This is a genomic window from Desulfocurvus vexinensis DSM 17965 (assembly GCF_000519125.1).
Classification (GTDB): Bacteria; Desulfobacterota; Desulfovibrionia; order Desulfovibrionales; family Desulfovibrionaceae; genus Desulfocurvus; species Desulfocurvus vexinensis.
Genome location: NZ_JAEX01000011.1, coordinates 1 through 103,666, shown reverse-complemented (window position 1 = coordinate 103,666; position 103,666 = coordinate 1). Strand labels below are relative to the sequence as shown.

At 70.9% G+C, this 103,666-nt stretch carries 82 protein-coding genes and 1 tRNA gene; 38 read left to right on the top strand and 45 right to left on the bottom strand.

Going from position 1 to position 103,666, the window contains the following annotated elements:
• Both G495_RS0109470 and G495_RS0109465 read left to right on the top strand, forming a co-directional pair.
• A partial coding sequence (locus G495_RS0109470) for a methyl-accepting chemotaxis protein (RefSeq protein ID WP_028587619.1) occupies nucleotides 1-738 on the top strand: 738 nt, incomplete at its 5' end.
• 176 nt (nucleotides 739-914) lie between these two features.
• A complete protein-coding gene (locus tag G495_RS0109465) occupies nucleotides 915-1,154 on the top strand; it encodes a response regulator (protein ID WP_028587618.1) in 240 nt (79 codons plus the stop codon).
• Nucleotides 1,155-1,394: 240 nt separating this feature from the next.
• Here G495_RS0109465 and G495_RS0109460 read toward each other — a convergent pair whose 3' ends face one another.
• The 13 genes from G495_RS0109460 to cobM all read right to left on the bottom strand — a co-directional run bounded on the left by G495_RS0109460 (nucleotide 1,395) and on the right by cobM (nucleotide 23,132).
• Nucleotides 1,395-1,697: a Dabb family protein gene (locus tag G495_RS0109460; RefSeq protein WP_028587617.1), complete on the bottom strand. Its 303-nt coding sequence runs from the start codon at nucleotides 1,695-1,697 to the stop codon at nucleotides 1,395-1,397.
• 47 nt (nucleotides 1,698-1,744) lie between these two features.
• On the bottom strand, nucleotides 1,745-2,242 hold the full coding sequence (locus G495_RS0109455) for an acyl-CoA thioesterase (RefSeq protein WP_028587616.1): 498 nt from the start codon (nucleotides 2,240-2,242) through the stop codon (nucleotides 1,745-1,747).
• Between the two features lie 159 nt (nucleotides 2,243-2,401).
• Entirely contained in the window at nucleotides 2,402-4,567 is a 2,166-nt protein-coding gene (gene ldhH / locus G495_RS0109450) for an L-lactate dehydrogenase (quinone) large subunit LdhH (protein ID WP_028587615.1), read from the bottom strand.
• 2 nt (nucleotides 4,568-4,569) lie between these two features.
• Nucleotides 4,570-5,199, bottom strand: a complete 630-nt coding sequence (locus tag G495_RS0109445; protein ID WP_028587614.1) for a LutC/YkgG family protein — start codon at nucleotides 5,197-5,199, stop codon at nucleotides 4,570-4,572.
• A 100-nt stretch (nucleotides 5,200-5,299) separates the two neighbouring features.
• Nucleotides 5,300-6,511 carry an acetate kinase gene (locus G495_RS0109440; RefSeq protein ID WP_028587613.1) on the bottom strand — a complete coding sequence of 404 codons (1,212 nt, stop codon included), beginning with the start codon at nucleotides 6,509-6,511 and terminating at the stop codon, nucleotides 5,300-5,302.
• A 1-nt stretch (nucleotide 6,512) separates the two neighbouring features.
• Entirely contained in the window at nucleotides 6,513-8,627 is a 2,115-nt protein-coding gene (gene pta, locus G495_RS0109435) for a phosphate acetyltransferase (protein ID WP_028587612.1), read from the bottom strand.
• Between the two features lie 64 nt (nucleotides 8,628-8,691).
• Nucleotides 8,692-9,984 (bottom strand): (Fe-S)-binding protein, encoded by a 1,293-nt coding sequence (locus tag G495_RS0109430; protein ID WP_028587611.1) that lies wholly within the window; start codon nucleotides 9,982-9,984, stop codon nucleotides 8,692-8,694.
• Nucleotides 9,985-9,988: 4 nt separating this feature from the next.
• Nucleotides 9,989-11,371, bottom strand: a complete 1,383-nt coding sequence (locus tag G495_RS0109425) for an FAD-binding oxidoreductase (protein WP_028587610.1) — start codon at nucleotides 11,369-11,371, stop codon at nucleotides 9,989-9,991.
• Between the two features lie 110 nt (nucleotides 11,372-11,481).
• Nucleotides 11,482-13,191 carry an L-lactate permease gene (locus G495_RS0109420; RefSeq protein WP_028587609.1) on the bottom strand — a complete coding sequence of 570 codons (1,710 nt, stop codon included), beginning with the start codon at nucleotides 13,189-13,191 and terminating at the stop codon, nucleotides 11,482-11,484.
• A gap of 433 nt (nucleotides 13,192-13,624) precedes the next feature.
• Nucleotides 13,625-17,269, bottom strand: a complete 3,645-nt coding sequence (nifJ, locus tag G495_RS0109415; protein WP_028587608.1) for a pyruvate:ferredoxin (flavodoxin) oxidoreductase — start codon at nucleotides 17,267-17,269, stop codon at nucleotides 13,625-13,627.
• 491 nt (nucleotides 17,270-17,760) lie between these two features.
• Nucleotides 17,761-19,314, bottom strand: a complete 1,554-nt coding sequence (locus G495_RS0109410; protein ID WP_245588403.1) for a sigma-54-dependent transcriptional regulator — start codon at nucleotides 19,312-19,314, stop codon at nucleotides 17,761-17,763.
• The gene (locus G495_RS0109405; RefSeq protein WP_084458093.1) at nucleotides 19,304-22,060 is read right to left on the bottom strand and encodes a hybrid sensor histidine kinase/response regulator; all 2,757 of its coding nucleotides are present in this window, start codon (nucleotides 22,058-22,060) and stop codon (nucleotides 19,304-19,306) included. The genes G495_RS0109410 and G495_RS0109405 overlap by 11 nt, the downstream gene beginning before the upstream one ends.
• A gap of 301 nt (nucleotides 22,061-22,361) precedes the next feature.
• Entirely contained in the window at nucleotides 22,362-23,132 is a 771-nt protein-coding gene (cobM, locus tag G495_RS0109400; protein WP_028587605.1) for a precorrin-4 C(11)-methyltransferase, read from the bottom strand.
• A gap of 829 nt (nucleotides 23,133-23,961) precedes the next feature.
• On the opposite strand from cobM, the gene G495_RS21715 reads away from it, so the two are divergent.
• Both G495_RS21715 and G495_RS0109390 read left to right on the top strand, forming a co-directional pair.
• A complete protein-coding gene (locus G495_RS21715; protein ID WP_156939657.1) occupies nucleotides 23,962-24,138 on the top strand; it encodes a hypothetical protein in 177 nt (58 codons plus the stop codon).
• 121 nt (nucleotides 24,139-24,259) lie between these two features.
• Entirely contained in the window at nucleotides 24,260-24,499 is a 240-nt protein-coding gene (locus tag G495_RS0109390) for a hypothetical protein (protein WP_028587604.1), read from the top strand.
• 154 nt (nucleotides 24,500-24,653) lie between these two features.
• On the opposite strand, the gene G495_RS0109385 is transcribed toward G495_RS0109390, so the two are convergent.
• Entirely contained in the window at nucleotides 24,654-25,529 is an 876-nt protein-coding gene (locus tag G495_RS0109385; protein ID WP_028587603.1) for a universal stress protein, read from the bottom strand.
• Nucleotides 25,530-25,851: 322 nt separating this feature from the next.
• On the opposite strand from G495_RS0109385, the gene G495_RS0109380 reads away from it, so the two are divergent.
• The 4 genes from G495_RS0109380 to G495_RS18495 are packed head-to-tail and all read left to right on the top strand — an operon-like array spanning nucleotide 25,852 to nucleotide 29,936.
• Nucleotides 25,852-26,889 (top strand): 4Fe-4S dicluster domain-containing protein, encoded by a 1,038-nt coding sequence (locus tag G495_RS0109380; protein ID WP_028587602.1) that lies wholly within the window; start codon nucleotides 25,852-25,854, stop codon nucleotides 26,887-26,889.
• Nucleotides 26,886-27,728, top strand: a complete 843-nt coding sequence (locus G495_RS0109375; protein ID WP_035251596.1) for an FAD/NAD(P)-binding protein — start codon at nucleotides 26,886-26,888, stop codon at nucleotides 27,726-27,728. Before G495_RS0109380 ends, G495_RS0109375 begins: the two co-directional genes overlap by 4 nt.
• A gap of 29 nt (nucleotides 27,729-27,757) precedes the next feature.
• On the top strand, nucleotides 27,758-28,504 hold the full coding sequence (locus G495_RS0109370) for an NADH-quinone oxidoreductase subunit B family protein (RefSeq protein WP_035251610.1): 747 nt from the start codon (nucleotides 27,758-27,760) through the stop codon (nucleotides 28,502-28,504).
• 16 nt (nucleotides 28,505-28,520) lie between these two features.
• The gene (locus G495_RS18495) at nucleotides 28,521-29,936 is read left to right on the top strand and encodes a Ni/Fe hydrogenase subunit alpha (protein WP_084458089.1); all 1,416 of its coding nucleotides are present in this window, start codon (nucleotides 28,521-28,523) and stop codon (nucleotides 29,934-29,936) included.
• Between the two features lie 372 nt (nucleotides 29,937-30,308).
• Here the strand turns inward: G495_RS18495 and G495_RS0109360 are convergent, their stop codons facing one another.
• From G495_RS0109360 to G495_RS0109350, 3 genes are all read right to left on the bottom strand, one after another.
• The gene (locus tag G495_RS0109360; protein ID WP_245588402.1) at nucleotides 30,309-30,707 is read right to left on the bottom strand and encodes a TraR/DksA family transcriptional regulator; all 399 of its coding nucleotides are present in this window, start codon (nucleotides 30,705-30,707) and stop codon (nucleotides 30,309-30,311) included.
• Nucleotides 30,707-30,997 carry a hypothetical protein gene (locus tag G495_RS0109355; RefSeq protein WP_156939656.1) on the bottom strand — a complete coding sequence of 97 codons (291 nt, stop codon included), beginning with the start codon at nucleotides 30,995-30,997 and terminating at the stop codon, nucleotides 30,707-30,709. Before G495_RS0109355 ends, G495_RS0109360 begins: the two co-directional genes overlap by 1 nt.
• A 195-nt stretch (nucleotides 30,998-31,192) precedes the next feature.
• Nucleotides 31,193-32,596, bottom strand: coding sequence for a sigma-54-dependent transcriptional regulator (locus G495_RS0109350; protein WP_028587597.1), 1,404 nt, complete (start codon nucleotides 32,594-32,596; stop codon nucleotides 31,193-31,195).
• A 418-nt stretch (nucleotides 32,597-33,014) separates the two neighbouring features.
• Between G495_RS0109350 and G495_RS0109345 the strand changes: the two genes are divergently transcribed.
• From G495_RS0109345 to G495_RS0109315, 7 genes are all read left to right on the top strand, one after another.
• The gene (locus G495_RS0109345) at nucleotides 33,015-33,305 is read left to right on the top strand and encodes a hypothetical protein (RefSeq protein ID WP_028587596.1); all 291 of its coding nucleotides are present in this window, start codon (nucleotides 33,015-33,017) and stop codon (nucleotides 33,303-33,305) included.
• 20 nt (nucleotides 33,306-33,325) lie between these two features.
• Nucleotides 33,326-33,673 (top strand): hypothetical protein, encoded by a 348-nt coding sequence (locus G495_RS0109340; protein WP_028587595.1) that lies wholly within the window; start codon nucleotides 33,326-33,328, stop codon nucleotides 33,671-33,673.
• A gap of 63 nt (nucleotides 33,674-33,736) precedes the next feature.
• Nucleotides 33,737-35,032: a KamA family radical SAM protein gene (locus G495_RS18490; protein WP_051445236.1), complete on the top strand. Its 1,296-nt coding sequence runs from the start codon at nucleotides 33,737-33,739 to the stop codon at nucleotides 35,030-35,032.
• Entirely contained in the window at nucleotides 35,029-36,021 is a 993-nt protein-coding gene (locus G495_RS0109330; RefSeq protein ID WP_028587594.1) for a D-alanine--D-alanine ligase family protein, read from the top strand. The genes G495_RS18490 and G495_RS0109330 overlap by 4 nt, the downstream gene beginning before the upstream one ends.
• On the top strand, nucleotides 36,018-37,037 hold the full coding sequence (locus G495_RS0109325) for a D-alanine--D-alanine ligase family protein (protein ID WP_028587593.1): 1,020 nt from the start codon (nucleotides 36,018-36,020) through the stop codon (nucleotides 37,035-37,037). Before G495_RS0109330 ends, G495_RS0109325 begins: the two co-directional genes overlap by 4 nt.
• A gap of 2 nt (nucleotides 37,038-37,039) precedes the next feature.
• Nucleotides 37,040-37,591, top strand: a complete 552-nt coding sequence (locus G495_RS0109320) for a GNAT family N-acetyltransferase (RefSeq protein WP_051445235.1) — start codon at nucleotides 37,040-37,042, stop codon at nucleotides 37,589-37,591.
• 164 nt (nucleotides 37,592-37,755) lie between these two features.
• A complete protein-coding gene (locus tag G495_RS0109315; RefSeq protein WP_035251593.1) occupies nucleotides 37,756-38,844 on the top strand; it encodes an HD domain-containing phosphohydrolase in 1,089 nt (362 codons plus the stop codon).
• Between the two features lie 49 nt (nucleotides 38,845-38,893).
• On the opposite strand, the gene G495_RS0109310 is transcribed toward G495_RS0109315, so the two are convergent.
• Both G495_RS0109310 and G495_RS18485 read right to left on the bottom strand, forming a co-directional pair.
• The gene (locus tag G495_RS0109310; protein WP_028587590.1) at nucleotides 38,894-39,778 is read right to left on the bottom strand and encodes a DMT family transporter; all 885 of its coding nucleotides are present in this window, start codon (nucleotides 39,776-39,778) and stop codon (nucleotides 38,894-38,896) included.
• 268 nt (nucleotides 39,779-40,046) lie between these two features.
• A complete protein-coding gene (locus tag G495_RS18485) occupies nucleotides 40,047-41,045 on the bottom strand; it encodes a LysR substrate-binding domain-containing protein (RefSeq protein WP_051445234.1) in 999 nt (332 codons plus the stop codon).
• Between the two features lie 121 nt (nucleotides 41,046-41,166).
• Here G495_RS18485 and G495_RS0109300 point away from each other — a divergent pair, with 121 nt between their 5' ends.
• The 6 genes from G495_RS0109300 (at nucleotide 41,167) to G495_RS0109275 (ending at nucleotide 49,815) form a co-directional block, all read left to right on the top strand.
• Complete coding sequence (locus G495_RS0109300) at nucleotides 41,167-42,564, top strand: D-serine ammonia-lyase (protein ID WP_084458087.1); 1,398 nt, start codon at nucleotides 41,167-41,169, stop codon at nucleotides 42,562-42,564.
• A 55-nt stretch (nucleotides 42,565-42,619) separates the two neighbouring features.
• Complete coding sequence (locus G495_RS0109295) at nucleotides 42,620-43,690, top strand: TRAP transporter substrate-binding protein (RefSeq protein WP_028587588.1); 1,071 nt, start codon at nucleotides 42,620-42,622, stop codon at nucleotides 43,688-43,690.
• A 66-nt stretch (nucleotides 43,691-43,756) separates the two neighbouring features.
• Entirely contained in the window at nucleotides 43,757-44,287 is a 531-nt protein-coding gene (locus G495_RS0109290; RefSeq protein ID WP_028587587.1) for a TRAP transporter small permease, read from the top strand.
• Nucleotides 44,284-45,618, top strand: coding sequence for a TRAP transporter large permease (locus G495_RS0109285; protein ID WP_028587586.1), 1,335 nt, complete (start codon nucleotides 44,284-44,286; stop codon nucleotides 45,616-45,618). The genes G495_RS0109290 and G495_RS0109285 overlap by 4 nt, the downstream gene beginning before the upstream one ends.
• Nucleotides 45,619-45,631: 13 nt before the next feature.
• The gene (locus G495_RS0109280) at nucleotides 45,632-47,248 is read left to right on the top strand and encodes an N-acyl-D-amino-acid deacylase family protein (RefSeq protein ID WP_028587585.1); all 1,617 of its coding nucleotides are present in this window, start codon (nucleotides 45,632-45,634) and stop codon (nucleotides 47,246-47,248) included.
• Between the two features lie 314 nt (nucleotides 47,249-47,562).
• Nucleotides 47,563-49,815 (top strand): lysylphosphatidylglycerol synthase transmembrane domain-containing protein, encoded by a 2,253-nt coding sequence (locus G495_RS0109275; protein WP_084458085.1) that lies wholly within the window; start codon nucleotides 47,563-47,565, stop codon nucleotides 49,813-49,815.
• A gap of 65 nt (nucleotides 49,816-49,880) precedes the next feature.
• Here G495_RS0109275 and cysC read toward each other — a convergent pair whose 3' ends face one another.
• Entirely contained in the window at nucleotides 49,881-50,495 is a 615-nt protein-coding gene (gene cysC / locus G495_RS18480; RefSeq protein WP_035251588.1) for an adenylyl-sulfate kinase, read from the bottom strand.
• Between the two features lie 222 nt (nucleotides 50,496-50,717).
• Nucleotides 50,718-50,804 (bottom strand) — tRNA-Leu (locus G495_RS0109265).
• A 519-nt stretch (nucleotides 50,805-51,323) separates the two neighbouring features.
• Here G495_RS0109265 and G495_RS18475 point away from each other — a divergent pair.
• The 3 genes from G495_RS18475 (at nucleotide 51,324) to G495_RS0109250 (ending at nucleotide 56,274) form a co-directional block, all read left to right on the top strand.
• On the top strand, nucleotides 51,324-52,406 hold the full coding sequence (locus G495_RS18475; RefSeq protein ID WP_051445233.1) for an FUSC family protein: 1,083 nt from the start codon (nucleotides 51,324-51,326) through the stop codon (nucleotides 52,404-52,406).
• A 256-nt stretch (nucleotides 52,407-52,662) separates the two neighbouring features.
• Nucleotides 52,663-53,961 (top strand): alkaline phosphatase family protein, encoded by a 1,299-nt coding sequence (locus G495_RS0109255; protein WP_028587583.1) that lies wholly within the window; start codon nucleotides 52,663-52,665, stop codon nucleotides 53,959-53,961.
• Nucleotides 53,962-54,042: 81 nt separating this feature from the next.
• Complete coding sequence (locus tag G495_RS0109250; protein ID WP_028587582.1) at nucleotides 54,043-56,274, top strand: ATP-dependent helicase; 2,232 nt, start codon at nucleotides 54,043-54,045, stop codon at nucleotides 56,272-56,274.
• 213 nt (nucleotides 56,275-56,487) lie between these two features.
• On the opposite strand, the gene G495_RS0109245 is transcribed toward G495_RS0109250, so the two are convergent.
• The 16 genes from G495_RS0109245 to G495_RS0109170 form a co-directional block, all read right to left on the bottom strand.
• Nucleotides 56,488-57,828 carry a protein kinase domain-containing protein gene (locus G495_RS0109245; RefSeq protein ID WP_028587581.1) on the bottom strand — a complete coding sequence of 447 codons (1,341 nt, stop codon included), beginning with the start codon at nucleotides 57,826-57,828 and terminating at the stop codon, nucleotides 56,488-56,490.
• A 2-nt stretch (nucleotides 57,829-57,830) separates the two neighbouring features.
• Nucleotides 57,831-58,622 carry a metallophosphoesterase family protein gene (locus G495_RS0109240; protein WP_051445232.1) on the bottom strand — a complete coding sequence of 264 codons (792 nt, stop codon included), beginning with the start codon at nucleotides 58,620-58,622 and terminating at the stop codon, nucleotides 57,831-57,833.
• Entirely contained in the window at nucleotides 58,571-59,962 is a 1,392-nt protein-coding gene (locus tag G495_RS0109235) for a cobyrinic acid a,c-diamide synthase CobB (RefSeq protein ID WP_028587579.1), read from the bottom strand. The genes G495_RS0109240 and G495_RS0109235 overlap by 52 nt, the downstream gene beginning before the upstream one ends.
• Nucleotides 59,963-60,121: 159 nt before the next feature.
• Entirely contained in the window at nucleotides 60,122-60,352 is a 231-nt protein-coding gene (locus G495_RS0109230; RefSeq protein ID WP_028587578.1) for a dissimilatory sulfite reductase D family protein, read from the bottom strand.
• A gap of 74 nt (nucleotides 60,353-60,426) precedes the next feature.
• Nucleotides 60,427-61,572, bottom strand: coding sequence for a dissimilatory-type sulfite reductase subunit beta (gene dsrB / locus G495_RS0109225; protein WP_028587577.1), 1,146 nt, complete (start codon nucleotides 61,570-61,572; stop codon nucleotides 60,427-60,429).
• 13 nt (nucleotides 61,573-61,585) lie between these two features.
• Nucleotides 61,586-62,899, bottom strand: coding sequence for a dissimilatory-type sulfite reductase subunit alpha (dsrA, locus tag G495_RS0109220; protein WP_028587576.1), 1,314 nt, complete (start codon nucleotides 62,897-62,899; stop codon nucleotides 61,586-61,588).
• 557 nt (nucleotides 62,900-63,456) lie between these two features.
• Nucleotides 63,457-63,804: a DVU0772 family protein gene (locus G495_RS0109215; RefSeq protein WP_028587575.1), complete on the bottom strand. Its 348-nt coding sequence runs from the start codon at nucleotides 63,802-63,804 to the stop codon at nucleotides 63,457-63,459.
• A 661-nt stretch (nucleotides 63,805-64,465) separates the two neighbouring features.
• Nucleotides 64,466-64,729, bottom strand: coding sequence for a hypothetical protein (locus G495_RS0109210; RefSeq protein ID WP_028587574.1), 264 nt, complete (start codon nucleotides 64,727-64,729; stop codon nucleotides 64,466-64,468).
• Nucleotides 64,726-65,445: a DVU0298 family protein gene (locus G495_RS18470; protein ID WP_035251586.1), complete on the bottom strand. Its 720-nt coding sequence runs from the start codon at nucleotides 65,443-65,445 to the stop codon at nucleotides 64,726-64,728. The genes G495_RS0109210 and G495_RS18470 overlap by 4 nt, the downstream gene beginning before the upstream one ends.
• Before the next feature lie 15 nt (nucleotides 65,446-65,460).
• On the bottom strand, nucleotides 65,461-66,075 hold the full coding sequence (locus G495_RS0109200; RefSeq protein ID WP_028587573.1) for a tetratricopeptide repeat protein: 615 nt from the start codon (nucleotides 66,073-66,075) through the stop codon (nucleotides 65,461-65,463).
• Nucleotides 66,076-66,120: 45 nt separating this feature from the next.
• Nucleotides 66,121-66,510, bottom strand: coding sequence for a hypothetical protein (locus tag G495_RS0109195; RefSeq protein WP_051445231.1), 390 nt, complete (start codon nucleotides 66,508-66,510; stop codon nucleotides 66,121-66,123).
• On the bottom strand, nucleotides 66,507-67,367 hold the full coding sequence (locus G495_RS0109190) for a YkgJ family cysteine cluster protein (RefSeq protein ID WP_028587571.1): 861 nt from the start codon (nucleotides 67,365-67,367) through the stop codon (nucleotides 66,507-66,509). The genes G495_RS0109195 and G495_RS0109190 overlap by 4 nt, the downstream gene beginning before the upstream one ends.
• Before the next feature lie 226 nt (nucleotides 67,368-67,593).
• Nucleotides 67,594-67,782, bottom strand: coding sequence for a ferredoxin (locus G495_RS0109185; protein ID WP_028587570.1), 189 nt, complete (start codon nucleotides 67,780-67,782; stop codon nucleotides 67,594-67,596).
• A gap of 202 nt (nucleotides 67,783-67,984) precedes the next feature.
• Nucleotides 67,985-69,361 (bottom strand): trypsin-like peptidase domain-containing protein, encoded by a 1,377-nt coding sequence (locus tag G495_RS0109180; RefSeq protein WP_028587569.1) that lies wholly within the window; start codon nucleotides 69,359-69,361, stop codon nucleotides 67,985-67,987.
• Nucleotides 69,362-69,363: 2 nt separating this feature from the next.
• On the bottom strand, nucleotides 69,364-70,221 hold the full coding sequence (gene htpX, locus G495_RS0109175) for a zinc metalloprotease HtpX (protein WP_028587568.1): 858 nt from the start codon (nucleotides 70,219-70,221) through the stop codon (nucleotides 69,364-69,366).
• A 54-nt stretch (nucleotides 70,222-70,275) separates the two neighbouring features.
• A complete protein-coding gene (locus G495_RS0109170) occupies nucleotides 70,276-70,704 on the bottom strand; it encodes an Hsp20/alpha crystallin family protein (protein ID WP_028587567.1) in 429 nt (142 codons plus the stop codon).
• Nucleotides 70,705-70,899: 195 nt separating this feature from the next.
• Here G495_RS0109170 and cobT point away from each other — a divergent pair, with 195 nt between their 5' ends.
• Together cobT and greA are read left to right on the top strand one after the other, a co-directional pair.
• Complete coding sequence (cobT, locus tag G495_RS0109165) at nucleotides 70,900-71,967, top strand: nicotinate-nucleotide--dimethylbenzimidazole phosphoribosyltransferase (RefSeq protein ID WP_028587566.1); 1,068 nt, start codon at nucleotides 70,900-70,902, stop codon at nucleotides 71,965-71,967.
• Between the two features lie 205 nt (nucleotides 71,968-72,172).
• Nucleotides 72,173-72,652, top strand: a complete 480-nt coding sequence (greA, locus tag G495_RS0109160) for a transcription elongation factor GreA (protein WP_028587565.1) — start codon at nucleotides 72,173-72,175, stop codon at nucleotides 72,650-72,652.
• A gap of 308 nt (nucleotides 72,653-72,960) precedes the next feature.
• Here greA and G495_RS0109155 read toward each other — a convergent pair whose 3' ends face one another.
• Nucleotides 72,961-73,458, bottom strand: coding sequence for a hypothetical protein (locus tag G495_RS0109155; protein ID WP_028587564.1), 498 nt, complete (start codon nucleotides 73,456-73,458; stop codon nucleotides 72,961-72,963).
• Between the two features lie 410 nt (nucleotides 73,459-73,868).
• On the opposite strand from G495_RS0109155, the gene G495_RS0109150 reads away from it, so the two are divergent.
• The 10 genes from G495_RS0109150 (at nucleotide 73,869) to G495_RS22820 (ending at nucleotide 91,170) form a co-directional block, all read left to right on the top strand.
• Nucleotides 73,869-74,054 (top strand): YgaP family membrane protein, encoded by a 186-nt coding sequence (locus G495_RS0109150; RefSeq protein WP_028587563.1) that lies wholly within the window; start codon nucleotides 73,869-73,871, stop codon nucleotides 74,052-74,054.
• A gap of 88 nt (nucleotides 74,055-74,142) precedes the next feature.
• Nucleotides 74,143-75,285: an efflux RND transporter periplasmic adaptor subunit gene (locus tag G495_RS18465; protein WP_035251582.1), complete on the top strand. Its 1,143-nt coding sequence runs from the start codon at nucleotides 74,143-74,145 to the stop codon at nucleotides 75,283-75,285.
• Nucleotides 75,282-78,536, top strand: a complete 3,255-nt coding sequence (locus G495_RS0109140) for an efflux RND transporter permease subunit (RefSeq protein ID WP_028587562.1) — start codon at nucleotides 75,282-75,284, stop codon at nucleotides 78,534-78,536. Before G495_RS18465 ends, G495_RS0109140 begins: the two co-directional genes overlap by 4 nt.
• A gap of 100 nt (nucleotides 78,537-78,636) precedes the next feature.
• Nucleotides 78,637-79,008: a Rid family detoxifying hydrolase gene (locus tag G495_RS0109135; RefSeq protein ID WP_028587561.1), complete on the top strand. Its 372-nt coding sequence runs from the start codon at nucleotides 78,637-78,639 to the stop codon at nucleotides 79,006-79,008.
• Between the two features lie 188 nt (nucleotides 79,009-79,196).
• On the top strand, nucleotides 79,197-85,151 hold the full coding sequence (locus tag G495_RS0109130) for a FecR domain-containing protein (RefSeq protein ID WP_028587560.1): 5,955 nt from the start codon (nucleotides 79,197-79,199) through the stop codon (nucleotides 85,149-85,151).
• A 107-nt stretch (nucleotides 85,152-85,258) separates the two neighbouring features.
• Entirely contained in the window at nucleotides 85,259-86,020 is a 762-nt protein-coding gene (locus tag G495_RS0109125) for an HpcH/HpaI aldolase family protein (protein WP_035251579.1), read from the top strand.
• Between the two features lie 6 nt (nucleotides 86,021-86,026).
• On the top strand, nucleotides 86,027-86,806 hold the full coding sequence (gene kdsB, locus G495_RS0109120) for a 3-deoxy-manno-octulosonate cytidylyltransferase (protein ID WP_028587558.1): 780 nt from the start codon (nucleotides 86,027-86,029) through the stop codon (nucleotides 86,804-86,806).
• 13 nt (nucleotides 86,807-86,819) lie between these two features.
• Complete coding sequence (locus tag G495_RS0109115) at nucleotides 86,820-87,722, top strand: NAD-dependent epimerase/dehydratase family protein (protein ID WP_028587557.1); 903 nt, start codon at nucleotides 86,820-86,822, stop codon at nucleotides 87,720-87,722.
• Nucleotides 87,723-87,799: 77 nt separating this feature from the next.
• The gene (locus G495_RS0109110) at nucleotides 87,800-88,960 is read left to right on the top strand and encodes a DegT/DnrJ/EryC1/StrS family aminotransferase (protein WP_028587556.1); all 1,161 of its coding nucleotides are present in this window, start codon (nucleotides 87,800-87,802) and stop codon (nucleotides 88,958-88,960) included.
• 17 nt (nucleotides 88,961-88,977) lie between these two features.
• Nucleotides 88,978-91,170: an STT3 domain-containing protein gene (locus G495_RS22820; protein WP_028587555.1), complete on the top strand. Its 2,193-nt coding sequence runs from the start codon at nucleotides 88,978-88,980 to the stop codon at nucleotides 91,168-91,170.
• Nucleotides 91,171-91,446: 276 nt separating this feature from the next.
• Here G495_RS22820 and G495_RS0109100 read toward each other — a convergent pair whose 3' ends face one another.
• Nucleotides 91,447-91,686, bottom strand: coding sequence for a hypothetical protein (locus G495_RS0109100; protein WP_028587554.1), 240 nt, complete (start codon nucleotides 91,684-91,686; stop codon nucleotides 91,447-91,449).
• A gap of 462 nt (nucleotides 91,687-92,148) precedes the next feature.
• Between G495_RS0109100 and G495_RS0109095 the strand changes: the two genes are divergently transcribed.
• The gene (locus tag G495_RS0109095) at nucleotides 92,149-92,550 is read left to right on the top strand and encodes a Ros/MucR family transcriptional regulator (protein ID WP_028587553.1); all 402 of its coding nucleotides are present in this window, start codon (nucleotides 92,149-92,151) and stop codon (nucleotides 92,548-92,550) included.
• 190 nt (nucleotides 92,551-92,740) lie between these two features.
• On the opposite strand, the gene fcl is transcribed toward G495_RS0109095, so the two are convergent.
• Nucleotides 92,741-93,670, bottom strand: a complete 930-nt coding sequence (gene fcl, locus G495_RS0109090) for a GDP-L-fucose synthase (RefSeq protein WP_028587552.1) — start codon at nucleotides 93,668-93,670, stop codon at nucleotides 92,741-92,743.
• Between the two features lie 122 nt (nucleotides 93,671-93,792).
• Here fcl and G495_RS0109085 point away from each other — a divergent pair, with 122 nt between their 5' ends.
• Complete coding sequence (locus G495_RS0109085) at nucleotides 93,793-94,365, top strand: chemotaxis protein CheD (protein ID WP_084458080.1); 573 nt, start codon at nucleotides 93,793-93,795, stop codon at nucleotides 94,363-94,365.
• A 17-nt stretch (nucleotides 94,366-94,382) separates the two neighbouring features.
• Here G495_RS0109085 and G495_RS0109080 read toward each other — a convergent pair whose 3' ends face one another.
• The 5 genes from G495_RS0109080 to G495_RS0109055 form a co-directional block, all read right to left on the bottom strand.
• Nucleotides 94,383-97,574 (bottom strand): efflux RND transporter permease subunit, encoded by a 3,192-nt coding sequence (locus tag G495_RS0109080; protein WP_028587550.1) that lies wholly within the window; start codon nucleotides 97,572-97,574, stop codon nucleotides 94,383-94,385.
• Between the two features lie 184 nt (nucleotides 97,575-97,758).
• The gene (locus G495_RS0109075) at nucleotides 97,759-98,826 is read right to left on the bottom strand and encodes an efflux RND transporter periplasmic adaptor subunit (protein ID WP_028587549.1); all 1,068 of its coding nucleotides are present in this window, start codon (nucleotides 98,824-98,826) and stop codon (nucleotides 97,759-97,761) included.
• 38 nt (nucleotides 98,827-98,864) lie between these two features.
• Nucleotides 98,865-99,323, bottom strand: a complete 459-nt coding sequence (locus G495_RS0109070; protein WP_028587548.1) for a MarR family winged helix-turn-helix transcriptional regulator — start codon at nucleotides 99,321-99,323, stop codon at nucleotides 98,865-98,867.
• Between the two features lie 273 nt (nucleotides 99,324-99,596).
• Complete coding sequence (locus G495_RS0109065; RefSeq protein WP_028587547.1) at nucleotides 99,597-99,989, bottom strand: Ros/MucR family transcriptional regulator; 393 nt, start codon at nucleotides 99,987-99,989, stop codon at nucleotides 99,597-99,599.
• Nucleotides 99,990-100,631: 642 nt separating this feature from the next.
• Entirely contained in the window at nucleotides 100,632-103,238 is a 2,607-nt protein-coding gene (locus G495_RS0109055) for a cobyric acid synthase (protein ID WP_028587546.1), read from the bottom strand.
• Nucleotides 103,239-103,666 lie beyond the last annotated feature (428 nt).

The following is a 103,666-nucleotide window of genomic DNA, read 5'->3' as shown; positions in this document are numbered from 1 at the left end:
AACATCCGCCAGAACGCCGAGAACGCCCGCGAGACCGAAAAAATCGCCGTGCAGTCCGCCCAGGACGCCGAGGCCGGGGGCAAGGCCGTCACCGAGACCGTGGCGGCCATGAAGGACATCGCCGACAAGATCTCCATCATCGAGGAGATCGCGCGCCAGACGAACCTGTTGGCGCTCAACGCCGCCATCGAGGCCGCCCGCGCGGGCGAGCACGGCAAGGGCTTCGCCGTGGTCGCCGCCGAGGTGCGCAAGCTGGCCGAGCGCAGCGGGTCCGCCGCCGCCGAGATCAGCGAGCTGTCGTCTTCCAGCGTCGAGGTCGCCGAGCGCGCCGGGACCATGCTCACGCGCATGGTGCCCGACATCCGGCGCACCGCCGAGCTGGTGCAGGAGATCTCCGCCGCCAGCAACGAGCAGAACTCCGGCGCCGAGCAGATCAACAAGGCCATCCAGCAGCTCGATCAGGTGGTGCAGCAGAACGCCTCGGCCTCGGAGGAAATGGCCTCGACCTCCGAGGAGTTGTCCTCCCAGGCCGTGCAGCTCCAGCAGACCATCGGCTTCTTCCGCCTGGACGGCGCCCGGCGCCCGGCCAAGGCCGCGCCCAAGGCCCGCACCGTGGTCGCCGCCCACGCCGCCCCCCCGCGCAAGCTCGCCGCCGCCGCGCCGCCCAAGGCCGCAGCCGCAGGCATCGCCCTGGACATGCACGACGACGCCGACGACAAGGACTTCGAGCGCTTCTAGACCCCCTCGCACCCCGGCATCCGCATCCTGGCCCCCGCCCGCACTGTCGGGCGGGGGCTTTCTGTTTTTCACAGAAATAGTACGCATTTATAGGAAACACTCTCCAACAAAAATGGAACGCCCCGGCCCAGCCCCCCACTGCCCTGCGCCTGGGCGGCACCGAGCGCCTCCTCTACGTGGCCGACGACCAGGCCATGCCCGGGCTCACGGGGCTGGAGCTGGCCCGCCAGGCCCGGCGGCTGCTCCCGGGGCTGCCGGTGATCCTGTGCACGGGATTTTCCCGCGCGGCCACGCCCAAGGCCCTGCACAGCCACGGCGTGGCCCGCATGCTGCTCAAGCCCTTCGCCCTGCCGGAACTGGCCCTGGCCATCCGCGCCGCCCTGGCGGCCCCCAGGGGCGCGGACGACGCGCGGTGAGGGGCCGGGGCGCCGCCCTGGCGGCGCCCCGGGCACAAGGAGGGGGGACCGCCGGGACGGTCCCCCCTCTCACAGCCTGCGGTCCGAGGCCCGGCCGACTGCTGCCGCATTCCTTCTCCCGCGTCGTTCACACGCGGCGGGGTGAGGGTGCGAAACAAACCAAACCCCCGCGTGTCGAGACAGGCGCGAGGGTTTGGCTGGTTTGAACCGCGCGGCAGACCGCCGCTTCGGCACGGCCTGCTAGCAGGTATAGTCCACGGCCCGGCGCTCGGCGACCACGCCCTTGATGAAGGCCACGCACTTCTGGTGCTCGGGGTGCTCCTGGTAGGCCAGCATGACCTCCAGGGACGGGAATTCGCTGTACAGGCAGACGTCGCTGGCCGTGGGGCCGTCCACCACGTTCAGCCCGACCTCCAGGGTCAGCACCCCGGGAATCTTGGCGGGCAGTGCTTCGAGCATCTGCTGCATCTTCCTGGCGTTCTCGGCCTTGGTGGCGCCCTCGGCCTCGTCCTTGAGCTTCCACATCACGATGTGCTTGAGCATCGGCGGATCTCCGGTAGTTGCGGTTGGGGGGAAATGTCCGTGGCGTCTCAGCCCTGCCCGCCGTCCTGGGAGCGCCGCTCGCTGGCCTTGAGGGCCAGGCGCACCCGGCGGCGCTCCTCGGCCTCGCGCCAGCGGCGGTGGTCCTCGCCGCTCTCCAGGATCAGGCCGGGCACGGGCGTGGGCTTGCCGTCCGGGCCCAGGGCCACGAAGGTCAGGTAGGCGGAGTTGGTGTAGCGCAGCTCGCCGGTGATCAGGTTCTCGGCCTCCACGCGCACGCCGACCTCCATGCTGGTCTTGCCCACGTAGTTTACGCTGGCCTTGAAGCGCACCAGCTCGCCCACGTGCACCGGGCGCAGGAAGTCCATGCGGTCCAGGCTGGCGGTGACCACGTTGCAGCGCGCGTGGCGCATGGCGGCGGTGGCCGCCGTGAGGTCGATCTGCTTGAGGATCACGCCGCCGTGGATGTTTCCGGCGGGGTTGGCGTCCTGCGGCAGAAGCCGCTGGGCCATGACGATGCTCGATTCATCCTTGCGCTTGGGCTGCATGTGCGTCTCCGCTGCTGCTGTTGCGGGGCGCCCTCGGGGCCCCGGCGGCAATCATGGCCCGGACCGGGCCCGGGCGCAAGGGCCCGGGCGGGCCGGGCAGGGAGAACCGGGCGGGGCCGCAGGGCGCGGCCCCGCCCGGGGCATGGCCGATGCCTGCGGCTAGCGCGGCTTGACGCGCTCGGCCAGGATTTCGGCGATATGGCGCACCACGAAGGTGTCACCGCGCCGCTGGGCGCCGCCGCGCAGCTGCATCACGCAGCCCGGGCAGTCGGTGACCAGCTGGGTGGCGCCGGTCTTCTTCACGTTGTCCAGCTTCTTGTCCAGCAGGGCCTTGGACTCCTCGGGGAACTTCATGGAGAAGGTGCCGCCGAAGCCGCAGCACACGTCCTCCTCGTCGGCCACCACGTAGTCCAGCCCGGCCTTGGCCAGCAGCTCGCGCGGGGCCTTGGTCACCCCCAGGCCCCGGCACAGGTGGCAGGGCGCATGGTAGGCCGTCCTGGTCTGCGCGGAGACGCTGGCGAAGTCGCCCTCGTCCACGCCCAGCACGTCGCGGGCGAAGGTGCTGAAGTCCACCACCTTGTCGGCGAAGCGCCGGGCCTTGTCGGCCATGCGCGGGTCGCCTTCGAGGATGCGCGGGTAGGCGTGCTTGAGGTGCGAGGCGCACGAGGCGCACATGGTCACGATATAGTCGCAGCTGCCGGGGTCGATGGCCGTGACGTTCTGGGCCGCCACGGCGCGCGCGGCCTCGGTCTGGCCCATCATGACCACGGGCAGGCCGCAGCAGCTCTGGCCCATGGGGAACTCCAGGGCCGCGCCGTGGCCCGCAAAGACCTTCACCGCCGCCTCAAGCTGCTCGGGGTACACGAAGTCCTGCACGCAGCCCGAGAACAGCGCCACGCGGTACTTGGGATGCTCCACCACCGGGCGCAGCTTCTCCCAGCGGTCGCGGAAGGGCGTGTCGGCGATGGGCGGCAGGGCGCGGAAGTCGTGCTCCTTGCTGAAGATGAGCGGCAGGTGGCGCAGGTAGCCGGTCTTGCCGTCCACCACGGGCTTCTGGCCCCACTTGGCCGTGCGCAGCAGGGAGTGGAAGAGCTTGCGGTTGGACAGCACCGTGCCCAGCAGCTTGCTGGGCAGCGGGTGGCCCTCCTCGTCCTGGATTCGGGCGTGGACTTCCTTGATCAGCCGGGGCAGGTCGATGCCCGCGGCGCAGACCTGCTTGCAGGCCCCGCAGTTGATGCAGTTCTGCACCAGGTTCTTGGCCTTCTCGCGGCCATGGAAGAAGTAGGTCAGCAAGAGGCCGATGGCGCCGATGTAGATGTGACCCATCTTGTGGCCGCCCACCAGGCGGTAGACCGGGCAGACGTTGGCGCAGGCCCCGCAGCGCACGCAGCGCAGCACCTGGCGGAAGTCGGAGTCCTTGGCCAGGGCGCTGCGGCCGTTGTCCAGGAACACGATATGGTGCTCCTTGCGGCCCTCGGGCCCGGGGGCGCACTCGTTGGCGCCGGTGATCCAGGTCACGTAGCTGGTGATGGCCTGGCCCGTGGCGTTGCGCGGCAGGGCCTTGATGATGCGCAGGGCGTCGTGCAGGGTCGGGGTCAGCTTGTCCAGCCCGGCCAGGGCCACGTGGATGCGCGGCAGGGTCGTCACCAGCCGGGCGTTGCCCTCGTTGGTGATCAGCCCGATGCCGCCGGTTTCGGCCACGGCGAAGTTGGCGCCGGAGATGCCCATGTCGGCGGTGGCGTAGTGGGTGCGCAGCTCGCGCCGGGCGACCTTGACCAGCTTCTCGATGTCCACTTCCTGCTTCTGCCCGGTGACCTCGGAGAACAGGTCGGCCACCTGGTAGCGCGAGAGGTGGATGGCCGGCATGACCATGTGCGAGGGGCCCTCGTGGCGCAGCTGGATGATCCACTCGCCCAGGTCGGTCTCCACCACCTCGTAGCCGTCGGCCTCCAGGTGGTGGTTGAGCAGCGTCTCCTCGGCGGTCATGGACTTGGACTTGACGATCTTCTTCACCCCGCCCTCGCGGGCGATGCGGGCGATGATCTCGTTGGCCTCGGCGGCGGTGCGCGCCAGATGGACGTGCACGCCGTTCTTCTCGGCCTTGGCCTTGAACTCGGCGAACAGCCCGTCCAGGTTGGCCACGGCGGCGTCCTTGGCGTCGGCGATCTCGGCGATGAGCTCGCGCTCGTTCATGTCCGCGAAGGCGTTGGCGCGGTTGGTGCGGTAGGCCACGGCAAAGGCGTCCATGGCCTTGCGCAGGAACTCGTCGTCCATGGCCTGGCGGCACTGGGAGCGGTATTCCTCAAGATTCTTGGCGTGCTGCATGGCTACTTGTCCTCCAGGAGCAGGATGTGCAGTTCCAGCGGCCCGTGGACACCCAGGGCGAGCACGCGCTCGATGTCGGCGGTGCGCGAGGCGCCGGTGATGAAGGCCAGGTAGTTGGGCCCGTTCTGCATGAATTTGAGCACCTCGGCCTCGGCCTCGTAGGAGGTGGCGCGCAGGCGCGACTTGGGCAGCACGGCCACGTGGATCTCGCTGACCATGGTCGCCAGGCGCACGTCCTCGCGGGCGGAATCGAGGACCAGGGTGCCCGTCTCGGCGATGCCCAGCTCGCAGACGGTGAAGCCGATGTCGATGCCCGCCAGGCGCGAGCGCAGCCCCCCGTCGATCAGCTCGAAGCCCCTGCCCTCGCAGAGTTTGGCAAACGCCGCGAAATCCTTCTTGTTCAGGGCGGGTGCGGCGATGACCTTGGTCTGCTTCTCGTCGCACAGGGCCTGGCCCTGCCCGGACAGGGGCAGCTCGCAGCCCGAGGCCAGCAGCTGGCAGGCCTGTTTCTTGTCGCACACGTCCACGGCGTACTCGAAGGCCTCCTTGAGGCTGGCGACCTCAAAGACCTTGGCCGACACCGCCGTGGCCTTCTTGACGAAGGTCTCCAGGGCATTGGTCTTGGCTGTCATGTCGATACTCCCTTATGTGGCGCGAGGCCCCCCGGCGCCCGGGGAATCCCGGGCGCCGGGGGGCGGGGCGCCGTTTGTTTGCATTCCCGCCCGGGGCCGCCTATCTGCCGCGCAGGATCTCCATCGTCTCGCGCGCGATTTCCAGCTCCTCGTTGGTGCGTACCACCAGGACCTGCACCGGGCTGTCGGGGGTGCTGATGCGCATCCACTCCCCGGCGCGACGGGCGTTGGCCTCGCGGTCGAGGGTCAGCCCCAGGGGCTCCATGCCGCTGACGCTGCCCAGGCGCACTTCGGGGTCGTTCTCGCCGATGCCGGCGGTGAAGACCACGGCGTCCACCCGGCCAAGCTCGGCCCAGTAGGCGCCAATATACATGCGAATGCGGTGGCAGACCATCTCCAGGGCCAACTGGGCGCGGGCGTCGCCCTTTTCGCGGGCGGCGTGGATGTCGCGCATGTCGCTCATGCCGCAGATGCCCACCAGGCCGCTCTTCTTGGTCAGCAGGTCGTTGACCTCCTGGATGGACATGCCCTTGCGCTCGGCCAGGAAGCTGATCACCGCCGGGTCGATGTTGCCCGAGCGGGTGCCCATGATCACGCCCGCCAGGGGGGTCATGCCCATGGAGGTGTCGATGCTCTTGCCGCCCTGCACGGCGGTGACCGACGAGCCGTTGCCCAGGTGCACGGTGATCAGGTTCAGCTCTTCCACCGGGCGGCCCAGAAGCTCGGCCGCGCGCCGCGACACGTACTTGTGCGAGGTGCCGTGGAAGCCGTAGCGGCGGATGCCCAGTTCCTCGTACAGCTCGTAGGGCAGCGCGTACATGTAGGCGCTCTGGGGGATGGTCTGGTGGAAGGCGGTGTCGAAGACCACCACGTGCCCGACCTTGGGGAACAGGGCCCGGGCGACCTCGATGCCCGCCAGGGCGCCGGGGTTGTGCAGCGGGGCCAGGGGTGAAACCTCGCGGATGCCCGCCACGACGGTGTCGTCCACCAGGGCCGGGGCGGCGAAGCGCTCGCCGCCGTGCACCACGCGGTGGCCCACCCCGTCGATCTCCGAGGTGTCCCGGATCACGCCGTGCTCGGGGTCGGCCAGGATGTCGGTGACCAGCTTCATGCCCGTGGCGTGGTCGGGGATGGGCCGCTCGATGACGGTCTTGGCCTCGGCCTCGGTGCCGGGGTGCTTCTTGTGGGTCAGGGTGCCCATGTCCAGGCCGATGCGCTCCACCACGCCCGAGGCCATGGGGTTGCCCGCCGGCATGTCCAGCAGCTGGTACTTGATGGACGAGCTGCCCGAGTTGATGACGAGAATCTTCATGCTAGATCAATCCTTTATCGGCCTGCGCCTGGATGGCGGTGATGGCCACGGTGTTGACGATGTCGGGCACGGTGCAGCCGCGCGAGAGGTCGTTGACGGGCTTGTTCAGGCCCTGGAGCACCGGGCCGATGGCCACGGCGCCCGCGCTGCGCTGCACGGCCTTGTAGGTGTTGTTGCCGGTGTTCAGGTCGGGGAAGACGAACACCGTGGCGCGCCCGGCCACGTCGGAGCCGGGCATCTTGGTCTTGGCGACCTCGGGGTCCACGGCGGCGTCGAACTGCAGCGGGCCCTCGATGGGGAAGCGCCCGGCGGCGCGCTCGCGGGCGATCTCCGTGGCGCGGGTGACCTTCTCCACCTCCTCGCCGGAGCCGGACTTGCCCGTGGAGTAGGACAGCATGGCCACGCGCGGCTCGATGCCGAAGACCCGGGCCGTCTCCGCCGAGGACAGGGCGATCTCGGCCAGCTGCCCGGCATCGGGGTTGGGGATCACGGCGCAGTCGCCGTAGACGTGCACCCGGTCGCGCAGGCACATCAGGAACACGCTGGACACCAGCCCCGCCCCGGGCTTGGTCTTCACGAACTCGAAGGCCGGGCGGATGGTGTGGGCCGTGGTGTTCTCCGCGCCGGAGACCATGCCGTCGGCCTGGCCCAGGTGGACCATCATCGTGCCGAAGTAGGTCGGGTCGAGCATGCGGTCGCGGGCGTCCTCCTCGCGGATGCCCTTGTGCCTGCGGGCCTCGAAGTAGGCCCGGGCGTACTCGTCGAGCAGGGCGCTCTGCTTGGGGCAGACGATGTCCACCCCCGAGCCCAGGGCCAGGCCCAGCTCGGAGATGCGCGCCTCGATGCGCGCGCAGTCGCCCAGAAGCACCAAGTCGGCCACGCCCCGGCGCGAGAGGATGTCCGCCGCGCGCAGGATGCGTTCGCTCTCGCCCTCGGGCAGCACGATGCGCATCTTGTGCGACTTGGCCCGCTCCACCAGGGTGTACTCGAACATCTTGGGCGTGACCTTGCCGGACTTGGCCTGGCCCAGGCGCTCGCGCAGCTCGGCCACGTCCACGCAGGCCTCGAAGTTGCCCAGGGCCGAGGCGATCTTGCGCACGTCCTCGGGGGCGATGCGCCCATAGAGCTCGGAGAGCAGCCGCGTGGTCTTGAAGGTGTTGCCCTCGGCGGAGAGGATGGGCACGGGCACGCCGGTCCAGCCCTCGATGAGCCGGTGCACGTTCACCGAGGGGGTCAGCCCGCCGGTGAGCAGGATGCCGGAAATGTCGGGATAGGAGGTGGACAGCCGGGAGGCCAGGCTGGCCAGGATGATGTCCTCGCGGTCGCCGGGGGTGATGATCAGGCTGCCCTGCTGGATGTACTCCAGGAAGTTGCCCACCTGCATGGCGGCGATGACGTAGTCCTCCACCAGAGTGTCCAGGCGGCCGTGGCCGTAGAGCACGTCGGCGCCCAGCCACTTGCGCACGTCGCCCATGGTCGGGTTGCCCAGGCTGGCGTCCTCGGGGATGGCGTAGACCAGCAGCGGCTGCTTGGAGCGCAGCTGGCTGCGCAGGCCCTGGGCGATGGCGACGCCGTCGCCGTCCTCCACGCGGTTGACCACGCAGGCCACCAGGTCCAGACCCTTTTCCTCCAGGGTCTCGATGGTCAGCTGGGCCGAGTCCAGGACCTCCTTCTCGCTCTTGCCGCGCCCGCTGGCCACCAGCAGCACCGGCGCGCCCAGGTTGGCGGCGATGTCGGCATTGATCTCGAACTCGAAGGCCGGATTCTTGCCCTGGAAATCGGTGCCCTCGCAGAGCACGAAATCGTACTCGGCCTCCAGGGCCTTGTACTTGTTCAGGATATTTTCCAGCAGCAGGGCATGGCGCCCGGTGTTGATCAGCTCGCGGGCCTCGCTCAGGGTGCAGGCGTAGGTGGCCTCGTAGGGCACGTCGAGGTTAAAATGGGTCAGGATCAGGCGGATGTCGTGGTCGGGCTTGCCGTCCACGTTGTCGTTGATGATCGGCCTGAAGAAGGCGACCTTGCGGACCTTGCCGAGCAGAAGCTGCATCACGCCGAGCGCAATGGCGGACTTGCCGCTGCGCGTCTCGGTGGCCGTGATGTAGAGGTTGTTGGACATCGCTTTTCGTTCTCCTTGTCCTTTGAAGTGACCGGGGCGGGCCACACGCCCGCCCCGGCCCGGATCAGTCGATGGTTTCGGCGTAGATTTCCACGGGGTGGCGTACCGCGATGCGGTCGCCCGCCTGGGACAGCATATCGCTTATCTGCATCATGCACGCAGGGCAACCCGTGGCCACCACGTCGGCCTTGGAGGCCACGATGTTGTCGCGCTTGCGGCGGCCGATGCTGCGCGACACCTCGTAGTGGGCCAGGTTGAAACTGCCGCCGCAGCCGCAGCAGCGGTCGGCCTCGGCCATTTCCACCAGTTCGTAGTCGCGGTTGGCGCCCAAAAGCGTGCGCGGCTGCTTGCGCACGCCCAGGCTCTTGGCCAGGTGGCAGGGGTCGTGCACGGTGACGCGCGTGCCCCCGGTGGGCTTGTCCACAGCGGTCACGCCGACCTTGTCCACCAGGAACTGGTTCACGTCCATGGCCTTTTCGGACATGGCCAGGACCTGGGCCTTGGTGGTGGCGTCGAAGCCGTCCACGAACTTGGGCCACAGTTCCTTGATGGTCGCCGTGCAGGTGGCGCACGGGGTGACCAGCGCGTCGAAGCGGCCCTTGGCGAAGAGCCTGGCGTTGGCCGCCACGAGCTTCTCGTAGGAGTCGCGGTCGCCCGAGGACAGCGCGGGGATGCCGCAGCACGACTGCCCGGCGGGCAGGTAGACACCCACCCCGTGGTGGGCCATGACCTTGAGCACCGCGTGGCCCACGCGGGGGAACATCTTGTCCACCACGCAGCCCGGGAAGAAGGCCACCTTGAGCCCCGAGGCGCCGGGAGCGCTGTCCAGGGACGGCACGGCGCTGTGCAGGGGCTCCTTGGCCAGGCCCAGGAAGTGCCGGTCGCCGATGACCGGCGAGAGCCACTGCGAGCACGACGAGCCGATGATCTCGTTCACGGGCGTGCTGAACACGCCCTGGAACCGCGCGGCCACGCTGACCAGCGAGTTGAACAGCGCCGGGCGGGTCAGCATGCCCTTGAGGATCACCTTCTTGACCGGCGACAGGCCCATGTAGGTGTTCACGATGATGCGGGCCTTGAGGAAGATGTCCATGATCTTCACGCCGCTGGGGCAGTTGGCCGCGCAGGACCCGCACAGCAGGCACTTGTTCAGCTTCTCCTGCACGCCCTTGGCGTCGGCGATCATTTCCTTGGCCAGGTTCTCCAGCAGCGCGATCTTGCCGCGCGTGACGTCCGCCTCGTTGAGCGACTCCGCGAAGACCGGACAGACCGCCTGGCACATCCCGCACTTCATGCAGGCCACCATCTGGTCGTCCAGCTCCTGGAGCATCTGGGCGAGCTTATGCAAATCGGCCATGCCCTTACCCTCCAATGATCTTGCCAGGGTTCAGGATGCCCTTGGGGTCGATGGCCTTCTTGAGGGCCTTGGCGTAGGCGATGGTGGCGGCGGAGGTTTCCTTCTCCAGCCACTTGGCCTTGGCCAGGCCGATGCCGTGCTCGCCCGACAGGGTGCCCTTGAAGGACAGGGCCACGTCGAAGATCTCGTCCACGGCCTGCTCCACGCGATGGAACTCGTTCTTGTCGCGCTTGTCGCACATGATGGTCGGGTGCAGGTTGCCGTCGCCCGCGTGGCCGAAGGTGCCGATGGTCAGGTCGTACTTCTTGGCGATGGCGTTGATGGCCTTGATCATGGCCGGGATCTTGGAGCGCGGCACGGTGGCGTCCTCGAGCACGGTGGTGGGCTTGGCGCGGGCCAGGGCGGGCAGCGCGGCGCGGCGCGCCTCCCACAGCTTGTTGCGCTCGGCCTCGTCCTTGGCGGCCTTGACCTCGGTGGCCCCGGTCTTCTTGCAGATGGCCACGACCTTCTCGGCCTCCTCGGCGACCTGCCCGGGGTGGCCGTCCACCTCGATGAGCAGGATGGCCTGGGCGTCGCGCGGCAGGCCGGCCTTGGTGAAGTCCTCCACCAGGTTGATGGTCACGTTGTCCAGCAGCTCCAGGGTGCAGGGCACGATCTTGGCGGCGATGATGGCCGCCACGGTGGCCGAGGCCTTGTCCACGTTGTCGAACAGGGCCATCATGGCCTTGTTGGCCGCAGGCGGCGGCACGAGCTTCAGGATGATCTCGTTGAACACGCCCATGGTGCCCTCGCTGGCCACCTGGAGCGCGGAAAGGTTCAGCCCGGTGACGCACTTGACCGTGCGCGACCCGGACTTGACCAGCTCGCCGTTCACGTCGAAGAAATCGACGCCCATGACGTAGTCCTTGGTCACGCCGTACTTCAGGCCGCGCAGGCCGCCCGCGTTCTCGGCCACGTTGCCGCCCAGGGTGGACACGGCCTGGGAGCCCGGGTCCGGCGGGTAGAACAGGCCGCGCTTGGCGACCTCGGCGGCGAACTTGGCGGTGATCACGCCGGGCTGGACCACAGCGTACAGGTCCTCTTCGTTGATCTCCACGATCTTGTTCAGGGCGTTGGTGAGCAGCACGATGCCGCCCTTGGAGGGGATGGTGCCGCCCGAGAGGTTGGTGCCGGAGCCACGCGGAGTGACGGGCAGGCCGTTCTCGTTGCACAGCCGCACGACCTTGCCCAGCTCCTCGCTGGTGGTGGGCCGCACGGCCAGGTCGGGAACCACCGGGTCGAGGACGGCGGAATCGTAGGAGTACGAATGCCGGTCGGCCTCGCTCTCCAGCACGTTTTCCTTGCCGACGATGGCCTGGAATTCCTTGATCAACGCATTACTGGGCATGGACTCACTCTCCTGGAATGGCGCGATTCCGTTGGGTTTGGAGTTGTCCGCCGGGGCCGGGCGGGCCCGGCCCCGGCGGATTCTTTCAATCGCCTGTCAGTACGCCGCCCCTAGTACAGGTGCGGCAGGAACACGAAGGACATCAGGCTGGCCACGATGCCCACCACGATGCCGTAGAGCAGGAAAGGCCACACGGTGCGGCGCAGGATCGGGCCTTCCATGCCCGACAGGCCCACCACCGCGCACACGGCCACGATGTTGTGGATGCAGATCATGTTGCCCATGGCGCCACCGGCGACCTGGGCGGCCACGATGATCTGGCGCGGCAGGTCGAGCTGCGCCGCCACGCCCCACTGGAACTCGGCGAACAGCAGGTCGGACACGGTGTTGGAGCCGGTGATGAACGCGCCCAGGCCGCCCACGTAGGAGGCGAACATGGGCCAGGCGTTGCCCGCGAAGCCCGCCACGGCCTGGGCCATGGCCAGGGGCATGGAGGGGTAGCCGCCGGGGTTCAGGGCCGCGTCGGCCACGCCGGAGCCGCGGAAGATGGACACCAGGGCCACGGCGAAGAACAGGGCGATGGTCGGGTTCTTCATCTTGGCGAAGGATTCCACCCAGGCCTTCTTGGCCGCCTCGCCGGGCATGCCGTGGATCAGGATGGTCAGCAGGGCGACCAGCATGAAGGGAATGGTGCCGGGCAGGTAGAGGTAGTCGATGGAGGCCGACACGCCCGTGAAGCCCATGATGTCGGCGAAGAGGATCTTCTGCGACGCCAGCCAGCCCTTGAGGCCCAGCTCGGGGATGCGGGTCAGCACCAGGATCAGGCCGATGAGCATGTAGGGCAGCCAGGCCTTGAACTGGCTCATGTGGCACTTGAACTCGCAGCTGGTGGAACCCTTGATCTCACCGGTCCAGTCGGCGTCCCACTTCTCCATGGGGCCGAAGTCCCAGGTCTCCTTGGGCACGCAGAAGCCCTTCTTGGCTCCGGCGACGATGATGCCCAGGCCGACCAGACCACCGATGAGCGAGGGGAACTCGGGGCCCACCAGCCAGGCGAAGCCCAGGTAGGGCACCGCGAAGGCCACGGCGGCGAAGATGCAGAACTTCCAGGCCTTGAAGCCGTCGGCCCAGGAGCGCTTGGGCCCGAAGAAGCGGGTGATGAAGCCGAGCATGAAGACGGGCAGGATGAAGATCATCGGCAGGTGCAGCAGGGTGACCCAGTGGCCGATGACGGCGTTGAACTCGCCCATGGTGGCGAAGTTCACGCCGGGCACGGTGTTCACGGCTTCGGTGACCAGCGGGTTGAGGAACTTCAGGCCGAGGATGATGGGCGTGCCCACCGCGCCGAAGCTCACCGGGAAGGAGTTGAACACCAGGCAGATGACCGCGGCGGCCAGGGGCGGGAAGCCCAGGCTGAGCAGCAGCGGGGCCGCCAGGGCCGCCGGGGTGCCGAAGCCCGCCGCGCCTTCGATGAAGGCCGCGAACATGTAGCCGATGATGATGGCCTGCACGCGCCGGTCGGCAGAGACGTTCTGCATCCCGTACTGGATGGTCTCCATGCCGCCGGAGTATTTGAGGGTGTACAGGATGATGATGGCGCCAAAGACGATGATCAGGATGCCCACGGCAGTGACCACACCCTGCAGGGACAGGGCCGCCAGGTAGCTCACGGGCAGGTTCCAGGCGGTCAGACCGCCCAGCACGCACACAAGCCAGGCCAGGGGCATGGCTTTGGTTGCGGGCCAGCGCAGGCCCACCATCAGGACCAGGGCCACCGCAATGGGCAGGGCCGCGACCAGGGCCAGAACACCAATTGACATAACAGGCTCCTTGAAAGGGGTTGAGGGTGAACGAAAAGCAAGGTTCGCTAAACAAGGAGTGTGCCAAGTGGCGTCTGGGAGAGAACAGGCAATGATGACAGCGAGTTGACGTCGTATCCTGCGGGCCGTGCAACGGGGCGGCCCCGCCGTGTCCGGGAAAACGGACGCCCGGGCTGCGCGGCTGCCGCCCGCAGGACCACCCGCAGGCTGGCGCCCCCCCGTCGCGTCCCACGCACCTGCGCGCCCATGACGGGAGGTTTCCTGATCGTGATACTAGCAGAGTACGGACAGATGGCAACCCCGGGCCCGTTTTTGGGCGGCCCGGGTGTCCGGAAAACAGGACAGCCCTGGCGGCGGCGCGAAAAAAACGGGGCGGCGCCAGGCGCCGCCCCGCGTGGGGACTGGTTCGGGGCTTGCGCCCCCGGGTGCGGGGCTACTTGCCCGCGCGCCCGTCGTCGCAGGCCTCGCCCGCCTTGTGGGCGTGCTCGGCCACGGTGGCCGCGTCGCAGCCCTCGCCCTTGCCCTTGGGGGCCTGGGCGGCCTTGCCCGCCTCGCCCACGGTGATGGGCGCGGCCTCGGCCATGTTGCGCAGCATCTCGTAGCGCACGAGGTAGTCGGCCTCGATGCGCGCGCGCAGCTTCTTGGACTCCTCGGGGAAGGTCCGCTCCAGCTGGCCGTAGCGGTTCTCGCCGGAGAGGAACTCCTGGAGCGAGCCGTCGGGAGCCTTGGACTCAAGCACGAACGGATTCTTGCCCTCGTCGGCCAGCTGCGGGTTGAAGCGGTACAGCGGCCAGTAGCCGGACTTCACGGCCAGCTCCTGCTCGTACTGGGTCTTGCCCATGCCCTTGCGGATGCCCTGGTTGATGCACGGCGCGTAGGCGATGATCAGCGAGGGGCCGGGGTAGGCCTCGGCCTCGGCCAGGGCCTTCATGAACTGCTGCTTGTTGGCGCCCATGGCCACGGAGGCCACGTAGACGTAGCCGTAGGTCATGGCCATGCGGCCCAGGTCCTTCTTGCCGGTCTTCTTGCCCGAGGCGGCGAACTTGGCGATGGAGCCCACCGGGGTGGCCTTGGAGGACTGGCCGCCGGTGTTGGAGTACACCTCGGTGTCCATGACCAGCACGTTGATGTCCTCGCCGGAGGCCAGGACGTGGTCCAGGCCGCCGTAGCCGATGTCGTAGGCCCAGCCGTCGCCGCCGAAGATCCACACGGACTTCTTGGTGAACAGGTCGTCCATGCCCGCGATCTCGCGCAGGGACTCGGGGCCGTGGCAGGTGCAGACCAGGTCGCGGACCTGGTCGCCGTATTCGCGGGACTTCTCGGCGTCGTCCTTGTGCTCCAGCCAGCCGCGCATGGCGGTGGCCAGCTCCTCGGGCAGCTCGCTTTCCAGGGCCTTGGTCACCAGCTGGGCCAGCTTGGCCCGGCGCTGCTTCACGGCCATGCCCATGCCGAAGCCGAACTCGGCGGCGTCCTCGAACAGGCTGTTGCCCCAGGTCGGGCCGTAGCCGTCGCGGTTGACGCAGTACGGCGTGGTCGGCGCGCTGGCGCCCCAGATGGAGGAGCAGCCCGTGGCGTTGGCCACGATCATCCGCTCGCCGAAGAGCTGGGTGATGACCTTGACGTAGGGCGTCTCGCCGCAGCCCGCGCAGGCGCCGGAGAACTCCATCAGCGGGGTGAAGAGCTGGCTGCCCTTGACGGTGTCGCGCTTGAACAGACCTTCCTTGGGCGCGATATGGGCCTCGGCGAAGGCCAGGTTGGGCACCTGCTCGGGGGTCTGGGTGTCGATGGGCCGCATGACCAGGGCCTTCTCCTTGGACGGGCAGATGTCGGCGCAGTTGCCGCAGCCCAGACAGTCCTCGGCGTAGACCTGCATGCGGAAGTGCATGCCCTTGACCTCTTTGCCCTTGGCTTCCAGGGTCGTGAAGGAAGCCGGAGCGCCTTCGAGCTCATCCGCAGTGGCCAGCACGGGGCGGATGGCCGCGTGGGGGCAGACGAAGGAGCACTGGTTGCACTGGATGCAGTTGTCGGCGATCCACTCGGGCACGTTGATGGCCACGCCGCGCTTCTCGAACTGCGAGGTGGCCACGGGGAACAGGCCGTCGGGCTCGAAGGCCGACACGGGCAGGCTGTCGCCCTTCTGGGCCAGGATGGGCCGGACCACGTCGCGGATGAAGTCGGGGTCGGCGCCCTGGGCGGCGGCGGCGTCACCGGCCTGGGCCCAGGCGGCGGGCACGGCGATCTCGTTGAGCGCGCCCACGGCGGCGTCCACGGCGGCGTGGTTCATGTTGACGATCTTGTCGCCCTTGTTGCCGTAGGTCTTCTTGATGGCGTCCTTGAGCAGGGACACGGCCTTCTCGAAGGGCAGCACGCCGGCCAGCTTGAAGAAGGCGGTCTGCATGACCATGTTGATGCGCCCGCCCAGGCCGGCCTCGGCGGCGATCTTCACGGCGTCCACGGTGTAGAACTTGAGGTTCTTGCGGGCGATGTCGCGGCGCAGGGCGGCGGGCAGCTTCTCGTCCATCTCCTGCACCGTCCAGGGGCAGTTGAGCACGAAGGTGCCGCCGTCCTTGATGTTGGCCAGCAGGTCGTACTGGTTCACGTAGGCCGGGTTGTGGCAGGCCACATAGTCGGCGGTGGTCACCAGGTAGGTGGACTGGATGGGCTTCTCGCCGAAGCGCAGGTGCGACACGGTGATGCCGCCGGACTTCTTGGAGTCGTAGGCGAAGTAGCCCTGGGCGTAGAGGTCGGTGTTGTCACCGATGATCTTGATGGCGCTCTTGTTGGCGCCCACGGTGCCATCGGAGCCCAGGCCCCAGAACTGGCACTGCACGGTGCCCGCCGGGGTGGTGTCGATGACCTCTTCCACGTCCAGGGATCTGTAGGTCACGTCGTCCACGATGCCCACGGTGAAGTGGTTCTTGGGCTGGGTGGCCAGCATGTTGTCGAACACGGCCTTGGCCATGGCCGGGGTGAACTCCTTGGAGCCCAGGCCGTAACGGCCCGCGACGATGGTCGGGGCGCTGCCGTGCTGCATGAAGGCGGTGCACACGTCCTGGTAGAGCGGGTCGCCCAGGGCGCCGGGCTCCTTGGTGCGGTCCAGGATGGTCACGCTGCCGCAGGTGGCGGGCAGGGCGCCCAGGAAGGCCTCGGTGACGAAGGGGCGGAACAGGCGGACCTTGAGCAGGCCCACGCGCTGGCCCTTGGCGTTCAGGTAGTTGACCACCTCTTCCAGGGTCTCGCAGCCCGAGCCCATGGCGATGACCACGCGCTCGGCCTCGGGATGGCCCACGTAGTCGAACAGGCGGTACTTGCGCCCGGTGATGGAGGCCACCTTCTTCATGTTGGCGGCGACGATGCCCGGCAGCTCGTTGTAGTAGGAGTTGGCGGCTTCGCGGCCCTGGAAGTAGATGTCGGGGTTCTGGGCGGTGCCGCGGATCTCGGGGTGCTCGGGGTTCACGCCCCGGGCGCGGAAGTCCTCGATGGCCTGCCAGTTGACGATCTTTTTGATGTCCTCGTAGTCGATGACCTCGATCTTCTGGATCTCGTGGGAGGTGCGGAAGCCGTCGAAGAAATGCAGGAAGGGCACGCTGGAGTCGATGGCCGACAGGTGGGCCACCAGGGCCATGTCCATGGCCTCCTGCACCGAGCCCGAGGCCAGCATGGCGAAGCCGGTCTGGCGGCAGGCCATGACGTCCTGGTGGTCGCCGAAGATGGACAGGGCGTGGGCGGCCACGGCGCGGGCGGTGACGTGGAACACGCCGGGCAGCAGCTCGCCGGAGATCTTGTACATGTTGGGAATCATCAGGAGCAGGCCCTGGGAGGCGGTGAACGTGCTGGTCAGCGCGCCACCGGCGAGCATGCCGTGCACCGCGCCCGCCGCGCCCGCCTCGGACTGCATCTGCTTCACGTCGCAGGTCTGCCCGAACAGATTCAGGCGGCCCTGGGCGGCCCAGTCGTCGGCCAGCTCGCCCATGGGCGTGGACGGAGTGATGGGGTAGATGGCGGCGCAGTCGGACAGCGCATAGGCGATATGCGCGGCCGCGGTGTTGCCGTCCATCGTCTTCATGTTTTTCGACATAGGTACCTCTCCTTTATGATTGGAAACACAGAGGACGTCAGGTGCGTGTCTGCCCCGGCCCGCGCGGGCCCGGCTCGTGGCGCCCGCAAACAAGAACCGTGCCAGCCTTCGGCGAGCGTGTGGTAGTACGAACGGGGACTGTTTGTCCACTCAAACAACGCTCGCCGCCCCCGCCCAGGGACCCCGTCGTCCGAAAAAACGGACACCTCGGGCCCATATCCATCTTCTGACCGAGAACAAGGAGCATATCAAGTCAATAATCGGTGAATGGCGGCTTTGGCTCGGCGACCGTCGCGGCCCCTGCGGTACGCGCCCGGGGCGGGGCGCCTCGGCGCCTGTGGCGCTCCCCGCCAAAGAAGCCCTTGGCCCGCGCGGGCCCGGAGCGGCCAGGTTCTGTCCGTCTCCGGCCAGGGCCGTGGTCCGTCCACCCACCCGGGCGCGGACGGGGCGCTCCCGGGCGGCTGCCCCCGCCCCGGCACGGGCGGGGCGCCCTACTCCGGGGCCTGGCCGATGCCGTTCTTCTTGAGCAGGGCGTAGAAATGCGAACGCGACAGGCCCGAGTCGCGCAGGATGGCCTTGATGTTCGTGCCGTGCATGGCCAGCAGGTATTCCAGGTAGCGCCGCTCCATCTCGTTCTTGAACTCCTTGAGCGCGGGCGTGCGGCGGGCGAAGAAGGCGTCCATGGCCCCGGCGACGGCGTCGCAGGCGCCCTGGGGCCCGGCCTGCGGGGCCTCGGGCGCCGGGGCGGCCTGGGGGTCCCCGGAAACCGACGCGGCCTGCGGGGCCGGGGCGGGCCCGGCGGCCCCGGGCCGGGGCTCCGGCTGGCGCTCCGCAGGGCGGCCCAGGGAGGCCTTGGTGACCTGGATGCGGATCTCCTGGGGCAGGTGCATGGCGTACAGGGTGCGCTCCTCCCCGGCGGCCACGCAGGCGCGCTCCAGCACGTTGAACAGCTCGCGCACGTTGCCCGGCCAGCGGTAGGCCGCCAGGACCTCGAAAAAGTCCGACCCGAAGCCCTTGAGGGGCATGCCGTACTGCTCGCACAGGCGGCTGACGTGGAACATGGCCAGGGGCTTGAGGTCGGCCTTGCGCGTGCGCAGCGGCGGCAGGTGGACGCTGATGGTCTTGAGCCGGAAGAGCAGGTCCTCGCGGAAGGTCCCGGCCTGGACCATGGCCTCGAGGTTGCGGTTGGTGGCGGCCACGATGCGGAAATCGCTCTCCACCTCGCGCGTTTCGCCCACGGGGCGGAAGCGCTTTTCCTGGAGCACGCGCAGGAAGGATTTCTGCAGCGCCAGGGGCATCTCGCCCACCTCGTCCAGGAAGAGCGTCCCGCCGTCGGCCAGCTTGACCAGCCCGATGCGGTCCTCGTTGGCCCCGGTGAAGGCGCCCTTGCGGTGGCCGAACAGGGTGGACTCGACCAGGGTCTCGGTGAGCGAGGCGCAGTCCACCACCACGAAACGGCCCTCGCAGCGGGCGCTGTTCTCGTGGATGGTGCGCGCGGCCAGCTCCTTGCCCGTGCCCGTCTCGCCGGTGATCAGCGCGCCGGAGTGGCTGCGCGCGGCCTGGGCGATGAAGTCGAAGACCTGCTGCATGGCCGGTCCGCGCCCGACCATATGCTCCAGGTTCAGGGCCACCACGGGCGCTGCCCCGCGCTTTTCCTGGCGGTACTTCAGCGCCCGCTGCACCGAGAGCATGGTCTGCTTGATGGGCGAGGGCTTGACCAGATAGTCCCAGACCCCGCGCTGGATGGCCAGCTCGGCGCCGTCGGGGTCGCCCTGCCCGGTGAGGATGATGACCTCGGGCGCGCCCGGGGCGGCCTTGATTTCGGGCAGGCGTTCCAGGCCGTTGCCGTCGGGCAGGCGCACGTCGAGGAACACCAGGTCGAACCCGCCGCGCTGCAGGGCGGCCAGGCCCTCGGCCAGGGTGCCCGCCGCCTCGCAGGCCAGCATCATCCGCGAAATCAGGCTGCACATGGTGCCGCGCACTTCCGGGTCGTCGTCGATGACCAGGACGCGGCTGCCCATGAGATTGTCGGCGCTAGTCGTCATCGGTCTGCAACACCTCGCGCAGGGCTTCGGAAAGGGTGTTCCTGTCGTAGGGCTTGAGCAGGATGCGCGCCACGTTGGACAGGCCCGCGGCCAGGGCCACGGCGCGCTCGCGCCCCGAGACCATGAGCACCGGCACGTCCGGCATGCGCCGCTCCAGCTCCCGGGCCAGCTCCACGCCGGAGAGCCCGGGCATGTCAAAGTCCGTGATCACCGCGTCGAAGCCCTCGGGGTCGCCGTCCACGGCCTCCAGGGCCTCGCGGGCGTCGCGGGCCGGGGTCACGGTGTAGCCCAGCGATTCCAGCACCCGGGGGATGGTCTGAAACTGGTCCTCGTCGTCCTCCACGAAGAGCAGGTGCCCGCTGCCCGTGTGCGTGCCCGCCGGAAGCTGGGCCCGGGGCAGCCCGTCGGTGTCGGTGACCGGGATGTGCACGGTGAACGCCGTGCGCTCGCGCGGGGCGCTCTCCACCTCGATGGAGCCCCGGTGGCCCTTGATGATGCCCATGACCACCGCCAGCCCCAGGCCCGTGCCCTCGGCCTTGCCCTTGGTGGTGAAGAACGGGTCGAAGATCTTGTCCACGATGGCCGGGGAGACCCCGGGGCCGTTGTCCAGCACCTGGAGCCGAAGGTAGCACCCCGGGGCCACGTTGCGCAATTCCGCCGCCGAGGGGTCCAGCTCGGCCACATCCAGGCGGACCTCCATGCGCCCGCCCGTCTCGCGCAGGGCGTGGAAGGCGTTGGTGGTCAGGTTCATCACGATCTGGTTGATCTGCGCCGGGTCGGCCATTACCGGCGGCAGGTCCTCGCGCACGTGGGAGACGATCTCGATATTGCGCGGCAGCGAGGCCTTGAGCAGGCCCAGGGCGTCGCGCAGCACCTCCTGGATGGCCGTGGGCTGGAAGCCCTCCTGCGAGGGCCGCGAAAACGTCAGGATCTGCTTGACCAGCCCGCTGCCGCGCCGCGCCGCGCGCAGGCAGCGCTCCAGGTCCTGCCCGGCGGCGGACTCGGGGTCGATGTCCATGAGCGCCAGCTCGGTGGAGTTGATGATCGAGGTCAGGATGTTGTTGAAGTCGTGGGCGATGCCTCCGGCCAGGGTGCCGATGGCCTCCATCTTCTGCGATTGCAGCAGCTGGCGCTCCAGGTTGGCCTCGCGGGTCACGTCCTCGGCGGTGGACAGGGTGCCGACCACGGCCCCGCGCTTGTCGCGCAGGGGCACCTTGCGGATTTCCAGCACCCGGGCCTCGCCCCGGGCGTTGTGGACCTGCTTGCGCGCCCGGCGCATGGGCCGTTCGGTGCGGATCACGTCGCGGTCGCGCTCGGTGGCCCAGGCCGCGAACTCGCGCGGGGGCAGCAGCACCTCGTCGGTGCGCCCGCGCACCCCGGGGACCTCGTCGATGCCGAAAAATTCGCTGAAGTAGCGGTTGGCGCCCAGGTAGCGCTGCTGGCGGTCCTTCCAGCACACCAGCTGGGGGATGGTGTCCATGAGGATTTCCTGGAAGGAGAGCTGGTCGTGCATGGTGCGCTCGGCCTCGCGGCGGCGCATGATGTTCATGGCCAGCAGCACCGAGATGCCGAGCAGCAGGGCGAAGCTGACCATGAGGGTCCAGAAGACCTCCTTGTCCAGCTCGTAGAAGGCCTGGGGCTCGTTGATGATCACGCTGTCGCCGGGCAGCTCCTCGTACGGGATATCCTGGCGCCTGAGCTCGTTGTAATCGAAGCCGTAATGCGTCTCGGCGTCGTAGATCACCGGCAGGTCGGCCATGGGCACGCCCGAGAGCAGCTTGAGGGCCATGCCCGCCGCGCGGCGCCCGTGCTCGCGCCCCGAGATGAGCTTGCCGCCCACGATGCCGTGGCCCAGCAGGAACTCCCAGCTCGAATACATGGGCGCGTCGGTGTGGGCGCGCACGATGCCCAGCACCTCCTGGGCCGAGGCGAAGCGCCCGCCCACGCTCTGGTAGAAGGGGATGAAATAGTAGAACGTGTCCGCCGGGGTTTCGCGCACCCGGGCGCGGATCTCCTCCAGGCTGAACTGGGTCCAGGCCTCGAACTCCAGCCGCCCGCCGAAGGTCGCCGCGCCGTCGCGCACCTGGTTCAGGATGGCCAGGCCCGTGCCCGACAGGTCGCCGATGGTCACCACCCGGCGGCGCCCGGGGTGCAGGCGCAGGGCCAGGGCCAGGGTCTGGGCCACATCGTAGTTCTCCACCACGCCGGTGATGGCCCGCCCCGCGATGCGCTCGGGCCGGAAGTCGTTGACCCCGCAGAAGACCACCGGCACGCCCGGGAAGAGGTGGTCGCCGTAGTCGAGGATGAAGTCGTAGGCGTTGTTGTCCGACACCAGCACCAGGTCGAAATGCGTGTCGCGGAACTTGCGGGCGTAGAGGTCCACCAGCAGCGGGCGCACGTGGTCCAGCTCGTATTTCTTGAAGTCCTGGTATTCCACCTGGACCTCGATGTCCGGGTGGTTGTCCAGCACGCTGCGGATGCCGCGCAGGATATCGTCGGACCAGGCATAGCCCTGGTGGTAGGAGTTCAGGTACAGCACCCGGGCGCGCAGCGTGCTGGACACCGTGGGCGGCGCCGGGCTCACCGTGTCGGGCGGCAGGTCCGGCGCCAGGGACAGGGCCTCCAGGGGCCGGACCCCGCCCCTGTCCGGAAAAACGGACAACAGCCCGGCGCAGGCCACGGCTACGGCCAGGGCCAGGGCCAGCCTCCGGGCGCGGCCCGAAGCGGGAGGGAACAAGGGTTTCATTCCAGGGGTTCTCCTGCCTGCGCGAGGCGTCCAGGCCCGCGCGGGCACGCCCGGGCTACAAGAAATGTTCCATCCGGCGCGGGGGCGCCGCCTCAGCGCGGGCGCCCGTGCGGGATGCGGCCTGGCGCCCCGCCGCGCGGGGCGGGCCGGGGGCGCCCTGATGCATGGTCCCGGCGTCCGGGCGCCTGCGCCAGCGCGGGGTTTCGCGCTCCATGATACGGCCCCGGGCCGCTTTTGCAAAGCGCGGGCGCGCGCGCCCTACTCCCGGCGCCCGTGGGGGAAGTGGCGCCCTTGGGGAGACCTATTCCGAGCAATTTCCAGCTTCCCGGCGCCCGTGGGTGAAGTCCGCCGCGTAGAGCCGCGAGGGTGCCCCGGGCCGGTCCTGCCCGGGCAGCACGAGAAAGACCACCTGCCCGCTCCAGCCCCGCCGGGCCACCTCGTCGGCCAGGCCGTCCACGGTGGTGCGCGCCACGGCGCCGTCCGGCCAGCCCACGCGGTGGCCGGCCACCACCGGCGTGCCGGGGTCCAGCCCCCCGGCCAGCAGCCCGGAGCGCACCTCCCCGGCCAGGGCCGCCGAAAGGTAGACCGCCATGGAGCAGCCCCGGGCCGCGAAGGCTGCCAGGGCCTCGGCCTCGGGCACCGCCGTGCGCCCGGGCGCGCGGGTGATGACCAGCGACTGCGTGCCCTGCGGCACCGTGAACCCCACCCCGGCCATGGCCGCTGCGGCAAAGGCCGCCGTGACCCCGGGCACGATGGCCCAGGCCACGCCCTCGGCGTCCAGCAGCGCCGCCTGCTCGGCCACCGCGCCATACAGCGAGGGATCGCCCGTGTGCACCCGCGCGGCCAGCCCCCCGGCGCGCACCGCCTCCATGAGCAGGGCGTGGGTCTGCTCCAGGGTCAGCGGCGCCGAGTCCACCACCCGCGCCCCGGGCCGCGCCCAGGCCACCACCTGCGGCGGCACCAGCGAGCCCGCGTAGAGCACCAGGTCCGCCCGGGCGATGAGATCCCGGCCCTTGACGGTGATCAGGTCCGGGTCGCCCGGCCCTGCGCCGATGAAATACACCTGTGCCATGTCTGGTCCTCCCGGGGCGCGGCCCCGGGCGATCATGCCGCCCGGCCCGGGCTTTGTCCATGCCCCCGGCAACGGCCAGCGCGGCCTAAGGAGACGGGACGGGCGGCGATGGCTCCCGGAAGGCGTGCAACGCCTGCGGCGGACCTCGGCGAGGCGGCGTGTCCTGGCCCCGGCAGGGACACGTCCCGGGGCGCGCCGGTGGCCAGGCAACGGCCTGCCCGACTGCATGGATGCTCCCCGGCCGGGAGCTTATTCCCTCGCCACGGCATGCGGCGGGCATGACCGGGGCAGCCCCCCATGATGCCAGGTCCAGGCGCTGCCGACCCGGCCTGGCGCACCGCAGGGCACGACGAGACCGCCCGGAAAGGGCATTGCCATTTCACACCACGCGCACAGACAAGAGGCTGCCCCGGGCCCTGGCCGAAGCCGACGCCGCCATTTCACGCCACGCGCGCAGACAAGAGAGACACCCCGCCGCTGTTGACATTGATTTTCATTTTCAATAATCTTTGTGTGTGGCCAGGCCGCCGTGTTCCCGCTCCGTATTGCTCCCTGACCGGAAACAACGGCCCGTGTTCCCATCCGGTAACGCTCCCCGGCCAGGCACGGCCCGCCCATGTTCCGATCCGGGATCATTGCCCGGCCGGACACGGCGGCCCGCCCACGCCACCCCGGCGCGACAGACAAAAATGTCAGGCCGAAAGCCGGGGCGGCACACGGAATTGTCATACAAAGCGGCGCGCCAAAGGACATTTCCGTCGCAGGGCGCCGTGCGACGGCCAAGCGCCGCCACAACCCGGGCCGCCAGGCGGCCACGCGGAGAACGACCATGACCGTATCCCAGTCCAGCATCACGTCCGTGGCCGCCCGGGGCAGTTTCCTGCGCCAGGGGCTCAAGGGTCTGTGCAGCCTGGAGAAAAAAGCGATGCCTGCCGCCGACGGCCCGGCCAGCGCCAACTCCGCCCCCCAGGCAGCCCCGGGCCGCAATCATGATTGCGCCAGTTGACAGGGGCACGGTCCGCCACTATTTGAGTGCTCAACCAATGTCGGGCGACTTGTCCGGCATGGTCATTGCTAGAGCATGAGCAAGGCCGCACCCGCACGGGAGACGCGGCGAGGAGAATACCATGACCATCGAACTCAAGAAGGACCGCAACCACCTCGTCTGTTCCTGGGAGGAGCCCAAGCGGGCCATGTTCCAGGGCCGCGAAGTCGTCATCAAGCGGCTGCTCATGCGCCGCCTGCGCCTGACCTCCAGCGGCGACATCCGCCGCTCCGAGCTCTCCAAGCTCGGCTCGCCCCGCCGCGAGAAGGCCGTGCGCCGCGAGCTGGAGCGCATGCGCCGCGAGGGTGCCATCGACGCCTAGCCAGGCACCCCGTCCGGCCTTGCGGACCCTTGCGTCCTGTTTTCCAGACACCTCCCTTCCACACACGCGCGGCGGGCCCCAGGCCCGCCGCACCCGTTCCGGGCCCCGGCTCCGCGCCGCAGTCCCGCCCCGCTCCGCCCCCGCGCCGCCCGGCTCAGGCGCGAATCCACAAGGCCGCGCCGTCCAGCTCGCGCATCAGGGCCTGGGTGGACGAGCCCATGAACACCCGGCGCAGCAGCCCCCGGCCCCGGCCCGTGCGGCCCGTGGCCACCACCGCGTAGCGCTCGCGCTCGGCCTCGGCCAGGATGGCCCGCGCCGGGGCCGCGCCCTTGACCGCCTGCGTGCGCACCCGCTCCGGGTCCACGCCGTTCTCGGCCAGGATCTCCATGGCCCCGGCGAACAGCGCCTCGGGGTCCGCAGGCCCCAGCGGCCCCTGGCCGAGCACGGTGAACAGCGTCACCGCGTGCTGCGGCTCGTCGCGCAGCATGAAGCCCACATGGTCGGCCATGCGCAGCGACGCATCGGACCCGTCCAGGCACAGCAGCACCCCCTGGCGGCCCTTTTCGAAACGGCGGCAGACCCACAGCGGCGCCACGAAGGCCCGTTCCAGGATGTCGCGGGTCACGCTCTGGTCCACCAGGGCCTCCAGGCCCTGCTGCCCGCGCCGCCCCAGCACAACCGCATCGTACAGCCCCCGCTCGCACTCGCGCAGGATGTCCTGGGACGTGGACACCTCGCGCAGCATGAGCTTGGCGTCCACCATGTCCTCGCCATAGCCCGCCTCGCGCAGCATGGCCATGGCGCCGTCCAGGGCGGCGCGGCCCTGCTCGCGGTTCTTCTTCGCGCGGCGGTCGTACTCGTCCAGGGTCTCGTAGTTGCGCTCATGGTCCCAGACCGCCGGGGGCCGGGGCGCGGTGTAGAACAGCGTGAGCGCCGTCTGCCCCTTGTCGCGCAGGAAATCGCAGATGAAACGCACCCCGTGCATGGCCGCCGCGTCGCAGGAAACCGTCACCAGCAGATGCCGCCGCATACGTTCCTCCCGTGGCCGAGGTTGGCCGGGCCGGATGCCCGGCTGGCTCGACCATAGCACCCGGCGCCCCGGAACGCGACAGAAAAGTGCATGATGCCGGGCCGTTGCTTGCGACTCCCCCCGCGTCGGCACGCCCCTGGACGCCGAAATTGCCCCGCGCGCCCGGCCCCGCGCGGGACCGCCACCCCCGTGGCCGCAGCATTTGCCAAAAGCCATCATATATTATAGACGAGTTGGCCGGGCCACCGCTGCGCAGCGGAGCGCCCGGACGCATCCGCCCGCCCCCGCCCCGGCGCGGGGCGCGGCGCCACGGAGGGACCCCATGTCCGCATACATCGTCTACCAGGACCAGCTCCCCGGGCTGTTCCGGCTGTGGGCCAAGATCTACAAAGTCCATGTGCCGGTGCAGACCGCGCCCGGGTTCTACGACTTCGCCCCCTGGGAGCCCGGCGGCGAGGTCGCCTGGGACTACGACCTGACCGTCAACCCCCTCAAGCGCTTCCTGCTGCCCCCGCGCGAGGACCTGGTGGTCTTCGACGCCAGGGACTACACGGCCAAGGGCGTATTCGAGGCGCCCCAGCAGCTGCTGTTCGGGGTCCACCCCTACGACCTGCGGGCCGTGGCCCAGCTCGACCAGCTCATGGAGCACGGCAGCCCGGACAAGAACTACCGCCGCCGCCGCGACAACACCGTGATCTTCGCCATGGAGCCCCTGCGCATCGCGCCCGACGCCTTCTGGTCCACCATGGGCGCGGGCCGGGCCGACATCGGCTTCGACCTCTACTGGACCAAGATCGGCCCGGCCACGTTTTTCGTGGAGGTGGGCACCGCGCGCGGCGAGGAGCTGCTGCTGGCCGGGGGCGAGGTGGAGCGCGCCAGCGCCGCCCACCACGAGGCCGCCCGGCGCACCCGCGAGGCCACCCGCCGCCACGCCGACGCCCACGGCCTGAAATTCCCCTGGCAGGAGCTCGCGCGCGTCATGGCCAAGGCCTGGGACGACAGCATCTGGCGCGAGAAGTCCTCCATGTGCCTGGCCTGCGGCTCGTGCAACCTCGTCTGCCCCACCTGCTACTGCTTCGACATCCGCGAGGAGATGGACGAGACCATGACCCGGGGCCGGCGCTGGCGCCAGTGGGACGCCTGCATGCTGCCCTCCTTCGCCCTGGTGGCCGGCGGGCACAACTTCCGGGCCAAGCACCTGGAGCGCTACCGCCACCGCTACTTCCGCAAGGGCAAATACATCTTCGACATGATCGGCGAGCCCGGCTGCGTGGGCTGCGGGCGGTGCATCAAGGCCTGCACCGCGCGCATCGCCAACCCGCTGACCGTGTTCAACAGGCTGTGGGAGGAATACGCATGACCCCGGGCAAGGACTTCACCCCCTACGCGCCGCGCCCGGCCACCCTGGTGCGCAAGGTGCGCCTGTCCGACTTCGTAACCCTGTTCGAGTTCGAGCAGGACAACGGCCGCCCCCTGGCCCACAAGCCCGGGCAGTTCATCCAGGTCTCGGTGTACGGGGTGGGTGAGGCGCCGTTCTCCATCAGCTCGCGGCCCAAGGCGGGCACCAACAGCTTCGAGATCGCCGTGCGCAACATCGGCAGCGTGACCAGCGCCCTGCACGCCCTCCCGGTCGGCGCCAAGGTCGGCATCCGCGGGCCCTTCGGCTCCTACTTCCCGGTGCAGGAGTTCGTCGGCAAGGACACGCTCTTCGTGGCCGGGGGCCTGGGCTACATCCCCCTGCGCAGCCTGCTGCGCTACCAGCTGCGCCACCGCGACGAGTTCGGGCGCATCATGCTGCTCATCGGCACCCGCTCGCCCTCCGAGCGCATCTTCGTGGACGAGATCGAGAAGCTCTCCCAGCGCGACGACATCGAGGTCATGGAAACCGTGGACTGCGTGGGCGACTCGTGCTGGCAGGGCAACGTGGGCGTCATCACCACCCTGCTGCCCAAGGTGCGCCTGGACGTGGAGAACACCTACGTGGCCATGGTCGGCCCGCCGGTGATGTACCGCTTCGTCATCGGCGCCTGCGTGGGCGACCAGTGCATTTCGCCAGAGCGCATCTACGTGTCCCTGGAGCGCAAGATGAAATGCGGGCTTGGCAAGTGCGGCCACTGCCAGATCAACGGCGTCAGCGCCTGCGTCAGCGGCCCCGTGTTCCGCTACACCGACATCGAGCCCCTCAAGGAGGCGCTGTGAGCGCCCCCGGCGATCCCCTGGGAGGAACCATGGCCGACAAGCCGAAAATCGCCTTCTTCGACTTCGCGGGCTGCGAGGGCGACCAGCTCCAGGTGGCCAACCTGGAGGAAAAGCTCCTGGACCTGCTCGAACACGTGGAGCTGGTCAGCTTCCGCGAGGTCATGACCGGCCACGCCGACGACTACGCCATCGCCTTCGTCGAAGGCTCCATCACCCGCCCCGAAGACGAGGCCCGCGTGCGCGACATCCGCGCCCGGGCCAAGATCCTCGTGGCCCTGGGCGCCTGCGCCCACATCGGCGGCGTGAACTGCATGAAGAACTTCATGGACGAGGCCGTGTACCGCGAGCACGTCTACGGCCACAAGGCCCGGGCCTACGCCACGGGCCCGGCCCGCCCGGTGTCCGCCGTGGTGCCTGTGGACGCGGCCATCCCCGGCTGCCCCATCGACGGCCGCGAGTTCTTGCGCGTCACCAAGCAGCTGCTGCTGGGCATGCCCCCGACCCTGCCCGACTACCCCGTGTGCGTGGAATGCAAGATGGCGGGCAACGTCTGCCGCTACGAGCGCGGCGGGCTGTGCCTGGGCATCATCACCCGCGGCGGCTGCGGGGCCTGCTGCGTCACCGAGGGCGCCCAGTGCTGGGGCTGCCGGGGCCTGGCCCCGGGCGCCAACCTCGACGCCGCCCGCTACGTCATGCAGGACCGCGCCGGGTTCTCGCGCATCCAGGTCCAGGACCTGATGCGCATGTACCTCGGCCACACCACGGCCCCCCTCTAATTCCCGGAGCATCGCCATGAGCGCCAAGAAAACCCCCGCCCCCGCCGCGCCCGACGCAACCGCCACGCCCCCGGCGGGCGCGGCCACGGCCTCCGGCAAGGCCCGCCGGATAGAGGTCAAGCACGTCAGCCGCGTGGAAGGCCACGGCAACATCGTGGTGGAGATCGACGCCCAGGGCAAGGTCCGCACCTGCCGCTGGGAGGTGCCCGAGGCCCCGCGCTTCTTCGAGGCCATGATCCTGGGCAAGGATTTCCGCCAGATCCACCAGATCGTCTCGCGCATCTGCGGCATCTGCTCCATCGGCCACCAGCTCACGTCGCTGCAAGCCACCGAGGACGCCCTGGGCGTGCAGGTCTCGGAGCAGACCCTGCGCCTGCGCAAGCTGGCCCTGCACGCCGAAAACCTGCAAAGCCACATCCTGCACGTGGCCTACCTCGTGCTGCCCGACCTGGCGGGCGCGGGCTCCATCATCCCCCTGGCCGCCACCCACCGCCAGGAGCTGACCAACTGCATCGCCCTGCACCGCGCGGCCAACGAGTTCTCGCGCGTCATCTGCGGGCGCACGACCCACCCCCAGCGCCTGGTGCCCGGCGGGTTCACCCGCATCCCGACCCCGGCGGAACTCGCGGCCCTCAAGAAGCAGCTCGAAGACGCCGTACCCCGCCTGCTGGACGCCGTGGCCCTGGTGGCCTCCCTGCGCGAGGCCCTGCCCGACTTCCAGCGGCCCACGGAATACGTGGCCCTGCACTCGCCCACCGAATACGCCATGTACTGGGGCGAGGTGGGCACCAATCTGGAGGAGCAGCCCGTTCCCGCCCTGTACTACCGCGACCTGACCAACGAGTACCTCGTGCCGCACTCCACCGCCAAGTGGACGCGCAACAAGGCCGACTCGCTCATGGTCGGGGCCCTGGCGCGCTTCAACCGCAACCACAAGCGCCTGTCGCCCCTGGGCCGCTCCGTGGCCGGAACCCTGGGCCTCAAGGCCCCCTGCGCCAACCCCTACATGAACAGCCTGGCCCAGCTCGTGGAATGCGCCCACAGCCTGGAAGACTCCATCCGGCTCATCGACGAGCTGCTGGCCCGGGGCCTGCGCGCCGAACCCGCGCCGGACATCGCCCCGCGCGCAGGGCGCGGCGTGGGCGCCATGGAGGTGCCCCGGGGCATCCTCTTCCACTTCTACGAGTACGACTCCAAGGGCCGCATCGTGAACGCCGACTGCGTCATCCCCACCAACCAGAACCACGCCAACATCCAGAAGGACCTCGACGCCCTCGTCCCGGCCATCAAGGACAAGTCCGAGGCCGAAATCGAACTGCTGACCAGCATGCTCGTGCGCGCCTACGACCCCTGCATCTCCTGCTCCACCCACTTCGTGGACCTGCGCGAACCCGAAACCCGCAGCTTCGTGCGCTTCGTGCGCGTGGACTAGCCCGCCGGGGCGCTGCCCCGGACCCCGGCCAGGGGGCTCCGCCCCCCGGCACCCCCCGCCAGGGCCAAAGGCCCGGGGGCCAATGGCCCCTGGACCCCAAACCCCGATGCGGGCCGGGCGGCAGGAAGCCGCCCGGCCCGCATCGGGGTTTTAACGGGCGCGCCACCCCGGGGCGCGTTCGTAAACGGGCAAGACGCCTTCGGGGCCCCGCCCTGGACACACGACCCAAGAGCCCGCCCCATCCCCCCAAAGAAAAAGGTCTTTTTGGGGGAAAGGGAGGGGGTCCGGGGGAGGGGAGAACCCCTTTTTCTCCTCAAGAAAAAGGGGTTCTCCCCTCCCCCGGCAGCCCCAGCCCCGGCGCACGCCGCGCGGCTAGTCGCGCAGGGCTTCGTCGGCCTCGCGTTCGGCCTTGCAGTCGGCGCACAGGGTGGTGACGGGGCGGGCCAGCAGGCGTGCGGGGGTGATGGGTTCGCCGCAGTCCTCGCAGATGCCGTAGGTGCCGTCTTCCAGGCGCCGCAGGGCCTGGTGGATCTTGCGGATCATCTTGTGCTCGCGGTCGCGCAGGCGCAGGACCATGGAGCGGTTGCTCTCGGCCTGGGCCAGGTCCACCACGTCGGCGAAGCGGTCGTCGGCGGCGGTCTCCTCGGCGGCTGTGGCCCGGCCCTTGGCGTCGATCTCGTCGAGCATGGCCCGCAGGTTCCGTTCCACCTGGGTGTAGTCCAGGCCCGGCACCTGGCCCCGGCTTTCCCGGGCGCGGCTTTCACCGGCCATCAGAGATACTCCTCGTCGTCCTCGTAGTCATCGGCAACCTCCGGCGCGTCGAGCACCTCGAAGCGCTGCACCTTGAGCACATGGCGGCCCTGCTTCTTGGTCAGGGTGCCGACCACCTGCACGTATTCATCCACGTAGTCCAGCAGTTGCGCGCCCTTGCCCGAGTCCTCGACGAGGTATTCGCGCATGTCGTCGGTGGCGATCTGCACGGCGGTCACTTCCTCGTCCTCGTCCCACTGGCAGGGATCGACGTAGCCTTCCACGGTGATCATTCCGGCGCTCTTCTTCATCGGAGCCTCGTCACAGGCGGTTCGGGGTTGCTGCGCTGCCCGCCGGGCAGCCTGAACGGGTAGCAACTCCCGGGCCAACTCGTATCCATCCGGAATACATGAACTATAAAAAGGCGCGCCCCTGGAAAAGTGGAACCCCTGGTTCCTATGCTGCGGGGCTGCGGGCGCCGCGCTCTGGGCGCCGCGCCTAGGGCGCTATTTGAATTCTTCCTTGCGGATGCCGTGACGGGTCATGAGCTTGTGCAGCTGGCGCGTGCTCACGCCCGCGTCCTTGGCCGAGCGGTTGATGCGCCCCTTGTGGCTGGCCAGCAGCTCCTTGATGTAGTGGCGCTCGGCGCTCTCCTTGGCCCGTTCGCGGAATTCGGCCAGGGTCAGGGACAGGTCCAGGGGCAGGGTGGCGGCCGGGGCCTCGTGCTCGAAGAGTTCGGCGGGGAAGCTCTCGGGGGTCAGGATGCGCGAGGTTTCCAGGATGAAGGCCCGCTCGACGAGGTTTTCCAGCTCGCGCACGTTGCCCGGCCAGGGGTAGCCCTCGAAGGCCGAGAGCACCGAGGGGTGCACGCCGGTGATGTCCTTCATCAGCTGGCGGCGCAGGCGTTCCATGAAGTAGTCCACCAGCAGGGGGATGTCCTCGCGGCGGTCGCGCAGGGCCGGGATCTCGATGGGGAAGACGTTCAGGCGGTAGTAGAGGTCCGAGCGGAAGTCGCCCTTGTCGCAGCGCTGGGCCAGGTCGTTGTTGGTGGCGGCGACGATGCGCGCGTCCATACTGATGGCCGCGTCGCCGCCCACGCGCTGGAAGACCTTGTCCTGGAGCACCTGGAGCAGCTTGATCTGCGCCGGGGGGGTGATGGTGCCCACCTCGTCGAGGAAGATGGTGCCCCCGGCGGCGATCTCGAAGCGCCCGAGCTTGCGCTTGACGGCGCCGGTGAAGGCGCCCTTTTCGTGGCCGAAGAGTTCGCTTTCGATGAGCGTGTCGGGGATGGCCCCGCAGTGGACGCTGACGAAGGGCCCGTCCTTGCGGTTGGACAGGGCGTGGATCAGCCGGGCGACCACGCCCTTGCCGGTGCCGGTCTCGCCGGTGATGAGCACGGTGGAGATGGTCGGCGCCACGAGGCGGGCCTTCTCGAAGACCTTGCTCATGGCCGGGTTGCGCGTGCCGACCACCTGGGTGTTGTCGCCCATGGCCGCCGCCGCACGGAAGTAGTCCACCTCGGTCTGCAGGCGGATGGCCTCGTGGATGGAGTCCACCACGTACTGGGTTTCCACCGGGTCCAGGGGGTAGGTCAGGTAGTTGTCGGCCCCGGCCTTCACGGCCTTGACCGCGTCGCGGATGCGGTCGGGCGCGGAGAGGGCCACGACGATCATCTGCGGGTTGTTGCCCCACAGGGGTTGCAGGGCGCGCTTGTAGCAGGCCGTGTCCTGGCGCTGGCCGCCGTCGAGGAAGCCGTTGTCCACGAAGGCCATGTCGTAGTGGCGGCGCACCAGGGCCGCGGGCAGTTCGCCCGGGTCGGCGCACATGTCCACCGAGGCCTCTGCGGCGAAGGCGTCGGCGACGATGCGCGGGGTGCGCTCGTCCCTGGTGGCGGCAAGGATGCGCTTCATCTGGTCGGCCTCCGGGGGGCCATGGCCCCTGTGGGCGTTAGTACCGGGAGCGCGCCCGCCTTGCAAGTACCCGCTGCACGTTCCCCGGATGCGGAACCGGATGTTCCCGAAACCAGGAACAGGAACTCGCAGTTCCTGTTTCAGGAACATGCCTGTTTCCAAGGCCATACGCCCCATGCGGGCTCCGGGGCCGCCCCGGGCAAGCCTTGCGGGGCCCGGCGCGCGGCGCCCCCCGGGGTCGCAAGGCAGGCGGAATGCGGCCTTGGGGAAAACAGGACGCCGCACGTCCGCATCCTGGGACATCAAACGAATTTAGCCAAATAATATCAGCATATTAAACATTGGCCCGAGGTTTGCTCTCTTCACCTCTGGCAAACCGGTGCGCAAGGGCGCCCGGGGCGCCAAGGAGCAGGCGGACATGAGCAAGCACACCAAGCCCAAGACCATCACCGTCACCGGCATCGTCGTGCCCAACGACTGGGACCGGGGCGGGCGGCTGTCCGAAGTCGTGCTGTGCGCGGCCGACGAGTCGGAATTCGTGCTCGCCGGAGACAAGCAGCGCGAGCTGTTCGCCCTGTGCCACCACAGGTTGAGCGTCACAGGCACCGAGGCCAGCGACGACCGGGGCCGCAGGGCGCTGGTCGTGGCCGGATACGCCGTGCTCGGCAACGAGGCCGACTGCGGCTACGAATCGGGATTCCAGATCTAGGCATGGGCGGAGTACCCCGCATGAGAACGCTGCAAACCACCCGGTTTTCCCTGGCGCTGTGCGCCTGGCTGCTGGCGGGCGCCCTGGCCGCCGCCGAGGCCTCGGCCAACGCCGTGGAGCCCTATTCCGGGCGGGGCCTGATTTTTTCCAGCGACGGCACCTTGTATTTCGAGGCCGAGGAAGGCGGGGTCTACCTGCTCGAAGGCGAGGACCTCGCCGACCACGAAGGCGCCGTGGTGCGCCTGACGGGCACCCTGAGCGACTCGCTGCACGCCATGCCCGTACTGTTCGTGGACAGCGTGACCGAAGAGCAGCCCGGCACGACCGACGACGCGCCCCGCCCCGAGACCGACCCGGGCGACCAGTAGCGGGGCCAACCACAGACCATCCGGGCCGCCGCAACGCGGGGCGCGGAGATGGGGGAACAACGAATGGACTACATGAGCGACACCGCACAAGCAGACAAACCTCCCCTGGAACAGGCCGAAGACCGGCCTCCCTCCGTACCCCGAACCCGTGACGCGGGCCCCCTGCGCCGCGAGCAGGCCCTCTTCGTGGAGAGCCGCGCCGCGCGCCAGTACCGCGAGCGTTTCCATCCCGGGGTCGATGCCCGCCAGTGGAGCGACTGGCACTGGCAGCTCAAGAACCGCCTGACCGGCCCGGACCGCTTCGCCGCCACCCTCGGCCTGACCGCCGACGAGGCCGCGGCCTTTGCTGGCGCCGCCGGGCTGCGCCTGCCCGTGGCCGTGACGCCCTACTACGCCTCGCTGCTGTACGCCGAGCGCCAGGCCAGCGGCCACGCCCTGGGCCGGACCATGCTGCCCTCGGCGGGCGAGTTCCCCACCGCCTGCCACGAGCTGGCCGACCCCCTGGGCGAGGAGCACGACAGCCCCGTGCCGGGCATCGTGCACCGCTACCCCGACCGGGTGCTGTTCCTGGTCACCGATTTCTGCGCGGCCTACTGCCGCTACTGCACGCGCTCGCGCCGCGTGGGCCGGCTCGAGGCCAAGAGCCGCATGACCCGCGTCTGGGACCAGGCCGTGGCCTACATCGCCGCCCACCCCGAGGTGCGCGACGTGCTCGTCTCCGGCGGCGACCCGCTGATGCTCTCCGACGCGGCCCTGGAGTACATCCTGTCGCGCCTCACGGCCATCCCGCACGTGGAGATCGTACGCATCGGCACCAAGGCGCCCATGGTCCTGCCCCAGCGCATCACTCCCCGGCTCACGCGCATGCTGCGCCGCTACCATCCGCTGCTGATGAGCATCCACTGCACGCACCCGGCGGAGCTGACCCCCGAGGCCGTGCAGGCCTGCGGCAGGCTGGCCGACGCGGGCATCCCCCTGGGCAGCCAGACCGTGCTGCTCACCGGCGTCAATGACGACGCAAGGACCCTGGGCGACCTGTTCCGGGGCCTGCTCAAGGCCCGCGTGCGCCCCTACTACCTCTACCTGTGCGACCAGGCGGCGGGCACCACCCATTTCCGCACCCCGGTGACCAGGGGCCTGGACATCATCCGCGCCCTGCGCGGCTTCACCTCGGGCTACGCCCTGCCGCACTTCGTGGTCGATCTGCCCGGCGGCGGCGGCAAGACCCCGCTGTGCCCCGACTACGTGGCGGGCGCCGACGGCCAGGACATCGTCTTCCGCAACTGGGAAGGCCGCGAATACCGCCTGCACGACCCCGCCTCGGCGGCGGTCCTGGCCCGGAGCGGCAAGCTGTCATGAAGATCGGCCTGACCTACGACCTGCGCGAGGACTACCTGGCCCAGGGCTACTCCCTGGCCGAGACCGCCGAGCTGGACAGCCCGGCCACCGTGGACGGCCTGGAGGCCGCCATCCGGGCCATGGGCCACGAGGTGGAGCGCATCGGCGGGCTGGCGCCCCTGGCCGGGGCCCTGGCCGCCGGGCGGCGCTGGGACCTGGTGTTCAACATCGCCGAGGGCATGCACGGCTTCGGGCGCGAGGCCGCCGTGCCCGCGCTGCTGGAGGCCTGGGGCATCCCCTGCACCTTCTCCGACCCGCTGGTGCTGGCCCTGGCCCTGCACAAGGGCATGACCAAGCGCGTGGTGCGCGACTGCGGCCTGCGCACGCCGGACTTCGCCGTCATCGAGCGCCTGGAGGACGTGGACCGCGTGGCCCTGCCCTACCCGCTGTTCGCCAAGCCCGTGGCCGAGGGCACCAGCAAGGGCGTGACCGGCAACTCCCTGGTGCTGGAGCCCTCGGGGCTGGTGCCCGTGTGCGCCGAGCTGCTCAAGACCTTCGCCCAGCCCGTGCTGGTGGAGGAATACCTGCCCGGGCGCGAGTTCACCGTGGGCCTGCTGGGCAGCGGGGAGCGCGCGCGCTCCGTGGGCGTGATGGAGGTCTTCGTGGTCGGCGGCGCCGACACCGGGGCCTACACCTTCGACAACAAGGCCGAGTACGAAAGCCGCATCCGCTACGAGCTGGCCGACGACGCCCCGGCGCGCGCGGCGGCGGAGCTGGCCCTGGCCTCCTGGCGCGCCCTGGGCTGCCGCGACGGCGGCCGGGTGGACGTGCGCCTGGACGCTGCGGGCCAGCCCGCGTTCATCGAGGTCAACCCCCTGCCGGGGCTCAACCCCTCGCACTCCGACCTGCCCATCATGTGGGCCCTGGCCGGAAAACCTTACGGGGCACTCATCGCGGCCATCGTGGACTCGGCCTGCGAGCGGCTGCCCCAGGGAGGGCCGCGCCCATGAAACGGGCCGTGCTGCTGCAAAACCGCCCCGGCCCCGGCGCCAGCGCCGACGACCGCGACACCCTGGTCCAGGCCGCCGCCGTGCGCAAGGCCCTGAAGACCCTGGGGCTGGACACGGCCTCGGTGTCCTTCACCCTGAACCTGCCCGACACGGCCTCGGCCCTGCGCGGGGCCGCGCCCGACGTGGTCTTCAACCTCGTGGAAGGCGGCGAGGGCGGCGGGCGCTGCATCCACTACGCCCCGGCCCTGCTCGAGGACATGGGCCTGCCCTTCACCGGGTCGGGCTCCTCGGCCATGGCCCTGTCATCCAACAAGCTCTTTGCCAAGGCCGTGCTGCGCGCGGCGGGCATCCCCACCCCCGACTGGCGCACCCTCTCCGCCCTGGGCGCCCCCGGGGCCGACGCCCAGGGCCGGTTCATCGTCAAGTCCGTGTGGGAGCACGCCTCCATCGGCCTGGGCGACGACGCCGTGCCCCGGGTGGACTGCGCGGGCGAGCTCTGCGCCCTGCTGCGCGAGCGCGCGCCTCTGCTCGGAGGCGAATGCTTCGCCGAGCGCTATGTGGAGGGCCGCGAGTTCAACGTCGCCGTGCTCGACGGGCCCCGCGGCCCGCAGGTGCTGCCCGTGGCCGAGATGCTCTTCACCGGGCAGTGGGCCGAGGGGATGCGCATCCTGGGCTACGCCGCCAAATGGGAGGAGGACAGCCAGGCCTACCGCTCCACGCAGCGCAGCTTCGAGCTGACCCCGGACGACGCGCCCCTGGCCCGGGCCCTGGCCGACGCGGCCCTGGACTGCTGGCGGGCCTTCGACCTGTGCGGCTACGCGCGCGTGGATTTCCGCGTGGGCGCCGACGGCGTGCCCATGGTCATCGACGTCAACGCCAACCCGTGCCTGTCGCCCGACGGCGGCTTCCGGGCCGCCCTGCGCCGGGCGGGCCTGGGCTTCGAGGAGGCCGTGATGCGCATCGTCCAGGCCGGGGTGGCGCGCCCCGGCTTCCCCCCGACCCGCAAGGCGGCCTGAGCGTGGCCGCGTGCGCCCCTGCGCGGGCCCTGGCCCTGCGCGAGACCGTCCGCCCCGAGGACCGGCAGGCCGTGATGGACGTAGCCGCCTCGTCGGGCTTCTTCTCCCCGGCGGAGGTGGACATGGCTGGCAGCCTCGTGGAGGAGCGCCTGCGCGACGGCGAGCCCAGCGGGTACTTCTTCGTGTTTGCGGAAGACAGCGCGGACAATGAGGTGGCACGCGGCGCCGGGGCCGCGCCCATGGCGGGGTTCGCCTGCTACGGCCCGGCCACCTACGCCCCCGACTGGGTGGACCTCTACTGGATCGCCGTGCACCAGTCGCGGCGCGGCGCGGGTGTGGGCAGCGCGCTGCTGGAGCAGGTGGAGCGGCGCGTGCGCGGCCCCCGGGCCACGACCCTGGTGGCCGAAACCTCCTCGCGCAGGCAGTACCAGCCCACCCGCGCCTTCTACGAGCACAAGGGCTTCGCCCTCATCGCCATGATGAAGAGCTTCTACGCCCCGGGCGAGCACAAGATCATCTACGCCAAGCGCCTGGACCCGCCGGGCCGCCCCTGATCCACCATCACGGTTGATTCCCGTCCCCGGATTGGGGTATTCTGGGGAACCGGACGGCACCCCCGCCCGGCTTCGCGGCGCGTTGCGCCGTGAAAACCCGCCCGCCGCACCGGTCCACGCCGGTCAGGCCCTGGGCCGCTCCGGGAACAAGGAACGCCGCACCCATGCCCCTGACCGTCCTGATCATCGACGACGAAGAATTCCTGCGCCGCAGCCTGGCGGATTTCATCGAGGACCTGGAGCACGAGCCCCTGCTGGCGGCCAACGGCAGGGAAGGCCTGGACCTCCTGGAGGCCGCGCAGCCCGCCTTCGTGTTCGTGGACCTGAACATGCCCGTCATGGACGGCTACGAGTTCATCGCCCGGGCCCGGGCGACGCACCCGGAGCTGCCCATCGTCGTACTCTCGGGCGTGGGGCTGGTGGAGGACGCCATGCGCGCCGTGCGCGCCGGAGCCTGGGACTTCATCCCCAAGCCGGTGACGGACTTCGCCGTGCTCGAGCACACCCTGACCAAGAACCTGGAGCGCGCCCGGCTGCTGCGCGAGAACCGCGAGCACCGCGAACACCTGGAGGAGATGGTCCGCCGCCGCACGGCGGAGCTGGAGCACACCCGGCTGGAGATCGTGCACACCCTGGGCAAGGCGGCGGAATACCGCGACAACGAGACCGGCAACCACGTCATCCGCGTGGGCAACATCGCCGCCGTGCTGGCCGGGGCCATGGGCCTGCCCCCCCGGCGCTGCGAGCTGCTGCGCCACGCCGCGCCCATGCACGACGTGGGCAAGATCGGCATCCGCGACTCCATCCTGCTCAAGCCCGGCAAGCTGACGCCCGAGGAGTGGGAGATCATGAAGACCCACACCCGCATCGGCTACGAGATCCTCACCCCCCGCGACGCCCAGAGCGAGCAGGACGTCTGCGGCCTGGCCCAGGCCCCCGTGGGCGACGAGCCCAACGCCCTGCTGGCCCTGGCGCGGACCATCGCCCTGTACCACCACGAGCGCTGGGACGGCACCGGCTACCCCTGCGGCCTCAAGGGCGAGGCCATTCCCATCGAGGCGCGCATCGTCACCGTGGTGGACGTCTACGACGCCCTGGGCAGCGAGCGCACCTACAAGGAGGCCTTCGACGAGCCCACCTGCCGACGCATCCTGCGCGAGGGCAGCGGCACGCACTTCGACCCCCAGGTCATCGAGGCCTTCTTCGCCAACATCAACACCGTGATGACCATCCGCCGCAACTGGCAGGACTAGCCGGACCGTCCGCCCTGCACTCCGGGAGCCCCGGAGCAGCCATCCCGCGTCAGCGCTGCATGAGCAGCGCCGTGCCCGCCACGGCCAGCACCGCGCCGAGCATGGCTCCGCCCGTGGGCCTGCGGCCCGTGCCGATCCAGATCACGGGCAGGATGAGGATGGGCGAGGTGGCCGAGAGGATGGCCACCACCCCGGCCGGGCCGTTACCCAGGGCGTGCAGCAGCAGGGTCATGCCCAGGGCCATGCCCACCAGGGCGGACAGGGCCACGCGGCCCAGAAGCCGCGCCGTGAGGGGCACCGGGCTGCCGCTGCGCCCGCCCGAGACCAGCCACAGCCCCAGCGCCGCCACGCCGCAGCGCATGGCCGAGGCGGCCACGGGATCGACCCCCGCGTCGAGCACGGGCTTGATGACGATGCTGCCCACGGCCTGGCAGGTGGCCGAGCACAGGCCGAAGAGCACGCCGACGGCGAGCGGACCGCGCACCTGCTCCCACTCGTGCTGCCGCCCGGCGGCGTGGCCGAAGTAGACGGCCAGCACCACGCCGGTCATGGTCAGGGCGCTGCCCGCCAGCACCTGCCAGCAGACCCGCTCGCCCAGGAAGACCACCCCGAGCAGGGCCGTGATGGGCGCGTTGGCCGTGAACAGGATGCCCGAGCGCCGGGGCCCCAGGCGGCGCACGGCGGAGAACAGGGCCGTATCGCCCACGAAGATGCCGATGAAGGCCGACAGGGCGACCACGGCCCCTTGGGCCCAGGTGAGGGTGGCAAAACCGCCCGAGGCCAGGGCCATGGCCCCGAGCATGGCGAAGGCCATGGAGATGCGCAGGCGGTTGAAGGGCAAGGCGCCCAGGGCCCGCGCCGGGCCCACGGAGATGACCCCGCCCAGGGACCAGCAGGCCGCGGCCCCAAGGGCGGAAAGCTCGGCGACGAACATGGGACGGTGCTCCGGGTGCAGTGTTCAGGCGCGCCAAACTAAAGCGCAACCGGTCCGGAATCAATACGAAAAGAGAGCGCGAACAGGGTGGAGCTCCCTGCGGGAGCAGGGCCCGGGAAGGGCGCATGGCCTGCCTGCCCCGGCTCCCGCCCGGCGGCAGAATGCACCAAGGCCCCCCGCCGGGAATCCCGGCGGGGGGCCTTGCGTCTGGTGTTCCGGGCGCCCCGGGAGGCCGGGGCGCACCGGGCACGCGGCCAGGCGCCGCGCCTCAATCCTCCCGGCAGTAGTGGCCCTCCAGGCGGCGGGGGGCGGCGGGGGGCGGCGCCGGAAGATCGCCCAGAGCCTCGGCGCCCGGGCCGCTGCCCGCCTGCTCGGCCAGCCAGTCGCGCAGGGCCGCGATGCGCGGGGTGGTCGCGTCCTGCGGGCGGGTGACGACAGAGTAGCACGAGGCCGTGGGCACGCGCAGGGGGAAGGGCTGCACCAGCTCGCCCTGGTAGAGGGCGTCGCGGATGAGCAGGCCCCGGCCCATGGCGATGCCCATGCCGCGCAGGGCCGCCCGCACGGCCAGCTCCCAGCGGTCGAAGCTGCAACAGCGCTCGAAGGGCAGGCCGCGCAGGCCCGCCGCGTCGGCCCACATCTGCCATTCGGAATACGGCTGGGCGCTGGGGATGGGCGCGTTGTCGTGCAGGAAGGTGCACTCCGCCAGCTTGCGCGCGTCGCCCCACAGCCCGTGACGGTCGGCATAGGCCGGAGAGCAGACCGGAGTCATGGACTCCTCCAGCAGCAGGGTGGCGTGCAGCCCGGGGTAGCTGCCCGGGCCGTAGTAGATGGCCAGGTCCACATCCTCGTGCTCGAAGTCCACCAGATCGTTGCGGCAGTGCAGATGCACATTGATGCCCGGGTAGCGCCGCCGGAACAGGGGCAGCCGGTCCAGCAGCCAGACCCCGGCGAAGGACGGCGGGCAGGTCACGCGCAGTTCGCCGTTGAGCCCCTGGTTGCCGATGATGCGCAGCTGGGCCGCCACCTCGCCCAGGGCCCGATCCAGCACGCCGAAGAGCGCCTCGCCCTGGGGCGTGAAGCCGATGCGCCGCGTGAAGCGGTGGAACAGCGGAAAGCCCAGGGTCTCTTCCAGGCCCCGGATGCGGTGGCTCACGGCCCCCGGGGTCAGGCACAGCTCCGCCGCCGCGCGGGTGAAGCTCATGTGCCGCCCCACCAGCAGGAAGGTGTGCAGCGCGCCCAGGGCCTGGGCCACGACCTGCTTGTCCATGGTTTAATCTCCCTCATCCATGCACGAAAAATCATCGTTTGTTTCCTGGGCCGTACCCTGGATAGGGTAACTTGGCAACCTGGGAAACCCAGGCAACCAACGACAACGATCCAAGGTGGTTATGAGCGAAGAATTGCAGCAGCACCCCCCCGGGACCGGCCCGGGGCCCGGGCCGGTCCCGGCCCTGCCGGAGCTTGTGCGGCGCTGGCCCGTGTTGGCCGACGTGGCCGCGACCCGTGAATTGTTTTGGGTCAACCCCCAGGCCTGGCCCGCCAGCCGGGCCCTGCCCACGGTGCCCCTGGGCCCCGCCGACGTGGCCGACGCCGCCGCGCGGCTGGAGCGCTTCCGGCCCTATCTGGCCCAGGTCTTCCCCGAAACCGCGCCCCAGGGCGGGCGCATCGAGTCGGCCCTGCGCGCGGCGCCCGCGTTGCAGGAGGCCCTGGCCCAGGCCGCCGGGCGGCCCTTCCCCGGGCGGCTGCTGGTCAAGCTGGACAGCCACCTGCCCATCTCCGGGTCCATCAAGGCCCGGGGCGGCATCTACGAAATCCTCAAGCTCGCCGAGACCGTGGCCCTGGACCGGGGCCTGCTGCGCCCCGGCGACGACTACGCCGCGCTGGCCTCCCCGGCAGCGCGCGAGCTGTTCGCGGGCTACTGCGTGGCCGTGGGCTCCACGGGCAACCTCGGCCTGAGCATCGGCATCATCGGCGCCGCCCTGGGCTTCCGGGTCACGGTGCACATGTCCGCCGACGCCAAGGCCTGGAAAAAGGCGCTGCTGCGCTCCAGGGGCGTGCAGGTGGTGGAGCACGCCGCAGACTACAGCCTGGCCGTGGCCGAGGGCCGCAGGCAGGCCCAGGACGACCCGTTCTGCCATTTCGTGGACGACGAGAACTCCCGCGACCTGTTCCTGGGCTACGCCGTGGCCGGGCAGCGCCTGAAGGCCCAGTTCGAGGAGCAGGGCCTGACCGTGGACATGGACCACCCGCTGTGCGTCTACCTGCCCTGCGGGGTGGGCGGCGGCCCCGGCGGCGTGACCCTGGGCCTCAAGCTGGCCTTCGGCGACGCCGTGCGCTGCTTCTTCGCCGAGCCCACCAGCGCCCCGTCCATGCTCGTGGGCCTGTGCACCGGGCTGCACGAGGCCATCAGCGTGCGCGACCTGGGCCTGGACGGGCGCACCGAGGCCGACGGGCTGGCCGTGGGCCGCCCCTCGGGCTTCGTGGGCCGGGCGCTGGAGCACTGCATCGACGGCGTGTTCACCGTGCGCGACCAGACCCTGTTCCGGCTGCTGGCCCTGGTGGAGCAGACCGAGGGCCTGCGCCTGGAGCCCTCGGGGCTGGCCGGGTTCCCGGGGGCCTGCCGGGTGGCCATGGCCCAGGCCGCCGGGCCCCGGGGCGCGCTGCCCACGACGACCCACCTGGTCTGGGCCACGGGCGGGGGCATGGTGCCCCCCGAAACCTGGGCGGCCTACGAGGCCCGGGCCGCCGCCCTCGGCGCAGGCCCCGGCGCGCCGCCATTGTTCTAGGCCCCGAGTCCGTCACCTTCCAGCCACGAGCAACCCTTTCCGCGGAGGAACAGCCATGCGAACCAAGTCCCTGTTGACGATCCTGGCCCTGGCCCTGGTCCTGGCCATGGGCCTGGCGGCGCCCGCCGCCGCCGCCCAGGCCGAGTACAAGTGGACCTTCAGCCAGCCCTGGGTCCGGCCCCTGGCCAACCAGGCCTACCAGTACTTCATCGACAAGACCAAGGAGTACACCGACGGCCGCGTGGAGATCGAACTCTTCGTGGACGGTCTGCTGGGCAACCACGACGAGACCTTCCACGGCGTGCAGGACGGCAGCATCACCATCGGCACCTTCTCGCCCTACGTGAGCCTGATTCCCGGCGGCGTGCTCAACTGGATGCCCTGGACCATCGCCTCCTGGGAGGAGGCCGAGCTGGCCTTCGCCCCCGAAACCGGCGTGCTCTCCGAGGTCATCGAGAAGGCCTACAACGAAGTGGGCATGCACACCCTCTTCCACGTCTCCCAGGGCGCCTACGGCATCGGCAACACCGTGCGGCCCATCCGCACCACCGCCGACTTCAAGAACCTGAAGATCCGCGTGTCCAGCTCCCTGGGCCTGGTGCGCGCCCTGGAGAACATGGGCAAGGGCACGGGCATGACCCTGACCACCCTGCCCTGGTCCGAAATCTACAACGCCCTGTCGCGCGGCGTGGTGGACGGCTGCTGGACCATGTGGCCATCCCTGGTGGACGAGCGGCACTACGAGGTCATGAAGTTCTACTCCGACCTCAACTTCTGCTGGGACAACCAGAACGTGGCCATCAACAAGGACGCCTGGGACGCCCTGCCCGACGAGCTCAAGGCCGGAGTCACCCGCGCCGCCGCCGAGGCCCAGCACTACGCCAACGAGCTGCACCGCAAGGCCGAGGCCGACTACATCCGCAAGCTCGAGCAGCAGCCCGGGTTCACCGTGGTCCGCCTGACCGACGCCGAGCGCGACGCCCTGCGCGAGGCCTCGGACGTGGCGCCCATCTGGAAGGAGCTGTGCGAGCCCTGGCTGGAGCAGCACTACCCCGGCCAGGACATGAGCGCCAAGCTCCAGCAGGCCCTGGCCGACATCCGCGACAAGGCCCGCGCCGCCAACTAGGCCCGGCCCGCGCCGCAGCGGGGGGCCGCCCGGCCCCCCGCATGGTCCACAGCCCCGGGAGACAGCATGAAACGACTCTACCTGACCCTGATCCGGGCCATCGCGCTGCTGGAAAGCACCCTGTGCTACTCCGGGCTCGTGCTCTGCTCGCTCATGGCCTTCGCCCAGGTCCTCAACCGCTACATCCTGCACCTCGAAATCATGTGGCTCGGCGACCTGACCCTGTACCTTTTCGTGCCGACCATGATCCTGTCCATCAGCCTGACCACCCGCGCCGGGGCCCACACCTCGGTGGACGTGTTCATGGACCTGGCCTTCGAGGGCCGCCCCCGGGCCCGGCAGGTGTACCGCGTGGGGGTGGACGCCCTGACCCTGGGCATCATCGTCTACATGCTGCCCATGGGCTTCAAGCTCTTTCGCCACGCCCTGAAATATCCCGAATACGGCACCCTGGTGCGCTGGTTCGACACCAGCTGGATCCGCCAGACCGTTTTCCTGATGCTTGTGCTGTGCGCTCTCCACGCCGCGCACCGCGTCGGCACGGGCGTCGCGGCCCTGCGCAAGGCCCCGGGCGCCGCCACGGAGGTGACCCCATGACCAGCGGAGTCCTTTTCGCCGTGGGCGCCTTCCTGGCGGGCCTGGTGCTGGCCGTGCCCCTGGGCTGGCTGTTCCTGGCCAGCACGGGCCTGGGCCTGGGCGTGTCCGGCATGCCGGACACCTTCATCATCGGCACCTTCTACCACTCCCTGAACAGCTACACCCTCATGGCCATCGGCTTCTTCGTCTTCGCCGGGAGCCTCATTTCCGAGGGCGGGCTGGCCGACCGCATTGTGGGCTTCTCGCACCTGCTGGTGGGCAAGGTCAAAGGCGGCATGGCCCTGGTGGGCATCATCGCCACGCTGTTCATGAGTGCGCTCACGGGCTCGTCGGTGCCCTGCATCTCGGCCCTGGTGCCGCTGCTGGTGCCGCGCCTGGAGAAGTACGGCTACCGCAAGGAGTACACCACCTCCGTGCTGTGCAGCGCGAGCTTCCTGGGCTACCTCATCCCGCCCAGCGTGCCCGCGCTGATCTACTGCCTGGTGGCCCAGCAGTCCGTGGCGGCGGTGTTCCTGTCCACGGTCGTGCCCGGCCTGCTGCTGGCCCTGGGCTACGCCATCCTCAACTACGGCATCTGCCACCGCTACATCGACCCCGCCAAGGCCGAGCATGTCGAGCCGGACATGACCCTGCCCCAGCGCCTGGCCCGCCTGCGCGGCGCGACCATGGGCGCCCTGCCCGCCCTGGGCTGCCCCATCGTCATCCTGGTGGGCATCTACGGGGGCATCTGCACGCCCAACGAGGCCGGGGCCGTGGCCGTGGTCTACTGCGTGCTCGTGGGCCTGTTCGTCTACCGCAAGCTGACCCTACCGGGCCTGAACCGGGCCATCGCCGGGTCGCTGGTCTCCATCGGCGTCATCGCCCTGCTCATCGCCTCGGGCACGGTGCTCGGGCGTTATCTGGTGCGCGCGGGCGTGGCCCAGCACCTGGCCGAACTGATGCTCGGCACCTTCGATTCGCGGTTCATGATCCTTCTGTCCATGAACGCCTTCCTGCTGCTCATGGGCATGTTCGTGGAGGCCATCCCGATCCTGATCCTCAGCGTGCCGCTGGTGCTGCCGCTGATGACCGGGCTGGGCGTGAACCTCGTGCACCTGGGGGCCATCTGCATCGTCAACGTGGGCCTGGGGGTCATCACCCCGCCCTTTGCCATGTCCATCTTCGTGGGCACGCGGCTGTCGGGCAGCACCTACCAGGAGGTGCTGCCCATCATGCTGCGCTACCTGTGCTGGGTGGGCATCCCCGTGCTGCTTTTGACCACCTACGTCCCGGCCCTGTCGTGCTGGCTGCCGAGCCTGGTGCTCGGGCCGCAGGCCGTGGGCGCCTGGTAGGGGGGGCTCGACCATGCAAGCCGATCTGCTGATCACCAACGCGCGCATCGTCAACGGCCTGGGCACGCCCTGGTTCCGGGGCGCGGTGGCCGCCCGGGGCGGGCGCATCGTGGCCATGGGCCCCGGGGCGGCGAGCCTGCCCGCCGCCGAGGTCGTGGACGCCCAGGACCGCTATCTGGCCCCGGGCTTCATCGACATGCACACCCACTCGGACTTCGACCTGCTGCGCAGCCCCGACGCCACGGGCAAGCTGCGCCAGGGCGTGACCACCCAGGCCATCGGCCACTGCGGCTACAGCGCCGCCCCGGTGTGCGACGAGCACCTCGCCCTGCTGGACGCCTACGCGGGCTTCCTCAAGGCCGGGGTCCAGCCGCCGTGGACCTGGCGCAGCTTCGCCCAGTGGCTGGCGCACCTGGAGGCCCTGCCCCTGGGCACCAACGTGGTCAGCTTCGTGGGCCACGGCACGCTGCGCATCGCGGTCATGGGCTTTTCGGACCAGCCCGCGAGCCCCGCGCAGCTGGCCGCCATGCGCGAGCTGGCCGCCCGGTGCATGGCCGAGGGCGCCGTGGGCATGACCAGCGGGCTGATCTACGCCCCGGGCATCTACGCGGACACCGACGAGCTGGTGGAGGTGGCCCGGGGCCTGGCGCCCCTGGGCGGGCTGTACGAAAGCCACATGCGCAACGAGTCCGACGATGTGGTGGCCAGCGTGGCCGAGCTGATCGAGGTCGGGCGGCGCGCGGGCGTCGCGGCCCAGATCTCGCACCACAAGGCCTGCGGGATGCAGAACTACGGGCTGGTGGGCCGGACCCTGGCCCTGGTGGACCAGGCCCGGGCCCAGGGCCAGGACGTGACCCTGAACTTCTACCCCTACGACGCGGCCAGCACCACCCTGCGGGCCATCCTGCCCGCCTGGGTCCAGGAGGGCGGCATGGGCGCCCTGGCCGCGCGGCTGGCCGACCCCGCCGTGCGCGAACGCCTGCGCGCCGAGATCGAGGACGGCCCCGGCGGATGGGACAACTACTACCGCAACAGCGGCGGGGCCCAGGGCGTGATCCTGCTCTTCTTCCCCAAGACCCCGCAGTACGAGGGCCGGACCCTGGCCGAGGCCGCGGCGGACATGGGCCGCCACCCCCTGGACGCGGCCTTCGACCTCATCGTGCGCAACCGGGGCGAGGACACCTGCGCCTACAAGATGATCAGCGAGGACGATATGGAGCGCATCATGCGCCATCCGGCGTCCATCGTGGCCTCGGACTCCATCCCCTGCGCCCCGGGGGGCAAGTCGCACCCCCGGCTCTCGGGCACCTTCCCGCGCGTGCTGGACCGCTACGTGCGCCAGCGCGGCGTGCTGTCCCTGGAAGAGGCCGTGCGCAAGATGAGCGCCATGCCCGCCCAGCGCATGGGCCTGTTCGACCGGGGCGTCATCGCCCCGGGCCTGGCGGCGGACCTGGTGCTGCTGGACATGGACCGCCTGCGCGACACGGCGACCTTCGCCGACCCGGCGGCGGCGCCCGAGGGCATCGACCTCGTGGTGGTCGGCGGCGCCGTGTGCCTGCGCGACGGCCAGCCCACGGACGCCCGCCCGGGCCGGGTGCTGCGCCCGGGCCGGACCGGCGGCGCCTGCTGACCCGCACCCGCCCTTGCGCCGCCCAGGGGCCGCCGCCGGCATGCACCGGGGGCGGCCCTTCGCGCCTGCCCCGGCAGGGCGAATTTCGCCCGCAGCCATGGGCCCTGCGGGCCGGGCAGCGCCGCCGCGCAAAGGCCCCCGGCCAGGGAACCCGCAACTTGTTGTTGAAAAAGGCCGCCAGATGATGGAATGTCCCCCAAGCGGACGGACAACACACCAAACCCCGGTCATCACCCCCCGCAACAGGGCCGGGCGGCACCCGTCAACCCTGGCAAGCCGACGGGCGGCACCTGCCACGAAGCACACGAGACCGCATGCCTCCTGCCCCAAAAACCGCAACGGCCCCGCGCGGCGGGCTTTCGGCCCGGCGCATGGCCATGGGCCTCGTCTCGCTGTCCCTGCTGGCCGGTCTGGCCTGGATGGTGGACCCGGCCCAGGCCCTGCGGCGCCTGGCCACCTTCCCGCCCGGCCTGCTGGCCGTGCTGGCGGTGCTCTTCGCGCTCAACCTGCTGCTGGTGTCCTTCCGCTTCTGGCGCATCGCGGCCCATTTCTCCATCGCCCTGCCCTGGGGCACGGCCCTGCGCGCCAACCTGGGGGGCCATGTGGCCGGGCTGTTCTTCATCCCCCTGGTCGGGCAGGTGGCCGGGCGCCAGGCGCTGCTGCGGGGCGCGGGCGTGCCGCCCCTGGTCAACACCTCCATCGCCGCCTACGAAAAAATCCTGCTGGCCGCCGCCAGCGGCACCCTGGCCCTGGTCGGCGCCTTCCTGCTCATGGAGTGGGACAGCGCCATGCACATGGTCAGCGAACTGTCCCTGCCCCAGGTGGCCCTGGCCGGGGCCTGCGGCTACGGTCTGAGCCTGCTGCTTGGCGGCGGACGCTTCGAGCGCGGCCTGCTGCGCAGCTGCCTGCGCTGGCCCAAGCTGATCCAGGTGGGCGAGACCCTCGGCGTGACCCTGCTCGGGCAGGCGGTGATGATCTCCTGCTTCGTGCTGGGCTTCCACACCGTGGCCCCGCAGGTCGCCCTGCTGGACCTGTTCGCGGCCTCTGCCGTGGTCAGCTTCGCCGCCAGCCTGCCCCTGAGCGTGGGCGGCTGGGGCACCCGCGAGCTGGCGGCGGTCTACTGCCTGGGCAAGCTCGGCGTGCCCGCGCCCGACGCCCTGGCGGTGTCCATCCTCATCGGCCTGTGCTCCACCGCCGTGCTGCTGGCCACGACCCCGCTGCTGCTGCGCCGGGGCGGGGCGCCCGCCGCCGCGCCCGAGGCCGCCGCCCAGCCACCCGCGCTCATGGAGCGCACCTCCTCCTGGCTGCTGGGCGCGGTCATGGCCGTGGCCGTGTTCTTCCAGGTCCACGTCGTGCTGGCTGGCACGACGACCAACCTCAACCTGGCCGACCCCTTCGCCCTGCTGGCCCTGGCCGCGCTGACCCTGCACTGCCTGGCCCAGCGGCGGCTCCCGGCCTGGCGCGTGCCGGGGTTCAACGCCGTGCTGGCCTGCGCGCTGCTCGTGCTGGGCACGGGGCTGCTGCTCGGCCTGCGCGAGGTGGGCCCGACCCAGTGGGCGGGCGGCCGGGGCATGGGCGCGCTGGTGCTGCTGGGCTACTGCGCGGGCGGCGCCCTGCTCGTCGCCCACCACGGCGCCCACGGGCTGCGCCGCGTGGTGGAAATCCTGGCCGCCGTGGCCTGCACCATCGTGGTCCTGCAGATCGTGCTGCGCGGGCTGGCCCTGTACGGGTTCGACCTGCCCCGGGACTCGAATTTCGCGGGCTACGCGGCCAACCGCAACGCCTTCTCCTTCCAGCTGCTCTGTGTGACCGGGGCCCTGCTGGGCTACGCCGCCGTGCATGCCCGGGCCACGGCGCGGGCCGGGCGGCGCTCCGTGCTGGGGCTGGCCCTGGGCCTGCTGCTGGGCGGGCTGCTGCTCAGCGGCTCGCGCGCGGGGCTGGGGACGGCGGCGCTGCTCCTGGCCGCCGCCTGGGCCGCCGGGCGGCTCCCGGTCCGCACGCTGCTGACGGCCGGGGCCATCGCCCTGGGCCTCTGGGTCCTGGCCCACCCCGTGGCTTCGCCCGACGCCTCGCGCTTCCTTTACGCCCTGCCAGGGCGCATCATCGAACAACCCTTGACCGACGCCCAGTTGCGCAGCGCCGCGATCCTGGAGCACGCCCGCTGGAGCGCCAACTGGGAAGCCCTGAGGCTGTGGACCCAGGCCCCCGTCCTGGGCAGCGGGCTGGGGGTGTTCTACGCCAAGAGCCAGGCCCTGGTCGGCCAGGCCATCACCGTCCACAGCACGCCCATCTGGGTGCTGGCCGAGTTCGGGCTGGCGGGCATGGCCGTGCTGCTCGCGGGGGTCGCGCTCCTGGGGCGCCACGCCCTGCGCGGCTGGCGGGGCGCGGCCCACGCCCGGGCCCTGGGGCTCGTGCTGCTGGGCTTCGCGGTGTTCTGCCAGGTCCACGAGGTGCTCTACCAGCGCATCTTCTGGCTGCTGCTGGGCGCCCTGCTGGCCCTGCCCCGCGCGGCGGAGCCGCACCTCCCCGGCGCCGACGCCCCGCCGCCTCCCGCCCCGCAGACGTAAAAAGGCCCGGGATCGCCCCCGGGCCTGGAAAGCCGTGCGCTGCGCGCCCGCGTGGCGCGCAGCCCTCAGTCGGCCCTGGCGTAGCCCAGGCGGGCCAGCCTGTTGCGCCACTGGCGGTCGTCCTGCTCGCAGGTCTCCACCAGACGGCACTGGTCCGCCGGAGGCACGAGGCCGCAGCCCTCCAGGTAGTCCACCACCCGGCCCACGCTCGCGGCCACATCCTCGCGGTCCGTGAAGCAGGTGACCTCGGGGGCGGCCGGCTCCTCGTAGGGGTCCGAAATTCCAGTGAAGTTGGCGATCTGCCCGGCCCGGGCCCGGGCATAGAGACCCTTGACGTCGCGGCGTTCGGTGACTTCCAGCGGGCAGTTCACGAACACCTCGACGTAGGTCTCCAGCAGCTCGCGGTTCTGCTCGCGGGCCTGGGCGTAGGGTGCGATGGCCGCCACCACGCTGATGACCCCGTGGCGGTTGAGCAGGTGCGAAACAAAACCGATGCGCCGCACGTTCACGTCGCGGTCGCGGCGCGAAAAGCCCAGCTCGGAGCTGAAGTTGTTACGGATGAGGTCGCCGTCCAGCAGCTCCGCAGCCAGCCCCCGACGGCGCAGCTCCATGTAGACGCAGCGCGACAACGTGGTCTTGCCCGCGCCGGACAGCCCGGTGAACCAGAGGGTGAAGCTCATGGGGAAGGTCTTCCCGGATAGGGGGTTCCTGGAACGGCCCGGCAAGGCCCTGTGCACTGCATGGCGCACGATACCGCCCGCCGGAGGGAAAGGCAAGGCGGCGCGGGGGCGGACGCGGGCGCGGGCAAACCGGGACACCTTTGGGGCACAGCCCGGCGTCACGAGTGAAAAACAGGCGCCTACGGCAGCACCCAATGCCTCCGTAACCACCTGAATTTGTTCTGGTGCCCAGGGCGGGACTTGAACCCGCACAGCCTTGCGGCCCAGGGATTTTAAGTCCCTTGTGTCTACCAGTTCCACCACCCGGGCAGGGTGGGGTTTCTTAGCCTGGGGTGGGGGAGGGCGTCAATGCGGGGGCGCTTGGGTGCGGGGCTGACCGGGGGGGACGGGGCAACCCCGCCCCGGGGTCTGGCATCGGCCAGTTTTCCTTTCCGCCCGCCCTCTGCCTGCACCCCCAGCCCCGCCACCCGCGCCGCGCCCATGGACGCCCCTTCCGGCGCGCCGTCTGATCCGGCGCGGCCCTCGGGCGCCCCGTGGGCCGGCAGGCCCCGGAAATCCGTGCCCCTTCCCGGTCTTGTCCTGTTCATGGCCGAGGGCGGGCGGATGCTGCTTGCCGTGCGCCCGGAAATCCGCCCCCCACTCCGGCCTTGCCTTGGGCCGCAAAGGGTGCCATGAGCACAGCCGTGCCCATGCCGCAGCCCGCGCCGCAGCCCGCGCCGCCGGACCATCGGCCCCGGCGCCCGCTTCCCGGTGGTGCCCCGCCGCCCCGGGCCGCCCCGGGCCGCGCCAGCCCCCCCGCCCGGCTGCGGCTGCCCACGGAGACGCCCCATGACCCACATCGACCCCGACTCCACCACCGCCCACGTCCGCCACGGCGTGAAAACCGGCCTGGCCTCGGTGGCCGCCTTCGCCGCGGCCCAGGCCCTGGACCTGCAATTCGGCTACTGGGCGGCCCTGTCTGCGGTCATCGTCATGCAGCTCTCGGTGGCCGACTCGGTGCAGATGTGCTGGTACCGCCTTTCGGGCACGGCCATCGGCGCGCTTTTCGCCGTGGTGGCCATCCTGGCCTTCCCCCAGACCCCGGCCATGACCTACCTGGCCCTGTTCCTGTCCGTGGCGTTTTGCGCCTACATGACGCGCTACAACGCGCGCTACCGCATGGCCGCCATCACCACCTGCATCGTGTTCCTGGCCAGCCTGGGCCAGCAGGAGGGCCGCCTGCTCTTCGGCCTGGAGCGCGTGCTGGAAATCGCCATCGGCGTGGGCTGCGCCTTTGCCGTCAGCGTGCTGCTCTGGCCCCAGCGCGCCGGGGACGAGCTCCAGCAGCGCCTGCGCGGCCAGTTCACCCGGGGCGCCGAGCTGTACGGCACCCTGCTGGACGCCTTCCTGCGCCGCCAGTCGGGGCTGGACCCGGCCCTGCTGGACGGCTTCGCCGCCGCCGTGGCCGCCAACCGGGGCCTGCTCCAGAAGGTGCTGCGCCACGAGCGCCTGTTCTACCGCGACGACACCCGCGCCCTGGGCCTCAAGGTGGACACCCTGGACTCCTGCGCCCGCCACCTGCGGGCCATGCTGCACTCGCTCAACGACTCCCAGGGCCAGGGCTACGACATCCTCATGGAGCCCGAGCTGCGCACCCTGGCCGCGGCCACCCAGGAGGCCATGCACGCCATCGGCCAGGGCCTGCCCCCGCGCCCCGAGGCCCTGGACGCCGCCCTGGCCGCCGCCGAAACCCGCCTGGGCGAGCTGCGCGACCAGGGCGCCACCCGCCGCTTCCACCTGCACAAGCTCATGCAGTTCTTCTCCTTCTTCCACTGCCTGCGCTTTCTGGGCTGCGACCTGCTGCGCCACGCCCGGGGCGGCGAGGCCCCCGGCGCCCCGGCCCCCGGAGGCGACACCGCGCCGCAGGGCTGACCCCGCGCCCATCCGTGCGCGCGCACCGCGCCGTCCTGCACGCCAGCAAAGCCCGGTTCGCCGCAATCCGGCCCGCGCCCTCCTTGGCGGACCGTGCGCGCCCGTCGGCCAAGGGCGCCCCACCGCCCGGGGCAGGAATCCCCCTGGCCTCACGGCCCGGCGCCACCCGCCAGGAACACCGCCGACTTCGCATCCACTCCCCACCGCCCGCCGCCCGGCCTTGACCGCGCCCGGCGCAGGCTGTACCTCCCCGGGCATGCGCACCGCTCCCCGCCCCCGCATGGCCGTGCTCGGCCTGGACGGGCTGCCCCTGGCCCTGGCCCGGCGTCTGGCCGCCCGGGGCGCGGCCCCGAACCTGGCCCGGCTGCTGCCCGGCGCCCGCGCCCTGCGCGCCGAGCTGCCCGAGCTCTCCCCGGTGAACTGGACGAGCTTCTTCACCGCCGCCGGGCCCGAGGAGCACGGCGTCTTCGGCTTCACCCGCCTGGACCCCGCCACCTACGCCACGGCGCTCACCGACGCCACCTGCGTGGCCGCGCCGACCATCTTCCAGCGCCTGGGCGCCCGGGGGCTGACCAGCCGCGTGCTCAACCTGCCCGGCACCTACCCGGCCCGGCCCCTGAAGGGCATGCTCGTGGCCGGGTTCGTGGCTCCGGAGCTGCGCGGGGCGGTCTTTCCGCCCTTTTTGGCCGGGCCCCTGACGGCCATGGGCTACCGCCTGGAGGCCGACACCGCGCGCGGCGGCACGGACCACGACTTCCTGCTGGCCGACCTGGCCGCCACTCTGGACTCGCGCCGCGCGGCCCTGGCCCTGCTCTGGCCCGACCTGGCCTGGGACCTCTTCGTCTTCGTGCTCACGGAGACCGACCGGCTCTTCCATTTCCTCTACGACGCAGTGGACGACCCGGCCCACCCGCGCCACGGCGGGGCCATGGCCCTGCTGCGCCGCTGGGACGCCGCCCTGGGCGACCTGCTGGACCGCTTCGAGGCCCTGCCCGGGCCCCGGCGGCTGCTGGTGCTGGCCGACCACGGCTTCACGCGCCTGGAAACCGAGTTGGACCTGAACTCCTGGCTGGCGGAGCAGGGCCTGGCGCGCCTCACGGGCACCCAGGCCCACGAAAACGACGCCACGGCCCTGGCCTCGGACTCCCAGGCCCTGGCCCTGGACCCCGGGCGCATCTACCTGCACACCCGCGAACGCTTCGCCGCCGGGGGCGTGACCCCGGCCCAGGCCCCGGCCCTGGCCGCGCGCATCCGCGACGCCCTGCTGGGCCTGACCCACCGGGGCCGCCCGGTGATCCGCGCCGTGCACGACCGCGCGGCCCTCTACCCCGGGCCCATGGCCCACGCGGCGCCGGACCTGCTGGCCGAGGCGCACCCCGGCTTCAGCCTGACGGCCAAGTTCGACGCCCGGCCCGTGTTCGGCCACTACGGGCGCACCGGGGTGCACACGGCGGACGACGCTTTCTTTTACGACAGCGCCCCCGGCCCGGGCCCGGCGCCCGCCCGCCCGCGCGACGTGGGCAAACTGGTCCTGGACTTTTTCGGCGCCGCCTAGCAGACTTGGCCCCCGGCGGCACGCCAACCCCCAACCCCGCCGGGCGCGCCCCGCCGCCGCCATGCGCGCCCGCACCCCAAGATGATCGACTTCGCACGCGACCTGAATCCGGCCCAGCACGAGGCCGCCACCCACGGCGACGGCCCGGTGCTGGTCATCGCCGGGGCCGGCTCCGGCAAGACCCGCACCATCGTCTACCGCCTGGCCCACCTCGTCTCGCGCGGCACCCCGGCCGACGCCATCCTGCTGCTGACCTTCACGCGCAAGGCCGCCCAGCAGATGCAGCAGCGCGCGGCGCGCCTGCTCGGCGCCACGGGCCTGGCCGGACTCACGGGCGGCACTTTCCACGGCTTCGCCTACGCCATGCTGCGCCGCCACCCCGCCGCCCTGGGCCTGACCCAGGCCCCCACCATTCTGGACCAGGCCGACGCCGAAGGCGCCCTGCGCGACCTGCGCGACGAACTCGGCCTGGGCAAGGGCGACCGCTCCTACCCCAAGCGCAGCACCGTGCTCGGGCTGATCTCCAAGGCCCGCAACAAGGAGCGCAGCATCGCCGAGGTCATGCAGGACGAGGCCTACCACCTGCTGCGCTACGAGGACGATATCGGCCAGCTCGCCCGGGCCTACACGGGCTTCAAGCGCAAGCACGGGCTGGTGGACTACGACGACCTGCTCTTCCTGCTCGAAGAACTGCTGCGCGACCACGAGCCCGCGCGCGAGGCCGCCCGGCGCCGCTTCCGCCACGTCATGGTGGACGAATACCAGGACACCAACCTTGTGCAGGCCCGGCTGGTGCGCCTGCTCGCGGGCGAGGCGGGCAACGTCATGGCCGTGGGCGATGACGCCCAGTCCATCTACGCCTTTCGCGGCGCCAATGTGCAGAACATCCTGTCGTTCCAAACGATGTTCCCCGGGGCCCGGCTCATCCGCCTGGAGCGCAACTACCGCTCCACCCAGCCCATCCTGGACCTGACCAACGCCCTGCTGGAACAGGCCCAGCAGGGCATCCGCAAGCGGCTGTACACCGAGCGCACGGACGGCCCCAAGCCCCGGCTGGTGCGCACCCTGTCCGACCGCTCCCAGGCCCAGGCCGTGGTCGGGCGGGTCATGGAGCTGTCCGGGCGCTACCCCCTGGCGGACATCGCCGTGCTCTTCCGCGCCGGGTACCAGTCCTTCCCCGTGGAGGTGGCCCTGAACCGCCTGGGCATCAAATACCGCAAGTACGGCGGCATCCGCTTCTCCGAGGCCGCGCACATCCGCGACGCCCTGGCCTTCTTGCGCCTGGCCCAGAACCCGGCGGACCTGCCCGCCTTCAAGCACGTGCTGGAACATGTGCGCGGCGTGGGGCCCAAGTCGTGCGCCAAGCTCTACGCCGCCCTGCTGGGCGGCGATGCCAAGGCCGTGGCCAAGGCCTGCGCCAAGAACAAGGAACTGGAAGAGACCCTGCGCTTCCTGGACGGGCTGCGGGCCAGCCCGGGCGCCCCGGCGGCGCTGCTGGCCCGCGTGCTGGACTTCTTCCAGCCCGTGATGGAGAAGACCTACGCCGACGACTGGCCCCGGCGCCAGGCCGGGCTGGAGCAGCTCGGGCGCATCGCCTCGGGCTACGCGGACCTGGACGCCTTCCTGGCCGACCTGTGCCTGGAGACCCCCGACGAGGGCGCGGACGACGACGGCCAGGCCCTGACCCTGTCCACCGTGCACTCGGCCAAGGGCCTGGAATGGTCGGCGGTATGCATCATCGACCTGGTGCAGGACCGCTTCCCCTCGCGCCACGCCCTGACCCGCGCCGAAGACCTGGAAGAGGAGCGCCGCCTGCTCTACGTGGCCTGCACCCGCGCCCGCGAGGAGCTGGCCCTGTTCGTGCCCTCGGCCATCTACAGCCAGCAGAGCGGCGGCAGCGAACCGGCCCTGGACAGCCCCTTCATCAGCGCCCTGCCCCCCGGCGTCACCGAGCCCTGGCGCGAATCCTACACCGGCGGGCTGGCCCGCACCGACGGCGGGGACATGACCTACACCCCCGCCGCGCCCGCCGCGTCCCGGGGACCGCGCGCCACGGGCCCCGGCGCCGGGGCCGACACCATCCCCCCCGAGGACGGCGGCGACCAGCGCCCGGCGCCCCGGCCCGCGGCAGCCGCCCCGGCAGCCGCCCCGGCGGGCAGCCCGGCCCTGACGCCCACCCGCCTGGGCTACTGCCGCCACAAGATCTTCGGGCGCGGCAAGGTGGTGGCCGCCGTGTCCGAGGGCAAGGTACGGGTCAACTTCCCGGGCTTCGGGCTCAAGGTCATCCTGGCCGACTATCTGGAATTCGAGTAGCCGCGCGGCGGGCGCCCCGGCGCTGCGCAGGCGTGCCCGGCGGCAGGGCCCCTGGCTGCCAAGCGATGCATTGTCCGCCGCGCCCGGAAAAGGGGCTGCCCCCGCTGGCGGGGCAGCCCCTTTTTCCCGGCGCGCAAGCCCGGGCCCGGCCCTGCGCACGGCGACAGGAGCGGCCCGGCCCCGACGGGCAGGCGCAATGACTGTGGGCACGCCCTACCCGCGCACGGCGCGGGCGAAGAGGCGGCAGTCGAGGTCGTGGTGGGCGATGTGCCCCAGTTCGGCGTCGGCGCTCCAGGCGCTGTGGAAGGTCCGCCGGTCCGCCGACCACAGCCGGGCCCGGGCGGGGTCGAAGCAGGGCTCCAGGCAGTGGTCCTGCCCCCGGGCCACGGGCCGCAGCAGGGTCGTGAGTTCCGGCACCGTGGGCAGGCGCCAGTCCGCGTGGCCGCCCAGGGCCGCGCGGTTCAGGGCCGCCACGTGCTCCAGGGCCTGGGCGTAGTCCACGGCGTAGGGCGTGCCGTCGCGCTCCCAGAGCAGTCCCGACCGCTCTTCGGCCACGGTGCCGTCGCCCCGCTCGCAAAAGGCCGTGGGCGGATAGGCGCGGGGCCGCCACAGGGCGTCCAGCCCGAAGGCTTCGGGGCCCGTGCGCGGGCCGGTCTTCACGGGCGCGGCGCGCAGCGGGCCGGGCGCGGGGGCCGCAGCCGGGGCCACGGGCCCGGGCGCCAGGGCGCAGGCCCGGGCGGTGCGCTCGTTCCAGGCCGCCAGCAGTGCGGCCAGGGCCGCAGCCATGGCGCGGGCCGAGGCGAAGCGCCGGGCCGGGTCCGGCGCGCAGGCCCGGGCCAGGAAGGCGTCCCAGTCCGCGTCCAGGTCGGGGCACAGCGCCGAGGGCCGGGGCGCGCCGGGCAGGGGCAGCCGCCCGGTGAGCAGGTGGGCCAGGGTCACGCCCACGGCGTAGAGGTCGCTGCGCGCGTCGGCGGCCTCGGGGTCGGCCTCCTGCTCCGGGGCGGCGTAGAACGGCGAGCCGACCTTCTCCGAGGGGTGCAGGGCCATGCGCTCGCCGCGCAGCCGCGACAGGCCAAGATCAATGAGCCGCACCCGGGGGCCGTCCAGCAGCAGGTTGAAGGGCTTCACGTCGCGGTGGACGATGCCCGCGTAGTGCAGCCGGGCCAAGCCCGCCAGGGTCTGCAGGGCCACGTCCGCCGCGCGGGCCAGGGGCAGGGCCCGCGAGGGGGCCTCGGCCCGGTAGGTCTCGCCGATGAGCCCGCCCACGGTGGTGCAGCCGTAGTCCATGACGAAATAGGGCCGCCCGAGGTGGTCGCGGCCCAGGTCCCACACCGGGGCGATATTGTCGTGGTGCAGGGCGGCCATGGTCCTGGCCTCGGCCAGGAAGCGGCGCTCAAGCTCCGCCGCCCCGGCCACGGCCAGCAGCTCCGGGGCGGGCGCCAGGAGCTTCAGGGCCGCCACGCGGCCCAGGCCCAGGTGGCGCACCTTGTACACCGCGCCCATGCCGCCGCGCCCCAGCAGCCCCAGCACCGCGTAGCCGCCGATGACGCGCATGGTCAGTGCCCCGTGCCCAGGCGCCGGGCGTAGGTGTCCGGCACGCCCAGGGCCAGGATGCGCTCGGCCACGGGCCGGGCGTCGTAGGCCACACAGCGCACCTCGCAGACGTGGTTCGCGGGGTCGTAGACCGCGTATTTGGCCGTGGTGTCGAAGTCGTCGCGCGGCTGGCCCACGCTGCCCACGCTCAGCAGATGGCGGCTGCCGCGCTCCAGGGCCAGGGCCCCGGGGGGCAGCACGCCGCGCGAAAGGCGCGCGCCGTCCCAGTGCGCCTGGGCCAGGTCGTGGGTGTGGCCCACGAAGCACAGCGGCTCGGCCATATGGGCCAGGGTCTGCTCCAGGCGCGCGTCGCTCACGGCGTGCAGGTACAGGTGCAGGTTGTCGGGCGGGTAGCCGTGCACGCAGCGCGCCCCGGCCACCACCAGGGACGTGGGCAGGGTGCGCAGCCAGGCGCGGGTGTCCGCCCCGATGAGCGTCTCAGTAATCTCCACGGCCCGGCGCGCCTGGGGGTTGAACCAGCGCTTGTGCGCCTCGCGCAGCATGGCGTGCTCGTGGTTGCCCAGCACCGAGGGGATGCCCCGCTCGCGCACCAGCGCCACGCAGGCCTCGGGGTCCGGCCCGTAGCCGATGACGTCGCCCAGGCTCACCGCCTGCGTGACGCCCAGGGCGTCCATGTCGGCCAGCACGGCCCGCAGGGCGTCCAGGTTGGCGTGGATGTCCGAGAGCACGGCCAGGCGCACGGTCAGGCCCCGTCCCGCCTGGCGCGGGCGGCGGCCACGAAGCGCGGCGCCCACCAGGGCGCGGCCAGGGCGTGGATGTGCGCGTATCCGGCGAAGGTGTTGGCGCGCACCAGCCCGTCGTGCCCGCCGTGCATGCCGTGGCCCCGGCGCATGGCCAGGGCGAAGGGCAGATTGTCCGGCACCGGGGCCGCGCAGCGCGAGTAGTGGAATTCGTGCCCGGGCAGCAGCGCGCCCAGGGGGTGGAAGGGGTTCTCGCGCACCACCTCGGCGCGCACGTAGCCCAGGCCGCTGGGCCGCGGGCAGACCTCGGTGTCCACGTCGAAGACCCCGGCCATGGGCCAGCTGCGACCCTCCCAGGTCAGGCTGCGGGCCAGGTACATGAAGCCCCCGCATTCGGCGTAGACGGGCAGCCCGCCCAGGGCCAGGGCGCGCACGCGTTCGCGCACGGCCACGTTGGCGGCCAGGGGCCCGGCCATGGTTTCGGGGAACCCGCCGCCCAGGTAGAGGCCGTGGATTTCCGGCCAGGGCGCAGGGTCCAGCAGGGACAGCTCGACCAGCGCGGCCCCGGCCCGGCGCAGGGCCTCCAGGTTCTCCTCGTAGTAGAACCACAGGGCCGCGTCGCGCACATAGCCGATGGTCACCCCGGCGGAGGCGGCGGGCTCGGGCCACAGGGGCTTTTGCGGCGCGCTCAGGGCCGGGGCCGCGCGCGCCAGGTCCAGGATGCGCGCCAGGTCCACGTTGTCGGCCAGCACGCGGGCCAGCCCGTCCAGGATTTCCTCCTGGCCGCCGTGCTCGCGGTTGGAGATGAGCCCCATGTGCCGCTCGGGGATGGGGTCGGGGTCCAGCTTGGGCAGGGTGCCCAGCACGGGGATGCCCGTGTGGTGCTCGATGCTCTCGCGCAGGATCTCGCGGTGGCGGTGGCCCGCCGTGCGGTTGAGGATCACCCCGCCCAGGCGCAGCCCGGGCTCGAAGCCCGCCACGCCCTGGAGCACGGCGGCGGCGGTGCGGGTCATCTTGGTGCAGTCCATGACCAGCACCACCGGGGCGTCCAGGGTCCGGGCCAGGGCGGCGGTGGAGCAGGAGCCCTCGCGGTCCAGCCCGTCGAACAGGCCCCGGTTGCCCTCGACCACGGCCACGTCCTGCCCCCGGGCGCGGTCCAGGAACAGGGCGCGCAGGGTTTCCGGGTCCAGGAAGAAGGGGTCGAGGTTGGTGGCCGGGCGCCCGGCGGCCAGCCCGAGCCAGACGGCGTCGATGTAGTCGGGGCCCTTCTTGAAGGGCGCGACCGCGTGGTCGGCCCGGGCCAGGGCCCGGCACAGGCCCAGGGTGCAGATGGTCTTCCCCGCGCCGCCGGACAGCCCGGCGAGGATGAAGCGGGGCGGGCTCGTGGTCGCCATGGGCGCACTCCCAAAAAAAACCGATTCCTCGGGCAAGTCAGGGGGCTGCCCGTCGGAATCGGCCTTTCGTCGATCCGTGAAAATCCTTGCGCTCCGCACAGTGCGGGGCGTGCGGGCTCGCGGGCGGCTGCGCGCGGGGCGCCGCCGCGAAAGCGATGCCTAGTCCTCGCCCTCGGAGTGCGCCTGCTTGCCGGCGCCCTTGAGGCCGTACATGGTGGTGCTGCCCGAGGACCAGAACTCCAGAATCTCTTCCTGCACCAGCTGGGTCAGGACCTTCTTCACGTCACGGGCCTTCTCGTCGGGGAAGACCTTGAGGAAGTCGTTGAAGTAGAACTTGGTTTTGCTCTTGGAGCTGCAGAAGTCGATGACCTGCTGCTTCGCGGTCGACATGTCAATGGTCATGATCCACCCCTTGAGTTGATTGGGGCGCGGGTTGCCCCGCGCCCCAGGTTGATACGCTCAAACTACCACTTGAAGTTCGTGGTCTGGCGCCAGGTGTAGTACGCCGGATCACGGAAGTCGTCGATCAGGTGCTCGGTGAACTCCAGGCCGCACTTCTCGAAGAAGCGCTCCCAGCCGATGCGCTCGGCCCAGGCACCCAGGCGCTCGTACTTGCGGGCGTCCTTGGCGTAGGCATCCACGATCTGGCGGATGATCTTGGACAGGGACGGCCAGCGGGGCGGCTCGTTGGGAATGAAGGCCACGACGACCTTGGAGAACTTGGGGTTGCTGATGCGGTTGGAGATCTTGCCACCAGCCATGATGACCAGACCGTCGCCTTCCTTGTCGGACAGCGGCAGCGAGGGGCACATGGTGTAGCAGTTGCCGCAGAACATGCAACGCTCGTTCTTGATCGCCACGGTGTTCACGGTCTTGCCGTTGAACTCGGTCTTGGTCGGACGGATGGCGCCCGTGGGGCAGGCGGCCACGGCCAGCGGGATCTCGCACAGGTTGTCGAGGTACTCGTGGTCGATCAGCGGCGGCTTGCGGTGGTAGCCCAGGATGGCGATGTCGGAGCAGTGCACGGCGCCGCACATGTTCAGGCAGCAGGCCATGGAGATGCGCAGCGGGGCGGGCATGTTGTGGGCGCCGAACTCCGCGAACACCTCGTCCATGACAACCTTGACGGTGCCGGAGGCGTCGGTGGCGGGGGTGTGGCAGTGGACCCAGCCCTGGGTGTGCACGATGTTGGTGATGCCGGCGCCGGTGCCGCCGACGGGGAACTTGTGCGAGCCAGCCGCGAACTTGCGCGAGTTCAGCTCGGCCTTGAGCTTCAGGGCCTCGGCCTTGGTCTCGACCATGAACTCGATGTTGTTGCGGGTGGTGAAGCGCAGCTTGCCGCCACTGAACTTGTCGGCGATGTCGCAGATCTCGCGGACGTGGGTGACGGACATCAGGCGGGCGCCACCGCAGCGCACGGTGTAGACTTCCTCGCCGCTCTCGGCCTTGTGCATCAGGACGCCAGGCTCGATGATCTCGTGGTACAGCCATTTGCCCTTGTTGCGGGCAATGACCGGCGGATAGAATTCGTCGTACTTGCGCGGGCCGATATCGGAGATACGGCCTTCCATGGGTTTTTCAGGATTGTATCCAGCAGAAATGAATGCCATTGTATTCGACCCCCTATCTCTGGTGTCTCTTGCGGAACTCGTTGATGTCGCGCTCCCAACCACCGGTGACATCCTCTTCCTTCCAGAAGATGTAGGGGTTGGTACGAGGCTCCTGGACGTGGCGCGGGTCGGCCTTGATGCCGGTGACTTCCAGCATCTTCTGGAAGCTCATGCGGCGAATGGTCTCACCGATGCGCTCGCGGTTCTTGCCTTCCTCCATCCACCAATCCCACAGGTTCTCGACCACTTCCTTGACCTCGTCGTAGGGCTCCTCGACGGGGACGAAGGGCACCAGCAGGGAGCCCATCTGCGCGCCGTCCAGGATCGGGGCCTTGGCGCCGACGAAGATGGACGCGCCGCGCTCGTCACCGATGTGCAGGGCGCGGGGCATGGTGTTGATGCAGTGCATGCAGCGGTAGCATTCCTTGTTGTCGATCGAGAGCTTGGAGCCGTCCCAGCTCATGCACCCGGTGGGGCACAGGGCCACGACTTCCTTCTCGATGTCGAACTTGCCCCAGTCGCGGCCGGAGTGGGCGCCCGCGTTGGGGGCGAACTCGCCCTTCACGTAGCCCTTCACGGCGTCCTGGTCGATCTTGATGTCGTCCTTCCAGGTGCCGATGACCGAGAAGTCGGAACGGGCGATGGAGGCCACGCAGCCGTTGGGGCAGGCGTCGAACTTGAACTTGAACTTGTAGGGGAACGCGGGACGGTGCAGCTCGTCCTGGTACTCCAGGGTCATGTTGTAGTTCAGGTCCTGCGCGTCGTAGCAGGCGAACTCGCAGCGCGACTGGCCCAGGCAGCAGGACGGGGTGCGCAGGTTGGAGCCGGAACCGCCCAGGTCGGTGTTCAGGTCGTGGGTCAGGGTCCAGAAGATCTCCTCAAGCTGCTGGGTGGACGTGCCCAGCCACACGAGGTCGCCGGTGGCGCCGTGCATGTTGGTCAGGCCGGAGCCGCGGAAGTCCCACAGGTCCATCAGGGCGCGCAGGTACTCGGTGGAGTAGTACATGCCAGCGGGCTGGGCCACGCGCACGGTGTGGAAGTGGGCCACGCCCGGGAACTTCTGGGGCTGGTCGCAGTAGCGACCGATGACGCCGCCGCCGTAGCCGAACACGCCCACGATGCCGCCGTGCTTCCAGTGGGTTTCGCCATCCTCGTAGGACATCTCCAGAAGGCCCAGAAGGTCGTCGCAGACGTCAACGGGGATCTGGTACTCGATGCCAGCCGGATTGGCGTGCCGATGCTCGGCCTCCTGTTTGATGTCGGACACGAAGCTAGGCCAGGGCCCAGACTCTAATTGGTCCAACAACGGAGTCTTGTGTTTTGCCATTCTCTTACCTCCATTGTTCTAGAATGATGTTTCTGCCTCATGAAAAACACGGCACCTCGCGGCCCTTTCGGCTCCGCAGAGGCGACGGATTGCCCCACTGTCTGCCCGCGCTCCGCCCGGCATCCCCCCGCCGACCGGGCGCTCGTCGTGAACAAATTCACAACGGAGGAACTACTGGACGCTAGGCTGGAAGCCCGGTTTTTGTCAACTCAAAATGCCCGGACGCATTGGCGAAATAGCACACTCGACACGGGCGGTACAGTCCCGCGAACGACTCTCAGTCTCACGGCCCCGGGAGCCGGGCGCTTGCAGATGGTTGCCGAGTGATTCCGGCACGTTCCGGCGCTCCCTGCGCCGCAGGGAGCCCGCCGGGGTCCGCCCCGGAAAGTTCTTTCAACCTACACCTCCGGGCCGCCAAGGCAAGCACTATTTTCGGCTGGCGCAGCCGCCTGAGGGAACGGCGCCGCGCCCCTCGCCACGGCGCCCCGGCACGGCGGCGCGCAACAAAAAAGGGCCGGGCCCGAAGGCCCGGCCCCCTTGCCAGGAGCCACGCGGCGTCAGTTGTACAGCTCCTTTTCGAGCCACCCTCTGATCTCGCCGTTGATGGGGTAGACGCCCTTGTTGCCGCCGACCTCCTGCTCGAAGCGGCGGCGGATGTCCGCCGGGGGCCGCAGGCAGGCCAGGTCCTCGGCACCCTCCATGGTCCTGCGCACCAGGCAGACCGTGGGGCCGTCCTCCCAGTTGTAGACCACGAAATAGTTGGACACGTCGTTCCTGCTCTTGACGCGATTCTCGTAGCTGCCTCCATAGCCGCTGTTGCCCCATTCGAGATACAGCGCCACGGCGTCGGCGGGCTCCATGTCCCAGTCGATGTGCAGGTTCCTGAATTGATTGAGCTGGCTCATGTCGTCCTCCCTTGCGCGGGGCGCCTGCCTCGGCGCGCCCGGTCCGTCTGCCCCGGAGCTCCCCCCGGGCCGCGCCCGGGGGGATTTGTCCCGTGTGGATACCTGTCAAACCTCGGAGGTGTCTCGCAGGCCGCGTCTGCCGTAGCGGCATGCGATCCTGTCTTAATAATAACTATTACCAATTTGAGGTCAAGGCTTTTTCTCGGGGCCAGAGGATTTTCCCGGCTGTGGAGGGTAGAACCCCGCGCGGCCCCAGGAATCATGCTTCCGGATGCGCGCAGGCGCGTATGGCGCGGCTTGACGGCGCGGGAAAACCTCGCCGCCCCGGGCTCCCAAGTGCGCGCAGGCGCGTATGGTGCGCGCAGGCCCGCGTGTGGCCGCGCGGAGCACCGGGGCGGTTTGTCGTCTTCGCATGTGTGGCGGTGGGGGCGCGTGTAGCCGCGCGAAGCGCAGGGCCGCGATCGCTTCGCACGTGTCCGGGGAGTCGGCGCAGGCCCGCGCGGCCGCGCTGGCCCGGCGGGCGCCAGGAGCCACGCGGCCCGGATGCCTTCAGGTCCCGCGGCTCGCGGGGCCCTGGCGGGTGCGGGAAACACCGCCCAGCTGGCCGCAGGCCACGGCGTGGAAGCGGGCCGGGCGCCGCCCCGCCGCACCCGGCGCGGCCTCAGCGGTCCTCGTCCAGCAGACGGCGGGCGATGGCCTCGTCGTAGAGGCCCATGGGGTTGCGGTCCTTGTTGCGCAGGGCGTACATGCGCGCGGCGGTGCGCACCACGTCCAGGGGAATCCACTCGTGGCGCTCCCAGACCTCGGGCAGGTCCTTGTTCCACATCCGGAACTCGACGACGCCCTCCTCGCTGCGGCGCACATACATGCGCACGTCGTGGGTCTGCATGCTCGGATAGTAGTACAGGCCTCGTTCGTCCTTCACGCTCGCTCCTTGTGCCCCTGCTGCACGGCCTGCAGGGCTTCGCGGGCCAGGGCGCCCAGGGTGGTCCGCTCCAGGGTGCCGCCGCGGTAGATGTCCACCGGGTCCCCGGCGCGGGCCAGGGCTTCCAGGGCCGCCCGGGCCCCGGCCACGCGCCCCAGGCCCAGGGCCCGGGCCACGAGCCCGCGCGCCTGGGCGCCCTGCTCCTGCCCCAGGGCGCGCAGCAGGTCGGGCGCCACGTGGGCCAGCAGCTCCGGGCGCGCCTCGCCCAGCCGCCCCAGGGCCCAGTAGACCCCCAGGCGCAGCGGCGGGTGCTCCAGGAAGTTGTCGTCGCCGATGGCGCACTCGGGGCATTGCACGTAGGAGGCCAGGTTCTTGTGGTATTCCCGGGCCAGCAGCGCGCTGCGGGCCATGGCCTCGCCCATGGCCTCGGCGACACCCCAGCCGATGTTGCCCGACTCCTCGTTCATGTGCCACAGGAAGCGGCGCATGACCACGCGGGCGGCCTCGGGGGTTTCCTCAGCCATACGCGCCACCGTGGCGCCCAGGGCCGTGGCGGCCCGCCAGCGCACCAGCTCCCCGGGGGCCAGCAGCAGGGAGAACAGCGGGCCCACCAGCTCCGGGGCGGGCAGCTGCGCCAGCCGGGCCAGGATCTCCTCCTGGTCCGCCCCAGCCAGCAGGCTCCGCAGTTGCGCCTTCATGCCCCGAAAGCGCGCCATGGCGTCCTCCCGCCCCTAGCCCACCTGCTCCAGCAGAGCCTGGGGCACCTCGTAGCCGGTCTCCTGGGCCTTGGCCAGACAGCGCGCGGCCTCGGCCTTGTCGCCCTTCTCCAGCCAGTACAGGCCCATGTTGTTCCAGGCCGGGCCGAAGTCCGGGGCCAGCTCCAGGGCGCGGTCCAGGTGCGGCTTGGCCTCGTCGGGCTCCCCGGACATGAGGTAGGCGCTGCCCATGGTGGCCAGGGCCTGCACGTAGTCGGGGTCGCGGTTGAGCGCCTTCTTGAGGCTGGCCACGGCGCGGTCGGGGTCGCCCTTTTGCAGGTAGCAGAAGCCCATGTTGGCGAAGGGCACGGCGAACTGGGGCCGGGCGCCCGAGGCGCTGCGGTTGTTGTTCAGGCAGCCGTCGATGTCGCCGCGCTGCAGGCAGATGCCGCCGAGCTGCACGTAGGCCTCGGCCATGCGCGGGGAGTTGTCCAGCGCTTCGCGGAAGCTCTCCTCGGCCTCGTGCCACATGCGCTTGGCCAGGTAGGCCACGCCCAGGTTGTAGTGGTGGCTGGCGCATTTGGGGTTGCCCGCCAGCTGGTGCTGCATCTGCATGATGTATTCGTCAAGGGTCTTGGCGTCGGTGCCCATGAGGCGCTCCTCGTGCTTGCGGGGCGGGGCCCCGGGTTCCAATGGCTACCGCTCCCAGGTCATCTCGCGGCCCTGGGCGCGCAGCATGTCGTTGTACCAGACGATGAAATCGTACATGCCCCGGAAGCGCTCGTCCTTGTTGACGATGCCCATGGCCAGCTCGTGGGCGCCCCGGCTGTAGTGGGCCCCGACCTTGGCGGTCATGGCCCGGGAGCGCAGGAAGGTGCGCACCAAGTCCTGGATGGTCTGCCCGCTTGCGTCGGTGCGGATGTCCATGGGGTCGAAGGGCTCGGGGAAGGGGTCCCAGTTCTCGTAGCCCACCTTGTCGATGAACTTGCGCCGCCGGGGGGAGATCCGCTCGTACATGACGCGCTTGGTCTCCTCCTGCTCGGGGGTCAGCGGGGGACGGGGGGGCTTGGGTCCGGTTGGCTTCATGGCTTGCCTCCGCCCAGCTCCCAGGTCAGGGAGCCGCAGGTCGAACAGGCGTCGGAGCCCTTGCCCTGGTCGCAGCTGGCGCAGGCGTCCTGCCCGGCCGGGGCGGCGGCAAAGGCCTTTTCGGCCATGGCCCCGGGGGCCGGGCGCGGGGGCCGGGCGTCCTCGGCCAGGGCCATGCGCAGGCGCTCGGCCTTTTCCCATTCCTCGTCGCTCATCAGGCCGAGGTACTCGGCGTCGTAGCGGTTCATGAGCGCCATGGACACAGGCACCAGGGTCTCGCCCAGGCGCGCGTAGCGCGTGCGCAGGCTGGCCGTCAGATCATGGGACAGGCGCAACAGCCGGTCCTGCAACTGCTCGATCTTCACGGTGGGGTACTGCACGCCGGGGGTGAAGCCGCATTTGGCGCAGGTGTGGGCCTTGCCGCGGATGGCCGTGGGGATGCCGTAGAGGCGGCAGGTCAGGGGCCGGTGCTCATAGAGCGCGCAGCGGTCATCGGCGTCCAGCAGGGGGCAGCGCACCCGCGCCTTGGCGATGAATTCGAGGATCTCGGTGGTCCGGGCGCCGTCGCGCGACATGCGGAAGGCATCGCGCTTGATGCGGCAGGCCTTGCGGTCGGCCTCGTCGGCCAGGTCGAGCAGGTCGCTGCGGCGCTGGCCGCTGTAGTGCGCGTTGAATTTGGCGTTGAGGTACATGGCCTCGACCAGGGTCAGGTCGAACAGGGCATGGCAGCAGTCGCTGCACCCGGGGGCGCAGGCAATGCACTGGCCGTGCTCGGCGCCGACCCGCTCCACCACCTGGTCGATCTCCCTGGCCAGGGCTTCGTAGCGTTCGAAGAAGGGGCCGAAGTCGGGGGTCATGGGTCACTCCGTATTGGGTCGCCTGGCTCGCGGGCGCAGGGGGCCGCCGCCCCTGACGGGGGCGGAACCCCAAGGTAAGTCCGCCGCGCGCGATGTCGAGGCCCGGCCACGAATTTTCACCCCGGCCGGGGCCGGGGCCGGGCGTCAGACGCGCCGAAGGGAGCGGCGCCAGGCCGCGCCGCTCCCTTCGGTCCTGGGAACTATCGCATCAGCGGAAAGGCCGGGACTACTCTTCCTCGACGGTGATGGCGTCCTGCTCGCAGACTTCCACGCAGGACTCGCAGCCCAGGCACTCTTCCTCGTTGACCGGAACGGCCTTGCCGTCCTGCAGCTCGTACACTTCCACCGGGCAGACGTCCACGCACTCGCCGTCGCCCACACACTTGTCAGCGTCAACAGTCACTTTGTAACCCATTTGGAACCTCCAGTGAATTTGTATTGCCCTCCGCCCGGACCCCGTCCCGGCGAATGTGCCCTGTATACGGCGGGCCTCCGGGCGCGCGTCTGCGCGTGAGGCTGTCCCGCCATCAGGAAATCCGAGATAGCCCCTGGCCATGCAGGTGTCAAGACCGGGGGTGCAATCCGGGGCGCTGCGGGCGCCCGGGCCCCCCGGCGCCCTAGACGTTGAGTCGCGCGTAGTAGGCCCGGCCCGCGCGCCCGACCACGAGGATCAGGCTGTTCTGCATGCGGTAGCGCACGAAGGCCGCGGCGAAATCGCCAGCCTCGGCCAGCCGCGCCCCGCCGATGCGCAGCACGACATCGCCCGGGGCCAGCCCCAGGGTCGCCGCCGGGCTGCCGGGGCGCACGGCCTGCACCGTGAGCCCCGCCCCCTGGGCCGGGCCCGCGCGCAGGCCCCAGCGCCGCCAGGCCAGATCCTCGGCCAGGCCCGCCGGAAAGGCGTCGGCCCGGGCCGGGATGCGCAGCGCGCGCCCCTCGCGCAGCACCGTGAGCGTCACGCTCTCGCCGCGCGTATGGTTGCGCAGCAGTTGCAGGTAGTGGTCCTTGTCCTGGACCTCGTACCCGCCCAGGCGCAGCACCACGTCGCCGGGCGCGATCCCGGCCTCGGCCCCCGGGGAGCCGGGCTGCACGTCGGTGACGAGCATGCCCCGCGCGGCGGGCAGGCCGAAGTAGCTGGCCGTGGCCTGGTCCACGTCCTGGCCCCACAGCCCGAGCCAGACCTGGCTCACGAAACCGTGGTCCAGCAGCTCGGCCACCACGCGCCGGGCCTTGTCGATGGGGATGGCGAAGCCGATGCCCTCGGCGCCCTGGTGGATGGCCGTGTTCAGGCCGATGAGTTCGCCGTGCAGGTTGAGCAGCGGCCCGCCGGAGTTGCCGGGGTTGATGGCCGCGTCGGTCTGCAGAAAGTCGGTGAAGGTGCCCTGCTCGGTGCGCACGGTGCGGCCCATGGCCGAGAGCACGCCGGTGGTCACCGTGTGCGAGAAGCCGAAGGGGTTGCCGATGGCGATGAGCGTCTCGCCCATGAGCAGGTCCGCCGAGCTGCCCATGGGCACCTGGGGCAGCTCGCGGGCCTCGGCCAGGCGCAGCACGGCCAGGTCGAAGTCCGCGTCGGCGCCCACCAGCTCGGCCTGGAACTGGCGCCCGTCCAGCAGGCGCGCGGTGATCTCCGTGGCCCCGGCGATGACGTGGGCGTTGGTCAGCACCAGGCCCCGCTGCCCGTCGATGATGACCCCCGAGCCCAGGCTGGTGCGCGTCACGCGGCGCGTGCCCTGGGGGCCGAAGAAGTCGCGCAGCAGCGGCGACATCATGTTCTGGTCGAAGAAGCGGCCCAGGGGGTTGACCTCGCGCTCCTCCACCCGGGCCGAGGTGATGTTGACCACCGCCGGGGCCACGGCCTGCACGGCGCGCACCACCGGGGTGCGCCGCAGGTCGTCGCCCCCGGCCCCGGGCAGCTGCCCGGTGTGGTCGGCCCGCGCCGGGGCCAGGGCGGCCAGCACGAGCAGCGCGGCGCCCAAAAGGGTTGCAGCGCGGCCCACGGCTAGCGCCTCCCGGCCATGGCCAGCAGGCGGCTGATGCGCTCCTGCACGGGCGGGTGGGTGCTGAACAGGCTGGCCACGCCCCCCGCCGAGAAGGGGTTGATGATGAACATGTGCGCCGTGGCCTCGTTGCCCGCGCGCATGGGCACCTGCTGGGCGTAGCCCGAGATCTTGGCCAGGGCGCTGGCCAGCTGCTCGGGGGCGCCGCTGTAGCGCGCGCCCGCCTCGTCGGCCAGGTATTCGCGCGAGCGCGAGATGGCCATCTGGATGAGCATGGCCGCCACGGGGGCCACGAAGGCCAGGGCCAGGGCCGCCACGGGGTTGCCGCCCTCGCCGTCGCCGCTGCGCCCGCCGAAGCCGAACAGCGTGGCCCATTTGATCATGCTGGCCACGTACATGATGACCCCGGCCAGCACCCCGGCGATGCTCTGGACGAGGATGTCGCGGTTGGCCACATGCCCGATCTCGTGGGCCAGCACCCCGCGCAGTTCCTCGGGGGAGAGCAGGCGCATGATGCCCTCGGTGACGGCCACCACGGCGTGCTGCGGGTCGCGCCCGGTGGCGAAGGCGTTGGGCGCCTCCTGGGGGATGAGCGCCACCCGGGGCATGGGGATGCCCGCGTTGCGCGACAGCTCCTCGACAATGGCGAACAGGCCCGGGGCGTCGGCGCGCGAGAGCACCCGCGCACGGTACATGGACAGCACCATGCGGTCGGAGAACCAGTAGCTGCCGACGTTCATGGCCATGGCCAGGACGAAGGCCACCATGAGGCCCCCGCGCCCGCCCATGGCGCCGCCGATGAGCATGAGCAGGCCCGTGAGCAGGGCCAGCAGCAAAACGGTCTTGATCTGGCTGGTCATATCGCCAAGGCTCCTTGTGTGCGGAAAAAAGGATTGCGGGCCGGGCCTGCGGCCTCAGCCCTCGATGTCGATGCGCAGGCTGCCCGGCGCGGCACTGCGCCGGGGCACGGTGACGGTGAGCAGCCCGGCCTCGAACACGGCGGACACGGCCCCGGGGTCCACATCGCGGGGCAGCAGGAAGCGGCGGCCAAAGGCGCCATGGGCGCGCTCCATGACGTGATAGACCCCGCCCTCGGCGTCCCGCTCCTGGCGGGCCGTGCCGAAGACGACCAGCTCCCGCCCGGCGACCTCCAGCCCGATGTCCTCGCGCCGGACCCCGGGCAGTTCCACCTCGACGACGTAGGCCGCGGCGGTCTCCACCACGTCGGCCAGGGGCTCGCGCACCCCGCCGGGGCCGCCCGGGACAACGCCGCCCGGGCCGCGCCGGGAGCCGCCCCCCGCCCCGCCCAGAACGTCCCAGGGGTTCCAGTCGTACTTGGCCATGGCCCGCCCTCCTGTGGCGGCGCGGGGCTGCCCCGCGCCGGTTCTCGCCGTCCAGGCCAAGGTATTCATTCGCCGCCCCCTGTCAATATTTACCGCGCCGCCGGGGCCGGGCGGCCTTGCCAAGCCCGCCCGCGCGGAGTATGCCTCGGCCTCCGTCCGCAGCCACCGCCACACCCCAGCCACCGGAGTAGGTCAATGCACCCCAGCCTCGCCCGGGCCATCGCCGCCATAGCGCCCCTGGACCCCGCCCTGGAACCCGCCGCACGGGCCCACCTGGACAACCTGACCAAGCCCCGGGGCAGCCTGGGCCTGCTGGAAGACCTGGCCGTGCGCCTGGTGCAGATTGCCGGGGGCGCCGCCCCGGGGGTGGACCCCGCGCGCATCTACACCGTCGCCGGGGATCACGGCGTGGTGGCCGAGGGCGTGAGCCTGTTTCCCCAGGAGGTCACCCGCCAGATGGTGGCCAATTTCCTGGCCGGGGGCGCGGGCATCAACGTCCTGGCTGACACCGCCGGAGTGCAGGTGGTGGTGGTGGACGCGGGCAGCGTGGGCGGGCCGTACCCCGAGCACCCGGGGCTGGTGCAGTGCAAGGTGGCCGAGGGCACGGCCAGCCTGGCCCAGGGCCCGGCCATGACCCGCGAGCAATGCGAGCGCGCCCTGATGAACGGCATCGCCCTGGCCGAGGCCGCCGCCGCCGACGGCTGCCGCGCCGTGGGCACCGGCGACATGGGCATCGGCAACACCACGCCCTCCACAGCGCTGTACTGCGCGCTCTTCGGCCTGGACCCCGAGGCCATGACCGGGCCGGGCACCGGTCTGCACGCCGACGGCGTGCGCGCCAAATGCGCGGTCATCCGCCGGGGGCTTGAGGTCAACGCCCGGGCCGTGGCCTCGGGCGACCCACTGGAGATCCTGGCCGCCCTGGGCGGGCTGGAGATCGCCACCCTGGCCGGGCTGTGCCTGGGCGCGGCCAAATGCCGCCTGGCCCTGGCCGTGGACGGCTTCATCTCCACGGCGGCCTTCGCCGTGGCCTGGAAGCTGTGTCCGGCGGTGCGCGACTACGCCTTCTTTGCCCACGCCAGCGCCGAGCCCGGCCACGCCCGGGCCATGGCCGCCATGGACGCCCGGCCCCTGCTCGACCTGGGCCTGCGCCTGGGCGAGGGCACGGGCGCGGCCCTGGCCCTGTTCCTGCTGCGGGCTGCGGCCAACGTCTACACCCGCATGGCCACCTTCGACCGCGCCGGGGTCAGCGCCGGGGCATAGGCCCGCCAGGGCGCGCCACTCGGGCCGCGCCGGGCGCGGGGGGCTTGACCCCCGCCCCCGGGTGGGCTATGGTCCCGCCACGACATCGCGCGTGGGAACGCCAAACCGCCTCACCGGAGCCAGACCAGGGCCCGGCGAGAGTGGTTCTTTTTGTTTTCAAATTCCAGCTTCACGCTCCATCATCAGACAGACGAGGGTACACGAGATGAGCACGATTCCCATTTCCACCGAAGGCTACGAAAAGCTCAAGAAGGAGCTGGCGCGCCTCAAAAGCGAGCGTCCGGCGGTCATCGAGGCCATCGCCCTGGCCCGCGAGGAGGGCGACCTGCGCGAGAACGCGGGCTACGACGCCGCGCGCGAGCGCCAGGGCATGCTCGAAGCCCAGATCAGCTACATCGAATCGCGCATGTCCAAGTTCAACGTCATCGACCTGGCCACCCTGGGCGGCGACCGCGTGACCTTCGGCGCCACAGTGGAGATCGAAGACATGGACACCGGCGATGTGAAGAAATACACCCTGCTCGGCCCCGACGAGGCCGACCACGCCAGCGGGACCATCTCGGTGCAGTCCCCCGTGGGCAAGGCCCTGCTGGGCAAGCGCGAGGGCGACGAGATCACCGTGGACGCCCCGCGCGGCAAGATCGAGTACGAGATCCTGTCCGTGGCCTTCCAGTCCGCCAACTGATCGGATTCCGCCAGCGACGCGAAGGCGCCGCCTCCCGGAAGTCCGGGGGGCGGCGCCTTCGTTTGTGCGGCGGCTGGCCAGCCCGGCAAGCCCTGGCGGCCCGGCCAGGGACGCGCCAATCCGGTCACGCCGGGGCCGCCCCGGCACGCCAGGGCCAGCCCTGGTGACTGCCGGGAAACGCCTTTTCCAGGCCGTTCAGGCGGTGCGGTGTCGGCACAAAAAAATCCAATCCCGGCGCGGAGCAAGACAGCCGCGCGGGGTTGGATTTTTTTGCGCAACGCAGCCGACCGCCCCTCCGGGGCGATCGGCTAGGCGGCTCCGGCGGCCTTGCGGCTGTTGGCGGCCACCACGCGGTAGAGGCGGTTGTCCATGCCCACGCGGGCCTCGATGAGCGTGAGGGCCGTGTGGTACTGGGCCAGGGCCTCGACCATGCGCCCGGCGCTGTGCAGCACGATGCCCAGGCAGTTGCGGGTCTTGGCGTCGATGACCGCGCCCGCGCGCGCGTCGCTCCCCAGGGCCAGGGCTTCGCGCAGCAGGCGCTCGGCCTCGCCGTGGGCGCCGTTGTCCAGGGCCTGCATCCCGGCGCGGCTCAGGTCGCGGATGCGCCCCAGCAGCTTGCAGCGGCAGCCGCCCGCGCATTCGGCGTGGCCCTTCTGGCCGCGCGGGGCGTGGGCCCCCGCATAGCGCCCCGGGCTCGCGCCGTCCACGGCGGCCACCCGGGCCGAGGCCCGTTTTCCGCCACAGCCGCAGCCCGCGTGCCCGGTCCGCCGCCCCGCCGTCTGTCCATCCTGCCGCATGCTGCCCATATCGCGCCTCCTGGTGCTGCTGTTCATGAAAGGAACGGCCCTGCCGTCCCGCAATCCTGATACTGAATTTCATTCTCATTGACAAGCCCCCGGGGCGATCTATTTTTTAGCCGGGAGCGGAAGCCCGGAGCGCGGGCTGGCACCTGGAACAGGCGCAAGGGGCCGGGGCGCTGCCGCTGCCGCACGGCCTGCCCCTTGCCGGGCAGCACCGGGCGGCCCTGCGCCTGGGCATGGACTCCGGCCTTCGCCGGGGCATCCGGCCCGCGCCGGGTTGCCAGCCCAGCCCGGGACGGCGTAAACCCCCACCACAATGTAGAGAATTTCATCCCCGGCGCGACGCGGCTTGCGCTTCCCTCCCGGGGCGGTTTCGCGCTATGCTGGGCCAAACCCAGGGCACACAAGGAGGCACCATGACCATCAACCGCATCATCCGCGCCGTGGCGGGTTCCTTCGTCCTGCTCACGGTGCTCCTGGCGGTCTTCCACTCGCCCCACTGGCTGTGGCTCACGGCCTTCGTGGGCGCCAACCTGCTGCAATCGGCCTTCACCGACACCTGCCCGCTGATGGCCGTGCTGCGGCGCATGGGCATGCAGTAGCCCGGTGCACCGGCGCGGGCCCCCCGGGGCCCGCGCCCAGGCCCGGCCTCCAGCCCCGAAGCACCCCTCCCAATCAGGAGTCCCTGTAATGAAAAGACGCCTCGCCCTTGTCCTTGGCTCCGCCGCCGTGCTGCTGGTCGTGCTCTGGCAGGCCGGAGCCCTGCGCACGGGCACCATCGCCCCGGGGCCCGGCTCCGCGCCCGAGCCGGGGCACCAGCCCTGGGAAACAACCCAGACGCGCCAGGCCGACATCGACGAGATCTACGAGGCCGTGGGCACCATCCGCCCGCGCACCCAGACCAGCATCGAGGCCCAGATCACGGCCAAAATCCTCGAAGTGCGCGTGCGCGCTGGCGATTTCGTCAAGCGCGGCGAGGTGCTTGTGGTGTTGGACGACCGCGAGCACGCCGCCCGGGCCGACAGCGCCGCCCAGGCCCAGGCCTCGGCCCGCGCCGGGCTGGAGCAGGCCCGTCAGGCCGTGGGCGAGGCCAGGGCCGCCTTCGACACCGCCGCCGCGCAGTACAAGCGCATCAAGACCCTGTTCGCCGAGCGCGCCGTGGCCGAACGCGAGATGGACCAGGCCGAGGCGGAATACCTCCAGGCCGAGGCCCGGCTGTCCCAGGCGCGCGAGGCCGTGGCCGGGGCCGAGGCCGCCCTGGGCCGGTCGGCCAAGCAGCACGAGGAGGCGGGCATCGCCCAGGGCTACGCCGTGATCCGCGCCCCCGAGGACATGGAAGTCGCCAGCCGCACGGCGGAGCCCGGCGATCTGGCCGTGCCCGGCAAGCCGCTGCTGGTGGTGCAGACGGCCGGAGCCCTGCGCCTGGAAGCCTTCGTGCGCGAGGGGCTCATCGCCCGCGCCCGGCCCGGCACGGAGCTGTCCGTGGCCATCCCGGCCCTGGAGCGCACGGTGTCCGGGGTGGTGGAGGAGGTCGTGCCTGCGGCGGACCCGACCACGCGCACCTTCCTGGTCAAGGTCGGGCTGCCGGACCTGCTGGGGGCCTACCCGGGCATGTTCGGGCGCCTGCTGGTGCCCGCCGGGCGGCGCACCGCCGTGCTGGTGGACGCGCGCGCCGTGACGCGCACCGGGCAGTTGGAGACCGTGCGCGTGCTGGACGGGGACACCTGGCGCACGGTCTTCGTGCGCACCGTCCCGGCCCAGGGCGGCGAGGTGGAAGTGCTCGCCGGGCTTGCAGGCGGGCAGACCGTGGCCCTGCCCGGAGGCGTGCAATGAGCGCCGGGCCCGCCCAGCCGCGCGGGCTGATCCCCGCCGTGGTGGAAACGTTCCTGGAAACCCGGCTCTCCATCCTGCTGGTGGTGGCCACCTTGTGCCTGGGCGCCGCGGCGGTGCTGCTGACCCCGCGCGAGGAGGAGCCGCAGATCGTCGTGCCCATGGCCGACGTGTCGGTCTCCGTGCCCGGGGCCAGCGCCGAGGAGGTGGAAAAACTCGTCACCTCGCCGCTGGAGCGCATCCTGTGGCAGACCGACGGGGTGGAGTACGTCTATTCCGTGTCCCGGCGCGATCAGGCCCTGGTCACGGTGCGCTTCTTCGTGGGCGAGGACCGCGAGCAGTCGCTGCTCAAGCTGCACAACACCGTGCAGAAGAACCTCGATCTCGTGCCCTCGGTGGTCACGGGCTGGCTGGTCAAGCCCGTGGAAATCGACGACGTGCCCATCGTCACCGTGGCCCTGTACTCCGCAGAGCTGGACGACGCGGCCCTGCGCCGGGTGGGCGAGGAGCTGTACCACCGCCTGGCCGAGGTGCCCGACGTGTCGCGGGTCACGCTCACGGGCGGGCGCCCGCGCGAGGTGCGCGCGCTGCTGGACCCGCAGCGCATGGCGGGCATGGGCGTGGCCCCGGACGACGTGCAGACCGCCCTGGCCGCCGCCGACACCTCGGCCACCGCCGGGGCACTGTCCAGCGCCGGGCGCGAATATTCCGTGCGCACGGATGCATTTCTCATGTCCGCCGCCGACGTGGGCGAGGTGGTGGTGGGCGTCTACCAGGGCCGCCCGGTGCACCTGCGCGACGTGGCCCTGGTCGTGGACGGGCCCGCCGAGCCCGAGACCTATTCGCGCCTGGGCGTCTCGGCCCGGGCCGAGGCCGAGGCCGGAGTGCGCGGCGCCGAGCCGGGCCAGACCTTCCCCGCCGTGACCCTGGCCCTGGCCAAGAAGAAGGGCACCAACGCCGTAGCCGTGTCCGCCGCCATCAAGGAGCGCATGGCCGAGCTGGCCCGGACCGTGCTGCCAAACGGCGTGCGCTACGAGATCACCCGCGACTACGGCGCCACGGCCCAGGAGAAGGTGGACAACCTGCTCTCCTCGCTGTTTTTCGCCATCCTCACCGTGGTGGCCCTGCTGGCCGTGACCCTGGGGCGGCGCGAGGCCGCCGTGGTCGCCCTGGCCGTGCCCCTGAGCTTCGCCCTGGCCCTGTTCGTCAACTACGCCCTGGGCTACACGGTCAACCGCGTGACCCTGTTCGCGCTGATCCTCTCCCTGGGCCTGGTGGTGGACGACCCCATCACCAACGTGGACAACATCCAGCGCCACATCCGCCGGGGCGCCCTGCCCCCGCGCGGAGCGACCCTGGCTGGCGTGGCCGAGGTGCTGCCGCCGGTGCTCATGTCCACCCTGGCCATCATCGTCTCCTTCGTGCCCATGTTCTTCATCACCGGGATGATGGGCCCCTACATGGCGCCCATGGCCGCCAACGTGCCGCTGACGGTGGTCTTCTCCACCCTGGCGGCGCTGACGGTGGTGCCCTGGATGGCCCACCTGCTGCTGCGCCACCAGGCCGGGCGCGACGCCGGAAGCGCCGGGGCCCAGGCCCCGGGCACGGGCTCGGCCCTGCACCGCGCCTACGCCCGCCTGCTGGGCCCGCTGCTGGATTCGCCCCGGCGGCGCCTGGGCCTGTGGGCCGCCGTGGGCGTGCTGCTGCTGGCCTCGTGCGCCCTGGCCGCGCTGCGGCTGGTGCCGCTCAAGATGCTGCCCTTCGACAACAAGAACGAGTTCCAGATCGTCATCGACATGCCCGAGGGCACGCCCCTGGAAGCCACGGACCGCGTGGTGCGCCGTTTCGAGGATTTCCTGCGTGGCGTGCCCGAGGTGGAGAACTGGACGACCTACGCGGGCACGGCCTCGCCCATGGACTTCAACGGCATGGTCCGCCACCACTACATGCGCCGGGGCGGCAACGTGGCCGACATCCGCGTGAACCTGGCCCACAAGGACCGCCGCCAGGCCCAGAGCCACGCCATCGTCCTGCGCCTGCGCCCGGGCCTGGAGCGCATCGCCGCCGCCTCGGGCGCGGCCATCCAGGTGGTGGAGGTGCCGCCCGGGCCGCCGGTGCTCTCGACCCTGGTGGCCGAAATCTACGCCGCCCCGGACAGGACCTACGCCCAGCTGCTGGCCGGGGCCGACCACGTCGCCGGGCTCATGCGCACCGAGCCGCTGGTGGCCGACGTGGACACCAGCGCCGAGGCGCCGCACCAGGCCCTGCACTTCGAGCTGGACCGCGACAAGGCCGCCCTGCACGGGGTGAGCGCCCAGGCCGTGGCCGAGGCCCTGGGCATGGCCGTGGGCGGGATGACGCCCGCCATGGTCCACGAGCCCGACGAGCGCCAGCAGCTGCCCGTGCGCGCCGTGCTGCCGCGCGAGCGGCGCTCCTCGCCCGCCGCCCTGGGCCAGATGCCCCTGCGCAGCGCCCCCCGGGGCGAGGCCGAGGGCATGGTGCCCCTGGCCGAGCTGGGCAGCTTCCGGCTGGTCGGGCAGGACCAGCCCATCCTGCACAAGAACCTGGAGCGCGTGGCCTACGTGTACGGCGAGATGACCGGCCGGGCCCCGGGCGAGGCCGTGCTCGATCTCCAGTCGCGCCTGCGCGCCGACCCCCTGCCCCCGGGCCTGCGGGTCGAGTGGGCGGGCGAGGGCGAATGGAAGATCACCGTGGACGTGTTCCGCGACCTGGGCCTGGCCTTTGGCGCCGCCCTGGTGGGCATCTTCATCCTGCTGGTCATCCAGACCAAGTCGTTCAGCATGCCCGGGCTGATCATGGCCGCCATCCCGCTGACGGTCATCGGCATCATGCCCGGCTTCTGGCTGCTCAACCTGCTCTTCGCCGGAACCGTGGGCGAGCTGCCCGACCCGATCTTCTTCACCGCCACGTCCATGATCGGCATGATCGCCCTGGGCGGCATCGTCATCCGCAACTCCCTGGTGCTCATCGAGTTCATCCAGGGCGAGCTGGCCCGGGGCCTGCCCCTGCGCGAGGCCGTGCTGCAAAGCGGCGTGGTGCGCATGCGCCCCATCCTGCTCACGGCGGGCACGACCATGCTCGGGGCCTGGCCCATCACCCTGGACCCCATCTTCTCCGGCCTGGCCTGGGCGCTGATCACCGGGCTGGTGGCCTCCACGGCCTTCACCCTGGTGGTCATCCCCGTGGCCTACTACGCCATCTTTGGCGCCCGGGGCCAGGGCGCGGGGGCCTGACCCCCGGCCGGGGCCGCGCGGCGCCCCTGGCCGGGCGGGCCCGCGTGTGCTATGCCCGCCCGGCACGGCTCACGAACACTCAAGCAGAAGGAGACGTTCCATGCGCTTCATCGAGACGGACAAGGCGGCTGCGGCGGTCGGCCCCTACAGCCAGGCCGTGGACACCGGGGCCCTGGTCTTCGTCAGCGGGCAGCTCGGGCTGGCCCCAGGCACGGGCGAGATGGCCCCGGGCTTCGCGGCCCAAACCCGCCAGGCCCTGGACAACCTGCGCGCCATCCTGGGCGCCGCCGGGCTGGGCCTGGACGCCGTGGCCGTGGTCGAGGTCTTCCTCACCGACATGGGCGCCTTCCCGGAGTTCAACGCCATCTACGCGGAGTTCTTTTCCGGGCACAAGCCCGCCCGTGCCGTGGTCGAAGTGTCCGCGCTGCCCAAGGGCGGGCTCGTCGAGGTCAAATGCACCGCCGCCAGATAGGCGCAATGTAGAATTCAACCCCGTGCCCGGAAAACGCTGTTTTCCGGGCACTTCTTTTTTCAGGCCCCTGTTGCATTGCCCGGTGGACTTTCATACAATTGCGCAATAAATCTTTGCGCGCCCTATCGTTCCACGCCCAGCATGGAGCATTGGCCGCAGCCCTCTATCCTCTGCCGGGAGGACGGATCATGGAAAGCATCGGCAGCGTCGTCGGCCTCGCGGGCAGTGCCCAGGCCGAATCCAGCGCAGGCGTACGGCCCCTGGCCCTGGGCAGCCCCGTCCACGCGGGCGAGGTGCTGACCACCGGCCCCGGCTCGAACATCGAGATCGGCTTCACGGACGGCACGGTCCTGGCCCAGGGCGAGAACGCGCGCCTGGCCCTGGACGAATACGTCTACAATCCGCAGGACAGCGGCGCCTCGACCATGCTGCTCAACATGGCCCAGGGCACCTTCCGCATGGTCACCGGCGAGCTGGCCAAGGCCAACCCCGAGGGCGTGACCATCCAGTCGCCCCTGGCCACCATCGGCATCCGCGGCACGGGCGCGGACTTCGACGTGCCCCCGGGCGGACCCATGCGCGTGGGCATCTTCCAGTACGACGGGCTGGACCTGACCATCACCACGCCCTTCGGCACCATGGTCATCAACAACGCCAACCTGATCCTGGACATCGGCCCCGGCGGCCAGTTCGGCGAACTGCGCTCCTACTCCGAGCTTGAGCAGGCGTTCTTCAACGCCGTGGCGCCCATCCTGTCCATCCCCGTGCCCGGCGCCCCCGGGCAGGACGACGGCGGTGAAGGCGGCGACGACGAAGGCCAGGGCGAGGACCAGGGCGAGGGCGAGGACGGCGAAGTCAGCGTCAGCGTCAACGCCGACGAGGGCTTCACCGAGGGCGACGTGCTCGCGTTCATCGCCGAGCTGTTCTCCGAGGCCCTGGGCGACGACTCCCTGCTGGGCGGCGGCGGCGAGCTGCCCCTGCTGGGCCTGCTCACCGGCGGGCTGGGCACCGGGCCCACCACCACGCCCGGCGACGACCCCACCCGCCAGACCACGACCACCACCACGACCACCACGACCTCGGGCTCGTCCTCCTCGGGCAGCGGCCTGACCGGCACAGCCTACGCCGATTCGCTCCAGGCCTACCACGGCCCCATGGCCGTCAACGGCCTGGCCGGGCCGGACACCCTGCTGGGCAGCAGCGCTTCGGACACCCTCTCCGGCGGCACAGGCAACGACTTCATCGACCTGGGCTCCGGCGGCAACGACCTGGTCTACGGCGGCGACGGCAACGATTCCATCCGCGCCACCATGGGCTCGGACAGCGATACCGTCTACGGCGAGGCGGGCAACGACACCATCTCGCTGTACAGCGGCAACGACCTGGCCTACGGCGGCACGGGCAACGACTCCCTCCTGGGCGGCGCGGGCAACGACACGCTCTACGGCGACGCGGGCAACGACACCCTGGACGGCGGCACGGGCACCGACACCTTGTACGGCGGCGACGGCAACGACGTGCTTCTGGGCAACACACAGGCGGACATGCTGTCCGGCGGGGCGGGCAACGACACCCTGTACGGCAACAACCTGGCCAACGCTTCCGACAGCGCCGAGGACTCCCTGGAGGGCGGCGCGGGCGACAACTTCCTGTACGGCGACACCTCCGACTGGGCCTACTACGCGACCAACCCGACGGCCATCAGTTTCGACTGGAACGCGGCGTTGCAGGTCTACCACGGCGCGGGCAATGATACGCTGAGCGGCATCAAGCGGGTCATAGGCAGCCAGTACAACGACACCATGGTCGGCAACGACTCCGGCGTAATCTTCGACGGCCGGGGCGGCAACGACTCCATGGTCGGCGGCACGGGCAACGACTCCTTCATCGCGGGCAGCGGGCAGGATACCGTGGGCGGCGGCGCAGGCTCCGACACCCTGGACATGCGCGGCATGGGCGGCGGCCTGAACGTCCAGTTCACGGGCAACGGCAACGGCACCGCCACCATGACCGGGCACGGCGCGGTCTTCACGGGCATCGAGGTGCTGCACGGCTCGCACCGCAACGACACCATCACCGGCGACGACAGCACCACCAGGCTCACCGGCCAGATGGGCGCCGACTCCATCATCGGCGGCGACCTGGGCGAGACCATCTACGGCGACGACGAAAGCAGCGTCGCCTCCACCGTGGTTGGCGGCGCCACCCTGTTTGCGGGCAACGACACCCTGCGCGGCGGTGCGGGCAACGATTCCATCATCGGCGGTTATGGCAACGACTCGCTCTTTGGCGACGGCGGCGACGACACCCTTTCCGGCGGCTACGGCAACGACTACCTGGACGGCGGCACGGGCCACGATTCCCTCGTGGGCAGCTACGGCGACGACACCCTTTCCGGCGGTGACGGCAACGACTACCTCTCCGGCAGCTACGGCAGCAACGTGCTCGAGGGCGGCGACGGCAACGACACCATCTACGGCAGCAGCGGCGCCGACACCATCTCCGGCGGCGGCGACGACGATCTGATCTACGGCCAGGGCGGGGCGGACCGCATCTACGGCGACGACGGCAACGACACCATCACCGCTGGTACCGGCAACGCCACCGTGGACGCCGGAACCGGCGACGACCTGATCAACGCCGGATACGGCGACCAGAGCCTCTCGGGCGAGGGCGGCAGCGACACCGTGGCCTACAGCTCCGACGTGTCGGTGGACCTTGGCGCTGGCCGGGCCACCCTCGTCGGCTACTACACCCACACCCTGGCAGGCATCGAGCACGTCACCGGCAGCCCCTACGACGACACCCTGACGGGCGACGCCCAGGCCAACAGTCTCTCCGGCGGCAATGGCAAGGACTCGCTCTTCGGCGGCGCGGGCGACGACACCCTTTCCGGCGGCGGCGGCGACGACACCCTCATCGTGGGCACCGGCAACGAGTCCCTCGTGGGCGGCGACACGGGCGAAACAGACGGCGACCTGCTGTCCTTCGAGAACTACTCCGGGGACCTCGACCTCGGCCTGGGCACCGCCGGTGCCAGCCCGACCCTGACCATGGGCTCGGACACCATCACCATGACCGGCTTCGAGCACCTGCGCGGGGGCAGCGGCAACGACACCCTCACCGCGCGCGGCGACTACGCCAGCTCGCTGTTCGGCGGCGGCGGCGACGACTCCCTGGTGGCCAGCGGCGCCTACGAGGACACCCTGTTCGGCGGCGCGGGCAACGACTTCCTGCACGGCAACGGCGACGACTGGGCCGACTTCTCCGAAAGCGCGGGGGGCATCAGCGGCACCCTGGCCGGGGCGGGCGAGAGCACCTTTACCGGCCACGGCGACGACACCCTGAAGAATATCCAGAACATCATGGGCTCGGAACACGACGACGCCCTGGGCGGCGACGACCAGGACAACATCATCGACGGCTCGGGCGGTAACGACACCATCACCGGCGGCGACGGCGACGACGAACTGCTGGGTGGCGACGGCGACGACTCCCTGGAGGGCGTCGCGGGCAGCAACACCCTGCTCGGCGGCGACGGCGACGACACCCTCATCGGCGGCACCGGGGCCGACCTGCTCCTGGGCGAATTCGGCGACGACAGCATCGTGGGCTCCGGCGGCGACGACACCGTATCCTACGAAGGCGAAGGCGCCTCGGACATCGACCTGGCCGCAGGCACGGCCACCAACAGCGTCGGCACCGACACCATCGTGGGGGTGGACCACGCCATCGGCAGCAACTCCGCCGACAGGATCGTGGGCAACGACAACGCCAACACCCTGGACGGCGGCGCGGGCAACGACACCCTGGTGCCCTGGAACTACATCGTGACCGGGGACTCGCTCATCGGCGGCACCGGCACGGACTGGGCCTTCTTCAACACCCAGAACGAATACGCCATCACCTCGGGCGACATGACCTCCGTGGTGGCCAACGGCGAGACCACCAGCCTTTCCGGCATCGAGAACATGAAGGGCACCGAGCTGAGCGACACCTTCGGCGGCAACGCCTCGGCCAACTACCTCATCGGCCTGGACGGCGACGACTCCCTCTATGGCGATGACGGCAACGACACCCTGGAGGGCGGGGACGGCCACGACACGCTGGAAGGCGGCGACGACAGCGACGAACTCTACGGCGAGGACGGCAACGACGAACTCCTCGGCGGCTCAGGCGATGACGTCCTGGATGGCGGCGACGGCGACGATTCCATCGACGGCGGCGACGACGACGACCTGGTCTACGCCAGTGACGGGGCGGACACCGTGGACGGCGGCAACGGCAACGACACCCTGGACTTCTCCGGGTTTGGCCAGGGCACCTCGCTGGACGTCGATGCCGGGACGGCCACCAACGCCTCCGGCACCTTCACCCTGTCGAACTTCGAATCCTTCTACGGCACGTCCTACGCCGACACCATCGTCGGCTCCGCTGCCAACGAAACCTTCTACACCTACGACGGCAACGACTCCGTGAACGCGGGAGACGGCGAGGACTACATTTCCGCTGGGTCCGGCGACGACTACGTCCTCGCCGGGGCAGGTAACGACTACGTCAGCGGCGGGGGTGGCAACGACACTCTCTACGGCGAGGCGGGCAACGACTCCCTGTACGGCGGCTACAACAACGACCAGCTCTTCGGTGGCGCGGACGGCGACCATCTCAGCGGCGACTCGGGCAACGATACCCTCTACGGCGATGACGGCAACGACACCATCTACGGCGGTTCCGACAACGACCAGCTCTTCGGCGGCGCGGGCAACGACACCCTCTACGGAGACTACGGCAGCGACAGCCTCGACGGCGGCGACGGCGACGACTCCCTGTACGGCGGCACCGACACCTCGGCGGACACGCTCCTTGGCGGCGACGGCGACGACACCCTCTACGGCTACCTGGGCAACAACGTCCTGAACGGCGGGGCGGGCCTCGACGTGGCCCGCTACAACGTGGGCTCCTACGCGGCGGACGTGAACCTGGCCACGGGCCGCGCCAGCTACGGCGGCAGCTACACCGACACCCTCTCGAACATCGAGAAGGTCTCCCTGACCGGGTCCATAGGTTCGACGCTCACCGGCGACGCCCTGGCCAACTCGCTCACCGGCGGCGACGGCGCCGACAAGCTCTTCGGCGGCGCGGGCGACGACACCCTGATCGGCGGCAGCGGCAACGACACCCTGGCCGGACAGGGCGGCAGCAACATGCTCACCGGCGGCGGCGGCACCGACGTGGCCGACTACACCAACGCGGTGACCGGCTCCAGCACGTCCGTCTCCGTGAACATGGTCACCGGCGAGGTGGCCCACTCCGGAGGCACCGACACCCTCTCGACCATCGAGGTCATCTGGGGCACGGCCAGCGGCGACGTCATGCAGGCCGGGGCCAGCGGCATGTTCTTCAAGGGCTTTGGCGGCAACGACACCCTGACCGGCGGCGCGGGCAACGACACCATGGACGGCGGCGCGGGCAACGACACCATGGACGGCGGCGGCGGCACCAACATGGTCAGCTTCGCCGACGCCACCACGGGCGTCACCGTGAACCTGACCGCAGGCACGGCCAGCGGCCAGGGTACCGACACCCTGGCGAACTTCACCCAGGCGGAGGGCTCGGGCTACGCCGACGCCCTCACGGGCACCGGCTCCGCCGACACCCTCACGGGCCTGGCGGGAAATGACACGCTCACGGGCCTGGCGGGCAACGACTCCCTGGCCGGCGGCGCGGGCAACGACTTCCTGTGGGGCGGGGCGGGCGCCGACACCCTGTCGGGCGGCGACGGCTTCGACACCTTCTACTACAGCACCGCCAGCGAGATGAACAACGACACCGTGGTCGGCTTCCGCTGGGGGTTCGACGTGTTCCAGTTCGAAACCGACGGCTTCTCCGGCCTGGGCCTGGGCACCCTGAGCGCCGGGCGCTTCTTCCGCGTCAGCGACTACGCCTCCAGCCCCAACATGGGCGTGGCGGGCGGAGTGTTCGTCTACGACCTGAGCACCGACGCCCTGTACTACGACTCTGCGGGCGACGACGGCTCGGCCTCGGCGCACAAGGTCATCTTCGACGGCAACGTGGACTTCAACTCCAACGCCCACAGCGAGCCGACCCACGAAAGCATCCAGGTCGTGGATCTGAACTTGTAGCCCCGGGCCCGCGCGCCCTGCGAGGCCCCCGGCGGCTCCGGCCCCGGGGGCCTTCGCGTGGCCCCAAACAGGTTGACAAGAACCCGGCGCAGGATGAAGAAAGCCCCATGCAAAGCCTGAAGAAGCGCATCACCAAGGGCGAACCCGTCCTGGGCTCGTGGATCACCCTGGCCCACCCGGCCATCGCCGAGATCATGACCCGCGCCGGGTTCGACTGGCTGGCCGTGGACCTGGAGCACAGCGTCATCACCATCCGCGAGGCCGAGGAGCTGCTCCGCGTCATCGAGCTGTGCGGCGCAGCGCCCCTGGTGCGCCTGTCGTGGAACGACCCGGTGCAGATCAAGCGCGTCATGGACGCCGGGGCCCACGGGGTCATCGTGCCCATGGTCAACAGCGCCGAGCAGGCCCGGGCCGCCGTGGCCGCCGTGCGCTACCCCGCCCGGGGCACGCGCGGGGTGGGCCTGGCCCGGGCCCAGGGCTACGGCACCCGCTTTGCCCAGTACAAGGACTGGCTGGAGGACAACGCCACGGTCATTGTCCAGGTGGAGCACATCGAGGCCGTGCGCAACCTGGAGGAGATCCTGGCCGTGGACGGGGTGGACGGCTTCATCGTCGGCCCCTACGACCTGTCGGGCTCCCTGGGCCTGCCCGGTGCCTTCGACCACCCCGACATGCTCGCCGCCATGGCGCGCATCCGCGAGGTGGCCGCCGCCGTGGGCGCGCGCTCGGGCATCCACGTCATCGAGCCCAACCCCGAAGAACTGACCATGCGCCTGGGCCAGGGCTACACCTTCGTGGCCTACAGCCTGGACGTGCGCATGCTCGACGTGGCCAGCCGCGCCGGGCTGGCCGCCGCCCGCAAAGGATAAGCCCCCATGAACATCATCGCCGTCATCCCCGCCCGCATGGGCTCCTCGCGCTTTCCCGGCAAGCCCCTGGCGCCCATCGCGGGCATCCCCATGATCGGCCACGTCTGGAAGCGCACGGCCCTGGCCCTGGGCCAGGACAAGACCTGGGTCGCCACCTGCGACCGCGAGATTTTCGACTACATCGAGTCCGTGGGCGGGCGCGCGGTGATGACCGCCGACACCCACGAACGCTGCACCGACCGCACCGCCGAGGCCATGCTCAAGATCGAGGCCAGCACCGGGCGCGCCGACGTGGTGGTCATGGTCCAGGGCGACGAGCCCCTGGTGACCCCGGAGATGATCCGCCAGGCCGTAGCGCCCTTCGAGGCCGACCCCTCGGTGCAGGTGGTCAACCTCATGGGCGACCTGGCCAGCCGCGAGGAGCACGACGACCCCAACGAGGTCAAGGTGGTGGTGGACCTGGCGGGCAACGCCCTGTACTTCTCGCGCGAGCCCATCCCCTCGTGGAAGAAGGGCGCCAAGAGCCTGCCCATGTACAAGCAGGTCTGCATCATCCCCTTCCGGCGCGACTTCCTGCTGACCTTCAACCAGCTGGCGCCCACGCCCCTGGAGGAGGCCGAGTCCGTGGATATGCTGCGCCTGCTGGAGCACGGGCACAAGGTGCGCATGATCCACACCACGGGCCGCAACATCGGGGTGGACACCGCCCGCGACCTGGCCGTGGCCGAGGCGCTCATGGCCGGGGACGCCATCTTCCCCGGCTACGCCCAGGACCTGCGCCGCTAGAGGACTGCCACCCATGAGCGAACTGGCCGTTGTTTTCGGAGGCTCGGGCTTCCTGGGCAGCCACGTCTGCGACGAGCTGACCCGGGCCGGATACCGCGTGCGCGTGTGCGACCTCACGCCCTCGCCCTTCCTGCAACCCGGGCAGGAAATGATCCCCTGCGACATCCTGGACCGCGAGGCCGTGGCCCGGGCCGTGGACGGCGCCGACCACGTCTACAACTTCGCCGGGCTGGCCGACATCGACGAGGCGCGCGACAACCCCATCCGCACCCTTGAGCTCAACGTCATGGGCAACGCCCATATCCTGGAGGCCTGCCGGGCCGCCGGGGTGCGGCGCTACGTGTTCGCCAGCACGGTCTACGTCTATTCCGAAAAGGGCTCGTTCTACCGCGCCAGCAAGCAGGCCTCCGAGCGCGTCATCGAGGCCTACCGCGAGCGCTACGGCGTGGAGTACACCATCCTGCGCTACGGCTCGCTCTATGGCCGCCGGGCCGACATGCGCAACGGCATCTACCGCATCCTGCACTCGGCCCTGACCCAGGGCCACGTGACCTACTCGGGCACCGGCGAGGAGCAGCGCGAGTACATCCACGTGCGCGACGCCGCGCGCCTGTCGGTGCGCATCCTGGACGCCCAGTACGCCAACCAGCACGTCATCCTCACCGGGCCCTACCCCTACAAGGTCCGCGACCTGATGGACATGGTGCGCGAGATCATGGGCAACCGGCCCGACATCCGCTTCCTGAACAAGCCCCTGGGCGGGCACTACAAGATCACGCCCTACGCCTTTTTGCCGCGCCTGGGTACCAAGCTGGTGGGCGAATCGTACACCGACATGGGCCAGGGCCTGCTCGACTGCCTGGCCGAGATGCACGAAACCCTGACCAGCGAAGACGCCACGGGCAAAGACGACTGAGCACACCCCGCACGGGACACACCAGCACGCACCCCTTCGCCGCCGGGCCCGCCCGGCGCACATGGAGCCAGACCGCAATGCGCATCCCGTTCATCGATCTCAAGCAGCAGTTCCACCGCCTGGAGCCGGAAATCCGCCGCCGCATGGACGCGGTGCTGGCCCACGGGCAGTTCATCCTCGGCCCGGAAGTGGACGAGCTGGAGCGTGAGCTGGCCGCCTTCACCGGCGTGCGCCACGCCATCGGCTGCTCCAGCGGCACCGACGCGCTGCTGCTGGCGCTCATGGCCCACGGCGTGGGCCCCGGCGACGCCATCTTCCTGCCGCCCTTCACCTTCGTGGCCACCGCCGAGGTCGTGGCCCTGCTGGGCGCCACCCCGGTCTTCGTGGACGTGGACCCCGAAACCTTCAACATCGACCCCGAGGCCCTGCGCCTGGCCCTGCGCGCCCTGGACATGGGCGACCCCGGCAAGTACCCCCTGCCCGCGGGCGTAGGCAGGCTGACTCCCCGGGGCGTCATCCCCGTGGACATCTTCGGCCTGTCCGCCGACTACGCGGCCATCCAGAGCCTGGCCGACAAGCACGGGCTGTTCGTGCTCCAGGACGCGGCCCAGAGCTTCGGCGGGCTTTACCACGGCAAGCGCTGCGGGGCCATGGGCCATGTGGGCGCCACGAGCTTCTTCCCGGCCAAGCCCCTGGGCTGCTACGGCGACGGCGGCGCGGTGTTCACCGACGACGACGAGCTGGCCGCGCTGATGCGCTCGCTGCTCTTCCACGGCAAGGGCGGCCACAAGTACGACAACGACCGCATCGGCATCAACGGCCGCCTGGACACCCTGCAGGCCGCCATCCTGCTGCCCAAGCTGGCCATCTTCACCGAAGAGCTGGACGCCCGCCAGCGCGTGGCCGAGCGCTACACCGAACTGCTCGCGCCCGTGCCGGGGCTGACCCTGCAAGCCATCCCCCAGGGCTGCCGCAGCGCCTGGGCCCAGTTCTCCTTCCTGCACGAGCGGCGCGACGCCATCCAGCAGGCCCTGCACGCGGCGGGCATCCCCACGGCGGTGTACTATCCCAAGCCCCTGCACATGCAGAAGGCCTTCGCCAACCTGGGCTACCGGCCCGAGGACATGCCCGTATCCCTGGACCTGTCGCGGCGCATCATGAGCCTGCCCATGCACCCCTACCTGGACGACGCGCTCATCGCGGAGATCAGCGCCGCCGTGGCCGGGGCGGCCTCGTAGGCCGGGGCGCGGGCGCCATGCAAAACGCCGGTCCCCAGGCAGGCGCCCCCGGGCGCCACGGTCTGCGGGACCGGCTCGCGCTTTTGGCCGTGCTGGCGGCGGCCTACCTGGCCGGGCTGTATCCGCGCCTGCTGGAGCTGCCCCTGTGGGCCCACCCGCTGCTGGCCGTGGACGGCGAGCCGCTCATGGCCACCCACGACGCCTACGCCTGGCTGGCCGGGGTGCGCGGCCTGGGCACCGGCGCGGGCTCGGCCATGGCCGGGCTCATCGCCGGGGCGGCGGGGCTTTTCGGCGTGACCCCGGGGCAGGCCGCGTTCTGGATTCCGGCCCTGGCCGCGCCGCTGGTGGGCGTGGCCGCCGCGCTGTGGGCGCGGACCCTGGCCGGACCCGCCGCCGCCCTGGGCGCGGGCATGCTGGCCGCCACGGCCCCGGGGTTCCTGCAACGCACCCGCCTGGGGTTTTGCGACACCGACATCGCCACCCTGCTCTTTCCCCTGGTCCAGTGCTGGCTGCTGGCCCACTGGCTGGACCCCTGGCTGCGCCGCCCGGGAGCGCGCGGGACGGACGCGCCCCAGGGCCAGCCGGGCCCGCTGCTGCCCCTGCTGGCCGGGCTGGCCATGGCCCTGGGCGGCGGGCAGTGGCATGCGCGCATCGCCGACTACGGCGCCGGGGCCCTGTGGCTGGCGGCGGGGCTGGCCCTGCTGGCCGCGCGGCCCGGGGCGCGGCCCCGGCTGCTGGCCGGGCTGGGCCTGTGCGGGCTGGCGGCCTTTGGCGGCGTCCCGGGGCTGGTGGCGGCCCTGGCCCTGGCCGGGCTGCTGCACGCGGGCAAGGACGCCGCCCTGCCCGCGCCCTGGCGGCCCCTGGCGGCGGCGGCCCTGCTGGGGCTGGCCCTGGCCTGCACGCCGCAGCTCCCGGGGCTGGCCAAGCGCGTCACCACCCTGGCCACCACCTACGCCCGGCCCCAGGTGGAGCCGCGCGCCCCGCGCGAGGCCGTGGCGGACACCGCCCTGTACCCCGGCGTGACCCAAAGCGTCATCGAGGCCCGCGCCGAACCCCTGGACTCGGCCATGGCCAAGCTCTCGCCCCGGGCCTGGGCGTCCTGGGCGGGGCTGGCGGGCTTCGCCGTGGTGGCGGCGCTGCGCCCGGTGGCGCTGCTGCTGGCGCCCCTGGCGCTGGTGGTCTTTTTCGGCGCGACCCTGGGCACGCGGGTGACCATGTTCGGCGGGCCCGCCGTGGCCCTGGGGCTGGCCGTGCCCCTGGCCTGGGGCCTGCGGCGGCTCACGCGCGGGCGGCCCTGGGGCGGCGCGGCGCAGCTGGCGGCCCAGGCCCTGCTGGCCGGGGCCCTGCTCGTGCCCGCGTACCAGGCGGCCCAGGCCCTGCGCCCGGCCCCGGTGCTCACCGTGCAGCACGCCCGGGCCCTGAAGGCCCTGGGCGCCCAGGCCGAGCCCGGGGCCGGCCTGTGGACGTGGTGGGACTGGGGCTACGCCGCGCAATACTACGCGGGCCTGCCGACCTTCGCCGACGGCGCGCGCCACGGCGGGCAGGTCCTCTACCCCCTGGCCCTGGCCATGACCACCCCCGTGCCCCGCCAGGCGCGGCAGATGATGCAATACGCCGCCCTGCGCGGCTACCGCCCCTGGGAGACCTTCGACCGGCGCCCCGCCGCCGAGGTCCGCGAATTCATCGCCAGCCTGGGCAGCGCGCGCTACGACCTGCGCGAGGCCCCGCCCCAGTATCTGCTGACCACCTGGGAAGCCCTGCGCCTGGCCCACTGGATCACCTACTACGGCACCTGGGACGTGACCGCAGGCCAGGGCGTGCACGGCAGCCACACCCTGCTGGGGCGCTTCGCCCTGGACGGCGAGGCGGGCATGCTGCTGCCCGGGGAGGACGCGCCCATCCCGCTGCACAGCGCCGAGGAGCTCACGGCCACCGGGCGCACCCTGCGCACCTACGACCGCGGCCACGGGCCCCGGCTGCTCATCAACCGCCCGGCGGGCCAGGCCGTGCTGCTCGACGACCTGACCTACAACGGGATGCTGGTGCGGCTTTTGCTGTGCGCGCCCGACGACCCGGAGATCGCCGAGCATTTCAGGCTGGTGTACGAGGGGTTCCCCCTGGTGCGCATCTGGCAGGCCAGGCGGGAGGAGGCCCCCCAGCCCCCGCAGGAGGGCGGGCCCGGGCCCGGCGGGGCGGACGGCCCCGGCTAGTGCCGCGCCCGCCAAAGGCGGGCCTGGCCATGCACCACGGAACAGCGCGGAACAAAACGGCCTAAGATCTCAAAAAACCTGAATTCATTTGGGGACGCGGCACTGGCTGCCGCATTGCGGCAGGCCGCCCCGCACTGGCGCACCGCCGCATTGCCCCCCAACAAAAAATCCAACACCGCGCGTCCGTCTCGCTACGCGTCGGCCTTGGATTTTTTTGAGCACTGCGCCAGCCCGCCCGGCAGCAACGGCCCGGGAAGAGGCCTCGCCCGGCAGCGGCTAGGGCTCGCCCTGCTGGAAGTGGCGCTCGATGACGGCGGCGTCGCCCTGGCCCGACGCGGCGCCCAGGGTCTTGGACTCGCCGTGGCAGACGAAGCCCCCGCCCGAATGGTTCACGTAGCCCGCCGAAAGCACCGTGGAATACGGCATCTGCTCGCGCAGCTCGCCGTGCTCGATGCGGTCGGGAAACAGCACGGGGATGGCCCGCCCGGAAAAATCCTCGAAAATGATGTACTTCATCGCGGCACCTCGCGCCGGGTCTTGGGGTTCGCGCCGCCATGGGCGGACCCGCATCCTATATCGGCTTCGGCCCCCGATGTAAACGCCGCCGACCCGGCGGCGCGGCCCGGCGCATCGCCACACGGCCATGCAACCTCGCTGTTGTAGCGCCGTAGTCCCGAAAATGTGCTACTGCCGTGCGGCCAATTCCCCGGCAGGTTCCCACGCACAAAACCGCCCGGCATCGCCAGCGCTCCGCCGATCCGCCTTCAAGACCGTCACAATTCCATGGCGCCGTGCGCATCGTCTTCAACTACCGCATCCTGCATTGCCAGACAGTAAAATATGTCTTGCGCAAGATGTCTTCCGTGTGTATATATTCTTTCAAATTTCCCTTCGTATTTTTCAGCAGTCGCCATGCAGCCTGCGGGCATGGCGCATCCACAGCGACAAAAGAACGCCACCCATGAAGGAGTACACGCAATGGACGACCATCTGAAAGAAGCCCTTGAGATCGTCAAGGCCCAGGCCAGCGTCAGGACCATGACCGAGGACGAGATCACGTCCATGGTCCGCAAGCTCGCGGCGGGCATCCGGAGCATCGCCGAAGGCGAGCTGGGCGCCGAGCCCGCAGACACGACGCAGGACCCCCGCAAGGCCATCCGCGAGAAGTCCATCATCAACCTCGAAGACGGCAAGGCCTACAAGATCCTGACCAAGAAGAACCTGGCCAAGTTCGGCCTGACGCCCGACGAATACCGCGAGAAATGGGGCTACAAGAAGGGCACCCCGCTCATCTGCAAGAGCCTGCAGCGCGAGCGGCGCAAGAAGATGAAGGAAATGGAGCTGTGGACCAAGCGCTCCAAGGCCCGCAAGAAGAAATGACCCGCCTGGCGCCCCGGGCCCGCCAGCGGGCCCGGGGCGGCCTGCCTGCCCGCCCCGCAACGGCGGCCTGCGGCGGGCCAAAAAAATCCAGGCCTCGCGGCGGCCCTGCTCCGCGTCGGCCTGGATTTTTTTCGCGCCGTCAGTCCACCCTTCCTGAACGGCCAACAGAAGGGCTTCTCCCGCCAGCCCGCTACGCCCCCTGCTCCCGGAACCAGCGGTATGTCGCCGCAATGCCCTCGCGCAGCCCGATGCGCGGCCGCCAGCCCAGGGCCGTGAGCCGCGACACGTCCAGCAGCTTGCGCGGGGTGCCGTCGGGCCGCGAGGGGTCGAACACGATGCGCCCCTGGTAGCCCACCTCCCGGGCCACCATCTCCGCCAGCTCGGCGATGCTCACATCCTGCCCCGTGCCCACGTTGACGATCTCCTCGGCGTCGTATTCGCGCATCAGGTGCAGGCAGGCCGAGGCCAGGTCGTCCACATGCAGGAACTCGCGCCGGGGCGTGCCCGAGCCCCAGACCGTGACCTCCGGCTGCCCGGCGGCCTTGGCCGCGTGGAAGCGGCCCATGAGCGCAGGCAGCACATGGGAGGATTCGGCGTCGAAGTTGTCGCCCGGGCCGTAGAGGTTGGTGGGCATGAGGCTGATGGCCGAAAAGCCGTACTGCCTGCGGTAGGCCTGGCACATCTTGATGCCCGCGATCTTGGCCACGGCGTACCACTGGTTGGTGGGCTCCAGGGCCCCGGAGAGCAGGTACTCCTCGCGCAGGGGCTGGGGCGCGAACTTGGGGTAGATGCACGACGAGCCCAGGAACAGCAGCTTCTCCACCCCGGCCTTCCAGGCGGCGTGGATGACGTTGGTCTGGATGACCAGGTTGTCGCGGATGAACTCGGCGGGATACACGTCGTTGGCGTGGATGCCGCCCACCCGGGCGGCGGCCAGGAAAACATACTGCGGCCGCTCGGCCTCGAACAGGGCGGCCACGGCGGCCTGGTCCGTCAGGTCGCACTGGGCGCGGGTGCGGGTGAGCACGCCGGTGTGCCCTTCGGCCCCGAGGGCCCGCACGATGGCCGAGCCCACGAGCCCCCGGTGTCCGGCGACGAATATTCTGGAATCCTTCTGCATCATGGCCTCGCTGGTTGTGGTGCGCCGGGGCATCCTAGCCCCTTTTGCCCCCGGAGGGAACCACCGCGCCCCGGGGCTTCCCGGGGCTTTCCCCGGGTCCGCGAAGCGGATATACTCGCAGAATGCCCACCCCGCACGGCCCGGCCCCCGGCCCCGACTCCAGCCCCGAGGCGCGCGTGCGCGCCGGGGCGCACGTGGAATACCTCAAGATCGGCGAGTGCATCCTCTCGCGCCGCCCGGTGCTGGTGACCACGGTGCTCGGCTCCTGCGTGGCCGTGACCTTCCACCATCCGCCCACGGCCACCGGGGCCATCTGCCACGCCATGCTGCCCGCCGGAGGCCGAACGGCCCCGGGCCAGGGCAGCCCCTGCCGCTTCGTGGACGCGGCCATCACGGCCATCCTGGAACGCCTGGACGCCCTGGGCGTGCCGCGCGGCGAGCTGGTGACCCGGCTCTTCGGCGGCGGGTTCACCATCCAGCCCGAACGCAAGGGCCATGTGCGCGATGTGGTGGATGTGGGCGGCAAGAACGTGGAGACCGCGCGGCGCGAGCTGGCCCGCCACGGGCTGGCCCCGGCACAGGAAAAGGTGCTGGGCGACCGGGGACGCAAGCTCTTCTTCCACACCGGCAGCGGCGAGGTCTGGGTGCGCTTCGTGGACGAGCAGCCCCCGGCGGCGGTCCACCGCGAGCCCTGAGCCCCGGCGGCGCGGGCTCAGGCCGTCCCGTCCGCCCCGGGCGCGCCCCCGGCCCCCGGCCCCACTTTTTCCATGCCGAGGAAGAACAGCAGCAGCGCGGGCGTGACGAACACGGTGAACACCGTGGAGAACGCCAGGCCCGAGAGGATCACCGCGCCCAGGCCCGAATACAGCTCCGAGCCCGGCCCAGGCAGCACCGCCAGGGGCAGCATGCCGAAGATGGAGGTCAGCGCGCTCATGTAGATGGGCCGCAGCCGGGTGCGCACGGAATCCAGCACGGCCTCCTTGTGGGCCATGCCGCCCTCACGGATGTTGTTCAGCGACTGGTGGACGATGAGGATGGCGTTGTTGACCACCACGCCGATGAGGATGACGAAGCCCAGCATGGTCAGCACGTCCAGGGGCCGCAGCACGAACAGGTTCTGCACGCGCAGGCCGATGAATCCGCCCGCCGCCGCCAGAGGCACGGTGAACAGGATGACCAGCGGGTAGATGAAGTTGCCGAACAGCGCGGACATCAGCAGATAGATGATGACCACCGCCAGCACGAAGTTCCATTGCAGGGTTTCCCGTGTCTCCTGGAGCTTGTCCGCCGCGCCGGACAGGCGCACGTCGATGCCCGGCAGCGCCCCCTGCTCGCGCAGCTGCGGGATGAGCCCGCCCTCGATGGTCTCCATGGCCTGCTCCAGGGGCAGGGTCTCGGGCGGGGTGACCTGCAGGGTGAAGGTCCGGCGGCGCTCCAGGTGCCTGATCTCGTTGATGCCCGTGGTGCGCGTCAGCTCCGCCAGGGAGGAGATGGGCACCAGCCCGCCGCCTGGGGTGGACAGCAGGGTGGCGTAGAGATCCTCGGGGGTGGCCACGCGCTGGGCCGAGGCCTTGAGCACCAGGTCGATGGAGGGCACGCCCTCCTCCTTGAAGTCGCCGATCTTGCGCCCGTCCATGAGCACGTCGGCGGACAGGCCGAGGTCCTCGGCGGTCAGCCCGGCGGCGCGCAGCCTGTCGCGCACCGGGGTCAGGCGCACCTCGGGGAAGGTCATCTCGAAGGACGGCACGGGACGCACCTGGGCCCCGGCGATGGCCTGGGGGATGGCCAGGAACAGCGTCTGGGCCGCTCCGGCCAGGGTTTCCAGGTCCGCCCCCGCCAGGTCCACATCGATGGTCCGGTCGCCGCCCAGGCGGTTCTGGAAGATGCCCGCCTGGAAGGCGAAGCCGTAGACCCCGGGGATGGAATTGGAAATGCCCATGACCGGCCCGAGCAGCTCCTTGGCGCGCTGCTCCTCGGTGGACACCAGCCCGAAGATGTTGAACCCGGGCGCGCCCACGTAGAACAGGTCGCGCACCCCGGGCAGCCCGCCGGGGCCCTGCTCGCGGCCGATGAACGGCTCCGCGCCCTTGAATATCAGCTCGCCCGCGCGCTCGCGCTCCTGCACCGACTGGCCCGGCGGCGGAATGAGCACCGAAAGGATGAAGTTGCGGTTGCCCTGGGGCAGGTACTCCATCTTGGGCAGGAAGAGCACCGTGGCGCCCACGGCGAAGCCCGTGAGCAGCACGATGGTCGCCAGCCGCGTGGCCCAGGTGCGCAGGCAGGCCTCCACCAGGGCCATGACGGCCCCGGCAAAGGCGCGGCCCACGGCCTTGAGGGGCCGCAGGGCGCGCAGCTCGAACCCGGCGACCTCGCCGTCGCCCGCCGCCGCCGCGCGGCGCTCGCGCCGGGCCTGGGCAAAGCCGAAGAGCTTGGCCGCCAGCATGGGGATCACCGACACGGACACGAACAGCGACAGGGCCACCGAACAGGTCACGGCGATGGCGATGTCCTTGAAAAGCTGCCCGGCTTCCTCCTGGGTGAAGACCACGGGCAGGAACACGGCCACCGTGGTCAGCGTCGAGGCCAGCACCGCGCCCCAGACCTCGCGCGCTCCGTCGTAGGCCGCGCGCGCCGGGCTTTTGCGCAGCTGCCTGCGGTGGCGGTCGATGTTCTCCAGTACGACGATGGCGTTGTCCACCAGCATGCCCACGGCAAAGGAGATGCCCGCCAGGGAGACCACGTTCAGGTTGCGGCCCATGGCGCTCATCATGATGAACGAGCCGATGACGCTGATGGGAATGGCCACGGCCACGATGACCGTGGAGGAGAAGCTGCGCAAAAACAGCAGCAAAACGACCACCGCCAGCACGCCGCCGATGACGATGTTCTGGCGCACCAGGGCGATGGCGCCCTCGATGTAGGGCCGCTGGTCGTAGGCCCAGTCCATGCGGATGCCGTGGTCCTTGAGCTTGCCCTGGTTCAGTTCCTGGACCACCTCCCACACGGCGTTGGTCATGTCCAGGATGTTGGCGTCGGGGTCGGGGTTCACGCCCACGCCCAGGCCCGGCTCGCCGTTGTGCATCATGGCCACGGAGGTCTTCTCGAAGCCGAACTCGGCGTGGCCCACGTCGGCCAGGCGCACCCGGCGCTGGCCGTCGGAGAGCAACACCACGGCCTCGATGTCCCCGGGGTTGCGGAACTCGCCCGTGGAGCGGATGCGGTACTCGTGGCGGCCCAGGTCCATGTTCCCGGCGGAGACGTTGACGTTCTCGGCCCGCAGGGCGGCCATCACGGCGGGGATGGTCAGCCCGTGGGCGGCCAGGCGCGCCGGGTCCACCACCACGTGCATCTCGCGCTCGGTGCCGCCGCCCACGAACAGGTCGGCCACGCCGGGCACGCGCTCCAGGTACTGGCGCACCTCGTTCTCGAAAAACGTGCGGTAGCTGGCGATGGGCCGGTCGTTGCCCTCGTTGGCCTTGAGCACGACCCAGATCACCGGCGAGGCCGCCGAGCCCGTGGCGGTGATCACGGGCTTGTCTGCCGTGCCGGGGTACGAGGCCACCTCGTTCAACTTGTTGGACACGCGCAGCAGCGCGTCGTCCACGTCGGTGCCGATGGTAAAACGCAGGGTGATCTCGCCCTGACCGTTTTGCGAGCTGCTTTCCATCTCCGTGAGCCCGGTCAGGCCCTTGAGCACGTCCTCCTGCTCCTCGACGATGTCGCGCTCGATCTCGTAGGGCGTGGCGCCGGACCAGGTGGTGGTGACGGTGATTTCCGGCTCGGTGACCGTGGGCGTCAGCTGGTAGGGCATGCCCGACAGGCCGATGAGCCCGAAGAGCACGACCAGGATGATGCCCACGATGACCGACACGGGCCGCTGGATGGAAGACTGGATGAAGTCCATTGGCTCTCTCCCCCGCCTGCCCGGGCGGGGCTGACTACGGTGAATCCGGGACTGGCAGGCCGCTCAGGACGGCGCTGCACCGCGGCGGCGCGAAGCTCCTGCCCCGCCGCCCGGCTGCGGCCTTCCCTGCGCCCCGGCCCGGCAGCGCCGGGCAGCCCGCGAAAAGACGTGCCGCGACGGCCTGCTAGTTGCCGCCCTCGGTGCGCACGGGGGCGCCGGGGTACAGGCGCTCCTTGCCCTTGACCACCACGGGCATCCCCCCGGCCAGCCCGGGGCCGTTGACCCAGGCCCACAGCCCCTCGTAGGCCACCACCTGCACCGGCACCAGCTGCGCCGCGCCGTCCTCGGGCACGAAAACCACGGTCTGCCCGCGCATGAGCGCCACGGCGTCGCGCGGCACGCGCACGGCGTTGACCTCCTGGCCTGCGGGCAGGTGCGCCACGGCCTGCATCCCGTCGGCCAGCCCCGGCGCCCCGGAGAAGCGCAGCTTCACCGGGAAGGTCCGGGTGGCCACGTCGCCCCGGGGGATCACGGCATGGACCCGGCCCTCCAGACGCCGGCCCGACACCGTGGCCTCCACGGCCTGGCCCGGAGCCACGAAAGGCAGAATGTCCTGCGGCACGGAGACGACCACGTCCACGGCGTCGTCGCGGCCCACGAGGGCCACCGTGGCGCCTGCGGCCAGCCACTGGCCGCGCTCCACGCCGCGCTCGAGCACGACCCCGGAAAAGGGCGCGGGCACGCGGGCCTTGGTCAGCTCCAGGCGCAGGCGCTCGGCCTCGGCCCGCTGGGCCGCCGCCCTGGCCTCCAGCTCGCGCACGGTGAAGCGCGCCTCGTCGAAGTCCTGCTCGGCGATGGACCGGCTGCGCATGAGCTCCGTGCGCCGCGCCAGCTCCAGGCGCGCCAGCTCCAGCGAGGCCTCGGCCCCGGCCAGCCCGGCCTCGGCAGCGGCCAACCCCTTTTCCAGCAGCGCGGTGTCCAGGCGCACCAGGGCCTGCCCGGCGCGCACGCGCCCGCCTTCCTCGAAATTCACGGCCAGCACCAGCCCCCCGACCTCGGTGGCCACGCCGGACACCTCGGGGAACTCCACGCTGCCCACGAAATCCGCCCGGGGCACGGCCACGCCGTCCTCGGTCTGCCCGACGACGACCAGGGTGGCCGGAGGGCCCTGGGCCGCCCCGTCCTCGGCCCGGGCGCCCGCCGCCAGGAACAACACAAAAACCAGCATCAGCCCTGCCGTGATGCCCTTCATGAAACCCTCCGCCCCCCGGGGGGCCAGCGTTGGCTTGGCTACCGCTTGTCGCGCAGATAGCACACGTGGGTGTACAGGCGGTTGAGCAGGGAAAGCAACTGCTCCTGCTCCTGGGCCGTCAGGCACGAGAACGCCTGCTCGCTCTCCTTGGCGAAGATGGGCATGAGCTTGTCCTTGAGCCTGCGCCCTTCCTCGGTCAGGTAGATGCGGTAGGTGCGCCTGTCGTTGGCGTCACGCTCGCGGTACACGATGCCCTTGCCTTCCAGCACGTCGATCATCCGGGTGATGTTGGCCGTGTCCTTGAAGGAGCATTCGGCAAGCTCTTTCTGGGAGCGGCCCTCCTGCTCCCACAGCCGGCACAACAGCGCCCACTGTTCGGAGGTCACGTCCATGCCCGCCATGCGGAAGCTGCGGCGCAACTCGAACTTCATGGCCTTGCCCGTCCGGTAGATGGCATACCCGGCGGAATCGTCGAGGGAGAAGAGACTGTCGCTCATGGCACTACCTGCGTACGAATTATTGCTGTGCACGCTATATCCCAAGTGGGCCGGGGTCAACGGGAAAACCTGTTTGAAACACAGGCTCCCGCGGGTCCGGACCGCTTGGCGCTGGGCGGAACCGGTCGCTATGCGTTTGCCTATTTGCCCACCCGGCCACCCGGGGCCCGCCCCCGGGCGCCGGGGCCCGAAACGCGCAGGGGAGCCCGGCATGCACCGGGCTCCCCATGACACTGCTGCGCGGCCCCGCAAAAAAGGGCCAGCAAACGACGGCTAGTTCTTCTTGCCGCGGCGCTCCCACAGCTTCATCTCGCCCATCTTCTTGCGGCGCTCACGGGCCAGGCTCTTGCAGACCAGGGAGGTCTTCTTGGGGTAGCCCCACTTCTCCTTGTAGTCGGCGGGAGCCAGGTCGTGGGTGGCCAGGTGCCGCTTGGTCAGCACCTTGAAGCTCTTGCCGCACTCCAGGCAGACGATGCTCTTCTCGCGGATGGCCTTTTTCGGGTCCACGGCGGGGGATTCGCAGTCCGCGTCCACCACGTCGTCGCTGATGTTGGCGATGCCGTGGGCCAGCTTCTGGACCATGGAGATGATCTCCTCCTCGGTCATCGTACGCACACTGGCCTGGGCCTTCACTATCTCAAGCGCTTCTTTCAAGTAGTCGTCCATGTTGTTCCTCCAGAATGGGTGTGTGCGAACTCTATAGCCGACGAATCGTGAGCATGCAATCTGTTTTTTCGAGGGCGCGTGTAATCCCCTAGGCATTCCAGGGTATTTGCGCAACATCCTGCACAACTCGCCCCTCGCGGCCCGGGGGCCGGGCCGCAACCCCGGCTGTAACATGCCGCCGGAGCGCCCCATTCTGCGCGCTGCGCGTGCCGCACGCAGGCAGTGCATCGCGCGGCGGGAAACACGCTTCAAACACTGGCACTGCAACGCCCGGTTCCCGCAAATACGGGTGAATTCGGATTGAGAAAAAAAGAACACTCTCGCACCACAGTCCCGCCAGCCTCCCGCGCCCGCGGCATACAGAAACAATTGCATACGCAATGACGGCAGCGATGTATTCCCCTCGCGCAGCCAGGGGTACCCGTACGCCCCCGGGCCCCCGACGCGCAGCCCTGAGCCCGGGCCAACCTCCCCCTTGCGCGCCCCGGGGTCTCGGAGCGCGCGCCCCCAGTACGCAGCCCGCCCCGCCCGGCGGCGCACCCGCGAGCCGTCCGCACAAGACCCGCGCCCAAAAACAGCGCGCCCCCGAAGGGGCGCGCCAGGGCCGCCAGGGGCCGCGCAAAGCCGGGCCCCCGCCCGGCCTCAGCCCGCGCCGCGCAGCCCCGCCGCCCGCAGGATCGTCGCCAGCCCCAGCCGCTCGGCCACCACGTCCGCCAGCCGGTCCAGGGCCGGTTCCACATCGTAGGGCGCCACCACCCGGCCCACGGGCGCGAGCCCCGCCCGGCGCCGCAGCCCGTCCACGAACTCCCGCCGAAAGGCATCGGCGTCGAACAACCCGTGCAGGTAGCTGCCCCAGACCAGCCCGCCCGGCGCCCCGTAGCCGATGGCCGCCCCGTCGGCGCGCTCCACGCACACCCCGGCCCCGCCCCCCGGCACCGCCACCGTGCGCCCGTGATGGATCTCGTAGCCCGCCAGCTCCTGCCCCGTGGGCACATGCCGCGCCCGGGCGCGCACCAGGGTCTTCTCGCCCGCCAGCTCCGTGTCCACCCCCAGCAGCCCCAGGCCCGCGCGCACGCCGCCGCCCTCCAGCCCCAGCGGATCGGCCACCGTACGCCCCAGCATCTGCAACCCGCCGCACAGGCCCACGATCTCCGTGCGGCCCCCGGCGGCCAGCTCCGTCAGCTCCGCCCCCAGGCCCGAGGCCCGCAGCCAGTCCAGGTCCGCCACCGTGTTGCGGCTGCCCGGCAGCACCACCGCGTGCGGCCGCCCCAGCTCCCCGGCCCGCCGCGCCACGCGGAGCAAAACATCCGGTTCCCCGGCCAGGGCGTCCAGGTCCGTGAAGTTCGACACGTGCGGCAGGTCCACGCAGACCACCTCCACCTCGCGCCCGGGCCCGGGCCGCCCGTCCAGCGCCCCGCTCTTGAAGGACACCGAGTCCTCCTCCGGCAGCCCCAGGTCGTGCAGAAACGGCACCACCCCCGCGAACGGCACCCCCGTGCGCGCCGTGATCGCCTCCAGCGCCGGGGCCAGCAGGCTCTCGTCGCCCCGGAAGCGGTTGACGACGAACCCCGCCACCAGCGCCCGCTCCCATTCGGCCAGCAGCTCCATCGTCCCCGTGAAAGCCGCGAACACCCCGCCGCGGTCGATGTCCCCCGCCAGCAGCACCCGCGCCCGCGCATGCCCGGCCATGGCCATGTTCACCATGTCGTGGGCCCGCAGGTTGATTTCCGCCGGGCTGCCCGCGCCTTCGAGCACCATCACCTCGTGCTCCGCCGCCAGCGCGTCATACGCCGCCCTGGCCCGCGCAAAGGCCTCGGGCTTGTAGCGCACGTACTCGCCCACGCGCATCGTGCCCACCGGACGGCCCAGCACGATGACCTGCGAACCCATGTCGCTCACCGGCTTGAGCAGCACCGGGTTCATGCGCACGTCGGGCTCCAGGCGGCAGGCCTGGGCCTGGGTCGCCTGCGCCCGGCCCATCTCGCCGCCGTCGCGGGTCACGAACGAATTGAGCGACATGTTCTGGGCCTTGAACGGCGCCACCGCGTAGCCCTCGCGCAGCAGGATGCGGCACAAGGCCGCCGCCAGCACGCTCTTGCCCGCGTTGGACGAACAGCCCTGGACCATCAGCGCGGGCGTGCGCCGCCGCAACACCGCCGGGGCCGGGGCACCCAGCTCGCGCCCCAGGGCGCGCACCAGCCGCGCGTTCTCCCCCTCCCCGCGCACCGCCACCCGGAAATACCGCCCGTCCAGCCCCTCGAAATTGGCGCACACGCGCACCGCCACCCGCGCCCCCGCCAGCAGCCGCGCGGCCAGGGCCGCCGCGTCCGCCCCCGCTCCCTCCAAACGGCAGAGCAGGAAATTCGCCTCGCCCGGCAGCACCGTCAGCCCCGGCAGCGCCCCCAGCGCCCCGGCCAGCGCCGCCCGCAGCCGCGCCGTCTCCGCCACCGTGCGCGCCGCGTACTCCCCGTCCGCCAGCGCGCGCAGCCCCACAGCCTGGGCCAGCCCGTTCACCGACCACGGCGGCACCTGGGCGCGCCACGCCGCCGCAACCCCCGGCGCCGCGAAGCCCAGCCCCAGCCGCAGCCCCGGCAGCCCGTAGAACTTGGTCATGGACCACAAAACCACCACGTTCCCCGGCCGCGCCCCGGCCAGCCGCCCCAGCCCGGGCACGAAATCCGCGAACGCCTCGTCCACCACCACCCAGGCCGCCGGAAACTCCTGCGCCAGCGCGCACACCGCCCCGGGGTCCACCGTACGGCCCGTGGGGTTGTTCGGCTGGCCCAGGAACAGCGCCGCCCCCGGCCCATGCTCCCGCAGCCACGCCGCCGCGCGCTCCAGGTCCGGCGCGAACTCCCGCGCCGCGTCCAGCCCCAGGGCGTCCACCGCCAGCCCCGCCAGCTCGCAGGCCCGGCGGTAGTCGCCATACGCCGGAGCAGGCACCAGCGCCCGCGTCAGCCCCAGCGCCCGGGGCAACGCATACAACAGCTCCGTGGAGCCGTTGCCCGCCACCACCTCGCCCGCCGCACAGCCGAACCGCTGCGCCGCCGCCGCACACAACGGCCCCGCATACGGGTCCGGATAATGCCGCAGCCCCGACAGCGCCGCGCTGACCTCGCCGCGCAACCAGTCCGGCGGGCCCAGCGGGTTGATGCTGGCCGAAAAATCCGCCAGCTCCCCCACCGCGCACCCCGCCCGCGCCGCCAACGCGCGCACCTCGCCGCCATGCCCGAATCCCGAGTTTCGCATGGCGCGCAGCCTACACCAGAAGCAAACGCCCCGCCAGCCAGGACGCGGGCGGCGGGCCGAGGGGCGGATGGCTGCCGGGGCGCTGCCCCGGACCCCGGCAAGGGGGCGCTGCCCCCCTGCACCCCCCGCCAGGGGCCAAGGGCCCCTGGACCCCGCACGCCACCCCGGGACCGCGCGGCGAAGCGCCGCGCGGTCCCGGGGTGGGGAGGCTCGGGTGGGGAGGCTCGGGTGGGGAGGCTCGGGTGGGGAGGCTCGGGTGGGGAGGCTCGGGTGGGGAGGCTCGGGTGGGGGATCAGGCTGGAAGGCTGGGGACGGGGGGCTGGGTGGAGCGGCCGGGCCAATGCGCGGCAGCCGGGCCGGGTTCCTTGCAGGAATCCGGCCCGGCTGTCGGGCAGGGCGCAGGGGCGCCTCGGGCGCCGGACCCCTTA

What these genes read in the sequence shown, in the direction of transcription:
- G495_RS0109460 (WP_028587617.1), bottom strand. Translation starts at nt 1,697, where the DNA reads ATGCTCAAGCACATCGTGATGTGGAAGCTCAAGGACGAGGCCGAGGGC.
- G495_RS0109455 (WP_028587616.1), bottom strand. Translation starts at nt 2,242, where the DNA reads ATGCAGCCCAAGCGCAAGGATGAATCGAGCATCGTCATGGCCCAGCGG.
- ldhH (WP_028587615.1), bottom strand. Translation starts at nt 4,567, where the DNA reads ATGCAGCACGCCAAGAATCTTGAGGAATACCGCTCCCAGTGCCGCCAG.
- G495_RS0109445 (WP_028587614.1), bottom strand. Translation starts at nt 5,199, where the DNA reads ATGACAGCCAAGACCAATGCCCTGGAGACCTTCGTCAAGAAGGCCACG.
- G495_RS0109440 (WP_028587613.1), bottom strand. Translation starts at nt 6,511, where the DNA reads ATGAAGATTCTCGTCATCAACTCGGGCAGCTCGTCCATCAAGTACCAG.
- pta (WP_028587612.1), bottom strand. Translation starts at nt 8,627, where the DNA reads ATGTCCAACAACCTCTACATCACGGCCACCGAGACGCGCAGCGGCAAG.
- G495_RS0109430 (WP_028587611.1), bottom strand. Translation starts at nt 9,984, where the DNA reads ATGGCCGATTTGCATAAGCTCGCCCAGATGCTCCAGGAGCTGGACGAC.
- G495_RS0109425 (WP_028587610.1), bottom strand. Translation starts at nt 11,371, where the DNA reads ATGCCCAGTAATGCGTTGATCAAGGAATTCCAGGCCATCGTCGGCAAG.
- G495_RS0109420 (WP_028587609.1), bottom strand. Translation starts at nt 13,191, where the DNA reads ATGTCAATTGGTGTTCTGGCCCTGGTCGCGGCCCTGCCCATTGCGGTG.
- nifJ (WP_028587608.1), bottom strand. Translation starts at nt 17,269, where the DNA reads ATGTCGAAAAACATGAAGACGATGGACGGCAACACCGCGGCCGCGCAT.
- G495_RS0109410 (WP_245588403.1), bottom strand. Translation starts at nt 19,314, where the DNA reads ATGACGACTAGCGCCGACAATCTCATGGGCAGCCGCGTCCTGGTCATC.
- G495_RS0109405 (WP_084458093.1), bottom strand. Translation starts at nt 22,060, where the DNA reads ATGAAACCCTTGTTCCCTCCCGCTTCGGGCCGCGCCCGGAGGCTGGCC.
- cobM (WP_028587605.1), bottom strand. Translation starts at nt 23,132, where the DNA reads ATGGCACAGGTGTATTTCATCGGCGCAGGGCCGGGCGACCCGGACCTG.
- G495_RS21715 (WP_156939657.1), top strand. Translation starts at nt 23,962, where the DNA reads ATGACCGTATCCCAGTCCAGCATCACGTCCGTGGCCGCCCGGGGCAGT.
- G495_RS0109390 (WP_028587604.1), top strand. Translation starts at nt 24,260, where the DNA reads ATGACCATCGAACTCAAGAAGGACCGCAACCACCTCGTCTGTTCCTGG.
- G495_RS0109385 (WP_028587603.1), bottom strand. Translation starts at nt 25,529, where the DNA reads ATGCGGCGGCATCTGCTGGTGACGGTTTCCTGCGACGCGGCGGCCATG.
- G495_RS0109380 (WP_028587602.1), top strand. Translation starts at nt 25,852, where the DNA reads ATGTCCGCATACATCGTCTACCAGGACCAGCTCCCCGGGCTGTTCCGG.
- G495_RS0109375 (WP_035251596.1), top strand. Translation starts at nt 26,886, where the DNA reads ATGACCCCGGGCAAGGACTTCACCCCCTACGCGCCGCGCCCGGCCACC.
- G495_RS0109370 (WP_035251610.1), top strand. Translation starts at nt 27,758, where the DNA reads ATGGCCGACAAGCCGAAAATCGCCTTCTTCGACTTCGCGGGCTGCGAG.
- G495_RS18495 (WP_084458089.1), top strand. Translation starts at nt 28,521, where the DNA reads ATGAGCGCCAAGAAAACCCCCGCCCCCGCCGCGCCCGACGCAACCGCC.
- G495_RS0109360 (WP_245588402.1), bottom strand. Translation starts at nt 30,707, where the DNA reads ATGGCCGGTGAAAGCCGCGCCCGGGAAAGCCGGGGCCAGGTGCCGGGC.
- G495_RS0109355 (WP_156939656.1), bottom strand. Translation starts at nt 30,997, where the DNA reads ATGAAGAAGAGCGCCGGAATGATCACCGTGGAAGGCTACGTCGATCCC.
- G495_RS0109350 (WP_028587597.1), bottom strand. Translation starts at nt 32,596, where the DNA reads ATGAAGCGCATCCTTGCCGCCACCAGGGACGAGCGCACCCCGCGCATC.
- G495_RS0109345 (WP_028587596.1), top strand. Translation starts at nt 33,015, where the DNA reads ATGAGCAAGCACACCAAGCCCAAGACCATCACCGTCACCGGCATCGTC.
- G495_RS0109340 (WP_028587595.1), top strand. Translation starts at nt 33,326, where the DNA reads ATGAGAACGCTGCAAACCACCCGGTTTTCCCTGGCGCTGTGCGCCTGG.
- G495_RS18490 (WP_051445236.1), top strand. Translation starts at nt 33,737, where the DNA reads ATGGACTACATGAGCGACACCGCACAAGCAGACAAACCTCCCCTGGAA.
- G495_RS0109330 (WP_028587594.1), top strand. Translation starts at nt 35,029, where the DNA reads ATGAAGATCGGCCTGACCTACGACCTGCGCGAGGACTACCTGGCCCAG.
- G495_RS0109325 (WP_028587593.1), top strand. Translation starts at nt 36,018, where the DNA reads ATGAAACGGGCCGTGCTGCTGCAAAACCGCCCCGGCCCCGGCGCCAGC.
- G495_RS0109315 (WP_035251593.1), top strand. Translation starts at nt 37,756, where the DNA reads ATGCCCCTGACCGTCCTGATCATCGACGACGAAGAATTCCTGCGCCGC.
- G495_RS0109310 (WP_028587590.1), bottom strand. Translation starts at nt 39,778, where the DNA reads ATGTTCGTCGCCGAGCTTTCCGCCCTTGGGGCCGCGGCCTGCTGGTCC.
- G495_RS18485 (WP_051445234.1), bottom strand. Translation starts at nt 41,045, where the DNA reads ATGGACAAGCAGGTCGTGGCCCAGGCCCTGGGCGCGCTGCACACCTTC.
- G495_RS0109300 (WP_084458087.1), top strand. Translation starts at nt 41,167, where the DNA reads ATGAGCGAAGAATTGCAGCAGCACCCCCCCGGGACCGGCCCGGGGCCC.
- G495_RS0109295 (WP_028587588.1), top strand. Translation starts at nt 42,620, where the DNA reads ATGCGAACCAAGTCCCTGTTGACGATCCTGGCCCTGGCCCTGGTCCTG.
- G495_RS0109290 (WP_028587587.1), top strand. Translation starts at nt 43,757, where the DNA reads ATGAAACGACTCTACCTGACCCTGATCCGGGCCATCGCGCTGCTGGAA.
- G495_RS0109285 (WP_028587586.1), top strand. Translation starts at nt 44,284, where the DNA reads ATGACCAGCGGAGTCCTTTTCGCCGTGGGCGCCTTCCTGGCGGGCCTG.
- G495_RS0109280 (WP_028587585.1), top strand. Translation starts at nt 45,632, where the DNA reads ATGCAAGCCGATCTGCTGATCACCAACGCGCGCATCGTCAACGGCCTG.
- G495_RS0109275 (WP_084458085.1), top strand. Translation starts at nt 47,563, where the DNA reads ATGCCTCCTGCCCCAAAAACCGCAACGGCCCCGCGCGGCGGGCTTTCG.
- cysC (WP_035251588.1), bottom strand. Translation starts at nt 50,495, where the DNA reads ATGAGCTTCACCCTCTGGTTCACCGGGCTGTCCGGCGCGGGCAAGACC.
- G495_RS18475 (WP_051445233.1), top strand. Translation starts at nt 51,324, where the DNA reads ATGACCCACATCGACCCCGACTCCACCACCGCCCACGTCCGCCACGGC.
- G495_RS0109255 (WP_028587583.1), top strand. Translation starts at nt 52,663, where the DNA reads ATGCGCACCGCTCCCCGCCCCCGCATGGCCGTGCTCGGCCTGGACGGG.
- G495_RS0109250 (WP_028587582.1), top strand. Translation starts at nt 54,043, where the DNA reads ATGATCGACTTCGCACGCGACCTGAATCCGGCCCAGCACGAGGCCGCC.
- G495_RS0109245 (WP_028587581.1), bottom strand. Translation starts at nt 57,828, where the DNA reads ATGCGCGTCATCGGCGGCTACGCGGTGCTGGGGCTGCTGGGGCGCGGC.
- G495_RS0109235 (WP_028587579.1), bottom strand. Translation starts at nt 59,962, where the DNA reads ATGGCGACCACGAGCCCGCCCCGCTTCATCCTCGCCGGGCTGTCCGGC.
- G495_RS0109230 (WP_028587578.1), bottom strand. Translation starts at nt 60,352, where the DNA reads ATGTCGACCGCGAAGCAGCAGGTCATCGACTTCTGCAGCTCCAAGAGC.
- dsrB (WP_028587577.1), bottom strand. Translation starts at nt 61,572, where the DNA reads ATGGCATTCATTTCTGCTGGATACAATCCTGAAAAACCCATGGAAGGC.
- dsrA (WP_028587576.1), bottom strand. Translation starts at nt 62,899, where the DNA reads ATGGCAAAACACAAGACTCCGTTGTTGGACCAATTAGAGTCTGGGCCC.
- G495_RS0109215 (WP_028587575.1), bottom strand. Translation starts at nt 63,804, where the DNA reads ATGAGCCAGCTCAATCAATTCAGGAACCTGCACATCGACTGGGACATG.
- G495_RS18470 (WP_035251586.1), bottom strand. Translation starts at nt 65,445, where the DNA reads ATGGCGCGCTTTCGGGGCATGAAGGCGCAACTGCGGAGCCTGCTGGCT.
- G495_RS0109200 (WP_028587573.1), bottom strand. Translation starts at nt 66,075, where the DNA reads ATGGGCACCGACGCCAAGACCCTTGACGAATACATCATGCAGATGCAG.
- G495_RS0109195 (WP_051445231.1), bottom strand. Translation starts at nt 66,510, where the DNA reads ATGAAGCCAACCGGACCCAAGCCCCCCCGTCCCCCGCTGACCCCCGAG.
- G495_RS0109190 (WP_028587571.1), bottom strand. Translation starts at nt 67,367, where the DNA reads ATGACCCCCGACTTCGGCCCCTTCTTCGAACGCTACGAAGCCCTGGCC.
- G495_RS0109185 (WP_028587570.1), bottom strand. Translation starts at nt 67,782, where the DNA reads ATGGGTTACAAAGTGACTGTTGACGCTGACAAGTGTGTGGGCGACGGC.
- htpX (WP_028587568.1), bottom strand. Translation starts at nt 70,221, where the DNA reads ATGACCAGCCAGATCAAGACCGTTTTGCTGCTGGCCCTGCTCACGGGC.
- G495_RS0109170 (WP_028587567.1), bottom strand. Translation starts at nt 70,704, where the DNA reads ATGGCCAAGTACGACTGGAACCCCTGGGACGTTCTGGGCGGGGCGGGG.
- cobT (WP_028587566.1), top strand. Translation starts at nt 70,900, where the DNA reads ATGCACCCCAGCCTCGCCCGGGCCATCGCCGCCATAGCGCCCCTGGAC.
- greA (WP_028587565.1), top strand. Translation starts at nt 72,173, where the DNA reads ATGAGCACGATTCCCATTTCCACCGAAGGCTACGAAAAGCTCAAGAAG.
- G495_RS0109155 (WP_028587564.1), bottom strand. Translation starts at nt 73,458, where the DNA reads ATGGGCAGCATGCGGCAGGATGGACAGACGGCGGGGCGGCGGACCGGG.
- G495_RS0109150 (WP_028587563.1), top strand. Translation starts at nt 73,869, where the DNA reads ATGACCATCAACCGCATCATCCGCGCCGTGGCGGGTTCCTTCGTCCTG.
- G495_RS18465 (WP_035251582.1), top strand. Translation starts at nt 74,143, where the DNA reads ATGAAAAGACGCCTCGCCCTTGTCCTTGGCTCCGCCGCCGTGCTGCTG.
- G495_RS0109140 (WP_028587562.1), top strand. Translation starts at nt 75,282, where the DNA reads ATGAGCGCCGGGCCCGCCCAGCCGCGCGGGCTGATCCCCGCCGTGGTG.
- G495_RS0109135 (WP_028587561.1), top strand. Translation starts at nt 78,637, where the DNA reads ATGCGCTTCATCGAGACGGACAAGGCGGCTGCGGCGGTCGGCCCCTAC.
- G495_RS0109130 (WP_028587560.1), top strand. Translation starts at nt 79,197, where the DNA reads ATGGAAAGCATCGGCAGCGTCGTCGGCCTCGCGGGCAGTGCCCAGGCC.
- G495_RS0109125 (WP_035251579.1), top strand. Translation starts at nt 85,259, where the DNA reads ATGCAAAGCCTGAAGAAGCGCATCACCAAGGGCGAACCCGTCCTGGGC.
- kdsB (WP_028587558.1), top strand. Translation starts at nt 86,027, where the DNA reads ATGAACATCATCGCCGTCATCCCCGCCCGCATGGGCTCCTCGCGCTTT.
- G495_RS0109115 (WP_028587557.1), top strand. Translation starts at nt 86,820, where the DNA reads ATGAGCGAACTGGCCGTTGTTTTCGGAGGCTCGGGCTTCCTGGGCAGC.
- G495_RS0109110 (WP_028587556.1), top strand. Translation starts at nt 87,800, where the DNA reads ATGCGCATCCCGTTCATCGATCTCAAGCAGCAGTTCCACCGCCTGGAG.
- G495_RS22820 (WP_028587555.1), top strand. Translation starts at nt 88,978, where the DNA reads ATGCAAAACGCCGGTCCCCAGGCAGGCGCCCCCGGGCGCCACGGTCTG.
- G495_RS0109100 (WP_028587554.1), bottom strand. Translation starts at nt 91,686, where the DNA reads ATGAAGTACATCATTTTCGAGGATTTTTCCGGGCGGGCCATCCCCGTG.
- G495_RS0109095 (WP_028587553.1), top strand. Translation starts at nt 92,149, where the DNA reads ATGGACGACCATCTGAAAGAAGCCCTTGAGATCGTCAAGGCCCAGGCC.
- fcl (WP_028587552.1), bottom strand. Translation starts at nt 93,670, where the DNA reads ATGCAGAAGGATTCCAGAATATTCGTCGCCGGACACCGGGGGCTCGTG.
- G495_RS0109085 (WP_084458080.1), top strand. Translation starts at nt 93,793, where the DNA reads ATGCCCACCCCGCACGGCCCGGCCCCCGGCCCCGACTCCAGCCCCGAG.
- G495_RS0109080 (WP_028587550.1), bottom strand. Translation starts at nt 97,574, where the DNA reads ATGGACTTCATCCAGTCTTCCATCCAGCGGCCCGTGTCGGTCATCGTG.
- G495_RS0109075 (WP_028587549.1), bottom strand. Translation starts at nt 98,826, where the DNA reads ATGAAGGGCATCACGGCAGGGCTGATGCTGGTTTTTGTGTTGTTCCTG.
- G495_RS0109070 (WP_028587548.1), bottom strand. Translation starts at nt 99,323, where the DNA reads ATGAGCGACAGTCTCTTCTCCCTCGACGATTCCGCCGGGTATGCCATC.
- G495_RS0109065 (WP_028587547.1), bottom strand. Translation starts at nt 99,989, where the DNA reads ATGGACGACTACTTGAAAGAAGCGCTTGAGATAGTGAAGGCCCAGGCC.
- G495_RS0109055 (WP_028587546.1), bottom strand. Translation starts at nt 103,238, where the DNA reads ATGCGAAACTCGGGATTCGGGCATGGCGGCGAGGTGCGCGCGTTGGCG.